The sequence below is a fragment of the Enterococcus sp. DIV1328a genome, assembly GCF_050536905.1.
In the GTDB taxonomy this organism is placed as follows: Bacteria; Bacillota; Bacilli; order Lactobacillales; family Enterococcaceae; genus Enterococcus; species Enterococcus faecalis.
In genome coordinates, this window is the sequence record NZ_CP172912.1 from 2,555,686 (window position 1) to 2,671,028 (window position 115,343).

Genomic DNA, 115,343 nt, shown 5'->3' on the forward strand with positions numbered 1-115,343 from the left:
GCGCCAACTTTTTGGTCTAAGTAGAGGGCACCTAAAAAGGCTTCAAATAAGTCACATAATAATGATGCACGTGTTCGTCCGCCCGATGCTTCTTCTCCTTTACCTAATAAAATGTAGTTGTCGAAGTGACATTCTTTCGCAAATTTGGCTAAACTATCTTCCCGAACGATGGCTGCGCGCATCTTCGTTAATTTTCCTTCTGGAAGTTCTGGGAATTTTAAATACAAATATTGTGAAACAATTAATTCTAAAACTGCATCTCCTAAAAATTCAAGACGTTCATTATCGGATAATTTTAAATAGCGATGCTCATTCACATAGGATGAATGAGTAAAAGCTTGCTCTAATAGATTGACATCATGGAAAACAATGCCGTAACGTTCTTTTAACTCTGTTGTTAACTGATTGTCCATTCTCCACATTCCTTTACATTTATTTACACCTTGTTTCATTATACTTTTTTTTTCACTTTTTTTAAATGGTTCTATTCAGAAAAAGCCTGTTATTCACTGTGTTCTCATTATTTTTTAGAAAAAAAAAATAAATCACCTCTCCAGCTATCAAATCAGCCACTGCTACCCCATAAAAAAAGAGAAAACGTAGCAACGTTTTCTCGGAATTTTTTGAATAAACGTACCAGCAAGAGACAATAAAAAAAGGATTCAGTTATTCACTTTCACTAAATATTAACATCTCATTTAAAGATTGGGATAATTCTTCTTTTTGTCGTCTTTTTAATTTTGTTTTAGTCGCATCATGATTCTTTACTGTGCCTATATGAACCTGCACCTCTTTCTTATTATTTATAGCAACAATAAAAGGTACAGAAAGCGACTCATCCCCAGTATATTTTTGATAAAATTTTTGTAATAATTCATCATCATTTTCTGTATAGTCATCATCACGAGTATTTACAGCATAAGCATTCATACTTTCCTTCTCTAATTCTTTATCTAGTATTGGTAATAATTCTAGACACCAAGGACAAGTCGGAAAGCCAAAATAATAAATTCCTTGTTGTCTGTTCACCAGATTTTCCATTATTTTTGAAGTATCAGTATGTACAAACTGTTTTGTCTCGTCATTATATGATACATACTTATTTTGATTAAACGCTAAGTAATAACCAAAAACAAATATAATCAAACTAACAAGAAAAATAATGAACACTTTTCTTTTTTTCATTTATTTCTCCTCCTAAAAATTTGAAAAATTGAAAGCAAAATTATTTCTCCATCTGCAGTAAACGGTAAGAGATTAAAAATATTACTAATACAAGATACTTTTAAAATCACAGTATAATAATTTAATGGCAAAATTATTCCTACTATAACCAAGAAAAGCGGAGATATCGCTGAAATCAATAAATTATCTAGAGGATTATTTCTGTTCGTATACACCACTTTAAATGGGTATAGACCAACTCTCTTTATATAAGCATTGTATTTGAAGAATTTGGCTAAAATAAAATGTAACCACTCATGTACAAGTAACACGACATATATTGACAACACATACAATATTGATAACTTAATAATCATATTTTCTTTTTTCCAAATAACCCAGTCAAAATATAGACAACTAACAATAACAACAAATAGAGTACTAATACCTTAATTGTCAAACCAAAAGTAGTTGAAATTTCATGTTTACTTATACGATTATCAATCGTAATTCCTAATAAGGTAGTGACTTTCGTTGATTCTGTGCGACTGGTATGGAATAGCTCCCATAATGTTTCGATCACAAGAACTAACAAATAGATAACTGTTATACTTCCTAAATATTTACTATTCTTTTTCATTTCTCACCTTCTTAATTACTAACAAATGCAAGAGTACTAAAACAATTAGAATCAACCAACCAAAAGAGCGATTTGTCAATAAACTAACTAGAACAAATACAATAAATAATAACAATAATGAAGTCGTTTCATTTAAACTTCCTTGTGATTTTGGAAATACATATCCCAAAATTATAGCTACTAATGATAACGACAACGCTGTAATTAGTTGAGCTAACTCCCCAAATCCCCAAAAACAAAGCAGTAACAATGGCATTGCCAACATTATCACTAGCAATAGTTGACTCAACCATTCATTTCTAATTTTTATTCTCAATAAATCGTATTGTTTTCTGAAATCAGCAGTAATATCTCCATAGCTTAATAATAAAACGCCTGAAAAGGCCATAACAGTTGTCAAAATGAATAACATTGTTCTTAAACCACTTTGGAAAAAAATAACCAACATAACAACTGTAGTAAAACTAATAAAATACCAATTCGCTTTATAACGAAATATAACTTTATTTAAGAATGGAATGTATATATATTTTGAATGTTGAGACATTTGATTTTCAAGAATACTAATTAGTCTTAATAGACCTATACTAATAAGCATTAAACATACCACTATTAGAAAAAAAGTGATAGGAATCATATAGGAGATACTCCACAATTGGTTTGCTAGAAATAATTCTAAACCATAACGAAAATCAAAAAAATAAAAAGTAGCAAAAATCATTAATAAACTATCACCTATCACTTTGAGACTATTGATTTGTTTCACTCTTCGTTTCAAAAAGAATGTAAACAAACAATGTATAAACTCAATCACCCCAATTACCACTAGGTAAAAAAGATGCTGAACAATAAAAAAAATGACATATTCAATAGGAACAGTCGTCACAAGTTTAATAGCTGGCGTAGAAATGATCATAACTAATTCATAAAGCAATATCATAATTACAAATTTGAATAGCATAAAAGATAAGCTGATGTCTTTCTTTCTAAAAGGCAATGTTTTCACAAAAAATAAGGAGTTTTTATCTAATGCAACAGTATTATCAACTAAAATATATGCTATTATACCTAAAACAAATGTATTACTAAAATAACTATAAAAAGTTATTTTTCGACCTTGTTCTATCAAAATATGACTAATTTTTTCTGAATCTGGTACAATTCTAGCTAATTCACTCATATTATAAAAAAAGTATGCAAAATAGATAAAAAATACACACACACCTATTACGATGCGAGTACTCTTTTTTGACAAAATAGAGTGCTTGAGCAAACCTCGTAAAGCATTATCAATAAATAACTCGATTAATAGGATGATATCCTTTGATGTATTTAATTTTTTCATGAATTTTCTCCGTACTTATCACTTCTTTTTCTAAATTCTCTGACGCCCCTAAAAATGGAGTTAAATTGCCATTGGACATCAATAAAATATTCTCTGAAAACCTTTCAATAATTAATTTATTATGAGAAATAATCACTATCCCTACTTCTCTAGATAAATTTTCAAACAGCTCTAACGTAAGCAATGTTGTCTCAAAGTCAAGTCCATTAAATATTTCATCACCTAATATATAATCAGTGTTAGCTAGTGCTGCTGCAACTATTTGTATTTTTTTCTTCATACCAAATGAGTACGATTCTATTAAATTAGTTCCAGCAAATTTTAAATCAAATAGTTCTAAAAAATCATCTATCCGTTCTATATCACTACAGCGATATCTTGATAAAACAAAGTTTAAGTACTCTTTACCCGTCATATAATTAGGTAGATAAAATTCCGATGGTATATAGAATATACATTCTTTAAACTTTTCAGAATCATTAGAATAGCTCTCAATAAATACCTTTCCAGACGTTGCATCTTTCAATCCTACAATACAATCTAATAAAGTAGTTTTCCCACTTCCATTTATACCTACAATCACACTAACTCGGTTTTTAGGCAATGAGATAGTTATATTATCTAAAACTTTCCTATCAAATTTTTTTGTTAAATTTTCAATTCTTATCATAAGTTTCTTAACAAGAAGCCTCCATAAAATAGAGGCTCCTTCCTCCTTAAATATCAACGTTTACAATTGAAGGTAACGTGTACCAAGTCGGGAACACCAATTTTAATACTCCCAGCAAATGTTCCACCTACCCAACTACAGTAAACTGCATAACCAATACAGCCAATCACTGAAAGTAATATTACAACTGCCCAAACCCATTTTACAGTTATTTCTTGTGAATATTTTGATTGCAACGCAAGCAAATAATTCTCCATATAAAGTGGCATATCCATTCACTCCTTTCTTTAAATATAAGTTTTAGTTATAAACAATACCAAACACACCTTCAAAAACTAACTAAAACTTAATCTAATTGTAACTTATCGTTCTTTATACGTAAAGGTAGTATTATATATATAATAAAAAAAATAACATTTCATAACAAATATGTAGATATACACACTAAATAAAATAAAAAAACAGAACCTCCCATCAAAAACCATACTGAATAAAAAACAATTCATCTATAACAAAAAAATAACGCATACATATAAATTGTAATTGCTTAAAGTAACAAAAATTTTCACATAAAATAAGATGGCCTAAGAAACTATCCTATCCAAAAAAAACAGATTCTAGAAGAGCTTTATGTCTTCTAGAATCTGTTTTTTTATTTCCGTGAGTCTGCAGTGACACCCACCGTTGCCCATGGATTATCTTTCGTATCAACTGCCCAAGTAAAGTCAACTACACGGTCGTTGACAGGCAAGACTTCATTTCTGTAAAGCGTTGGGATTACAAACGCTTCATCAATGGCATACTCTTGCCAATCGTAGAAGGCTTTTTTACGTTTTTCTTCATCAAATGATGCTTTTGAATCAATCGCATCAAGTAATTTAGTATTTTCTTCTGACTCAAAACGTGTATAGTTAAAGGCTGAGTTTGGACCATATAAGCCGGTTGGTGAAGGATCTGAACCTGTGCCCCACGCGCCTTGATAGATATCTACTTCTGGGTCATCATTTTTCAATTTATCATAGAAGGCTTGGAAATCAATTAAGCGTCCTGTTGTATACGTTACGTTTAAGCCAATTTCTTTCCATTGTTGGACATAGTAATCAGCAAGTGGTTGTGCAGTTTCGCCGCCTGACATTGAAGCAAACTTGATTTCTAGTGGTTTGCCTTCTTTGTCTTCGCGAATGCCATCGCCGTCTACGTCTTTATAGCCAGCATCATCTAATAATTTTTTCGCTTTGTCTAAATCAAGCGTATAGCCTTTCGCTTCGCTATCATGCAAGCTCTTGAAGACTGGTGGAATTAACGTTGTTGCCCCTGTTCGTAAGCCGTTGTAGAATTTTTGGCCGACTGCATCATTGTCAATTGCATAGCCCATGGCTTGACGTAAGCTTTTATCTGCCATTTTAGCTTTTGGATTGTATTTCACTGTATTGGTTTCTTTGTCAAACGTACCCATTTTAAAGCCAATATACGTGTAGGCTTGTTCGGGACGTCCTAAGATTTGATACCCTTCAGTATCTTTGTATGTTGGATACGTATCTGTTGGCATTGATAATGCAATATCGTATTGTTTCGCTTTCATCGCTTCTACAATGCTCGCAGAAGGAACAGATTTGAACACTAATTTATCTAATTTAGGTTTGCCACCGTAGTAATACTCATTTGGTAGGTATTCAACAGATTCACCTGTCACAATATTACTCATGTAGTATGGTCCAATAGTCACAGGGTTTTTACGAACTGCATCGCTTGATTCCATGTCTTTAACAGCAATTCCTTCAAAGGCATGTTTTGGTAAAACTGAACCCCAAACACCGCCACCTAATTGTTGCATTCCTGGGTGAACTTCTTTGTAAGTGATTTTAACTTCTTTATCATTGACTTTTTCTATGCCAGAAATGGTTGGCGATTTACCATCATGGTAGTCTTCCATACCAACAATATTCGTAAAGTTATCATCATAACGAATCCCTGTATAGTCTTTATGACCAATGACTTCATAAGAGAAAATCACGTCATCTGCCGTCACATCTTTACCGTCAGACCATTTTAAATTGTCACGTAATTTAATGGTTGCTGTATTGGCATCTTCATCTAATTTCAGATCCGCAGGACCCCCATCGACAATCTTAAAGTCTGCATCATTGTTAAATAATGGCTGTACCGTTGGAAGCATGTATTGTGCATCATAGTTGTCTTGATAAAATTCTTGCTGGAAAAGTCCTTGGAATTGTGTATCCATAACTACAGCGACATCTAATGTCCCGCCATCAATTACTTTTTTATCATTTTTAACAGCGATTGGCATTTTTGAAATGTCTTCTGTTTCCGTTGCTTTATTGCCCCCGCCTTTATTGCCGCCACCACATGCAGCTAACCCGAATACTAACACAGAAGCTAACGTGATTGCACCTAAAATCCGTTTCTTGCTCATCTCTTTTCCTCCCTCATTTTTTGGCTAATTAGCCTAATCGTTGTCGTGCATCTGCTGAGCGCTTAAATGCTTGTCCAACATAGTTTATACTTAACATCAAGACTAGAATTAGAATTGATGCAGGTAACCAAACCCATTGTTTATTGACTAATACATCCCCACTGCTGGCGTAGCCAATTAAGGTTCCTAAACTTGGGACACTTTGTGGTAACCCGAAGCCTAAGAAAGTTAACGTTGTTTCGATCCCGATATTGGCCGCGAAATTAATCGTTAAGTTCGTAATAATTAATGAACTTAAATTCGGCATAATTTCTCGAAACATAATTTTAAAATCGCTTGTTCCCATTGTCTTAGAGGCACTAACGTAATCTCGGCGCCCTTCAGATAACGTTTTACTGCGGAACAACCGCGCTTTTCCAACCCAATAAAACGCACACATAATCCAAATAAAGGACCAGATACTATATTTAGGAATCACGGAAACGAACACAATAATAATTAACATAATTGGCAAAATCATAATAAAATCCACGATACGCATCAAAATATTATCAATCATGCCTCCATAATAACCGGAAATAATCCCTAAACCGACCCCGATAATAGACGTAATAATCGTAATGGCAAAACCGATTAAAATCGAGTTCCTAGCCCCGATAATCAATTGTCCTAAAACATCACGACCACCTTCATCGGCACCTAAAATGAACTTGGTGCCATTCATTGTAACGGTACCTGGTTCCGCATATTTATCTAAAATACTTACATGCATAACGGCACTTTGGTCTAACACTAACGAACCGATAAAAACGGCTAATAAGATAATGACCAAAAGGATTAAAGAAAACATCGCCATTTTTTCTTTGACGAATTCTCGCGCAATCATCCGAAAGCCCATTGGTGGAATACTTTCTTGTAAGACTTCTTCTCTTTTTTCTTCTGTCAATTCCATTTTTATCACCCTTTCTTCGTGTTTTTTCTACTGAATTCGAATTCTTGGATCAACAATACTCATTACAATATCAGAAATTAAGGTTCCGATAAGGGTTGCCAATCCCAAAATCAACACGAGAGCGGTAATAACGGAATAGTCACGTTGAATGATACTATCAATAAATAATTTTCCAATTCCTGGGAAAGCAAAAATCTTTTCAATAACGACTGATCCGGCAATCAAAGCAGTAATTTCATAACCTAATTGAGAGGCAATTGGTAATGCTGCATTTCTAAAAATGTGTCGATTAAAAATTTTATTCGTTGGCACTCCTTTTGAACGAGCAGTACGAACAAAGTCCATGTTTTTAACATCAATCACTTCACTGCGCAAATATTGAATAGTGACCGCTGTCCCTAGCAACGCTTGAGTGACCCCTGGTAAAATTAAATGCTTCAGTTTATCTAAATAATACGGCCACGTTCCCTCAGCCAAACCAACAGTCACGGTTCCACTCGTTGGGAACCAGTCTAAGCGATACCCAAAAATAAAGAGCATAATCAAGGCAAAGATGAATAATGGTACGGCAAAACTGAAGAAGTTGTAGATAACCACCATTTTGTCAAACCATGAATTTTGGTAACGGCCAGCAATTAAACCGAAAGGAATGGCGATTAAATACGTGATTATAACTGACACAGCGGCCAATGCAATCGTATTCCCCACCCGACCAGCAATGAGCGTGGACACAGGTAATTTAAAGATAAAACTATGACCAAAATCTCCATGTAAGGCATTGCCAATCCAACGGAAATATTGTTCGTACCAAGGATCATTTAACCCGGCAGCTTCGCGCATGGCTTCAATCACTTTCGGGTCTTGGTTCGGATTAATCAATCCTGTAAACGGATCACCTGGCATCATTTTAGCCAACAGGAAAATCAAGACACTTAAAATAATCACTTGCGGAATCATCAATAACAAACGGCGTAAAATTGTTTTCCACATTATTCAGCACCTCCATTTTTTAACGCTACTTGGTGGGTTGGACTAATCGCATGTAAGTTATAAACCCGCCCATTTTCATCATAATAGTCTTTATGATTTTCCCGATACTCTTGCTCAACTCTTCTTCGTTCTTCTTTGTGAGCTTCTCGGTTCGCTACGTCAATTTTAGGAATTGCTGAAAGTAAGCGTTTGGTATAAATGTGTTGTGGATTAGTGTAAATATCTTGGCGTGTACCGATTTCTACAAAACGGCCTTTGTACATAATGGCAATGTTGTCACACATATGTTTAACTACGCCCAAATCATGGGAAATAAATAAGTAACTTAACCCATATTCCTGTTGAATGTTTTTCATAAAATTCAATACCTGTGCTTGCACAGATAAGTCCAGTGCTGAAACAGGTTCATCTGCAATAATTAATTTGGGGCTGGTAGCCACCGCTCGGGCGACGCCTAAACGTTGGCGTTGTCCACCAGAAAATTCATGAGGATATTTGTACAACGCATCTTCTGGCATCCCCACAATATCCAACAAACTTTTGACTTTTTTCTTTTCTTCTTGGTCACTTAACCGTTCAAAATTTCGAATTGGTTCGGCGATAATATCTAGTACTCGTTTTTTAGGGTTTAAACTTGACATCGAATCTTGGAAAATCATTTGGACATCTTTGTTGTATCCGATCGCTTTTCGACTTCGCGGCTTGGTTACATCTTGTCCTTGATAAATAATTTCACCATTTGTAATTTTTTCTAAACCAATAATTGCTTTTCCTGTCGTTGATTTTCCAGAACCCGATTCACCAACTAACCCATACGTTTTACCTTGTTCAATCATGAAATCCACACCATCAACCGCCAAAACATGATCAGTGATTCGATTGAAGAAGCCGCTGCGAATTGGATAATGAACTTTTAAATCTTTAATTTGAATAATTTCTGTCATTACGCTTCCCCTTCCCCGTCTCTAAAATGAAAATGTTTATAACATGTACAACGAACATAATGATTCGGTGCAACTTCATGTAATGTTGGATTTTCTTCATGTTCCGATGCATCAATCCAAGGAATTCGTGGGGCAAACCGACAACCTTTTCTAGGTAATTTGGTTAACGAAGGAACAATCCCTTCAATCACATGAAGTTCTTCTTCATCGGAATTCTCTTGGGGAATGGACTGAAGTAAGGAACGTGTATATGGATGTTTCGGATGACTAAACAATTCTTCAGCAGTGGCTACTTCTACAAACTGACCCGCATACATAACCGCTACACGATCAGCCATTTCCGCAACTACACCTAAGTCATGGGTAATTAAAATAATGCCGCTTCCCGTTTCTTCTTGTAAATCTTTTAACAAATCGAGAATTTGTGCCTGAATGGTAACGTCTAAGGCCGTTGTTGGTTCATCTGCAATTAAAATCGGTGGTTTACACGCGATTGCAATGGCAATAATCACCCGTTGGCGCATGCCGCCAGACAATTCATGAGGATACTGTTTCCCGACACGCTCTGGGTTGGGAATCCCCACTTGATCTAACAGTTCAATGGCCCGTGCTTGTTTTTGTTGTGCAGTCATTTTGGTATGATACGTGAGACTTTCTTTAATTTGGTCTTCAATTCGCATGAGCGGATTCAGTGCAGACAACGGATCTTGGAAAATCATCCCAATATCGTTTCCTCTGACTTTGTTGTACAATGTTTCATTAAACGTAGTTAAGTTTAAATTGTTGTATAAAATTTCCCCAGTAATTTTGGTATGATTGGGATCATGTAAGCCCATAATCGTTGTTGCTAAGGTACTTTTTCCACAACCAGATTCTCCGACGATTGCCAGAATCTCATTTTTCTTCAATTCAAATGAAACATCATCGACGGCATTATAATAATCATCTTTGATTCTAAATGCTGTTTCTAATCCTGAAACCTCTAGTAATTGTTCATTTCCTTGCATCCATACGCACCCCTTACGTCCTTTCAAAAACATTATATAAATTAACTAATATTTAATGATAGCACTTTCTAATTTTTATCAATGTTAATTTACAGCTCATTGTTTTTTCATAATTTTATAGAATTATTCCATAAAAAGCAAGATAAAATAACTTTTTTCGCAGTTATTTTTTTACATGTATGATTTTTTTTACAAAAATATGTGTAAAAATAGCCTTATTGCTTAATAAAATAACCATTATGTACGCAAAAAAAGTCGATTAACAGGAATGTTAATCGACTTTGTCTTATTATTTTTTATGAATTACTCACAATATAATCTACAGCGGCACCAACTGTTTCAATTTTTTCTGCATCTTCATCTGAAATCTCTGTTCCAAATTCATCTTCAAGTTCTAAAACAAACTCCATTACGCTAATTGAGTCAGCGTTCAAATCATCTTTAATGTTTAATTGATCTGTTACTTGATCCGCTTCAATATCAAAGTGGTTTGAGATAATCTTCGCTACTTTTTGAAGTACTTCTTCACGAGTCAACTGTATTCACCTCCACTGCTTTTGAAAAAAGGTTCTTTCTTTTACTAAAACGCTAAGATACATTGTACTCACAATTTGGGTATTTGTCCATCTTTTTTTCATTTGAGTAACAAACTGATGTCAAGACAATTGCAAATTACTCTGCTTTGCCTTCATAATATTCCACTAATTGTGGGACAACTTGGGTTTCTAACATTGTATGAATTTGACGAATGGTGTAGCGGACGGCATCAGGACCCGTGGCCCCATGCGTTTTAATGACTGGCGCTTTTAAGCCAAATAAAACCGCTCCCCCATGTTTTGAGTAGTCCATTTCGTCTTTCATGCCACGCAACGCATTCTTTAATAATAAGGCGCCCATTTTTCCTTTGACACCTTCAGAAAGAATCGCTGTTTTCAGCAAGCTCATCATGTTCATAGCTGTGCCTTCGATGGATTTTAAAACGGCGTTTCCTGTGAAGCCATCTGTCACCACCACGTCAGCTACGCCATTTAATAATTCTCGTGCTTCAACGTTTCCGACAAAATTAATCGTTTCATCTGCTGCTAACAATTCGAAGGCTTTTTTCGTTAATTCACTGCCCTTTGTTTCCTCAGTTCCGTTATTTAATAGACCGACACGAGGATTCTGAACGTTCCGAACTTTTTCAGCATAGAATGAACCTAAAACGGCATACTGAACCAAATGTTCTGGTTTATTGTCTGCATTGGCTCCTAAATCTAACATGTCAAACCCTTTGTCTGGTTCTCCCATGACAGGTAAAGTTGACATCAAACCGGGACGTTCCACATTTTTGATGCGGCCGACAATGAACAAACCCGCTGCTAATAGCGCTCCGGTGTTGCCTGCAGAAAAAATCGCATCGGCTTCCCCATTTTTAACTGCTTGCGCTGCTAAAACCATGGAAGCAGTTTTCTTACGACGGATTGCTTTAACTGGCTCATCGTCACTAGCAATTTTTTCATCGGTATGAATAATCGTAATGTTTTTTTCATCGGTGATGTATTTTTTTATTTCGGCTTCTTTTCCATATAATTGAAATTCAATGTCTGGGAAGTCTTGTTTGGCTAGCATAACCCCTTCAACAATTGCTTGTGGGGCGTTATCTCCACCCATTGCATCTACAGCAATTTTCATGAGTGATTCCCTCCTACTTTTTTGTTTCCTAACAAGTATAACATATTTTTTTCAAAGAAATACGCATTGGCTTTTACTTTCTGGCTTCAAAAATTACCTCTTCTAATCGAAAAATTGGGCCGCCTCATCTTGGGGTTTCACTCGATTGGCTAAGCCTTGATAAGCAGGATATTGCCACCACTCTTTCACTTTCCATAGGGCACTTGCTTCTTGGCGCGCAACTTCTAAAATGTTAAAGTCCGTCACGATATCTCCTACCGCAAATTGAGGCACCCCTGATTGCCGTGCACCGAACACTTCCCCAGGTCCGCGAAGTTCCAAATCACGCTCACTCAAGACAAAACCATTGGTGGTTTCTGTCATGATTTTCATACGCTCAACGCCCATTTCATTTTTCGGATTGGCCACTAAAATACAATAAGATGCACTGGAGCCACGCCCCACACGTCCCCGTAACTGATGTAATTGTGCTAACCCAAACCGGTCCGCATCCATAATTAACATCACTGTGGCATTTGGTACATTCACGCCAACTTCAATAACGGTGGTAGAAACCAATAATTGCAGCTGATTGTCTTTGAACTCCTGCATAATGTCATCTTTTTCTTGGTTTTTCATTTTACCATGTAGTAATCCCACTTGATATCTTGGGGAATAAAAGCTTTGCATATGTTCAAAAATTTCTGTTGCGTTTTTCACATCTAAGGCTTCTGATTCTTCAATCAATGGACAAATAATATAGGCCTGATGTCCTCGAGCCAGCTCTTTTTCCATCCATTCTAAAACAGTATCTAACTGCGGCGGCCGAATCCAACGTGTTTCGATTGGAATCCGTCCAGCTGGCATTTCATCGATGATTGATACATCCATTTCGCCATAGGCTGTAATGGCCAGCGTTCGAGGAATCGGCGTGGCCGTCATGAATAAAACATCTGGTTTTAAGCCTTTTTCTCTTAATATTTTTCTCTGGTTCACACCAAAACGATGTTGCTCATCGGTGATTACCAAACCTAATTGATGGAAACTGACATCTTGTTGTATCAAAGCATGGGTCCCTACCACAATGTCAATCTCGCCATTGGCCAGTTCTTCGAGGATTAGACGACGTTCTTTCGTTTTGGTGGAACCTGTTAATAAGGCCGTTCGCACTTCTAATGGATCAAACAACTGCTGTAAGCTTTCCATGTGTTGCTGCGCTAAAATTTCAGTCGGAACCATCAACGCTCCTTGAAAGCCAGCGGTCATGGTGGCGTATAGCGCAATCGCAGCCACTACCGTTTTCCCACTCCCCACGTCACCTTGAAGCAATCGTTGCATATGCTTCGGACTTCGCAAGTCTCGACAAATTTCATTGGTCACTTTTTTTTGGGCGCCTGTCAATTCAAACGGCAGTCCTTGGGTGAACGTTTTTAAGCGATCCACGTCATATTGAATAGCTAAACCATTTTTTTCCGCTTTTTCTTGTTTCTTCAATCCTTGCATTTTAAGTTGGAAAAGGAAAAACTCTTCAAAGACTACTCGCCGTTTGGCTTGATGGCTTTCCTCTGGATTACTGGGAAAATGCATCGCCCACATTGCTTCTTTTCTAGGCATCAAGCGGTACTTTTCTAATAAATCATTCGGTAAAATCTCTTCAATCAGCGAACCATACTCTTCAAAAGCAGTGCGGATTAACTGAACCAACGTGCTTTGGCGGACTTTTTTATTCACATGATAAATGGGGGCGAAATCTTCATTGTCTCCTTTAGAAGCTAAGATTTTCATGCCATTTAATGATTTTCTCTTGGCATCCCATTTGCCATAAACAGCAATTTCTTCGGAAAGAACTACTTTGTCTTTTAAAAAAGGTTGATTGAAGAAGGAAACATTAATGACCGCATGTTCTTGCATCATTCGAAACGTTAACCGGCTCTTCTTATAACCGTACCGACTAACGACTGCTTCCGAAACCACTAGCCCTTTTAGCGTAACTTTTTCCTGATCCTGAATCTCGCTTAAATCCTTTTCTTGGATATCATCGTAGCGGAAGGGATAATACGTCAATAAGTCTTCAATTGTAGCAATCCCCAGTTCTTGTAAATTTTCAGCACGTTTTGGGCCAACACCGGGCAATACGCTGACTAAATCTGTGATGTCCATAAAATCCCCTCCTCATTAATATACGCAAAAAAATGGATCATTCATTAAATAGGCTGGTTCATTAGCCCTAACTAATGAACCAGCCTATTCGTTTTTATTTTTTCATCACGAAAACCTATTCTGCTGAGAATAAGTATGGATACACAGGTTGTCCACCTTCATGAAGTTCTGTTTCTAGTTCATCGTTTTCAGAAACTAAAATAGCGATTAGCTTTTCAGCTTCTTCAACCGAACCATCTTCGCCGACAATAATTGTCACGATTTCAGTGTCTTCATCGATCATGCGGTTCAACGTGTCTAATGATGCATTAAAACGATCTGCTTCAGAAACGACGATTTTACCATCAATCATTCCTAAGAAGTCATCTTTTTTAATTTCAACGTCATCAATGGTTGTGTCACGAACAGCTGTGGTTACTTGACCACTCACAACGCTGTCTAACATTTCCGTCATACTTGCTTTGTTTTCTTCTAATGATTGTTGATCATTGAAAGCTAACATTGCTGTCATTCCTTGAGAAATGGTTTTAGATGGAACAACCGCTACTGGTACATCGGCAACTTCTGCTGCTTGATCAGCCGCCATAAAGATGTTTTTGTTGTTTGGTAAAATAATGACTTGCTCTGCATTCACTTCTTTGACTGCTTTTAAAATATCTTCCGTACTTGGGTTCATTGTTTGGCCACCACTAATAATGTAGCTTGCACCTAAACTTCGGAATAATTCTTGAACGCCTTCACCGGCTGCAATAGCAATCACAGCAAACGGTACGCGAACTTTTTCAGTCAACGCTTCTTGCTGAGCATCGCGTTCAACTAACGTTTCATGTTGTAAACGCATATTGTCTACTTTTATTTTTACTAACGAACCAAATTTTTGGCCGTAGTTCATCACTTCACCTGGATGCTCGGTGTGTACGTGAACTTTGATAATTTCGTCATCGTTAACGACTAATAGAGAATCGCCTAGTTCATTTAAGTAGTTTCTGAATGTTTCATAATCAAAAGCGCTGTCCACGGTTGGGCCTTCGCCGATACGAACCATAATTTCTGTACAATAGCCAAATTTAATGTCTTCTGTCGCAACGTGACCACTAACACCACGGTGATGTTCAGCATTAACCATTTCGTCCATTTCGGCAGGACTTGGTTCATACGTTTCAGTTGGTAAAAATTCACCACTAAGCGCTTCTAAAAATCCTTCATAGATAAATAGTAGTCCTTGACCCCCACTATCTACAACGCCGACTTCTTTTAGGACAGGTAATAAATCAGGTGTTTTCGCTAAGGCACGTTTAGCACCTACTACAACAGCTGTCATAACTTCGATACAGTCATCTGTTTCTTTCGCTTTACGTTCACCAGAACGCGCCGCTTCACGAGAAACAGTTAAGATTGTTCCTTCAACGGGTTTCATCACTGCTTTATACGCTGTTTCTACACCATGTGTAAATGCAGCGGCCAAGTCTTTGGCATTTAATGTTGTAACCTCAGGAATTTGTTTTGAGAAGCCGCGGAATAATTGAGATAAAATAACCCCAGAATTTCCACGAGCACCCATTAATAACCCTTTGGATAACGCGCCTGCTAATTCTCCTACTTTTTCAGAGCGAGAATCGGCCACAGCCTTTGCACCACTGGTCATTGATAAGTTCATATTTGTTCCTGTATCACCATCGGGTACAGGGAAAACGTTTAATGAGTTGACATATTCTGCATTTGTGTGCAGACGAGTCGCACCTGCCTGGACCATTTCCTGGAACTGACCTGCGCTGATTTCTGTTACATTCACCTAAAAAATCCTCCTTCAGATTTACCGCTAACGGCAACACACGACTTCCTTGTGCAATTGCATCGTTGACAGTACACTACCTCTAATCCGGTAATACACGAACTCCTTGAACAAAAACGTTAACTGAATTCGCAGTGACACCTAATAATGTTTCAAGATTATATTTTACTTTTTCTTGGACGTTACGAGAAACTTCAGAAATTTTTGTACCATAACTAACAATCGTGTAGACATCCACTGCGATTCCGTTGTCTTCTTGACGAACAACGACACCACGTGAGTAATTCTCACGACGTAAAATATCGTTTAAGTTATCTTTAATTTGATTTTTGCTTGCCATTCCGACAATTCCGTAAATATCTGTCGCAGCTCCGCCAACTACTGTAGCGATCACATCATTGGTAATCTCAATGGTACCTGCGGGTGTTTGAATTTTTACAGCCATTGATGAAAGCCTCCTTATAAGAGCACATTCGCCCTATTTTCTTCCATAACATTTTATCATATCCAGCCTTTAATTAAAAGGAAGTTCGTCAGATATTATAGACCCTTCCTCATAATTACCAACATTTGTACAATTTACAACGTTTGTCGTGCATTGTCAATGCAGAAAAAGACAAGATTCGACTTGGTTCATTGAATCTTGTCTGGTGATTTTGTTTCAACTGTAAATTAAGTAAGCCTAGGAATTTATTACATCGTTTCAAAAATCTTTACGTTATTTAAAAAAACAGCTGTCAAATAATTAAATGCCATCGCACAGGCGCCTAATATAATAAAACCAACTAAATAGACGTTCTGTGGCATCTGTAATTCTTGTAATGTAACAACTTTAAATATATCGATATAGCTGTAAGGAATAAATTTTTTCACATTAGTAAGTAGTTCGCTTTGTGCCACTAATGTATAACCAAAATAGGAAATAATTACAATTCCTATTGATGCTAGCGATTTTTTGACGAGAGCACTAATCATTGTTAGGAAAGAACTCAGAAAAAAAATAACCACTAAATAGTAAGGAATAAAGCGAAATATTAATTCCCAGACAGTTATCGTAGAATAGCCTAATTGTTCATTACCGATAATCAGTGGATAATCCCCTGTATTGAAACCGTTGAGAATTCCAGCAACTAGAAAAACAAGTCCTGCACTCCCCAGTAAAAGAGCAAAACTTAGGAACGTATTACTGAGATTCTTTTTTAAAATCAGTTGTTTAAAACCTTGCAACACGGGAGCATAGAGATAAAAACTTTTATTTTCAAAATCTCGTGAAAGGCTGTCACCCATTAAAACGATAAATAAAATAATAACTAAGACCGATGAGAGAAACTGACATAACCCGATTAAAAAAGGAAAAGCTCTAATCGGCAATCCAAGGTCCGTTTCAAAGTCCAGTTTTCTTTTATTTAATTCTGTAATTAAAAGCTGATCATTTTCCAAACGAATTCTTTCTTGTAAAGAATCTTGCCCTTGCACAGATTGTGAATTTAAAAGGATATCCTTCTTCTTACTTTCCAAATTCCAATATGTTTTGTAATTTTTTGTTGCCAAACTATCTAACTGTTTTTCTAAAAGATTTAGCATTTTTTCTGTCGATGCAATATATTCTTGAATAAATTGTTTTGTCTTATGATCAATCGAAGCTTGTTGCTCATCATTTTTAGCAGTTTTTATCTCTTCTGATAGAATAGTAATATTTTCTTTTATGCTATTTTCACTATTTATTGCAAATGTTCCCACCATTCTCATTGCCGAAAATAATTGCAAGGTACATAATAAGAAAAAAACAATTGCAAGGATGCTATTTTTTTTATTTTTCAAACTTTTCAACAATTCAAATTTCATGGGCTCCCCCCTCTATCAAGTTTTCATATAATTGATTCAAATCTAATTCTGATTTGTTGCTATAAATTTCTACTTTCTTGTCATAAACAAAGGCAATCCTGTCTGATATATCACGGACATCATATAATTGATGGGAGGACACTAAAACAAGTTTAGTTTTTTTCAACTTTTTCATTAATTGAATCGTTTTTCTTCTATTTATTGGATCTAAGCCATTCATCACTTCATCGAAGATAATAATTGGCGTATCCAAACTCACTGCTAAAACAATCAGCAAGAGCTGACGCATTCCTAAAGAATAGTTACCCACTTTTTTCTTTAATATCTCTGGTACAGCATAATAAGCAAGTAATTCATACGCTTTTTGTAATTGCGTTTCATTTAATAATAAAAGATGTTCTTCTCCACTTAATCCATCCACTAAAATTGTATCATTCAAAAAGAAACTAACTTTGCCTACGACATCGAAGGTATTGCTGACTTTGGTCCCAGCCAAATGAACAGTTCCTTCATCCACGGGGGCCATCCCTGCAATTATTTTCAGTAAGGTACTTTTCCCAGCACCATTTGGCCCCACAAATGATATCAGTTTCCCCTTATCAATAGATAGTGTCACATTTTTTAAAACCTCGTTATTTCCGTAACGCTTGCTTATGTTATCAAGTTCAATCATTTTATTAGCCTCCACCAAAATGTTATGTAAACGGATACAGAATAACTTAAAAAATCCTGTATCCTGAGAGCTGATTTTTTCCTATCACTACCTGTAGCTGTAATAATAAGCAGTTGTTTTCGTTTTATAGATTCCGTTCGAACCCCAATATGTGCCTTGACCACTGCGATAACAATATTGATTATAATAAATTGTTCGCCAATAGTTATCAATACGAAAAATATTTCCAGCCAAATTATAATTATAGACCATTGAGCTCTTCACTGTAGTAGCCATTGAAGCAGCTTCTACCTTTCTTCCAGAATAAAACAAGCTCAAACCTACCAATAAGAACATCGCAACAATTATTTTAAGTTGTTTTCTTTTCATAGACTTTCCTCCTAATTACTATCAGCTCTTAGAATAAACTTAGCATAATTCTTAAATAAAATACCCGTTTTTTCTTAAACGACTACTAAAAAAGCCTACTTGTATTTTATATTCCGTTCTATTAATTTTAGTTTTAATTGTTTCATTCCTCGTACCGAGACTAAGCAAATATCCTCGTTGCTCATTCTAACTAATCGGTCTTTTATTGATACTTGTTTTATATGGTTTAAATTAACCAGAAAAGATTGATGACATCTACATAGGATTTCAAACTCTTTTTCAAAGTCCCTTAAGGTTCCATAAATTTCAAAATACTCAGTTGCTCGATGAATAACTATTTTATGCGGAATATCAGAAGATTCTAAATATAATATTTCTGATAAATCGACAGTTCTTATTTGATGTTTTTCTATTAACTGAACTGTTCCTCTGAATAAATTTATTTGTTTAAAACGTTGATTTGCGACTCTTATGCACTCATGCACCCTTTTTTTCAATCGTTCTTTTTCCGTTTCTGTAATAAAATCCATTGCCTCTAGCTTATAATCATAGGATTTCCTTAGAAAACAAGGATTACTTGCTAAAAATACTAATTTACTGAAACCATCATCCAATTTTCTAACTGCTATCGCTGCTTCTAAACTATGTACATCTTCATTCTCTTCAATTCCCCAAAAAATCAGCCTCGGTTTTAGAGGATTTTTTTGAATATAAGTAATGACTTCGGAGCCCTCATTAACAGATAAGACGATTTTCATTTCAAACTTTTCTATCAGTATCAAACGAGGAATCCATTTCTCCAGCCATTCTCTGCGCCTTTTTTGTTTTTCACAAATAATTATTTCAATCATTCCAGTTCTCCTTTCACATTTCTAATTAAATTCTAATCTAATTAGTAATTTCCTGTCAACTTTGTTCTAGACTTGTGGTTTGTTGAAAAGCTAATTTTATCACTATCAACTAAAAATCTTCTTGCAAATCAGTGCCTAATATGATAAATTAAGTTAGTATGAGCTGAATATTATCGCTCCAAGATCAAGGCAAAGGAGGAAACTTAAAATGGCAAAAGTATGTTACTTCACTGGTCGTAAGACTTCAAGTGGTAATAACCGTTCACATGCGATGAACTCAACAAAACGCACTGTGAAACCTAACTTACAAAAAGTTCGCGTATTAATCGATGGTAAACCTAAAAAAGTTTGGGTGTCAACTCGTGCTTTGAAATCTGGTAAAATCGAACGTGTTTAATAAACTTAAATAAGCAAAGCTGGACGTTCGTTGTTCGGCTTTTTTTATTGCATAAAAAAAGAGGTTGGACCTTCATCGCATTGATGAAGGTCCAACTTCTTTTTACTTGTCTTTACTTTGAATAACTGCAATCATCCCTGCATCGAAGGAAAAAGCAGCGGCTTCTTCGATAAATTCATTACTTGCATACGATGTTGGGTAAGGAACATCTTGATTGGTTAATAAATATTTACTGCGTCGTAGCGTCAAGTTTTCTACAGGCGTCAAACAGCAGTAGGCCAGATATTCTTTATCTGGCTCTTTCGGTACGATATACGAACCAGGGGCGTAATACTGGATGCTATTTTGACGATCGCATAGACGGATTTGGCGAAGTACGCCTTGAAATCGTGGTTCAAAGGGTAACCAAAGATTGGCTAACAGGTGGTCAATTCTGCCCCCTGTCGCACCGATAATCGTCATCTCTGCTTGTGGAAATCGTTGTAAAGCTTCTTGCAGCGCTAATTGTGTATCTGTATCATCTTTTTCAGCAGGTGCTTGAATGAGTGTTTCGGCAGTTTCTTGGACAAAATGGTATTCTTCTCGTGATAATGAATCAAAATCGCCCACTGCTAATTGTAACGGTAAATCGGCCTCTAATAAATGGAGACAGCCGCGATCAATACCTACGAAATAATCATACGTAGCTGGTTCAATGGTTGGCCAATCACTTGGATTGCCGCCAGCTACCAGTAAGACACGACTCATTTGTCTAGCACTGCTCTCAGTGCATCGATTCGTTCTTGAGGATTTTCAGCATTATAAATGTAGGAGCCTGCAACAAACACTTCTGCACCGGCTTCTTTGCAGCGTGCGGCAGTTTCAGGAACAATCCCGCCATCGACTTCAATTTCATAGGTGTATCCTTTTGTTTCTTTCCATTCTTTTAATTGAGCAATTTTTTCTAGTGAGTTTTCAATAAATGATTGTCCGCCAAAGCCTGGATTGACAGTCATTACCAAGACTTGATCTGCCAAGTCTAATACATTTTCGATCATCGAAAGTGGTGTCCCAGGATTGATGGTTACGCCAGCTTTCACACCCGCATTTTTAATCATTTGTAAGGCACGATGAATATGGGGTGTTGCTTCTTGATGGACGGTAATAATATCCGCACCGGCTTCCGCAAAGGCATTGATATAGTTTTCAGGTTGTACAATCATCAAATGAACATCCAATGGTAGTTTTGTCACTGGACGAATCGCTGAAACGATATTCGGTCCTAAGGTAATGTTGGGCACAAATTGACCATCCATGACATCAACATGAATATAATCTGCTCCTAATTCTTCTACTAAACGGATATCTCTTTCTAAATTGGCAAAATCGGCACTTAAAATGGATGGTGCTAGTTTCATTTGGCTCGCTCCCTTTATATTTGCTATGATTTTTTCTTATAAACAGGTCGTCGATTCTCGATTTCCATTAAAAACTGTAAATAATTTTCGTAACGACTCGTCGCAATGGTTCCCGCTTCCACTTGGCGTTTCACTTCACAACCAGGTTCTTTGTGGTGCATACATTCACGAAACTTACAGTGAGAGGCCGCGGCAACAAATTCAGGAAATTGCTTTGGTAATTCCACTGCTTCCATCTCCAAGAAATCGATGGCACTAAATCCTGGTGTATCAGCAACCAAACCGTCGTATAACGGAATCAACTCCACGTGACGGGTCGTATGTTTGCCCCGTCCTAAAGATTGGGAAATTTCCGCAGTTGCTAGTTGTAATTCTGGTGAAATTTGATTCAACAATGTTGATTTTCCAGCGCCTGATTGTCCCATAAAAACAGTCAACCGTTCTGGGAAAAAGCGTTCTAATTCTTTGGTGGCTTCTACGTCTTCCGAAGCGATTACCGCATAACCTAACGCTTCATAAATCTGTTTAATTTCAGTGACTTCTTGACGTTGCGGCTCATCTAATAGATCAACTTTCGTTAAATAAATAACTGGTTCTATATCCTTATACTCTAAGCTGACTAAGAAACGATCCAACAAATTAAACGAAAAATTTGGCGAAACCATACTCATGACAACCACACCTAGATCCACATTTGCAACAGGCGGGCGCACTAATTCATTTCGTCTTGGTAAAATTTCCAACACATAACCATCTGTTAAATTATCGCTTTCAAAAAGTACTTCATCTCCCACGAGTGGCGTAATTTTTCGATTACGAAAATTCCCTCGCGCTCTTGTTTGATATGTTTCTCCATCTGCGTATACATAATAAAAACCGCTTAACGCTTTTCTGATTTGACCTTTCAGATAAACCACTCCTAACTACTTTCGAATATACAGGATAGTGGCAGAGAAATCAAGGGAGCCTCTCGATTCTATTAATTAAAAAGAGCCTAGGACATAAGTCGAAATGACTTACCTTCCTAGACCTAAATCTTAAGATAAACGGCGGGACAGGAGCAGCTTCTTCAGAAATAAGCCGAAATTCCTCGAAAGACGAAAAGCATCTTTCGGAAATTTCTTCTTATTTCTTGAAGCTAAACACTCCTGTCCCAACCTCTTGTCTTAATTACTCGTACTACTTTCACTAGTGGTGCTTTTTGAATCATTTGCTTTTGAATAATAAACCGTAACAGCGTCGCCTTTTTTGACTTTGCTGCCAGCGGATGGGCTAGTTCGTTCAACGACTTGGCCATCGCCAGAGCCAGATAATCCTTGTTCATTGATTTTAAGGCCAGCATTATTGATGCTGTCTTCTGCAGCTTTTGGCGAATAACCTGAAATATCAGGAACAGTTACTGAGTCACTGCCTTTGCTGACATGTAAAGTAATCGTGTCATTTTTCGGATCAACAGCGGTACCAGAAGCTGGTTCTTGACTAATCACGGTATCTTTTTCAACTTTGTCGCTTTCTTCGTCCACTCGTTTAATTTGAGATTCTGGGATACCTAAAGCAATTAAGCGACTTACCGCATTATCGTAAGAAATTCCGCTATAATCAGAAAGTGTCACTTTGTCGCTACCTTTACTTACATATAACGTCACTTGGCCATTTTTAGGTGTCACGGTCCCACCTGGTGCGGGGTCTTGCGTAATGACTAAACCTGGTTCTACCGTATCGCTTGCTTGGTCGACACGCGTAATTTGAGAGTCAGAAATGCCTAATTGTTTCAGTGCAATTACTGCATTTTCGTAAGAATAACCGGCGTAACTAGGCAAAGTAACCGCTTCTGGTCCTTCACTGACCGTTAAAGTGACTTTGTCTTTTTTCGGATCAACTTTTTTACCTGCAGCTGGTTTTTGTTTAATAATGCTATCCGTAGACACAGAATCACTGTATTCTTTTTTCGTTGTAATTTGATCTTCTGAAAACCCTAGTTTTTTCAAGGCTTCGACAGCAGATTCATACGATTCATTTGTATAATCGGCCATCTCAATTTTTTCTGTTCCAGAGCTGATGTATAAAGTAACAGATCGGCCTTTTTTCACAGATGATTTTGCTTCGGGGTCTGTTTTGACCACCTTGCCTTCTTCAATCTTATCATCGGGAATTTTTTTGGTTTCACTATCGACTTTCAGCCCGGCACTTTGTAGCGCTTGTGAAGCGTCCGCTTTCGTTTCGTTTGTAACATCAGGAACTTCAACGTCTTTACCACCCGACATTGCAAAGGCTAAGCCACCTATTGCTAAAGCAATTAATGCCGCAATTGCTAAGCCAATCCACAATTTTTTACGGTTTTTCTTCGGTGGTTGTTCAGCTAAAATGTCATCTGCGATATCTTCTGGGACTTCGACAGGCGTTGTCTCTTCCGGTTCAGCGATGTCTTCGGGAATCGGAGTTAATACTTTCGTTTCTCCTAATAAAGCCGTTGGTTCCCACGCAGGTTCGTTTAAACGACTGGCTGACAAGGACGTGTATAAGTCTTCTGCCATCTCATTCGCTGTTTTGTAGCGATCGCTTGGGTCTTTTGCGGTTGCATGACGAACCACATTTTCCAATGATTGAGGAATCCCTGGATCAAACATTTTGACAGAAGGAATTTCTTCTTGAAAATGTTTTAAGGCAATCGTTACGGCTGATTCACCATCAAAAGGTACATTCCCTGTTAGCATTTCATAGAGAATAATTCCCACAGCGTAAATATCTGATTGGTTAGTCGCCATGCTTCCGCGCGCTTGTTCTGGCGATAAGTAATGCACCGAACCTAACATTGTGTTCGTTTGCGTAATTGACGTTTCTGACAAAGCAATCGCAATCCCAAAGTCAGTAATTTTGACTGTGCCGTGTTCGTCAATCAGAATGTTTTGCGGTTTTAAATCCCGGTGAATAATTCTATGTTCATGTGCCATTGCGACAGCAGATAAAATTTGTTGCGTAATATCCACAACTGTGGAATAAGGAATTGGGAAATGCGTTTGGATGTAACGTTTCAAGTCCATTCCTTTCACATATTCCATGACTAAATATTGTAGTCCATCTTCTTCGCCTACATCGTACACACTGACGATATTCGGGTGAACCAGCTCAGTTGCGGCTAGTGCTTCACGCTGAAAACGTCGGATGGCGGCTTGATCGTTTTGGAAGTCAAAGCGCAAGACTTTTACTGCAACGTCTCGGTCTAAAATTAAATCGTGTGCTAAATAGACGTTGGCCATGCCGCCGCTTCCGATGCTGCCAATAATGTGATATCGACCATTCAGCTTCTTGCCGATTTCTATCATTGGTTTTCCTCCTTCTGTTCGTCAAAGTGTATCACTAACACGGTAATGTTATCTAAACCACCCGCTTCATTTGCTTGGGCAACGAGTTGGCTTAATTTGGATTCTAAGGGATCTGACGTCTCTAAAATTTCTAAAATTTTTGTCTCAGGAACCATATTGGTTAAACCGTCCGAACATAACAGTAAATAGTCATTAGGCAGCCATTCATGATTGGTTACATCGACTTCGACAGTGCCAGGCATTCCCAAAGAACGTGTTAGGACATTTTTTCGTGGATGATTTGCAGCCATCTCACGAGTAATCTCCCCTGATTTTACTAGTTCATTCACTAAAGAATGATCTTCTGTTAATTGTAACATGTGTTGGTCACGAACTAAATAAGCACGACTATCCCCCACATTTGCTAAGACAAATGAATCCGGTAAAAGAATGGCACCAACCACGGTTGTCCCCATTCCTAAATACTCTGGTTTCGATTGTCCGCGTTCATAAATTTTTTCATTTTCCTTTTGAATTGCTTGAATTAACCACTGTGCAGATTTTTCAGCTGAGTCGACAGACGCATTGGACCAACTCTCACCTAAATTATTGACTGCCATTTGGCTAGCGACATCACCTGCTTGGTGACCACCCATGCCATCTGCTAAAACAGCAAAGGTTATGTGTTGTTGGTTCTCAAAAACGTTGACATAATCTTGGTTCGTATTTCTTTTGCGACCGACATCTGATTGAACGTTGATTTCCAAATTATTTCACCTCATTTGAACTAACTTTCCGCATACAGCAAATAAAGAAGCCATCTGTCATGTATTGATGGGGATACAGAACCAGTTCTTGCTCTTTTACTACTGCTTGGACGTTTTCATTTGCAACAATTTCAATTTTTTCAAATTCAGGGTGTTTGGCTAAAAAGGCTGCCACTACTTCCTGATTTTCTTCTGGCGTAATAGTACAAGTGCTATAGACCATTATACCCCATTGTTTTAGTGTTGGGGCAACACTTTCTAAGATTTCTAACTGAATTTTAGGTAAATTTTGAAAATCATTGGCCGTTTTATGGTATTTAATGTCTGGTTTACGGCGCATTAGCCCTAAGCCTGAACATGGTGCATCAACTAAAATCCGATCAAAGGTTTCTGCGGGAAATTCTTCGGCCACTTGTCGCGCATCAAGCTTTTCTGCTTGGACGACTTCCGCCACATGGAGGCGTTGCGCATTTTCATTAATTAGCTTAATTTTGTGCGCATGAATATCTAAAGAAGTCACACGACCACCTGCTTCAGCCTCTAAAAAAGTTGCGATATGAGTCGTTTTGCCACCAGGAGCCGCACAAGCATCCAATACACGATGATGCGGTTCAATTTGCATCGCTGGAGCCACGAGCATAGAGCTTTCATCTTGAATGGTTAAACAACCGTTAATAAACAGTTCACTGCCAGCTAAGTAGCCTTTTTCAGCGACAACACCATAAGGGGAAAGTTGACTTTCCTTCGCGGCAATCCCTGTTTCTTGTAATTCTTCCAGCGCTTCTTCTCGTGAAATAAACCGTGTGTTTACTCGGCCACTCGCATGGCTTTTTTCAAATAATGACAAACCCAACTGCCGTGTTTCTTCTTCGCCTAATTGGGCAAGTAATTTTTCTGTTAACCAACGTGGCATGCTAATTTCCGTTGCTAAACGATCAACTGGATCGCTAATTGCGGCCAAACTAGGTGCTCCATTTCGTTGGAACGCCCGCAGCACGCCATTCACGAATTTACCAATCCCAGGATTGCCACGACGTTTGCCAATTTCAACCGCTTCATTAATGACTGCATGATCAGGCACTTTATCTAAATAAAGTAATTGATATAACGATAAAATCAATAAATTTTTCACCCAATTATCGACTTTTTGCGGTTTCTTAACAAATGGTGTTAAGTAGTATTCCAACAATAATTTGCGACTAATTGTGCCGTAGACAAGTTCTGTAAACAAGCGGCCATCTTTCTCGCTTAGTTCTGATTTTGTCATCATTTCATTAAGTAAAAGATTGGAGTACGCCCCACCTTTATCCACACGTTCGATGGTTTCTAAAGCAACGTATCGAACAGAACGTTTTAATTTCTTGGGGATTTTTTCAGCCATTTTTGTTAGTCCACCTTATCTTTTTCTGCGACATTTTGACCAACGCCATTTAAAAATTCTTGAATCGTTAATTGACCTTTACCTGCTGGTTGCAGGCGATCAATTTGAAGAACTGTCCCTTCGCCACAAGCAATCCATAGCGCTTTTTTACTACGTTGGATAATCGTTCCTGGGGCGCTGGTTGTTGTTTCAGTCAGTGGTGTCACTGCCCAAATTTTCCAGTTGGTCCCTTGATAGGTTGTGAACGCTGTTGGCCAAGGACGCATACCACGCACTTGGTTATCAATTGCCTCAGCAGTTTTTTGCCAGTCAATTCGTTCTTGTTCCCGGGTAATATTTGGTGAAAAAGTAGCCTCTTCTTCCACTTGTGGAATAGGCGTGATTTCGCCAGCAATTAGCTTAGGTAACGTCTCTAATAAAAGTTCTTTTCCTAGAATGCTTAATTTTTCAAACATGGTGCCTACATCGTCTTGTTTCGTAATCGGAATTGCACGTTGCGCTAAAATCGCGCCAGCATCCATTTTTTTCACCATTTCCATAATCGTGACGCCTGTTTCTTTTTCTCCTTCAATAATCGAGTAATGTACAGGTGCGCCGCCACGAAATTTTGGTAAAAGTGAGGCATGGACATTAATCGCACCTAGTTTGGGCGCTTTTAAAATTTTCTCTGGTAAAAATTGTCCAAAGGCTGCTGTCACAATTAAATCTGGTGCTAAGTCAATCACTTTTTCCATTTCAGGAGAACCTGAAATTTTCTCTGGTTGTAAGACTAATAAGTTATGTTTTAAAGCTGCTTCTTTGACAGGCGTTGGGGTAATCACTTTTTTTCGGCCAACTGGTCGATCTGGTTGCGTGACAACCGCTTGAACGTCATAGCCTGCCTCGATTAAACTTTCTAAAATCGGAACAGAAAAGGCTGGTGTGCCCATAAATACAATTTTAGTCATCAAAATGTTCCTCCATATACGCTTCTAAATCTTCTGGTGCAATTTTCTCAATCATTTTATCGATAAATAACTCGCCATTCAAATGATCAATTTCGTGTTGAAAAGCTCGAGCTAAATAGCCGTAAGCCGTAACTTCCATTTCTTCACCTTCACGGTCAAAATAACGGACAGTCACTTCATCTGCTCGTTCAACGGTTCCATATGTTTCTGGAATACTTAAACAGCCTTCCACATCAATACTGGTTCCCTTTTTTTCAATAATCACTGGATTAATTAGTTCAAAACGACCAGATTCTTCATCGATTTCAATCACTGCCATTTGCAAATTTTTCCCAATTTGCGGGGCTGCTAAGCCAATCCCATCATGGGCCAGCATTGTTTCATACATATCCTCTAGTAACTGCACAATTTCATCGGTAATAATCGTCACAGGTTGAGCCTTCATTTTTAAGTGTTCGTTCGGGTGAATCACAACTGGATAGCGCATAAGTGCTCCTTTCAAAGCTGTATTTTTTAAATAAAATTCATGGGTTCTGCATCAATGGAAAGCTTTAAACCACGAGCCGTTGCTCGTTGTGTATCGGTTAAAATTTCTTTCAATAATGGTTGAAGCATTGGTTCTTGTTTATACTTGATAATCACTTGATAAAAGTATCGATTATTGACACGCATAATTGCGTTGGGCGTTGGTCCCAACAAAATAGCTTGCGGCGATAAGCCTTGTTTTAATTTCGTCGCGATTTGAAACATTTGTTTCGCTGCTTCATTTTCTTCAGGATGGCTAGCCGTAATTTGGACCGTAAAATAGTACGGCGGATAATCCCCACGATGGCGGATATACATTTCTTTTGTATAAAAATCTTCATAATCTTGGGCTTTTGCCAATTGTATCGCATAATGCTCGGGGTTAAAAGATTGAATGATGACTTCCCCCGGTTTTTCAGCGCGACCAGCTCGACCGCTGACCTGTGTCAATAACTGGAAGGTCCGTTCACTGGAACGAAAATCGGGTAAATTCAAGGCGGTATCAGCATTTAAGACACCGACTAGCGTCACATTTGGAAAGTCCAGTCCTTTGGCAATCATTTGTGTGCCTAATAAGATATCCGCTTGTCCTTCACCAAATGTTCGCAAAATCTTTTCATGCGCACCTTTGCGACGGGTCGTATCAACATCCATTCGGAGAATACGACTGTCTGGTAATAACGTTTGTAATTCTTCTTCTACTTTTTGTGTGCCTGTTCCGTAGTAGCGAATTTTATCTTGGCCACAGTTAGGACAGCGATAAGGAATCCGTTCTTCATGTCCACAATAATGACATTTCATTGTTTTACTATCCATATGCAAAGTCAAGGAAATATCACAATTCGGACACGGCAACACATAGCCACAATCGCGACACATCACAAATGACGAATAGCCACGGCGATTAAGTAGGAGAACACTTTGTTCGTTTTTCTCTAAGCGTTCTTGGAGTTTTTCTTGCAACGACATGGAAAAAGAAGAGACATTGCCATTTTCTACTTCTTGCCGCATATCCACTACATCAATCGTAGGCAAGGTTGCCGCTTGATTGGCACGCTGTGTTAATCGTAACCGCTGATAAACATTTTTTTGTGCGCGAGCGCGTGATTCCAAGGACGGCGTGGCACTACCTAAAACAACAGGGCAATGATGGTACTCCGAACGCCAAATCGCTAAATCTCTCGCGTGGTAGCGGGGGGTTTCTTCTTGTTTATAACTTGCCTCGTGTTCTTCATCAACAATGATCACGCCGATGTTTTCGATTGGCGCAAAAATGGCTGAACGCGCGCCAACCACCACTTCCGCTTCTCCTCGTTCAATCTTCCGCCACTCATCGTATTTTTCACCTTGCGATAAGCCACTGTGCATTACAGCAACATGTTCGCCAAAGCGACTTTTAAAGCGTTGCACCATTTGCGGAGTTAAAGAAATTTCAGGGACAAGCATAATGGCTGTTTTGCCTTGGTTAAGAACTTCTGCAATGACCTGTAGATAAACTTCTGTTTTCCCGCTTCCTGTAATACCTTCCAATAAGTAGGTTTGGCTTTGCTGTTCTTGGACCGATTGTAAGATTGTTTCCACAGCCACCTGTTGTTCTGCATTCAAAGATAACGCAGTCGTTTTTTCAAACGTCTGATTAGCAAACGGATCACGATACGCTTCTTTTTCAATGAACGTTAGCCAGCCGTTTTTGGCCGCTTCATTTAAAAGTGCGGTACTGAAACCTAATTCTTTCATTTCCTTCACAGCGGTGACTTTTTCAGTGCCTAAGCGTTGTAAATAGTAAAGAAGTTGCTCTTTCTTCTTAGCTCCCTTGCGTAACCCCAAACGAATTTCCTCTAATTGTTCAAATTCCTTAGCGGCTTGAATGAAGCGGACCATTTTGACTTTATTTCTCGTTGTAACTTCGTAGCGAATATCGACTTTTTGCTGTTTACGCAACGCCATTAGTTGAGGCAAAAGCCCACGTTCTTGCGCTTGGTCCCACGAAATTTCCTCTAAACCATAAAATAACTGATCTTGTAATTCTTCAGAAAGCTCATCCGTTAAATAAATATATTTTTGGTAATCGGCACGCATTACGCTAGGCAACATGGTTTGCAAACAAGTGATTTTAAAAGCAAACGTTTTTTCCTTCATATAATCAGCTAAAGCCAACATTTCTGTATTTAAGACAGGTTTTAAATCCAACACCGCCACTAGTTCTTTCAACTGAACATTGGTTTCGTCAAGAACCGTTGCAGCCACTGGTTCAACGGCTAGAACAAACCCTTGAACATGCCGATTACCGTTACCAAAAGGCACTTCTACACGCATGCCGACAGCCAATTGCTCATTTAAATTTTCAGGAACTAAATAAGTGAATGGTTGATCGGTTTGCATCGTTGGTACATCCACAATAACTTTGGCTACTTTTTGCATGGTGCGTCCTCCTTTTTATGTAAATTCTCTTTGCCTATTGTACTAAAGATTGACTGATTTGTCTTGTGTGTCTCGTTGGCACCTTTCAGAATAAACGAAGAGAAAGCCTCTGAAATAGACAGACGGCTTTCTCCATTCGTTGACAATCATTCAATTAATTTTTTTCGTCACGTAAACGGTTTTCTAATTCTTTTTGTTCTTGTTCACGTTGGCGTTTGCGTTCTTCACGTTCAATGCGTAGACGTTCGCGTTTTTCTTCAGGATTTGGATCACTGATCACTGTTCCTGCTTCGATTTCTTCTAACGCACGACCCACACTTTTTACAGAATCAAAGGATTCAACGGTTGGTTGAACACCTTCATCTAATTCATGCGCACGTTTGCTTGCTAAAATAACCAAAGAATATTTTGAAGGGACTTCTTTTAACAATGAGTCAATTGACGGTTTTAACATCATAAGGCTACATCTCCTCTAACATTTTAATATATTTTCCAATTACACGGTCAACACGGAAGTGCTCACTCGCGATAATGTCTTTAATTCGTTGCACGGCTAAAGGAACTTCATCATTCACTACCGCATAATCATACAGCGCCATCATTTCGATTTCTTCTCTGGCCACAGCCATTCGTTCTTCAATCACAGACATTTCGTCTGTTCCGCGGCCAATAATTCTTGATTTTAATTCCGCTAAATCGGGAGGTGTCAAAAAGATAAATACGCCATCAGGCACTTTGTCTTTGACTTGTTTAGCCCCTTGGACTTCGATTTCTAAAAAGACGTCTTTGCCTTCATCTAGCGTCTGGTTAACATACGTTAATGGTGTCCCATAATAGTTACCAACATATTCCGCATATTCCAACATTTCTCCAGCTTCAATCATCGCTTCAAATTCTTCTCTTGAACGGAAATAGTAATCTACTCCATCCACTTCGCCTTCTCGCTGTTTCCGAGTGGTCATTGAGATTGAATATTGAAAATCATTTTCTTCACTGTCGAAAATAGCCTTTCTTACAGTCCCTTTCCCCACTCCTGAAGGACCTGACAATACGATTAATAACCCGCGCTCTGACATAACGACTTCCTTTCAAAACATAATTTCACAGTATTAGTTCTATTTTGCACTTTTTTTCTGCAATTTTCAAGACTTTCTTGGAGATTCACTGAAAAAATAACATTTCTTCTTTAATTTGGCTTTCATAACTTGTTCTTTTTTTAAACAAATTACCTAGAATTCCTATACAGGCAGCCATTTTTTAAGTAAAATGAAGTGATGACTCCTTTAGGATGAAAAAACGTGAATAAGAAAGGACTGAGAAACATCGCACGAATTAAACCATTTACATTGTTTCTGCTAGGCTTAGTTGTCAGTTGTGGGGCCTTTTTTGCCCAACCTACTGTGACTCATGCAGAAGAAGATATTACCGCGATTGCTAAAAAAATGGGGACGACTCTGAAAGCGGATGGCATTCCCAAAGCAGCCATCGTTGTTGATGCTGATTCTGGAGAAATTCTCTGGTCGCAGCAACCAGATTTAGCGTGGAATCCTGCCAGTATTGCCAAAGTGATGACCATGTACTTGGCCTTTGAAGCAATGGAGCAAGGAAAATTTACAATGGATACGACTGTGACTGCTACGCAAAAAGATGTCGATATTTCTAAAATATATGCCATTAGTAATAACAAAATTACGTTAGGTGTTGCTTATCCAGTCCGTGAACTGTTAAAAATGATTGCTGTCCCCTCTTCTAATGTGGCGACTCTCATGTTGGCAAACTTAATTTCAGGGAACCAGCCTACTGACTTTGTTCATTTAATGAATCAAAAAGCGGCTGAATTAGGGATGACAAATACTACCTATTACAACTGCAGTGGGGCGCAAGCAAGTGCCTTTAACGGCCTGTATCAAATGCAAGGAATTGACCCAAATGGCGATAACGTCTCTACAGCTAGAGATTTAGCTTCACTAACCTATCATTTTCTGAAAAATTATCCAGAAATTTTAGAAATCACCAATAAACCAGTGGTGAAAACAATGGTCGGCACGCCTTACGAGGAAACGTTTGAAGCGTACAATTATTCTTTACCAGGCGCTAAGTATGGTTATCAAGGCGTGGATGGTTTAAAAACAGGCTCTAGTCCAACAGGCGGCTTTAACTATATTGCGACTGTCAAACAAGGAGATTTCCGTTTAATTGAAGTCATTTTAGGCGTTGGTAATTGGCAAAACCAAGATGGTGAATACGAACGGCATGTGGCTGGTAATGCTTTGCTGGACTATGCCTATACGACATACGAACGCAAAAAACTTTTAGACAAAGGACCACAAACCATTGATCACAAAAAAGTCACTTTGGCTAACGATTTATACGGTGTCGTTCCCAAAGGCAGTCAGCCTACTTTTAAATTAGTAGCAGGGCAGGTGCAAGTCGACACGCCTTTGACATTGTTAAATAGTACTGTTCAAGCGCCTAAAGTGGCTTACCAAGAAGTTAAGCCAAAACAAACAACAGCTGAAGCTGCGGAAGAATCAAACGAACATTCTGGGGATACCACCGTTGCAGAACCGAATCATTTTATTCCCAAATCGATTGCCACAAGTGTTTTAGTCCTTTTCGGGCTGATTTTCTCAGTAATTACCCGTCAGCTTCAAAAACGTTTAGAACGTCAGAAAAAACACGGCAAAGAAAGCAGTAAAACTGCATCCATGCGGACAATCTTTTTAAGTGCCGCAGTTCTTTCTTTCCTATGCGCCGTTGGCTTGTTTCTTTTATTCTAATTAAAAAAATACCACCAAGCGTGAAATGCTTGGTGGTATTTTTTATAAGCCCATATTAGAAAGCGTATTGACCACGTTCATCAATTCATCGCGACGACGAACTTGTTTGTCGACAGGGCCGTCAACTTCTTTCACGTCAATGCGCACAACAAAGTGACGATTCAAAGTAACAAACGTGTCTTCGTTAATTTGGATATTTAACTCTGTTTCAGAATAGCTTGCACAAGCATCTTGCCAGACGTCAAATGGTTCTCTGTCTGAAGCGACTTCTGTTTTTACCACAGAACGACCACTTAATTCTTGAAAGGTTACATCATAAAATTTAGTCATTGCTTTCACCTCTGTCATTTATTCGTTACTTCTATATTATAGCGTTTTCTGGAAAAACACGAAACCATTTTCTCTATTCGACATTTTGAATTTGTTCCCGAATCTTTTCTAAGGTTGTTTTCATTTGAACGACACTATTTTTTATTTCAATTGGACTTGATTTCGAACCAATCGTATTGACTTCACGGTTCATTTCTTGAATTAAGAAATCTAGTTCTCGGCCCACTGGTTCTGTTTCGTCAAGCAACTGATGCAACTTATCAATATGGATATCCAAACGATCCAATTCTTCATGAATATCGCCTTTTTCCAATAAAATGGCCATTTCTGTTAATAAGCGTGTTTCATCCACTTGGCTACCTAACCATTCGTTTAATTTCGCTTCAAAACGTTGACGGTATTCTTGTTCAAAAACGCCCACAAACGCTTGCAGCTCTTGAATTGATTGGGTCAACACTGCTACATAGTCAAGCAGGACTTGTTTAATTTGCGTTCCTTCTTGCACACGGCTTTGGTCAAGACTAGCGATGGCTGCTTCAAATGCTTGAACAAGAAATGGTTCAAATGTCTGATCAGCAATTTCTGCTTCCACTATTTCGACAAAATCATTTTGCTTTAATAAATGGTTGACCGTGTCCCCTGCATCAAACGTTGCTTCCGGATAGTTTTCCTTTAAATGTTGATCTACCGAAGTTAATAATTGATCAATTAAGTCCCACTGCACGCGCACTTCTTTTTGATTGTTGCCGATTTTTTGGAGATTTACATAGACTTCCACACGTCCACGTTTTAACGTGCGTTTGATTACTTGCCGAATCACCAGTTCATAGGCATTCAGTTCCTTTGGCATACGCAATTGAATATCTAAAAACCGCTGATTAACACTTTTGACTTCGATATCCAATTGATAATTTTCATTTTGAATGGTCTTTTTTCCAAATCCAGTCATACTTTTCATTGACAGGGTGCTCCTTTTACATGGATTTAATTGTTTTGCTTAATTCAGCAAATTCTTCGTTGGTTAAGGTGATGCCTTTACCCATTTTTTCGTGATCAGGGGCCCACTCACGCAAATCAAATTTTGGTGGACGACCATTCCAACTAATTAAATTCAATTCTTTACGCCAGCCACGAGCATTCTCAGATAACACAGCGACTTCTTCTAAAATTTCATATGAAAATTCTTCTTTCATAACATTCACTCCTTGTTAGTATTCCTTAGGTTATTGTACCATCTTTTCCTCGACACTTAAAATACACATCTCTTTTCTATCACCCTGTCTATATAAACATACGCAAATTTTTCAAAAAATCAGTAAAAAAAAGCGACAACTGCTCGTTTCAATCGTGTCAGTCACCGCTTCTCTGTCTATTCTTTTTCTGTATAAAGATCCACCACTTCAAAACTTTGGCAAACTAATAACATGTCGGGATAAAATTGTAACTGATAGGGGGACAGTTCTTCTTTAAAGAACCGCGCATGCTCTTCATACCAATAATCCAACGTCAAATCTCCTTCACCTTCCGCTTGCGCAAAAGATTCTGAGACCTTATTCATGGGCATAATTTCAACTTTGGTTGTTCGAATAATAGCCAGAGGTTGAGACTGACCATCTAAAATTATGTCGTATTGACCAGCTTTAGGGAGTTGTTCTTCTTCCATTTTATAAATATCTAAAGAAGAACATGTCGCTGTCTTACGACCAGAAACAACCAATTGCCCCAAACGATTACCCATCTCAGAAGAGCCATCACCAAACATCCACACATCGGGCATCAACATATCTAATTCATGTTTATCTAAAAAGTTTTGCCAGAACACTTCTACATTTTTTAACATCCTTTGCTCTCCTTTTTATTTTTACTTCACGCAACCTTCTTTCACTAATTATACATAACTGATTGCTTTTCTCCTATACTATTTTTACAAAATGAAAACTAAAATAATGTCAGTAACATTTGGACAAAAAAAAGAGGACTAAGTAACAAAACTTAGCCCATCTTTTTATTTTGCTTGTCGTTCTTTGATTTTCGTGAGTAAAGATTGAACATGCTGGCGTGCCGAAGCTTCATCTTCTTGAAGCATCTTTTCTGATAAAATAAAGGAGCCGCCCACTGCTAATACTTCTTTTGCTTCCACATACTCTATAAAGTTTGTTTCATCAATCCCACCAGTTGGTAAAAATTGAACATCATAAAACGGACCGCTTAAACTTTTAATGGCTTTTAACCCGCCATAAATATCGGCTGGGAAAAATTTAACCACTCGTAAGCCATACGCCAGCGCTCGCTGAATCTCCCCAGGCGTAGCTGTTCCTGGAAAAATAGGCACCTCATTTGCCAGACAAAAATCAATGACTTCTGGAACAATCGCTGGGGAAACAATGAACTGCGCACCGTTCGCTACTGCCTCTTGGGCTTCTTTCAAGGTTCTAACAGTTCCTGCGCCTACTATTAAATTCCCTGAAGCAGCAAGTTGTTTGATGGCAGGCAAGGCCAGCTGACTCCGAAAAGTGACTTCAATAAACGGTAATTCGTTTTCTACTAAGACTGATTCTACTTGTGGCAAATAGCGTAAATCTGTTGCAGTGTATAGTGGTAAAAGTTTACATGTCGCTAATTGTTGATACAGTTGATTTTTTTCAACTTTTGTTTCCATTCTGTCACTTCCTATTTTGTTTGGCTTTGGTTGCTTCGTACAGTCCTTGAATATAGGTCAACCCCATTGCTCGATCATATAAACCATAACCAGGCATCGCTTTTTCATCCCAAATTGCCCGCCCATGGTCAGGGCGAATAACGCCTTCATACCCTACGTCTACCAGTGCTTGCATTAATTCCGCCATATCTAACGAACCAGCGACACTCGGATGCGCCGTTTCTTCAAAACGATGCTCGCCTAAATACTTCACATTGCGGAAATGAACAAAATTAATTCTGTGACCTATTTCACGAATCATAGTAGGCAAATCATTCGTCGGGTCCGCACCGAGGGAACCTGTACAAAATGTAATCCCATTTGCTGGTGAGTCCACCAAGGAAAGGATCCGTTTTAAATCCGCTAAATTTTTAGTGATTCTTGGCAAACCAAAAATTTCCCAAGGTGGATCATCGGGGTGAATCCCCATTTTGATATTTTCTTCTTCACAGACAGGAATCACACGTTCTAAAAAGTAGCGCAAATTTTCGACCAAATCTTCTTCTGTTACGCCGGCATACATGGCTTTCAATTCTTGAAATTGTTGCAAACGCTCCTCTTCCCAACCTGGTAACCGGAATCCTTTTGACTGACTGTGAATTAATTGATACATGTCTTCTGGCTGCATGTTCTCTACCACAGCTTGATCAAATAACAACGATAAGCTGCCATCTTCATTCTCATACGCCAAGTCCGTTTTAGCCCAACCAAAAATAGGCTTGAAACTATAGCACACTAAGGAAATTCCGCATTTCCCCAAGTTACGCAACGTCTGGCGATAATTATCAATATAGTGGTCTCGTTGATCCGTCCCCGCTTTAATGGCGTCATGAATAGCGACACTTTCAATTCCTAAAAGTGCTAATCCTTCTTGTTCCACCGATTGTTTAAGTGCCTGAATTTCGGCTACTGTCCAAACATCACCTGGTAGTTTATTTAACAAGGTACCGACAACGCCAGTAATTCCTGGAATCTGTCGAATATGTTTTAACGGAATGGCATCGCCTGCCGCTCCGTACCATCTAAATCCCCATTTCATTGCTTTCACCCTTTACTACATTCTTAAAAATCATCGTCCTCATCCTCTTCGTCCTCAAAGGAAGTCATAGAAATATCCCATGCTTGCACACTTTCTTTGCCTTGCGCAACAATCGCTTGCGCCGCTTCAGCAATCGGTGTGCCCAATAATTGATGGTTTATCGCTTCTAAGACCATTGGTAGGTTGGTACCACTCACCACAAAGATTTTCTTTTGTAGTGCTGGTTCGAGTTCGTTAATCACTAAAACTGCCTGATTGTAAGGACTCGCACTTAATAAGTCAACCATGACCAACACGCCATCCCCTTGTTGGACGTTCTCAATCGCTGTTTTAATTTGTCCGCCTAGTGCTTGGACATCGTCTCCACTATTTAGATTAACAGTTTCGATATTTTCGGTTGCGCCCATAATCACGGTAGCTGCGTCTTTCGCACCGTCACTTAGTGCACCGTGTGTAGCAATCACAATCCCTAACATAAAAGTTCCTCCTTCAATTCAGTGGCTTGAGTCATTACTTCAAACAGTCATGCAATGACTCAAGCGACTGGCCTTTTTATAAATTAAATTTGCCTAAAACCTCTTTTAAACTAGTTTTTGGTGCAGAAGGCGTTGCTTGGAAATAAATATCTTCTACGCCATACACCTCATGTAGTTCTTTTAATTTTTCAGCATCTTCTTTGTTTAAATAAACTGATTTGGTTACTAATAAATCTTTTTCTGGATTTTTCTGTGCAATACCGCCGATGTTTAACTCCTTCATAGGGACTCCGTGTTTTACTAAGTCATAAATTACAGAGACGGTTTTAGCGATTAAAATACAGTTGTACTCTTTGAATTGGTATTCATCCCAATAAAATTTAGCTTTTTCCGGCGTAATGACAATGGTTTTTTGTCCTGTCCGACTGCCTGCACTTTTGTATAAATCACGCATAAATTTATCCTTTGCCACCACTTCATCGACAACGAAAATGGAATTAACGCCACTTTTTTGGGACAAGGTCACCATCACTTGTCCATGAATTAATCGTTCATCTACTCTTGCTAAATTTACTACGCCCATTTGATTCACGTCCTTTTCTTTTTATAAAATACCGACTGTTGCTAAGACAATTAAGATACCTGTTAACCACAATAATGCTTGCGTAACTTTCAAGCCTTTTTTCGTATAGAACCAATACACGCCCATCACGACAGCTAGCGGCAAGAGTCCTGGGACAATCTGATCAAGGATATCTTGGACCACAAACTCACGGCCAGAAAGTTTAAATTGAAGGGTTGAAGAAACTTTGACATAATTACCAGCTAAAATTCCCATCATGAACAACCCTAAAACAGATAACATTTCAATGGCTTTTTGAATCCCCGCACTTTGCATTAAGCCTGTGGCATTCCGCCCCATTTTGAAGGATTGTCTCGCAAAGAACACACCTAACAGTACTTGATAAAGGGCAAACGCCACAAATGGGAAAATCGCACCTAATGCGCTACCTTGTTGCGCCCACGGCACCGCAATCGCAATAAAAATATATTGAACCGTGCCTGAGTCAATCGCATCACCAATCCCCGCTAACGCGCCCATCAATCCAGCTTTGGTGTTATACATTAAATCATCTTGCATCATGATTTCGCGGCCTTCATGTTCTTCTTTGGCCCGCTCTTGTTCCATGGAAGCCATCAGCCCAGTAATGACCCCGCCGCCCCAACTTAATTGCGTATTGAAAAACAGCAGTTGACGCATATAAGCGGCTTTTAATTGTTCATCGTCTTTATATAATTTCTTTAAAAGTGGCATCATTGCGTACAATAACGAAGGCGCCAAGTAACGTTCAAAGGAATGGGGAATTTCATTGGCAAAATGCCAACGGAGATAGGCTTTTGTAACATCTTTATTGGTAATTTCTTCTGGTGCTAAATTCGTTGTTTTCGGCACGACTTTTTCTGTTGTTTCCGTCATTTCAGTTCCTCCTTTTTCTTTTAAAACCCGTCATCGTAATCGTCATCATCATCAAAATCAGTGGTGGCACTGGCGGAACCAGCACTTTCTGCTACAGGTTTGCCTTTTTGGACTTGCACAAAAATTAACGCAATAATTACGCCAAAGATGGCATACGTTACCATGGTAATTTCCAATGACTTAAAGACGATACTCATGAAGTATGCAAGGAAAAAGAAAACCAAGAAATCTTTTCGACCAATGACATAGACCGTTGTCGCAATCCCAATTGCGGCTAAACCACCACCTACTACTTCTAACACGTGAATCACAACGGTTCCTTCTAATGCTTTAATAATATCGGCAATGACTGGTGCCCCTAAATAAAGAGCAAAAAAGACTAATGGAACGAATAAAATAAATGAGGCAATCGTTGGATACCAGATAATTGAGCGGGCAATTTTTTTAGAATTTAGTTCAGCCACCGCACGATCGGTATACTTCCCTAAAAACGTGTTAATAAAGAAACGGAATTGATATAAATAACTTCCTAAAAGACCGACAGGAACCGCTACGGCGATAGCCGCTTCCGGCTTCAAATTCCCTAGCAACGCAACTGGCACAGCAATCGCTGCCGCAATTGATGGTTCTGCTGGCATAGAACCACCTGGTGAAAAAACACCCATGTAAATCATTTGTAATGCTGCGGTGACAATCATCGCTTTCGGGACATCGCCCATCACTAAACCTGCTACTAACCCTGTCATTAAGGGCGAGAAACGCAACGTTAACGTTGCTCCTCCTCCAAGCCATCTGGACATAATTGCTGCCACCCAAAGCGCCATTATCAAACTTTGTAAAACACTTAACGTTTCCATAGTTCCTCCTTCTTATCCTTGGTTTTGGATATACTTTTCTAGCTCTTCAATCCCTTGACGTAAACGTTCTTCCGAAATCTCAATAGGAATTAAATGAACCTTTTCTTTTGAATCAATAAATTGAACCATTGCATCGAGTACTGCTTCTTCTGGGTAAAGGCCCATTTGTCGTAACGACATGGGCAAGTTTAGCTCTTGATAAAAAGGGATTAATGCGTCTATGATGGCCCACCTTTTTTCCAATGCTAATTGATAGAAGATGCCGTAAGCTACTTTTTCGCCATGTAAATAGTCATGACTTTTTGGTAAAAATTTACTCATAGCATCATGCATGGCGTGTGCTGCTGCATTGCGGGCGTATTTGTCACCGAAGCCGCCGACTAATCCGGAAACGGCGAAAACAATTTCTGAAAGATGGACAAATTCAGGCGTGAGTTTGCCCTCGTCCATCGCTGCTAAGGCTGCTTTTGAGTCCCGCATAATCGCTTCTTGCGAAAGCTTGGCGGTCGCTCCCGCTAATTGTAAAAAGGGTTCCCCTTGCAAATGGGCTTGGCGTAAAATGGTCTCTGATTCATACCATTTCGCTAACGTATCAGCTAAACCAGCGACAAAATAATCACGGGGCGCATCAAGAAGCAACTTAGGATCAGTGATTAAAAACGCAGCTTGGCGAAAGAAATGTTCCGTTTTGCCTTCGGCCGCGCCATTTTCTTGATACATCACAGCTAACGGTGTCCACGGCGCACAGTTACTAGCCAAAGTAGGGACCAAGCCAAAATTCAGATTGTTTAAATGGGCGCTGTAGCCCACTAAATCGGCTAACTTACCGCCGCCGACTCCCAGAAGAAAGTCAATCTGGTGTTCCTTTATTTGCTGTGAAATTTGTTCGGCGCCAAAATAACTACATTCTCCTGTGTAAGTGTGATAGAAGAATTGATACTCTGAATCTGCCAAGAAGGGCAAAAATGGCTGAGCTTTTTCAAAGGATACGGTGCCATGCACCACCAAAATTCGTTGGGCGTGATATTCCTTGAAAAGTGACGGCACCGAAGCTAAGGCGCCTTCGTGGTAACGATAAAATTGCGGTCCAACTTTCACTTTTAAATCAGTTAACATGCTCCTCCTCCTTCTTAACTAACGTAACGACTGACTTCTTGCACTGTCCGTTGAGGTAAAATACCTTGCACCACGTCTTCCACATCTTGCACGCATTTTTCTCCCATCGCTTGCAGGCATTCCATGGTATAAGCGGAGGTGTGCGGCGTCATTACTACATTTTCAAACGCAAGATAAGGATGATTTTTCCGACCTGGTTCCTCTTCTAAAACATCTGTCCCAAGCCCAGCAATTTTGCCCGATTGTAAACCGGCAATCATGGCTTCTTCATCAATCAAGGCGCCTCGTGCGCTATTGGAAAGATAGACGCCGTCTTTCATCTTGGCAATTTCCGCCGAGCCAATCATGTGATAACTTTCTTCAGTTAAATTGGCACATAAACAAATGATGTCAGCTGAAGCTAGCAACGTATCTAAGTCTACTTTTTTTGCTCCATAACTTTGCAGATAAGTGGCGGATTTATAGGGATCATACGCTAACACGTCACAGCGAAATCCGTTTCGTAACGTCTCAACGACACAACTTCCTGTGTTCCCAACACCAATGACACCCACAGTTTTGTTAAATAACGTCCGACCGACAAAATTCGCTCGTTTTTCCCATTGATCTGCTTTAACGCTGGCATCTGCAGCCACGGTTTGCCGTAAAACAGCTAGTAAATTTGTGACATTGTTTTCCGCCACGGCATCTCGTTCTACTAAAGCTGGTATGATGGAAACAATTGTGTCATGCTGTTTTGCAGCGTCTAAATCGATGTTGTTATACCCAATACCATGGCGAGAAATCAGCAATAATTCATCTTTATGTTCAAAAAATTCTTTCGTGAAAAATGGCGTCACGCTAGCAATAATAATCGTATATCCTTGTAAACATTCCGCTAACTCTTTGCCACCAATTTCACTGTCGACTGTAAAATGCTTCACGGTGCCTATTTTTTCTAAGCGCGTCAAGTGTTCAGGAAAAATTTGACCAAAACTACTGGAATTCACTATGGCAATTTTTTGTTTTTTTAACATGACTAAACTCCTTTACTGACTTTTTACGACTTCATGCCCGCCAAATCCTTGTCGCAAAGAAGCGACCACTTTGTTTGAAAAATGATTTGCTAGCATACTTTCATTTCGAGTAAATAAGGACAACGCTGTCGTTGGGACGGGCATCTCCAAACGTAATGCTTCTTCAATCATCCATTTGGCTTCGCCATTTGCTGCAACTTTCCCTTCTAAATTGGCTAACGTAGGATTTTCCGCAAAAACCTCTTTCGCTAAGCCCATCAAGCGAGCTTCAATAATCGAGCCGTGATTCCACACATCGGCTACTTTCTCCAACGCAAAATCATATTCGGCAGCTTCTAATAAATTGAATCCTTCGCCCATGGCTTGCATCATGACGTACTCAATCCCGTTATGCACCATTTTCAAATAGTGACCAGCTCCTGATTTCCCAGCATAAAGATACCCTTGTTCACAAGCTAAATCTTCAAAAAATGGGGTTAACACTTTGACAGCTTCAGGCGCACCGCCAACCATTAAACACGCTCCTTCCCGCGCTCCTTTGATGCCACCAGAAGTACCACAATCAATAAAATAAATTCCTTTTTCCTTAGCAAGCTGAGCATTCGCGACACTATCATGAAAATTTGAATTGCCACTATCCACAATGATATCCTCTGGTGCTAATTGCTCTACCAATTCTGCCACTAATTGATTGGTAATCTGACCAGCGGGGGTACTTAAAAAAATCACCCTCCTTTTATTAAGCGCTTTCAATAGTTCTGACAACGAATCTACAACGGAAAGACCCTGTTCTCTAGCAGTCGCTCTTGCTTCCTTTGTCACATCAAAGCCAATAATGGGCCAGCCTTGTTCGTGAACATTTAATGCCATGTTCAAACCCATTTTCCCAAGTCCAATAAAGCCAATGTCCATTTTTCTTTCACCTGCCTCTTTTGATACTTCAATCATAAAGGATAAAAAAAATAATGTAAACGATTACACTAATTAAAAAATATTTTTTATTTTTTAGCAAAAATCTTGCCTGCTCAAAAGGTAAAACGTTTTTATTTTTAAGGAGCTTTCATACAAAAAACACAAGTAAATCTCTTGGTATCACGTTCTTTTTACTGGCTACTTTCTTTAGTTGAGAGAAGTCTTTTCAAGACCCCTTCATTTTTCAGAAAAAAGATTATTTATTTTTTTTTGGCTTTTTTTAAAGAATTTCTTTTTTGTGGAGAAAAAGAGAAATTGTATTTGTCCTCTTTTTCCACTATAATCAGTCTATACCAACAATGAAAAGGCATTCATTCTATTTTTAAAAAATAAGATTGGAGGAACGTGTTAATGAAAAACCACTATTTGGATCAACGGATTCGGATCAAAAAACCGAATTTGAGCCTCACAGAAAAGAAAATTTCCGATTACTTTGTTCATTCTGAATCATTATTGACACAAATGACGTTAGAAAGTCTTGCCAACGAAATTGGCGTCTCCCAATCTTCCGTGTATCAATTTGTAAAAAAGATTGGCTATTCTGGGTTCCAAGAATTTAAAATTGATATCGCCAGGAATTCTAATTATCAGCCGACTTTTCAAAACGTCAATAGCGTGAATGGCGCCGATGATATTTCACCAGATGATGATAGTATTACGATTGCTAAAAAAGTCTTACAAGCCAATATTTATTCCCTCAGTAACGCCACACAGTTCTTAACAAAAGAGCTGTTAGATAACGTGTTGGCTTTGATGTACTCTGCCAAAACGCTTCACTTTTTTGGGCAAGGTGGCTCCTCGATTGTGGCTTTTGATAGTTTCCATAAATTCATTCGGACCAACTATCGGTGCAACTACATTTTTGATTACCACATGCAGTTAAGTTTTGTCACAAAATTAACCAGTGAAGATTGCGTGTTTATTTTTTCCCATTCAGGCAAAACCAAAGAATCAATCAACCTAGCACGACAAGTAAAAAAAACCAACGCAAAAATGATTACGTTAACTGGTAACAGCGGTTCAGAGTTGGCAGGCTTGTCCGACGAAGCAATTATTGTCGTCACCGAAGAAGGCTTGTTTCGTGCGGAATCCTTGGCTTCACGGATTAGTTACTTAACGGTAATGGATATTTTATACACAAATACGATGTATCACAATTTTGATCAAAATGCCGATTCCTTGAAAAAAATCCGTGATAACATTAGCACGACTAAGACCGATCCGCATTATTTGTCGTAAAGATCTGAATGGTGCTTATTTTTGTAATATCGGTCCTCGCAAATTGGCTTTATACCGTGACTCTACATTTTATGAAGCAAGTGAACTATCATGGAGGTATTTCAAAAGCGACCAATTTTTTGGTCGCTTTTTATCTTGTGGGTAAAAATAAGTTAGAAAAAAGAACTTGGGGGTTATGTCCAAGTTCTTTCTAAATCTTAAGACAATTAGTTAATGCACGTGTTGTCTTAGCTTCATTTTAAATTTGCTTATTTCGTTCATTCCGTTACTTTAAATTGTTCGGATACATATTTAGCGTAAGTTTTATGTTTACTTACTAGCTCATCATGTTTTCCTGAACCAGTTACTTTCCCTTTTTCAACAAAGTAAATGCTATCCGCATCAACAATTGTCGACAATCTATGGGCAATAACCAATGTCGTTCGGCCCTTCATTAAATTAGACAATGCCTCTTGGACCTTCATCTCAGATTCTGAATCTAGGCTAGCAGTAGCTTCATCTAACATTAAAATCTTGGGATTCCGCAAGAATGCACGAGCAATTGCAATACGCTGTCTTTGTCCTCCAGAAATTTTAACGCCACGTTCACCGACTTCCGTATTCAATTTATCTGGCATTTCTTCTACAAATTTTCGCGCATATGCTAGTTCCAAGACATCCCATAGTTGTTCATCTGAGAAGTTTTCTGCTAAGCCATACGTTAGATTATCTCTGATTGTCCCTGCCATAATCGCAGAATCCTGTGATACAAAGCCGATTTGACGACGATAATCTGATAATTTGATATCTTTTATGTCAATATCTCCAAATTTAATTTGTCCTTCTGTAGGTTCATAAAACCTTTCAATTAAACTAAAAATCGTCGATTTCCCGCCACCTGATGGGCCAGCAAAAGCAATTACTTGGTTTGGCTGAGCAGTAAAAGAAATGTCTGTTAAGATAGGTTCCTCTGGTGCATCTTCATAAGAAAATTTTACATTTTTAACTGATAAAGTCTTTTCCGATAAATCAATATCTTGTCCACTTTCAAAGTCTTCAGGTTCTCTAGATAACAATTCTTGCACTCGTCTCGTTGATCCTGCTGCTTTAGCTACTTCAGAAAATAACGTCGCAATGATTGGCATGGCGCCAATAAGATTAAATAGATACATTAAGAAACTCATCAATGTTCCGATTGTCATCACACCAACGGCAATTCGATGCATCCCATATGCTAATAGCCCAAATACCATGCTCATAAAGACCATCATCATAATTGGTTGCATAGATGCATCAAATATTGCTTCTTTTTTCCCTACATTAAATAACCGATCCACTTCATTTGCAGCACGAACCTGCGCCTGAGATTCAGCATTAGAAGTTTTGACTAAACGAATTTCACTCAACGTTTCAGTAGCAAGTCCGTTAAATTGACTCATAGCATCTTGGCGAATGTGACTAACTTTTGAACCAAATGCCATTACTGGAATCATACAAAGGATTACAACAGGAACAGCAATTACCATAGCAAGCGACATATGCCAATCCATTTTAATCATCATATATACCGTACCAATAACTGTAATCACACTGGCAACTGTTTGAGGAAAAGTAACGGCTAACAATTGCTTAACTTGATTAGTATCATTTACGACCCGGCTGGATATTTCACCCGCTTTAACAGAGTCAAAATAAGAAACTTTTAGAATAGTTAATTTATTCCATAAGCGTTTACGCATATTTTGGATGACATTTTCACCAAAAATACCTAAAATTGTCCCTCCTAATGCAGAAACGAGTGCTGAAAATATAAATAACCCAACAACTTTACCTAATAAACTATAATCTACTCCCTTTTGAAAATTATTGACTAAACTTGAAGCAAGTTTTGGAACGTACACTTGGACACTAGAAGAAATCACAAGAAATATCATCCCGATGCCAAGCAGTAAATAGTTAGGCTCTGTCATCTTGATTAAGCCTAAAAATTCTTTAAACGAAAATTTTGTTTTATCTGCTCGGATAGAATCATGACTATTTTTGCCGCCTCCACCTACTGCCATTATCTTCTCCGACCTCTCTTCCATCCTTCAAAGCCACCGTATTCACCATTGAATTCACCAAATCTACCAAAGCCATCATGTCCCATCATCTGTTCTCTAGCTCTACCATATCTAGCTGATATTTTTCTGAAATGTTCCCAATTTTTATCGTCGCCAAAAATTGTTTCAATTTTATCTAAAAATTCTTCACTAGAAATATTCTTTTCTATACGTTCTAAATAATTATTTAAAGACTCTAGTTCCTCCTCTGAGAAGCCCTTAAACATTTCTTCATTAAATCCATTAGAAATATTTCCTTGAGTACTTAAACTTTCTCGTCCCTTATCGGTCAATACAACGAATGTGACCCGAGCATCTGATTCATTTTTGACTCGTTTAACTGCTTTAACAGACTCTAATTTTTTTATGATTTGTGTCACACTAGAAGGTTTTATATCTAAATATTCAGCGATTCTTCCAGCTGTTACATTTTCTTCAGAAGCAAGCAATTTTAACGTTTCAAAAGTGTTATCTGGTTTCTCCTCTATGCTAGAAGCAAAGATTAAGTAAGGTTGTTGAGCAATTTTTAATAGTTTATTTAAAATATCTGTTTTTTTCATAATTTCCTCCAAAAAAATTTATTTAGTTTATATATAAGCTAACGAACTAAATAGTAATCTATTTAGTTTACTTTGTCAACAACGAACTAATTATTTGTATGTAGATATAACCAAAATGAAAAATAACATACAGAAACTGCCGATTTGTTTTATCGATTCATCTGTTCCTCTACTTAAAAATCTATTTGTCCATTCAATCATGAATACTAAAAAAACGCTTGGCACAAGCCAAGCGTTTTGATTCTCTCTTTACATCGAACCTTTAAAAACATCTTTATTCTTAGCAAAATAATCAACACCAGAGTAAATGGTGAAAATCAAGCAAGCATATAGCATGATTTGATCTAGTGGTAGATGAAGTGCTGAAAATGGAATGTTGTTAATGAACAGTAAAATAATTGCAACCATTTGGGTAGCTGTTTTTACTTTTCCTGGCCAAGCTGCTGCCATTACTTCGCCATGTTCGACTAATAACAACCGTAAACCAGTCACTGCCAATTCACGACAAACAATAATTGCTACAATCCAAGCGGGTACTTTGCCTTGACCAACTAAGACGATAAAGGCGGTCATCACTAGCATTTTGTCCGCTAATGGGTCCGCAAATTTTCCGAAGTTCGTCACCAAGCCTTGTGCACGGGCAATTTTGCCATCCAACCAGTCTGTAAAACTAGCAACTGCAAAAATAATCGCGCCCACTAATTGGGTAACGGCTAACGTTGTGTCGCCAAAACTAATCGTTCCCCAGTCCATTGGCACTGACACAATAATAATAAAAATCGGAATCATAAATATTCTTAAAACTGTTAATTTATTTGGTAAATTCACTTCAATTGCCCCTTCCTTCTCCTGTTCTATTTTACGTTATCTTGCTGGCAGTGTCACGAAAAAAAGAAAAGAATCTGGAATAATTGCCGTTTGACCGTTTATTCAGAAATATTCTTGCCTTTTTTTAGAAAGAGCTGGTAATAGCCTAAACCTAAATTAATCATTCCAATCAATGTGATACTGTCTAAAAATTTAGAACCATAGATAAAGTAGAAATACAGTTGTAAGCCAACAATCAAGAAGCCCATGACCAACAGAGCGATTGAAAATATGGTGATAAGATTAAATTTTTTATTAACTATTTTAAGCATTGATAACCCCTTCTCTCTTGAATTATTATTGTCGTCTTTTTAACCATTCGCTGTTAATTATAAAAGAAAAGAATCTGGAATAATTGCCGTTTGACAGTTTATCCAGATTCTTCTTACACCATTTCTAACGATACGTAATCCCTAATGTAACATCCTTACGAATTAAAACTGGCGTTTTTTCCAGTGTTAAATCGGCGCCATCGACTTGAATGGCGACGTTATTTGAGGCGCCTAGAATCAGTGTTGCATTGGCGGCATTCGCAGGTAAAGCTGTTGTTTCTGTTTCTCCTGCTTGCAGGGTGTGTTGGTACGTATAGTTGCCATCGACCATCACGCCAATCCAGCAAGAGCCTTCAGTCCCTTTAAAGGTAATGTTGATTGGACTATTCGCATCTTTAACCGTTGCAGTTACTTGATTATTGGCATCACTCACCACAGCCACAGCTGTTTTCTTCTCTGGTTCGCTTGAAGAAGACGGCGGTGTACTACTTTGTGTGCTACTTTCTGGGGCTTGACTTGATTCTTTGGGTTTTTCCACACTGGCACTAGTTGCCGGTGTTTGAATAATCGGTTCGGCTTTTTGATCTTGCCACATAATATACAGCACTACGACCGCAATGGCTAAACCAATTAACGAAAAGGCAATGGCTGGTAAGTTCCGCAGTAACCAACTGGATTGCTTTTCTTCGTCATGCAATTGCTTACGTGATCCTTCAAGCTCTTCATACACTGGCTTGGGTTCTTCGACAATTTCAGGCTCTTTGCCATCATAGATATCTACCAATTGATTGCCATCTAAGCCGACCGCACTTGCATATTGGCGGATAAACGCCCGCACATAAAAGGTGCCTGGTAAGGACTCAAAATCGTTTTGTTCAATAATTTCTAAATATCTTTTTTGAATTTTTGTCATTTGTTGCAGTTCATCAATTGTGATGTTCTTCTGCAATCTTGCTTCTTTTAGTGTTTCTCCAATATTTACGCTGGCCACTCGTCCATCTTCTCCAGTCTATTTTGTTAATTTATCGATTGTCTCATCAGTCTTTTTCAATTGCCAAGGAAAACATTCCCGTCCTTTAAGAATACCACAAAAGAAGCCAACTGAGGATAACAAAATTGAAAGATTTCAAAGATTTTTCTTTTTCTTAAACAGTTGGTTTATTGCTCGGTTTCTCCTTTAGGATACATGTAGAAACGGCTCAATCCTTCTTCACGAATAAAGGTCTCTGCTACTTGGCGGACGTCGGCTAATTGAATACTTTCAATGACTTCAATCTTATCAAACAGCGTGGTTTCCCCAAACAATGATTGTGAAAATTGGTTGGCGATATACTCTAAAGAGTTTAAGGATTGGAAATATTTACCAATCATTTTTTTCTTCAATAAGGACAAATTTTCTTCCGTTAATTCTGGACTTGTTGTGGCAGATAATAAAATAGCTTCAATTCGTTCTGCTAAGACTTCTGGTTGCTCACTATCGCCGCCAATATCCGCAAAATGGAAACTGCGATCTAAATTAAAGTCATAACTAAAACTATCATCTAACAAGCCTTCATCATAAAGAGCCAAATAGTTTTGAGAGGTATTACCAAACAATAATTGTAACAACAAGTTCACGGTGACTTGATATTTCATTAAATCACGACCCGTTGTTGGCACTTCATCTAAGCCTTTCAAGCCAACAAGCACTTTTGCCCGTGTGACTGTCATTTCAATGGCGCTCTCTTTGACAATGTCGGCAGCTGTTTCTTCAGGAAAATGCCGACGAATAGGTTGGGCGGCAGGAAACTCTTTCGCCGCTTGGTTTTCACGAATGAACGCCATTAACGCTTCAGGGTCCATTTTCCCTACCACGAATAAGGTCATATTACTTGGATGATAAAACGTATTGTAGCATGTATACAAATCCTCTGCGGTAATCTCCGCAATACTTGCCACTGTGCCGGCTATATCAATATGCAATGGATGTTTCGGATAAAGGTTACCTAAAATACCAAAGAACAAGCGCCAGTTAGGATCATCTAAATACATTTGAATTTCTTGTCCGATGATGCCTTTTTCTTTTTCGACCGTTTCCTTCGTGAAATACGGCGATTGCACAAAATCAAGCAACGTTTCTAGATTTTGTGTCACTTGATCCGTCGTTGAAAACAAATAACTCGTTTTCGTAAAACTGGTAAAGGCATTCGCTGAAGCCCCTTGTTGCCCAAATTTTTGGAAGACATCGCCATCTTCTTTTTCAAACATTTTATGTTCTAAAAAGTGGGCGATTCCGTCAGGTACTTCAATCATTTCCTCTTGACCAATTGGCACGAACGTATTGTCAATGGAACCATAATCGGTCGTAAACAAACCATACGTTTTTTGGAAATCATTTTTCGGTAATAGGTAAACCTTTAACCCATTTTCCAGTGTTTCTGTATACAATGTTTCTTTAATTTGTGCATAGTCTTTTTTAATCATTTTCCGTTTCTCCTTCCAAAAAGAAGATCGCTTGAAGTTCCAAGCGTTTGGCCACTTCTTGGATTTCTGGAATAGTCACGGCATTAATCCGTGCAATCCATTCCTCCGCCGTCAGCATCGTCTGTGGCATTAATTGGTTCAAGTATTCTTTTTCCAGCCACGCGCCTGCATTATCTAACGCTAAGATATACTGATTTTTTAACATTGCTTTCGTTTGTTCAATTTCTAATTCGCTAATCTTACCTAAGCGAATATTTTCCAATTCTGTCGAAATCAAACGCAAGACCTGATTCCGATTTTTGCCATCGATTCCTGTTTGAACCGTCATGAAGCCACGGAAGGTGTCGATACTACTAGAAGCATAATACGCTAAATGCTCTTTTTCACGGACATTCATAAATAATTTAGAATGCGGGAAACCGCCAAAAATCCCATTAAACACTTGCAACGCAAAATAATAGCTATCGCCATAATAAATATCTGTGTTATAAGCCAAGTTTAATTTCGATTGGGCTAACACCTCACGCTCGGTCCGCTCTTCAATCACATTGCGAATTGGTTGATTGTAGAAAATCGCGGCTTTGCCTTCTTCACGAGGCGTAAACGGTAATTGCTTGAATAGTGGCACTAACTCCGCCTCATTGACATCGCCTAAGACAAAAATATCCACTTGATCTTCCGCCAGCATTTTTTGATAATACGCTGCTAATGACGCCGCTGTTTCCTCAGCTAACGCCGCAACGGTCCCGAAACTAGGGATTTTTTGATCCTCCGATTGATTAAAATAGACACTTTGAAGCGCCAAAGAAGCATAGGTTTGCTTATCCTCCACAATACTTTCCAAGTACGCTTTCAAGTTCTCTTTCTCCCGTTGGAAGGTTTCCGCTTCGAATTGGCCCGCTTGAATATTGGGGGCAAAAATAATTTCCTTCAAAAAGTCCACCGCTTCGGCAAGCACCTGACTATCCTGTAAATAATGATCATTGACAATGTTCATAGAAACATTAAACCAATGTTGATTGCCTTTTTTGGAAACGCCAATCCCAAAGCTGGCGCCGTAAAGTTCCGCCAAACGCTCACTTAACTTGACTTGATTCGGGTAATTCAAGCTGTTGGTTTCCATCAAACTGGACAACAGCGTTCTTTTTGTAATGGTTTCATGATTTAATCGTGTATTAAAGCGGACTAAAAGACGCACCGTTTTATATTTTTCTGTAGGAATGACGTGTAAATTCACGCCTTTAACTAATTGAACAGACATTGCCGCATCGCTCCTTCATTTGCTTCATCTTACCTAAAGAATGCTGTGAAATATATGTATCGCGTAAATTCTAAAGCATTTTTTAATGTTTTTTCCAATAGCTCCATTATAACACAGCTTCAGGTGCTTTCTGAATGATAAGAGTTTTTCAGTTCAAATTTTCAAGAAGATTCGGTATACTGTTTTTAAAGTGAGGAGGGAAAAAAGAATGATTAAAGAATTTAAAGAGTTTATCATGCGCGGAAGTGTCTTAGATCTAGCCGTCGGTGTTGTCATTGGTAGTGCGTTTACTGCAATCGTGACACAAGTGGTGGAAGGCTTGATTACCCCGTTAATTAGTCTGATTTTTGTCTTGACGACTGGGAAAAAGAGTGCCGACGATGCATTGGGTGCCCTTGTCTATAAAGTCGAAGGCGTTGAATTCAATATTGGTAGCGTGATTAGTGCACTTATTACATTTTTAATTACGGCTTTCGTCCTCTTCTTGATTGTCAAAGCGGCCAACAAAATGAAAAACCGTGGCAAAAAAGAAGAAGCGGCAGAAGAAGAAGTGGTACCAACGAGCGAAGATTACTTAAAAGAAATTCGCGACTTATTAGCGGCGCAAACACCGCCTGCTGAAACTGTCAAAACAGACAGCACCGTCACAGAGAAATAAGCAAAAAGTCATCCTGAGGGGATGACTTTTTTGTTTGGACTTAAATTGATGGTCCTGCCACGAGGTTCCAGATGATTTCCCCTGTATAGTTACCTGCTTTGATTTGTTGATAAGGGGTCGTGATGTTTAATGTTTGCTTACTCATAAAAGAATTCCACATTCCTTGTCCTTTTCCACTAGAAGCGTTAGCCATCAATGAAGCATCTCCTCCAATGGTAATACTTGTAGCTGAAAGTACAGGTGCAACAGGACTATTGATAAAATCATTTACACCACCTGTAGTAGTAAGAAACTTGTTTGCAGTTTCATCATAAGATAGTACATATCCTGTCTGTTTAAAAGAATATATACCAGATAACTTATCCTCACCATTTTTCATTTCAGGAAGTGTCGCGGTTACATGCCATCCTTCTTTCGTCCCTCGAATGTCACCAACTGCATAATTGACATACGAATTAGACTTGATAGATGATAAATCACCTGATACAGAAGTTTTATCAAATGAAATTGTTTCAGGGATAAAAAGTAAATCAAAGTTCCCGTTTGATGTATTAGGATCTGGATCCTTTGTGTTCTCAAAACCATCCCCACCTGGTAACGTTCCCCCTTCAAAACCCACTGTCACTGGCGTATTCCCTGTCGTCACAGCCTGTGCCGACAGCGGTGCCAAATTAGCGCCAACCACTGCGCTACTTACCAACAAACTTGCGAGTAATTTCTTTTTCATTTTACATACCTCTCTTTTTTTAATTGATTGTTTAAGAACGGACGGAAGACCATTTAAACAGCTCTTCCGTCCGCTATTGTTTACATGCTTAAATCGCTGGTCCTGCGACAAGATTCCAGGTGACATTTCCTGTATACGCGCCTTTTTTCAGTTCTTGCATTGGTGTCGTTACATTTAACGTTAAGTTATCTAGACGACCTGACCAAGTCCCTTGCCCTTTTCCTAGAGGAGCGTTAATTAAAGCTGCGGCGCCGCCACCAATCTTAAGGCTCGCACCGTTAAAGCTAGGGGCCGTTGGATCATTAGCGATATTCATGCCGTTCAGAGTGTTGAAGCCCCCGTAAGAACTCGTACTTTCGTTGAATATGGCATAGTATGGTGTCATTCCAAAGGTAATCTGTCCATCTAATATATCTGTGCCATTACTCATGCCCACTACTTCGCCAGTGACATGCCAACCTTCTTTGGTTCCGCGGACATCACCCACCATGATCGATTTTGGCGCAGTTGAAATGGGTCTAATAGCGGTTATATCCTCACCAATTTTTACGGGAGAAAAGTCAAAAATTTTCGGAATGGCTAATAAGTCAAAATTCGTATTCGGTTGCGTCGGATCGGGATCTACGATTGGGCCAGTATCATCCCCCTGATCTTGCAATGTTCCACCTTCAAATTCTACCTGCACTGGTGTATTTCCTGTCGTGACAGCCTGTGCCGAAAGAGGCGCCAAGCTAGCCCCAACAACTGCGCTGCCAACGAGTAAACTTGCAAATAATTTCTTTTTCATCTATGTACGTCTCCTTTTGTTTAAGAATTTCCAGAATGTACTTCTGAAGCTATGGCCTTAATTATACAAGATTCCCCTGTGTCTGTGATTTTAAATATTTAACCGCGCATAGAAAAAATCAACAGTTCTTTTAATATCAATGATATCTCTTGGTTTTAAACATAAATTTCAACACTTTTTGACATTCGAAAGTGTTATTTAATGATTTTCGCGGCAAAATCGATTAATAAACAGCAAGAAAACGTCAAAAAGTAAGGGTTCAACTCTTACCTTTTGACGTTTTCTCCTAAATTCTTATAAATTTATCCGCGATTTCGGCGAAAAAATCTTCAAATTTCATTTAATGACAGCCGTTTTTGCGTTTGCTAATCACTGCGCCTTACAACTTGCGGCGACGGGCGAATTCCACAAACTTAAATTTGTTTAAGCGGTGACGGGATTCCGTATAGCCAAAACAGCGAGTATCTTCCAAGTTCATGATACTGCGGACCACGACGACATGATTGCCTTCGACTTCACCAATCAGTTGCTTGTCCATCTCTGTGAGCGGTTCCACGGTAATCTCTTTCTGGGCGTAACTAATCGCCAAGCCAAGGTCGTTTTCCAAATAATCGAAAATCGAATCTTCGGCACGATGCTTCGGCAGTTCAGGGACAATCTCTTTAATCAAGTAATCAATATCTAAAATATCGACTTCCCCTTCAATCTCCCGTTGCCGAACTAAGCGCCAAACAGGGGCCCCTTCGGTCCAACCAGTCAACTGAGCCAAGTTGCGCTCTACAGGAATTTCTTCTAAGGAAACCACATGAGTATGACTTTCAATATGTTGCGTTTGTTGTAACTCCTTGTAACTGGTCACCCCTGAAATAGGAAAATTAAATTTTTTAAAGTTTAAGACAATCGAGCCTTTGCCTTGCTTTTTCTGAATGTAGCCAGCGTTAATCAGTAAATTCAAGGCTTTCCGAATTGTTTCACGGGAAACATTGTAAGTTTCCACTAATTGATTTTCACTAGGTAATAAATCGCCTGGCTGATAGTCGCCTTGGACAATTTGTTGTTCTAATTCTAAAAATATGTCATGAAACTTGTTCATGCCGATCCTCCTCTACCAACAATTTCTTTTCTAAAAGCATAGCATATTCCCTCCGAAAAACCTAGAGCTGGTCAGAAAAATCCCCCGCACTTTCTGCCTTGCTTACGCCACTGACTCCCCCAGCCAAACCACTGCTTGACCGCCTTTTTTTCGGACCCAGCGTAGTCGGTTGCTGCCCCCTTCTGGAAAAGTTTTCCCAAGAATCTAGGGAAAATCCTTGTAATTCTGATTCGTTCATACTATACTGTAGTCAAACACAACATGTCTATACAAGTTTACAAGGAGGCGCCGAACATGACTATTTTAGAATTAACATTCGCAACGAACCAACTAACGACGACTTTTTTTAACCATAAATTGGAACCGCTTCACCAAAAAACGTTCCCTTTTGAAGCCTTGACTATCGAAGAAACGGTTCCTGAACTGTGCCAATTGATTTTGGCAGAGGCGGCACCGATTCTGGGGGGGATTGTGGCTGATTTCCCAGCGGACTTCTTTTCGCCAGAGGAAACGTTGGCGCTGGTTCCGCAAGCGGTGATTCAAGCATTCGCGGAACAGTTGAACACGCCACTTTTAACGGCAGCCGAACAAGCGGCGGCACCGAATCTGCTGGCAGCATTTGAAGAAAAACGGCAGTATCTGGCTTGGCATTTGGACTATTATGGCTACGTGCCTGGGAAAAATGAATATGCGGTGGAGTCCCTGTTAACTGTCGGCAATGGCTTTTTAGGTTTGCGCGGCACAACCCCTGAGATGACGATTTCTGATGATCATTATCCAGCGACCTACATTGCGGGGCTTTATAATACAGCGGCTTCGGAAGTTGCGGGTCAAGTAGTGGAAAATGAAGATTTCGTCAATGCTCCTGACAACCAACACATCGCTTTAAAAATTGGCGATGCCACTGACTGGTTAACGATTTCTCCAGACACGCTACAACAATTACATCGTCAATTGAACTTGAAAACGGGATTGTTTGTCGCAGAAATGATTTTGAAAGATGCGGACAATCAGCAAATTAAATTAACGACGAAAAAAATCGCCAATATGGCACAGCCGAATGACTATCATCTGCAATATACGTTTGAGCCGTTAAACTTTTCGGCCCCGATTACTTTGAAAACCGTCACGGATGGCAGTGTCTACAACTATAACGTGGCGCGGTATCGTAACTTAACAGCGAAACATTTTCAGGTGACAGCATTAAGCGCGCAGGAAAACAAAACCGTGATTGAGGTTTGTACCAATCAATCCAACTTGAGCGTCCGAGAAACGGCCTTGATAACCGGTGATTTTTTTGAAAAAGAAGCCATTATGATTCAAGAAGAAGCGGAAAAAATCGCCCAAGTGGTGACCGTGATGGCGCACCAAGGCACGCGCTATACGTTAGAAAAACAAGTCTTTGTGCAAGCCAGCCACGCCGAACAAAGTTGGCAGGTACCGTTTACGCCGAAGGACTCTTTTGCGGCCGCCGCTCAGGAAAGCGCCCGCGCTTGGCAAACTCTTTGGCAACAAGCCAACATTACCGTGACAGGCGATTTGATGTCTCAAAAACTTTTACGGATTCACAGTTATCACTTGCTGGCTTCGGCTTCGCCTTTTAGTAACCAAGCGCAAGCATTGGACGTCTCGATTACCGCCCGAGGCTTGCATGGTGAAGCGTATCGTGGACATATTTTCTGGGATGAAATTTTTATTTTACCTTTTTATATTCAACATTATCCTGACACAGCGAAACAATTGTTGCTGTACCGCTACCATCGATTAGAGAAGGCGAAGGAAAATGCGGCGGCTAGCCAGTATCGTGGCGCAATGTATCCGTGGCAATCAGGACGTGACGGGCGTGAAACCACGCAAAAACTTCACTTAAATCCGTTGAATGGACATTGGGGCGAGGATCATAGTATTCTGCAACGGCATGTGTCCTTAGCGATTGCTTACAATGCTTGGTTGTATTGGCATAGTACACAGGATCATGAATTTATGAAACAATATGGCGGCGAAATGTTGTTAGAAATCGCTCAATTTTGGAACAGCGCTGCGACGTTAGATGACGCAACAGGACGGTTCTTTATTGATAAAGTGATGGGACCTGATGAGTTTCACGAGGGCTATCCAGACCAAACGGAAAGCGGCTTGAAAAACAACGCCTATACGAATTTGATGGTGGTTTGGCTATTCGAAGAATTAACCAACATTTTGGCACTTTTCTCTGAGGAAGAACAGGCACAACTTTTTGCCAAAACTCAGACTACTTCGGCTGATTTAGCCCGCATGCAGCAAATTCAAAATTCACTGGAAATTGAAGTTAATTCTGACGGCATTATTGCGCAATATGAAGGGTATTTCGGCTTAAAAGAGATTGACTGGGCGGCGATGAAAGAGAAATACGGCAATATTTACCGCATGGATCGAATTTTAAAAGCCGAAGGAGAATCCCCCGATGATTACAAAGTGGCGAAACAAGCCGACACGTTAATGTTGTTCTACAACTTAGACAAAACTCGGGTGGATCAAATTTTAGAAGATTTAGGGTATCAATTGCCTGCGGATTATTTGGAAAAAAATCTTTTGTATTATCTAAAACGGACGTCTCATGGTTCGACTTTATCACGAATTGTTCATGCCCAATTGGCAGAAATGGCGCAATTCCATGAGCTATCTTGGCAACTTTATCAAGAAGCGTTGTATTCCGATTATCGTGACATTCAAGGTGGCACGACCGCTGAAGGGATTCATACAGGGGTCATGGCTGCGACGATCCACGTTACTTTAGCGACGTATGCAGGCGTTGACACGCGCCAGAACGAGTTATCAATTTGTCCAAACTTACCTGAACATTGGCAATCGCTGGCCTTCCAGTTTATTCATCAAGGCGTGACGTATCAATTTTCATTAACACAAACCAGTGTCACGATTACAGCAGATAAAGACACACAATTATTGGTTCAGGGCGCGTTAATTCCGTTAACCGCCGAACGACCAAAAGAAGTACATTATCAATAAAGGAGCGAACCACAATGACGATTGGATTTATTTTTGATTTGGATGGTGTCATTACTGACACCGCCAAATTTCATTATCAAGCTTGGAAAGCGTTGGCCGATTCGCTAGGTATTCCCATTGACGAAACCTTCAACGAAACATTAAAAGGCATTAGTCGGATGGATTCCTTGGACCGCATTTTAGCCCATGGCCACCGTGAAAATGCGTTTACTCCAGCAGAAAAAGAAGCCTTAGCTCAGCAAAAAAATGACCACTACGTTCAATTATTAGAACATTTAACGACAGAAGATGTTTTACCTGGTGTCGTGCCATTGCTACAGCAAGCCCAAGCACGTCACATTCCCTGTGCCGTGGCTTCGGCTTCAAAAAACGCGCCCCTGATTTTGGAAAAATTAGGCGTGCGCGCGTACTTCGCCACAATTGTCGATCCCGACTCGTTAAGCAAAGGCAAACCTGATCCTGAAATCTTTTTAGCCGCCGCTGACAGTATTGGCGTGCTACCGCAAAACGCCATTGGCTTTGAAGATGCACAATCAGGCATTGACGGCTTGAAAGCCGCAGGCATCTATACCGTCGGCTTGTCGGCCAGCCAACCCTTAATCGGAGCCGACATGCAAGTCTCTGAAATGACTGAACTAAGCGTTGATGCACTGCTCAATCGCTAAAGAAGGACAAGAACCTTTAGCAGCAGGCACCTCTTTTCATCTACATTGTATCTATGCTAGAATGTAGATGAAAAGAGAGAGATGCGTCAACGTACCTCTCTAGTGTAGAGCCGTTTGAGACGGTGACCTTTTGGATTATTTAAAAATAACCGTGCTGGTCAAAGTTGACGGTTATTTTTTATTGTCATTACACTCCATTATTGGATTAAAAAGGATTGAGTTGAACGTGGTTCTGTGGTAGACTTTTATTAGAAACAAGTAGATGTTTCTTGATGATCAGGCATCATAATAACTCAATACTGAAATCGGAAGTAATAGCCGATAGTTGGCGAGCAACAGAAAAACTCGATATAGAATTGGACGTAGAGCCAATAGTTGGTGAGCAACAGAAAAACCTGAATTATATTTGAAGTTTAAAGAAGGCAAGCTAAGCTTGGCTTCTTTATTTATAGGAGAAACTAATGATTGAGAAAAAAGATTTTGACACAATTAGAAAGGCGTTCTTAATTTATGACACCAACTTCAATAATCATATGTTCACTTATACATATCAACATCGGAAAACAAAGAAATTGTTAGAAATGAACGTTCAATTTGAAGCTGGGAATTTTATGCATTTATGCGGAGTTGACTATTATCAAATAAATAAACAAGGGAGCTGTAAATTTCGTTTTAAGGCTACTCAATTTTACAGAGCTTTAAAAAATAATAAAGTTTCACTGCGCGGGATTAAACCTAAAGATGATGGAACCACAGGCCAAAAATTACAAGTAATTTCTCTATTAGAAATGCTTATTTCTCCAGGTGTACGAATATGCGATGGAGGAAAATTTTATAATTTACAGTATGAAAAAGCAATTCGTTCAGGCAAAATGATTGTGGCGTTAACATGTAAAGAGAATAACAAAAAGTACGTCCCACAATCTTTATTATCGTTAATAAATCAGCCACGAAAGAGCCAATCGAAATCTTTAACTGAATCCCATGAAGTAATTAAAATAAGTAAGTCTGAGCTGAATAGCACCTCAGTAATTGAAGTTTACGATAAATTTTAACAAAAAAGCGGGCTAAACAGACTATAGGCAAAGAGAAAAAGCCCAGAGGTTTTTCTCCTCTTTAACAGCTTTTAGGATTTCACGGATTAACGCTAAATTTATTCGTACTTTTCGGGAAAATGTGCTATAATGAAAATGAAAAGAGAGATATGCTTCAACATACCTCTCTGATGTAGAGCCGTTTAAGACGGTGACCATGTTAATTATTTAAAAATAACCGTGCTTGGTCAAAGTTGACGGTTATTTTTTATTGTCATTTTTAAGCAATTTAACAATCAGCGCAATCAAAGCAATGGTAAACATACCAAACCCTAGGATCGTCTGAATTGTTTCATATGCTGACAAAAGGCCTCTCCTTTCTGTAAATTTTGGAAGTACGCTCATACGCACCACCTCACTTTCAGATTAGATAGCCACCGTGTTAACTTCTCTACACTTATAGTATATCATGAATACCTAATAAATATTCAGTTCGCAATATATTTTTTTAGATAAATGTGCTATAATGAAAACGAAAAGAGAGATATGGGTCAACATACCTCTCTGATGTAGAGCCGTTTAAGACGGTGACCAATTGTATTATTTAAAAATAACCGTACTGGTCAAAGTAGACGGTTATTTTTTCTTGTCATTTTTAAGCAATTTCACAATCAGCGCAATCAAAGCAATGGTAAACATACCAAACCCTAGGATCGTCTGAATTGTTTCATATGCTGACAAAAGGCCTCTCCTTTCTGTAAATTTTGGAAGTACGCTCATACGCACCACCTCACTGAAAGGGGAAAGTCTCTGCTCCTACGCTTCTCACTTTGTTGCGATGCTCGTCGCAAAGCGCATGTTCCTTTGCGCTTGCCTCCGCCATAACTTCTCTACTCTTATAGTATATCATGTAAAACTAAAAAATAATTAGTTTCAAATATATTTTTTTAGGAAAATGTGCTATAATGAAAACGAAAAGAGAGATATGCGTCAACATACCTCTCTAGTGTAGAGCCGTTTAAGACGGTGACCTTTTTAGTTACAAAAATAACCGTGCTTGGTCAAAGTTGACGGTTATTTTTTCTTGTCATTTTTAACAGCTTTTTAGTTTCCAAGGACCAATACTTTACTATTAGCAACGAAGTTCACGGTCCTTTGTGCTTGTCTCCACGTTCATTTCTTTTGCTTATTGTTTAAATCCTACTAACGGAAAAATGAAATCAACGAATTTTATCCCCGCATAAAAACATAGGGCAAACATCAAAATCTTAATTAAGATTTTGACAATTGGTCGTTCAGTTATCTTTTTCATTTGTATACTCCTTTCCAATATTTTTAAAGCTCCAACCTTTTTAATCTTTTTGACATCTATATTTTATCTAATTATAATAAAACTCACAATAGAGGAAGCATCATTTTTTCATTTCCTTTTTATTCCTTGATTAGTAGTTCAATTTGTAAACATATCATTCTGATAAAATAGGAAAGGTGGTTGTTATAGTATCGAAACAAAATTATCTACAAAGAAAAAAACACTTCTTTATCTCCTGTTCACTTTTTTGACAGCCCTACCCAGCATAGAAGCATTAACTGGAATGAGCTTAATAGCTATAAAAAATAACGAAAAAACCTTGATTATCTTTGATAGTATACTATCTTTAATTATTATTATCGTGCTGTCAGTTTTCTATAAAAAAATAGTAAAGAAAAAAAAGCAAGCTATCTTTAAAAGTCTATTACTAGCTATTGGCATGTTCTTATTTTCTATTATTCTAAATTTACTTTTCTCACGCATTCCTACTCCAGAAAATCAACATTATATTAATGAAGTCCGAAATGTAGCACCTGTTTTAATGGCCCTTCATACTAGACTCTTTTCACCTATATTAGAAGAACTCCTGACTCGTGGCATTTTTATGAACTTATTTTTTATAAAAAATACCTCTCGAAGTGTCTTATGTAAAATATTTTTTTCTGGTCTTTTTTTTGGTCTTAGCCATGGACTATTACCATCAAATTCCATGCTTTTTTATTGTGGAATGGGCTGGGTTTTAGCCTCTACCTATTATTTCTGTAATAACAATCTCACGTATCCTCTTGCGATTCATTTGCTATTAAATAATTTATGATACACAAAAAAACCGCCCACATCAGAAAAATGATGTGGGCGGTTTTTTGTAATTATTTATTTTTTGTTTCAAATAACGGACTAACTGGTTTGTTTTCGTGGATACGTTTAATCGCATCTCCGATTAATTCACCAACGCTGACTTCGTCAATTTTTGCAATTTTACGATCATCCGATAGGTAAATAGAATCTGTTACAACTAAGCGTTCAATTGCTGAATCTTCAATACGTTGTAAGGCTGGTCCTGATAAAACGGGATGTGTACAAGAAGCGTAAACGTCTTTTGCTCCGGCTTCTTTCAATGCGTTTGCAGCAAGAGAAATTGTCCCCGCTGTGTCAATCATGTCATCAATTAAGACACATGTTTTGCCTTCCACATGACCAATGATATTCATTACTTCTGCTACGTTCGCTTTTGGACGACGTTTGTCAATGATCGCAATTGGTGCTTTTAAGAATTCTGCCAATTTACGCGCACGCGTTACCCCACCATGGTCAGGGGAAACGACAACGACGTCATCGCCTTGAATGCCGTGTTCGATGAAGTAATCGGCAATTAATGGTGCACCCATCAAATGATCCACTGGAATATCAAAGAATCCTTGAATTTGGACCGCATGTAAGTCCAATGTCAACATTCTTGTTGCGCCAGCTTTTTCAATCATGTTTGCAACAAGTTTAGCAGTGATTGGTTCCCGGGCACGTGCTTTACGGTCTTGACGTGCATACCCATAATAAGGCATAACCACGTTAATTGTTTTAGCACTCGCACGTTTTAACGCATCAATCATGATTAATAGTTCCATTAAGTTATCGTTAACAGGGCTACTTGTTGATTGAATGACGTAAACATGTGCACCACGAATACTTTCTTCAATATTCACTTGAATTTCGCCATCACTAAATTGTGTTACAGAGCACTTTCCTAGCTCCACACCCACAGCATCCGCAATTTTTTCTGCTAAGGGACGATTAGAGTTCAAAGAAAAGATTTTCAATCTTGGATCAAAATAATGTTTCGACATTAGAACCTCCACTTTCTATTTCAGCCAATTCGTTAAAACTGAACAATACTTTCCTTCTAAAATAATAGTAGTCCTAGCCAAATAAATCAAGAGATTTTCTGTATTTCATACAAGATATTCATCAAAAGTCGCTTTCTTCTAACTATTTTATCGTATTTGTCTAAAAAATGAGGATTATTTGAATAAAGAAAGGTACTCGCCATAGCCTTCTTTTTCTAAATCTGCCACTGGCACAAATCTCAAAGCTGCCGCATTAATGCAATAACGTAAGCCGCCTTCTTGGAGTGGGCCATCAGTGAAAACATGCCCTAAATGTGAATCTGCTTCTTGACTGCGAACTTCTACTCGGTGCATGCCGTGACTAAAATCAGCTTTTTCTTTGACGCCACGTTTTTCAATTGGTTTGGTAAAGGATGGCCAGCCGCAACCAGCATCGTATTTGTCCAGGGAGCTAAACAACGGCTCGCCACTAACAATGTCTACATAGATTCCGTCTTGGTAAAAGTCATCATATTCTCCTGAAAAAGGGCGTTCTGTTGCGTTTTCTTGTGTGACGGCATATTGAAGATCCGTCAAGGTTTGTTTTAATTCTTCTTCTGTTGGTTTTGTCATTCTGTCCACTCCTTTTCTTCTGTTCAATTTATTGGGTTCAATGATACCACGTTTGCCAAACAGGCACCTAATAGTTTGCATAGTAAAAGACAGTCCTTTCTCTTTTGACGAATGAAAAGGACTGTCTTTTATTAGTTGAATTCTTTTAGTAGTCGGGCTACTTTGGCAATTGGTAAACCCATAATGGCGTAATAATCGCCAGCGATTGCTTCAATTAGTAATGCTCCTTGTCCTTGGATACCATAAGCGCCTGCTTTGTCGGCATATTCTGCGGTATCTAAGTAAGCATGGATTTCCGTGTCTGTCAGTGGATAAAACGTCACGGTTGAATGAACTGTCGCGGAGCGCTCTTTTTCCCCTTGTTTCAACGTCACACTTGTATACACGTCATGTGTTTTGCCACTTAACAGGCGCAACATGCGATAACCGTCTTCCCGAGAAGTCGGTTTACCGAGGATTTCTCCCGCCAATGCCACAATTGTATCGCAGCCAATGACTAGTGCTTCGGGGGATTGTTCTGCTATAGCCGCTGCTTTTTGGGCAGCCATTTGCGCCACATATTCTGCTGGTAAGCCGTCTTTGCCAACAGTTTCATCGATATCGGCTGGTGCAATCGTAAAAGTTGGAACCACACGCTTTAATAACTCCTGACGGCGAGGAGATTGGGATGCTAAAATAATTTGCATAAATTGATGACGCCTCGTTTCTTTTTAATGGGGGTCTTGAATGCGTTTAAACATTCGTTCCATATCTGAATTCGTAAAATGAATCAGCACCGGACGTCCATGCGGACAATTAAACGGATTTTCGCACAAGGCTAAATCTTTTAATAGCACGCGTGCTTGTTGCTCATTGAGGTAATGATTGGCTTTGATGGATCGCTTACAGCTCATCATAATGGCAGTTGCTTCACGGAATTTTTTCACGCTGACCGAGCCAGTTGTTAGCAACATGTCAATCATCTCGCGAACAATGCTTTCCTCTTCGCCTGCAGGATACCAAGTTGGGTGCGCCCGCACAATGAAACTATTTTGTCCAAAGTCTTCCAAATGGATGCCGACTTCCGCAAGGGTTTCTTTCTGCTCTTTAATTTTCAAGGCATCGCTATTTGGATAATCAATAACGATTGGTACCAATAGTTCTTGTAAATCATCACTGACTTCGCCAATTTTTTCACGGAAGTACTCGTATTTAATTCGTTCTTGGGCAGCGTGTTGGTCGATAATAAACAGGCCATCTTTGCTTTGTGCGAATAAATAAGTTCCGTGCATTTGACCGAAGTACTCTAGCTCAGGAAAACGTTCTGTCGGTCGTTCTTCTTCCAACTTGTTCAGGGCTTGTTTCAGTTCTCTTTGACTCGCAGCGCTATTGGCATCGAATTCCGGATGAAGTTTCATTTCTTCTTGGAAAACCTCGTCAGCAGCCTCTGATGAACGCAGAGAAGGTTCTGAATCAGATACTTCAGTTATTTTCGTTTCTTCGGCTATTACCTGTTGCTCATTACTAGCTGTTTCCCAATGATTTGCGGAATCAGCAGCTGCCGAAGAGGTTTCGTAAGCTGACGTTTCTTCCGCTACACTCGTTGATTCTGGCACTGGCGGCGCAAATGGGTCGTCCATTGGGTCCACTGCTCTTTCTGTCTGGTTGACAGCTTCAGGGGCGCTTGAGACTGGTGTTTCGTCTGTCGCATGTTCCGCATAGAAGCGACCCGTTGCGGGATTATAGCTTAAGCTGCCCGGTCGTTGTTTTACCGCAGGTTGTTCAGTCGATAAAGGAATTTCCATTTGTTCGGCTTTAGGTTCTGGCGGTAGTTTCTTTTTAAAACGCAAATTGTCTGCCGCATTGGGAATCAACTGTTCTTGGCTCAACACTTCTTGAATCGCCTGTTCAATTAATGCCATTAAATCTTTTTCTTTACTTAAACGAACTTCTTGCTTAGTAGGATGGACATTGACATCGACTAACAGCGGATCCATTTCAATTTCTAACACAGCAATTGGAAAACGCCCCACCATTAGTTTCGAACCATAGCCGGCTACAATTGCTTTATTTAACGCGAAATTTTTAATATAACGACCATTGATAATCGTTGATAAATAGTTGCGGCTGGCCCGTGTGACTTCTGGCAATGAGACATACCCTGTCAAAGTAAAATCAAGGTCTTTTCCTTCAATTTTCAACATTTTCTTTGCGGTACTAATGCCATAAATCCCCGCAATCGTTTGTTTTAAATCACCATTGCCTGTTGTACTCATCATTTTGTGGCCGTCATGAACTAAGCGAAAAGCGACTTTAGGGTGACTTAACGCCAGACGATTGACAATGTCACCAATATTGGCCAATTCCGTTTGGATCGTTTTGACGTATTTCAAACGAGCAGGCGTATTATAAAATAAATTAGAAACGGTCATTTTTGTGCCTTTACGGAGGGCTGCTGGTCGGTTTTCTTCGACCTTGCCCCCTTTTAGAATCACATAGCTGCCTTCTTCTTCCTCAGCTGTGGCAGTTTCGACAACCATTTCAGAAACTGAGGCAATACTTGGTAAGGCTTCGCCTCGGAACCCCAAGCTGCGAATTCGGAACAAATCATCTCTTGTATGAATTTTGCTTGTGGCATGGCGTTTGAAGGCATTCAGTACATCTTCTTTGGCAATTCCTTCACCATTATCAATAATTTGAATGGTTTTCAAGCCAGCTTCTTCAATAAAAATATCAATTTGAGTGCTTCCTGCATCCAGTGCATTTTCCACCAATTCTTTGACGACAGAAGCGGGACGTTCAACAACTTCACCAGCAGCAATCTGGTTGGCTAGTTGTTCGGATAGTTCTTGAATTTTCCCCATTTCACGACCTCCTAACCGGTTCGGTTCCTAATTAGATACGTTTTTGCAATTGATGAAGCATGTTTAACGCATCTAGTGGTGTCATTTCTAATAGATTCATTTTCTTCAATGTGTCAATGACACTTAATTCTTCTGTTGAAACTTCTTTAAATAATGAAAGTTGCTCGGTTTCTTCATGGACTTCTGAAACTTCTTCATGATGAACTGAACTTGGAATCGTTGTTTCTTCCGCTTCTAAAGCGGATAAAATGGTGGCTGCTCGTTCTAAAAGCGAGCTTGGTAAACCAGCGATTTTAGCAACATGTATCCCATAGCTCTTATCAGCAGGTCCTTCCATCATTTTATGAAGAAAGACCACTTCGCCATCTTTTTCGACAGCGCCCACGTGAATATTCTTCAAGCCTTTTAAGGTTTCATCTAGAACAGTTAGTTCATGATAATGTGTAGAGAATAACGTTTTGGCTTGTACTTCACGATGGATATATTCAATGATGGCTTGCGCTAGCGCCATTCCATCATAGGTTGCCGTGCCGCGTCCTAATTCATCAAATAAAATTAGGCTGTTAGGCGTGGCGTGCCGCAGTGCTTGGTTGGCTTCCATCATTTCTACCATAAAGGTACTTTGCCCTGCAATTAAGTCATCAGAGGCCCCAATCCGTGTAAAAATTTGATCAAAAATTGGCATTTCAGCACTTTCCGCTGGTACAAAACAGCCAATTTGCGCCATGACCACCGTCAAAGCCAATTGACGCATGTAGGTACTTTTCCCTGACATGTTTGGTCCAGTAATCAAGAGAATATCTGTTTCTGGGTTCATGCGGATACTGTTTGGAATGTATTCTTGGTGCCCTAAAACTTTTTCCACGACTGGGTGTCGTCCTTCGACAATCGCCAAATTTTTCGTGTTACTTCTTAACGTTGGTCGAACGTATTGATACCGTTCACTAATTGTTGCAAAAGATTGTAAAACATCAACCGCACTAATGGTTTTAGCCAGTGTTTGCAACCGATCAATGTTCGTTTTCACTTGTTCTCTCACGGCCAAGAACAATTGATATTCTAGTTCAACTGATTTTTCTTCGGCTTCTAAGATTAAACGTTCTAGTTCTTTTAGTTCTGGCGTAATAAAGCGCTCCGCATTAGCTAATGTTTGCTTCCGCTCGTATTTTCCTTCTTCTAAATTCGCTAAATTTGACTTAGTGATTTCAATGAAATAACCAAAGACACGATTGTAGCCAATCTTCAAGTTTTTAATCCCTGTTTCTTGGCGTTCTTTCGCTTCTAACTCCGCTAACCATTGCTTACCATTGCGCATGGCATCACGGTATTCATCTAATTGGTCGTTATAGCCGTCCTTAATAACATTTCCTTCAGTAATTTGTAAAGGGGCTTCTTCATTAATCGCCGTCGCAATCAATGCCACTAAATCTTCAACAGGGTTTAAGTCGACTAACAAATCATCCCATTCCCCTTGATTGATCCCGACAATTAACTGTCGAATCGTTGGTACTTGTTCTAAAGAGGTCCGTAATTGAATTAAATCACGCCCATTCACACTGCCAAATGCCACGCGTCCTGCTAACCGCTCTAAATCATAAACGTTCGTCAATGCTGCTTGCAAATCCAAGCGTTCAAAATAGGCATTTAATAAGGATTGCACCATTTCTTGACGCGCCTTAATTTGACGTTCCTGAATTAGCGGACGATCCAACCATTGTTTCAACAAACGGCCGCCCATAGCTGTTTTCGTTTCATCTAATAGCCACAATAGAGTCCCTTTTTTCTGTCCTGTTCGAATCGACTGACTCAATTCTAAATTGAATTTAGAATAATGATCCATTTTCAAGAAATGATCTGGCTGATATTCCACAGCTTTCTGAATATGGGACAAGCTCCGCTTTTGGGTAACGGATAAATAAGATAATAATTTGCCTGTAATTTCAATTTCTAATGGATTAATCAGTTCATTGGTTAAAAAACTAAACTCGGCATTTTCTTCCACCGTTTCTTGTGTCGAAAAGATAATATTTAAACGTAAACTTAAGTTCTCTTTTAACGATTCAGGAATCCCTGAACCTAGGACCATTTCTTTTGTTTGCAACGCAGAAGCTTCGTTTAAAACGCCCTCTTCATCAGCCAAGACTGCTGTTTTTAATTCGCCTGTACTCAAGTCTACATAGGCAAAACCGAACTGATTACCATCTGTTAGCACAGCGGTTAAGTAATTATTGTCTTTGGCTTCCAAGCCTTTACTATTCATCACCGTTCCTGGCGTTACCAACTGGACCACTTCTCGTTTGACCATGCCCTTGGTAGTCTTTGGATCTTCCACTTGCTCACAAATCGCTACTTTATAGCCTTGCTCAATCAACGTATCAATGTAGCCTTGCGCGGCATGATAAGGAACGCCACACATAGGAATCGGATCATCCGCATTGCGGTTACGACTGGTTAACGTCAATTCTAAGATTTGCGCTGCATTGATAGCATCTTCATAAAATAATTCATAAAAATCACCTAAGCGATAAAATAAAAACGCATCCTTGTATTGGGCCTTAATGGATAAATATTGTTCCATCATGGGTGTATTTTTTGTCTTTTGTGGCATTTAATTCCCTTCCTTCTCTAGCTCTTCGTTCACGCGGTATTGAATGAGCGCCGTGACATGTTGGACTAAGTCATTGGCTTCGATCAGTTGTTCGCGGTAGGCTACAACGAGTGGGTGCTCATCAAATTCTTTTGTTTTCGCATCAGCTCGTTGAATGGCTTCTTTTTCAGCAGTTGGTTTGCCATAGTGAGCAAATTGAACCGCATCTTTTTGCGCAGCTTTAATTTCTTCCACTAATTCTGTCAGCTTTTTGTTTTTCTTTACCTTTTCTTCAATCGCTTGGTAGCGCTGAATGACTTCATCTTGTCCAATTAAATGTAGCAATTTTTCTAATTCTTTATTACTTTGTGCATCTAAATTCAACGGCTCCATTTTTTTCACCTCCATCTTTCACCGGCACTTTTTCTATAAGAGCAGAAAAAGTTAACCTCTTAATGATCCGAGATTAACTTTTCTTCTATTATTCTTGAAACGGGCGATCTTCGCTAATCTGAATCGGCTCAATCATCTTCGCTTGGCCCGTTTGGTCATCAATCTCTAAAATACAGGCAGATAAAATTGTCCGCCCTGTTTCGACTACCTCAAAGCGCTTCGGCAATGCTGTCATAAACTTCTCAATAATCGGTTCACGCTTCATTCCTAGAATCCCATCATAAGGTCCGGTCATACCGACATCACTTAAGAAGGCTGTCCCTTTCGGTAAAATCCGAGCATCATTTGTTTGAACATGCGTATGTGTTCCAACAACGGCTGAAACTTGGCCATCTAAAAACCAGCTCATGGCTTGTTTTTCACTCGTCGTTTCGCCATGAAAATCCACAAAAATGAGCGGTGTCCGTTTGCGAGCGATAGCTACTAACTCGGCGGCTTTCTTGAAAGGATCTTCCAATGGCACCATAAATGTGCGGGCCTGTAAATTAATCACCGCTAGTTCCAATTGATTGACTTTCACAAAAACCATTCCTTGACCAGGCACATCTTCTGGAAAGTTCGCTGGACGAACCATTTTCTTCGCATCATCAATGAATTCAAAGATATCCTTGTTGTCCCACGTATGGTTACCCATCGTAACAACATCGACACCATCTTGCAAAAATTTCTTATAAATCTTGCCAGTAATTCCCCGACCAGATGCCGCATTTTCACCATTGGCAATGGTCACTTGTGGACGATATTTTTTCTTTAATTTAGGGACATACGTTGCTAGGGCTTCTCTTCCTAAAGAACCGACAACATCTCCTATAAATAATATACGCAAAAAGGTTCCTCTTCTCTTTTTAACATCTCTTGTTTATTATAGTTGTTTTCGCTTTGAAAAGAAAGTTTTGGTTTTAAAAGATTAAAAAAAGTGTCTCAACGAACAATCCTTGCAATTGTTCATTGAGACACTACACGCGATACTTATTCGCTTTTTATTTTATTTCGCATAGTCAACGGCACGTGTTTCACGGATAACCGTTACTTTGATATGTCCTGGATAATCCAAGTCATCTTCAATTTTCTTCCGAATGTCTCGAACTAAACGAACAGATTCTAAATCAGAAATTTCTTCTGGTTTCACCATGACACGAACTTCACGTCCTGCTTGAACAGCAAAACTTGAATCAACGCCTTCAAAACTATTAGAAATATTTTCTAAGTTTTCTAAGCGGCGAATGTAGTTTTCTAACGATTCACTACGTGCACCTGGACGGGCTGCAGATAACGCATCTGCGGCTGCCACTAAAACAGAAATAACTGAGGTTGCTTCCACATCACCATGATGCGAGGCAATGGCATTAATAACTACTGAATTTTCTTTATATTTCGCAGCTAATTCTGCGCCAATCTCAACGTGAGAACCTTCAATTTCATGATCTAATGCTTTCCCAATATCATGTAGTAAACCTGCACGTTTGGCTAATTGAACATCTTCGCCTAATTCGGCGGCTAAAACGCCAGCCAGTTTTGCTACTTCGATTGAGTGGTTCAAGACATTTTGACCATAACTTGTTCTGAAACGTAAACGGCCTAAAATTTTAATTAAATCAGGATGTAACGTATGAGCACCTACTTCAAAGGCTGCTTGTTCTCCGTATTCACGAATCCGTTCATCCATTTCTTTACGTGATTTTTCTACCATTTCTTCGATGCGAGCGGGATGAATCCGACCATCTTGGATTAATTTTTCCAAGGTCATTCGAGCGATTTCTCGTCTGATTGGATCAAATCCGGATAACACAACCGCTTCTGGCGTATCATCAATGATTAAGTCAATCCCTGTTAATGTTTCCAATGTACGAATATTACGTCCTTCACGACCAATAATGCGACCTTTCATCTCATCATTTGGTAAAGTGACCACGGAAACAGTTGTTTCAGAAACAGAATCGGCGGCGCAACGTTGAATTGCTAGGGAAAGCAAGTTCTTCGCTTTGCGATCAGATTCTTCTTTGGCACGTTGTTCTGACTCCTTGACCATCAAGGTTAGTTCATGATTCAACTCTTCTTCTGTTGACTTCATAATAATCGATTTTGCTTCTTCTTTTGAAAGGGAAGCAATTCGTTCTAATTCTTGATGTTGCTGATTAATTAAGTTTTCTACTTCTTTTTCTCGCTCATCAATTAATTGCTGTCTAGCACCAAGTTTCTCTTCTTTTTCTTCCAGTGAGCCTTCACGTTTTTCAAGAGAGTCATCTTTACGATCCAACGTTTGTTCCCGTTGAATTAAACGATTTTCTTGAGATTTAAGTTCTAATCTGCTTTCTTTCAACTCACTTTCAATTTCTGAACGATACTTCTGGTTCTCTTCCTTAGCTTCTAGCAATGCTTCTTTTTTCAGTGTTTCTGATTCTTTCCGAGCGTTCTCGAGAATACTCGACGCTGAAATTTTTGCACCATTTATTGCTTTATCATGACGTGACTTTGCAATAACAAATCCTAAACCAAGACCGACAATCAAACCGACGATAGCGAGGAGAATATTTAAAACCATATTTCCACCTCCATACTATCTTTTTGTTAATTCATATCTTGTAGTTTTTTGATAAACTAAAATCAATTATCAATATGCCTACTTGCATATTTGTGCATACACACAATTTTATTCTAATGTTTGTCGCGAAAGGTGTCAACTTAAAAAAGCCCTTTCTTTTGGAAAGGGCAGCAAATATTAGACAACGTCACATTTTTAGGTTTCCGCCGTCACGAATTGTTTAAATTTTAGAACAAACGCCGCATAGTCTGCTGTTTGACTAAGCTGCTTGATGTGGATGGGTTCGGACATGGACAACAGTCTATTTAACAATTTAGTTCTAAACAAAAAAAGACAACACCTGTCCTGTTCAGTAAGTGTTGTCTTTCTTCTTAACGAGTCGTATTCACTCGTTATTTATTCATCTAAGGGTAATTCTTCTTGACCTTCTGCTTCTTCTGTAATGGTTGAACCGTCACCGATGCCATATGCATCACGGACCAATTTAGACACTTCTGCCATCATTTCAGGATGATCCGCCATGTATTGTTTGGCATTTTCACGGCCTTGGCCAATTCGTTCTTCTTTGTAGCCATACCAAGCACCACTTTTACTGATAAGGTCTTTTTCCACAGCCATATCTAGTAATTCGCCTTCTTGGGAAATCCCTTGGCCATACATGATATCAACTTCTGCCACTTTAAATGGTGGCGCCACTTTGTTTTTAACGACTTTAATTTTTGTGCGGTTACCGACGATGTCTGTTCCTTGTTTTAACTGTTCTGCACGACGGACTTCTAGACGAACCGTTGCGTAGAATTTCAATGCACGTCCACCAGGAGTTGTTTCAGGATTTCCGAACATCACGCCAACTTTTTCACGAATTTGGTTAATGAAAATAGCAATTGTTTTTGTCTTATTAATTGAGCCTGATAATTTACGTAGTGCTTGAGACATTAGTCGAGCTTGTAAGCCGACATGGCTCGCTCCCATCTCACCATCAATCTCTGCACGAGGAACTAACGCAGCAACCGAGTCGATGACAACGATGTCAATCGCACCACTTGAAACTAAGGCATCGGCAATCTCTAAGCCTTGCTCACCCGTATCTGGTTGAGATAAAAGTAATTCATCAATGTTAACGCCTAGTTTCTCCGCATATTGAGGATCCAATGCATGCTCAGCATCGATAAAAGCGGCTGTTCCACCATTTCGTTGCACTTCTGCAATTGCGTGTAAAGAAACAGTTGTTTTACCTGAACTCTCAGGACCATATACTTCAATAATTCGGCCACGTGGATACCCACCTACGCCCAATGCAACATCTAACGCTAAAGAACCACTAGGGATAGTTGAAATTTTTTGATCAGCTTTTTCGCCTAATTTCATAATAGAACCTTTCCCAAAGTTCTTTTCAATTTTTTTCAGTGCGGCATCTAAAGCCACTTTACGATCATCTGCCAATGGATAATCCTCCTTTAATTTATATAAACTTATTTTTCATTTCCTGTTAGTAGGTCTATCATATCTCTTTTGTACCAAAAAAGCAAGAAAAAACCGAACAAACATTCGCATATTTATTTTTTATTAATGATTCGGCGCCGCAAAAGATCTAACCCTCGCATAACCGCACTCTGTCTAATATAATTTCGGTCACGGTTAAAATGGAAACATTCTGCAACGGTTGGTTGGCCTTCTTCCGCCAGCCCAATCCAAACAGTGCCTGTCGGTTGACCTTCGATTGGGTCACCAGCGACCCCAGTAAATGATAAACCATAGTTAGATTTAGCTAACTGACGCGCTTTCTCTGCCATTTCTTTGGCACACGCTTCACTTACCGTGCCATGTTCTTCTAAAAGTTCATGAGAAATTCCTAAAAAGTTCTCTTTTGTTTCTTGCGAATACGTCACGAAGCCTCCCTTAAAAATCTTCGAAGCACCCGCAATTTCCCCCAGTGTACTTTGGAATAGGCCAGCGGTGAGGCTCTCAGCAGCCGTGACGGTTTGTCCGTTTTGTAATAACAAATCCACTGTTACCTTGGCTAAACTATTGTCATCCCCATACCCATAAAAATAGTCTCCCACTTTAGCTAAAACCTTTTCTTCCGTCGCTGTTAATAATTCTTCGCCAGCTACTAAGTCTTTTGTTTTAACTGTTAAACGAAGTGTCACTTCATTAGGCTTAGCATAAGGCGCAATGGTTGGATTCGTTTGGTGCGCAATCAACGATTGAATCTCGGTCACCAGCTGTGATTCACCAATGCCATAAAAACGCAAGACTCTTGAAATCAATTGTTCTTCTTGTGGAAACGCATCAATCAATAAAGGTCGTGCCGCTTGTTGGAACATCGGAATTAATTCATTGGGCGGCCCTGGTAAGAGCAAATAGCTTGTTGTCCCTTCTGTTACGAAAGAACCAACCGCTAATCCTGTCGGGTTTTGAAGAACTTGTCCACCTTCAATGGCTAACACTTGTCGTAGATTATTTTCCGTCATTGGCCGCTTAGACTGTTGGAAAAACTGGTGCAAGCGGTTCAATCCTTCTTGATCTTCTACTAATGATTTATGGAGATGTTGTGCGACAACTTGCTTGGTTAAATCGTCTTCTGTAGGTCCTAGCCCTCCACATAAGACAATTAAATCACTTCTTTGTTCTGCTTCTGTTAGTAGCGTTTCTAAGCGGCCGCCGTTATCGCCAACAACGGTCTGATAGTAAACATCGATGCCTAGCGCAGCTAACTCTTCTGATAAAAAGGTGGCGTTGGTATTCACTACTTGTCCCAGTAATAACTCTGTTCCGACTGCAATGATTTCTGCTTTCATTGATTTCCCCTTCTCTAATAACATACGTAGTTAAACTCACTTTCCATTTTAGCACAACAAAATTTTTACAAAAGAATTTGAGCTCCAGGAAATAATTTTTTTATCAGGAAATTTATTAATTATTACGAAAAAAATGTTCATTTCCTCACAATCCGTTGTATAATAACGTTATATCGAAAGGAGAGAAATGAATGAGTGTAGTAGTAGGACTTTTGGGTCTATTAGGGTTACTTGTCAGCGGGGGACTGACTATCAAAGCATTAATTAAGAAACAACCGAAAAAACAATATGGCTATGCCGCATTAGCAAGTGCCGCTCTATTTATTGGTGGGGTTGCCACGACAGATTCTTCCCCAACGCTTTCACTTGATGCAGAGAGTGTTGAAACCGATGCCAATGGCTCAGCCACCATCAAAGGCGAATACGATGGCAGCAGCAAACTAACGGCCAATGGCAAGGAAGTAAAAACGAAAGACAAAACGTTTGCTTACAAAGTAAAACTGTCCGATGAAAAAACGCAAAAAATCACTTTTGTTGCTGAGAAGAAAGATACCAAAGTTGAAAAATCAGTCGAAGTCACACCGTCAAAAGAATTTATTGCGAGCATCACAGATTCTGAGCAAGAATTGGCCAAAACAGAAAAAGCCTTAGCTTACGCTGAAAAACAACCTTCTCAGAAAAACTATGATGAAGCCGCAACCTTAGTATCTTCATTAAGTCAAGAATACGAGGAATACAATGATCGCCTTGAAAAAATCAAAGAAGCAGTACCTGTTGATAAAGCAGTTACAACTGCTGAAAAGTCCAAAAGTAAAAGCGATTATCAAGCAGCTGAAAAATTAGTAGCTGCTGCCCCAGTTGGCAAAGAAGGATTTCAACAACGATTAACGACTGTTCAAACCGCTATCGCTGAAAAAGAAAAAAATGAACAATTAGTCGCCAGTGCGACAGCCGCTGTTGAAAAAGCTGAACAAGAACCAACCAATGAAGCTTACTATAATGAAGCGATCAAACAAATTGATGCTTTAAACTCCCCAAATCAAGCTTTAACAAAACGGGTAGCCGTTGTTAAAACTCAATTAGATGCCCACAAAGAAAAACAACGAAAAGAAGCAGAAGCTCAAAAACTAGCTGCTGAAAAAGCGCAAAAAGAACAAGCCGAAGCGGCAGCAAAAGCGCAAGCTGAAGCAGAGGCGCAACAAGCCGCACAGGCACCGGCGGAAGTCGAGACGGCTGCTGCGGAAGCACCAAGCGGTAACGCCTTAATTAAAGGGTCACGTAATGGAATTTATCATGTGCCTGGAAGTAGATATTATAATAGAACCACTAATCCAGTGGCTTGGTTCTCTACTGTTGAAGAAGCAGAAGCAGCAGGATACCGAGCACCCAAACAGTAAATACATTAGCAATAATTAATCAAACAAGAAAATGGGGCCTCCGTTGTTTTAACGGAGGCCCCATTTTTCTTGTTTCTTTTATTGATACACACTAATTCGTTGATTTGGGTGTGCATTACTTTCCACTTCATCTAACATGGCAACGGCGTAGTCTGCGTAACTAATGTAGCTGTCACCTTGACTATTGGTTGTTAATTCTTCGCCAGCGATTTCATAATGGCCTGTCGCAGGACCATCAGCATCAAACATGGCTGCAGGACTAATATAGGTCCAGTGGATGTTTTGAGCTTCTTTCAATAAGTTTAAAGCTTCGCCCATCGCCGAAGCTAATGGCTGAATTTCTGCTGGGAATGATGGTGTATCTTTTAATTGAGTTGTGTGTTCTGGGTCCACATACAAGGTTCCAGCGCCCCCAACGACAAACAAGCGCGTTTTTTGATTGGTTAAAATCTCAATCAAATGCTGGGTAGATTTGGGGAAATCTTGCACATTAGGGAATCCTAAGGCACTAATTAATACATCAAACGCTTGAATATCTTCTGTTGTTAATTGATAAACATCTTTTTCAATGGTCGGTGTGCCATCTGTTATTTTTGAGGAATTACGAACGATGGCTGTCACGTCCATCCCGCGACGTTTAGCTTCTGCTAAAAGTAATTGTCCTTCTTTTCCTGTTGCTCCTAATACTGCTACTTTCATGTAAATCATCCTTTCATTTTTAAATAGAACTAAAATAGTTACATTTGACACTTTAAAAGTAGAGAGATTACTTATCTCTCTTAACTTCTATTTCATGAATCACATCTGCTAAGGTGATGCTTTTCAATTCTTCTTCCATTTTTTGTTGCACTTTAGTAAATTCAGTTTCTAGTACCGATTGGATATTTGCCCCAACGGAACAGTTTGGATTAGGATTTTGATGAATATTGAAAATCTCTCGTTCCAATTCAACCGCTGTATAAATTTCATACAGTGAGATCTCTTCTGGTTTCTTTAATAAGGTATTTTTATTGGCTCCACGCATGGAATGAATCAAGCCGGCTTTTTTTAACTGGCTCATTAGTCGTCGAACAACGACTGGATTCGTATTTACGCTCGAAGCAATGTATTCAGAAGTCACTTGTTCTTGAGGACCTGTTTCAATCAAACTTAAAATATGAATCGCAACACTTAATTTCGTTGACATGGCCATGTCTAATCACTCCAAACTAAATGTAACGTTATTTGTTACATTTACAGAATACGCTGTTTCGTTTTATTTGTCAATGAGAAACCTCTGACTATTCAAAATAAAAATCATTTGTTGAAACAACACGGGCCCCAAACGGCATTAACGCTAATTTCGCCAATTTAAAGGATTGTTGCCCAAACGGAATACCGATGATTGTCAGACAAAGCAACAAGCCACTAATACAATGCCCAATTGCTAATGGTAGTCCACTGATAATCAGCCAAATAATGTTTACCACCAAAGATACGCCGCTATCACTATACACGACTCGCTTTTTAAACGGCCAAAAGCTCAATCCCGCTAATTTAAAACATTGTAAACCAATCGGAATACCAATGATTGTAATACACCAAATCACGCCTGCGAATAGCCAAGATAAGCCACCAAAAAAGCCGCCAAAGATGAACCATAAAATATTGCCAAGTGTTTTCATTCTTGTTCCTCTACTTTCCTCATTAAAAATTATGTATGTGAGTAAGTATACCATGAAAGCTTCTTTTTGTTTCAAACAATATTGTAAGGTCGCTGACTCGTTAAAAGACGAAGACGCTATTTCATGATACAATGAAGAAACTAACGATAAAGGAGCAGACTTCATGGACTTACATTTAACCGTTGATCTAAAAAAAACAAAGACACTCATTGATTTAGCCGATCAGGCCCACTTAATCATTGAACAAACAACTAAATTACCGAAAAAAGAGGCAGCGATTCTTTTCTTGCTAAGAGATAACCAACTAGTTGCTTTAGGACTTGCTGAAGAAAAAGCTACATATAAAGAAGTTTCTTTTGATCACTCGATTTTATTGAAACCGACTTGGGACACAGAACTTGCCTATTTAGCGCAAGCTTTCCTAGATGATGCGAAAGAAAGTGGTTTAACATTGGAAGCAACCCCAACGACAGTCAAAATTCCGAAAAGTGCGGTAGCGACAGTGACTAACTATAAAGAAACAGTCACCTTTATCTTGGAACGTTTTGGCTATTCTCTGTTTAAAAAACCGGCGCCGAAAAAAGCCAGACCAGCCAAAGCACGCCACAAATGGACAAAAGAAGTTAGCCAAATTCCTTTTTATATTGATACTCGACAAAGCAAAGCAACTGTTTTTTGGCAAAAGCGCAATGAAATGCTTATTAAAGCTGGCGCGACAATGATGCCAGAAGCCCCTTTAAATAAAGACGGGTCTGTCGGTTTCTCCGCTAGATTTGGTGAAAAACTTCGTGATGAACGCAAGGGCCAATTTAAAGACTTTGTCACAACGGAAGATATCATCTTAAAAAGCGTTAATGAAGTCGGCTTGTTTCTCTATTTTGCTGGAACAAACAGCTGGTTAGAGCTAGTTGATGAGAACGGCAAAACCTTAAATGAATGGACTGTGGTGGAATAAACCTTATAAAAAATGTCGCACCTGATTTTTATGATTCAGGCGCGACACTTTTTTAATTTAAATAACTTTTTGCTATCGCTTGATACTTATCAATCATATCTAAATAATTATCAATTTCGACATATTCGTCGACTTGGTGTGCAGTAGTGGTCACACCTGGTCCAAAGACAACGCAATCAAATGTATTGTCTGATTTAGTAAATTCAGCTAAGTCTGTGGTCCCAGCGCTTGTCACTAATGGTAATGGTTGATCAAATTGGGCTTGAATGGCTTGAATTAACGCAGAATCTTTCTCAGCTTTTACAGGAATTTTATTGTAATCAATCGTTAATTCTAACTGATGTTTTTCTTTTTTGTTCAATTCATCGACAATTTTTTGTAATAATGCAATGACTTGGTCGTTGCTGAATTCTGGAATTGAACGGATATTCCCTTGCAAGGCTGCTTGACCTGGAATACTGTTCACTTGTGTGCCACCTTTAATGACGGTTACATTGTGAATCGTTCGACCCAATTCAGGATTTTCATAGTTTGCTGTGACTTCCGCCATTTGTTGGTTTGCTTCTGTAATAAATTCGTTCAAATTATTAATCGCGTTAATGCCTTCTTCTGGCATCGAACTGTGGGCTTCTTTTCCGTGTGACACAACAGAATAGTTAATTGAACCCATGTGCGCATACATCAAGTTATAATTGGTTGGTTCTCCAATGACTAAGGCACTTAAATCATCCGCATAGCCTTTTTCAGTTAATTGGCCAGCACCTAGCTCACCGACTTCTTCACCAACTGTACCTAAAAATTTAACCGCTCCATTTAATGGAACTTCCTTTTCTTTTAATTCAATCATTGCTAAAACCATTGCGACTAAGCCGCTTTTCATGTCCGTTGCGCCACGGCCATACAATTTATTTCCTTCAATATGGGCCGCAAATGGCGGGAAAGTCCATTGACTTTCGTCCCCTTCAGAAACCACGTCCATGTGGCCACTAAACCCTAAGACTTTTTCTCGGTTTTCACCTAAATAAGCAACCAAACTACTACGATTTGGTGCATAAGAAACAAGTTCAGAAGGGATCTCATATTTTTTCAAAAGATTTTGTAAATAGATTGCCACTTCTTCTTCGTTTCCATTTACAGATTTAATTTTAACCACATCTTGTAAAATACTAATTTTTTCTGATTTTTCCATTGCCATTCGCCCTTTCTTGTTATGCTTAATTCTAGTGTACGCTTCTCTCAGTAAAACCGCAACTGACTTGGTTAGGTCAGTAAAAAACACGCGACAGTTTTAAGAAATGTCGCGTGTTTTTTACTGAGTTTATTTTAAATAATTAGGCGCTGCCAATTCATTCTCAATGACTTGATTAGGAATCACAAATTCAGGGGTGCCCATATAGTAAGGCGCAATCTCTCCTTGAGAAAACACAATCACTAATTGGTGTTTTTCATTGATATAGAAAGGTTGGTCCTTTTTAATTTTTTTGAAGGGTTGAACATCACTGGGGGCATCCTCTTTTTCGGACCAGTATATTTTATTGCTATCGTTCTTCATTTGGTCTGCTATTTGTTGTTTAATTTCACTACTAATGACATCAATGTAAAAATCATTTTTAAAAATTAAGGGGAGTGAAACGACAACATTGGCTCGTTTGTCGATGGTGTCATATTTCGTTGTCGTCGCAGAGCTGCCTTTAATTTCTGTGAAGGTTCGTTTGACCACTAGGAAGCGACGGTCGTCCACAACTTTTTCATAATCTCCAGTGACTGAAACACGAGAACCATCAAACAATTGCCCTTTGACTTGTTGAAATTCTGTTTGGGCTTCTTTCAAGTATTTTTTGTTGAGCGTGTCGGCTACTGAAGATTCTTGGGATGTTTGGATTTTAGGGACATCGATGTTTACTTCACTTTCCTGTTTTTTCGCTGTCAACGTTTTGATGGTGACTAATTGAACAATTTTATCTAACACAGGAATGTTGCGGGCTGCTTCACTAAAACCTGGAAACAAATTGACTGATAAGACAAAGCCACAAGCCACTACTAGACTACTTTGCAGTGAGCGGTTTCTAAAACGAAGCCAGGTGTACCGCTTTTTCTCTTTATGAAAACGCGCTTTGACTTCCGCTTGTAGATCCGTTGGCAACGGTTGTTGGCGGTATTCTTTTGAAAAGTTTTTAACAACACTTTTTACAAAATCTTCCATTATTTTTTCGCTTCCTTTCTTTTACTAATTCAATAGACTTCGGAGTTCATTCAAACTGCGGTACATCTTCGTTTTAATCGTGTTTTCGTTAATATCCAGGATCAAAGCGATTTCTTTTAGCGTAAATCCTTCAAAAAATTTTAATAGAATAATTTCACGATTGGGACTATCTAATTGATTAATAATTTCTTCAATTTCTAAAAAACTGCGTTGGGGATTATTTAAAAGAGCTAACACATGTTCATCTTTTTCAATATGAACAGCTTCTCGTTTCTTTTTACGCCAATAATCTGTCGCTACAGAAAGCAGAATTCGAAAGAACCACGCGTCAAAATCCTTAATATCGGGTCCTTTTTGGATGGCCTTCAGTGCCTTTTCAAAGCTTTCTTGAATCACATCCAAGGCATCTTCTTTCGAATGTGTATAGTTAAAGGCAATGCGATACATTTTTTCATATTTGGTATCAACAAGCGTTTCTAACGCACGAATTTGTTTTTTTCTTTTCCAACCATCGAAAACCATCGATTTCTGGAACCTCCTTTCCTGTACACTTATATAGACGAATCACAAGCATAAAAAGTTTCAACTTTTTTATTATTTTTAATTTTTATATTCTAAAAGAAAAAGCGCGGTACAAAAATCACTTTGGATTTTTGCTCCACGCTCAAAATCTGATAAACGGCGGGAACAGAACCAGCTCCTTCGGAAATAAGCCGAAATTATCCAAAAATTAAAGAACAATTTCCGGAAATTTCTTCTTATTTCTCGGAGCTAAGCGGTGCTGTCCCGACCTTGTTTTCTTCTCCCGAGTGCGGTCTTAGTGCACTCAGCGTTTTAATAAAATGCGACCAATCAACAGGACGTGGTGGCGCTAGCCAAATAATTTGAGTAATCTCAGGCCAATCGACAAAATGAATATCCGATAAAATTAATTGTACACTTTCATCTACATGTGCTTTGAAAATGATATTCCATTCCGTAATTTTTTCAATATTTTTTTGTATCATACGATTATAGGCTTCACCAAAGGAAAAGTCGACACACAATGTAATCGGAGCCAAAACTTTTTTCAATGGTAACGCATCCACCATTAACAACAGATACCGATAAAATAAAAACTGTCTGGCATCCCAAACAGCGGGATTCGTTTTTTGTTCTTGAATAAATTGTCGACTAGCAGAAAAATACTCTGTATACGTTTCTGCAAAGTAGGTTATATCCATTTTGCGATAACTATAGTTTGCTTCTATTGGAAAATGGAACAATTTAAAATGTACGATTGTTACTTTTTGTTCAAAACCTTGCAGGACTTCCTCGGAAAGCTGAAATTGTATTTTTAAATAGCTTAACAAGTCACGATTCAATTGTTGAATTTCTGCAAATCTTTGGCAAAGTGCTGCTGAAGCTACTTGAAGCCACTCTTCAGCAATTAAAAATAAGAGTAAATAATTGCCTTCGTTTGTTCGTTGTGGTTCTGGGATTTGAAGACTCTCTAACCAATTGAAAACATTCTGCTGATTGTCACCGGCTAATTGTTTTAACACTTGCGAATCTACTTTTTTCTCTACATAAAACTGTTGCTGCGTTCGTACTAAAGAAACCGCCAAAAAATGAAAACATTTAGCTTGTGCATAGCCCGCACGCTGATTAAGATGAACCTTCTCAGAAAAAAATAGCTCAAAGTTCCGAATCTGCTCTAAAACTTTTTTACCGTACAATGAAAAATCACGTTGGTATAATTGTAAAAAAACCAGTGTTGTTACTTCGCGTAAATTGGTTTCATTTCCCACTAAGTGAAATTCTTTATTAATTGTAATTTGGTAATTTTCCAGCATTTTCTTTAATTCCTTGAACTCCTTATAAGCCAATGTGTGACTAACAAAGTGTTCTAAAGCAAACTCATTTACAGAATCAAAACGCTGAAAAAAGAAATCTTGAAACATAGCAAAACGTAACGACTCTTTAATATAGCAATCAATCAAAGTAGCGGAAGTTTCCGTTCCTGATTCATTAAGCGTTAAGAAAATACCATCGCTCACAATTTGAAAATCCTCTGATAAACCAAATTCAATAAAATCGGCATTTAATTCAGCGACCGTTTTGTTCACGATAAATTCAGATAATTCTAACTCCTGCATTACGGTTTCTTTTGACTCTGTTAACATCGGTGCATTTTCCAGTAACTGAAATAAGGCGATTTTTCTTTTATCCACTTTATTTAAAAACATCATCAATATCATAGACTTCTCTCACATCCATTTTTTTCCCATACAATCCATTTCCTGAAAGAAAGTACCCAACCGCTGCTAAATAGCTTTCAGATTCTTCATCGCCGCCTGCACCAAGTCCGTTAGGAAAGACAAAATCTTTATTCACTTGTAGGGGATGAGCCGTTGTTTCTTTTGTTTGTTTCTTTTTTTCTTTTGACATTGCCGGTTTCTCCACAGGTTTGTCTTTTTTCTTGGGTGAAGGCTTTTTTTCTTCAGAAGGAACCGTAGTTTTTTGATCTTCCGGAGGGGTTGGCGCAGGTTGTTCCGGTTCTGACTTTTCCTGAGGGGTGATTGATTCTGGTTTTGGTTGAATTTCTTCCGTTGGTTCTAAGGGATTATAAATAGGTGTCGCCAATGTTTGAATTGGTTCTATTTCGACAGCCGTAAAAATTAGCAAAGAACTAAATAAAAAAAGATACTTTTTTCTCATGGCTTCTCACTCTCTCTACCTCTACTTTATGGGAAGCAATTCCTTGTAAAAGTACCTTTACTTTTACAAGGAAAACCCTTTTTGTCAATAGATAGCCCTTTTTATTGCTCAGATTGTTGTTCTTCCTCTTTTTTCTTTTTACGATACAAGAAGAAAATCAATAAGAGCAGCGCTAGAATGATGAATGCAATCAGTAGATACAACCACCAATTGGTTCCTTTAATGGTTACGTCTTTTTCATTTAATTCTTTAGCGACGTCCCCAGAAATAGTAAATTCTTTTGTAAATTCCCATTTGTACAGGTACCGTTCTTCACCATTGGCGCCTTTGACTTGATAGGTGCCCTTTTCATCTTTTACACCATAGGCCGTTGATTTCAAGACATATTTCCCTGGCGTTAATCGTTCCCCTTTTAAAGAAATTGGGTAACTAAAGTTAGAGTTTGGCGCCACTTGCATATCCTCAGTATCGGATTGGTAAAGCGTTTCGCCTCCTTTTGAAACAGTGTTGATTAAATGTAATTGGTTTAAATAGGCCGCTTGTGGGTTTTGTAAAGAAACATTGATGACGTTTCGCGCGTTGACTTGGCCTGGTTTAACCCCCAGTAATTTTAAATCTGGTTGAACCTTTGTCTCATTTTGCTGAAGAATAATGGCCACAACATAGGAGTATTCATTATTAATAGCTAACCCTTTTGATTGATCCGCAGAAGTCGTGGTTTCTTTCTTTTTCTCTTTGAGTGTTATGCCGCCAGCCATCACGCCATCAAAAGAATCTTTAGGCATCGTGATGGTTAAAGGTAAGGTCTTTTGGGAATGTTTCGGCAAGATGATTTCTTTCGGTGCTTCCACATAATCTTTTAAGTTAAAGCGTAAAGTTTTGTCAGGTTTGATCCCGTTTTGGCCATATTCTACTACGCCATTTAAATTCGTTGTCGCTGAGTTTACCGTATTTTCAATGGTAATGTCTTCATCTGTATCATTACGTAACTGTATTTCTACGGTTTGTTTGGCACCAGGCGCCATTTTTAAGTCAAAGTAGGTTTTTGATTTATCCACTTGATTTTCGGGAATTGTTGGTGTGACCGCAAAATTAAATTCAGAAGCGTGCGCCTCCACGCCAATCCAGCCAAATAACATACAAGCGATTACCGTTGCATATACTTTCCATCTGTTCATATTCATTCTCCTATGTCTGTCATTCTTTGTTGTATTATAAGCACCAAAAGACCGAAAGATAAGCCAAAAATTTTTGACTTATATCCCGATCTTGCGTGTATGCTGTCGTTCTTAGTTTCCTGTGTTAGCAGGTGTATCTGTCAAAGTCCAAGTAAAAGTTGTCGTGTATTTTTTCGCATATTTTGTGGTTGAACCAGGTACTTCTAATGAAATACTTGTTTTAGCGGCATCTACACTATCGCCCCAGCTCATTAAGTACGTACCCGCACCTTCTTTATCGCCAGCAGCCATGACCACTGATTCAGCTCCAGTTGGGTTTAATTCAATCGTAGCTGGCGCTGTCGTTGGTTTTGCAGATTGTGAAGCTGAAACCACGCGTCCGTTGCTTAAAGTTACTTTAGCCGCTGTTAGTTCTTGGTTGGCTTCAGTTTTGAATTGACCATTTTGTTTTACTTTTAACGTCCAACCTGTTTCAGTCCCACGATTATCTGAGACTTGAACAAAGTTCGGGCCTTCTTGGTCGGCACCAGCATTATCTTTGTATTTTTGTGTTTCTGCATAGTAGGTCATATTTTTTGAGGTAATCGTTTGTTCCCCAAAAGATAAGCTAGATGCATAGTCAATGGATAACGGACCTGCTGTCCCTGGCTTAGGCCCTGTCGGATCAGTTGGATCAACTGGCGTAATTGGTTTATCCGGATCTGGATTCGTCGGATCAACTGGATTCGTTGGGTTCGTATTTGGTGCAAATTGAATCGCTCCGTTTGTTTGGTATTCACCACCGTCGACTGCTAATGCACTCATTGGTACAAGTGCCAGTGCGCCTAAAGTTGCGGTTGCCATCAATGTCATTACTTTTGTCTTTTTCATTTATTTCCCTCCATTATTTACTGGTACATCTGAAAGTAGCCAAGTCAATGTTGTTTTATATTGTACTGCATCCTTAGGGGTTTTCCCGGGAACAGTTAGTGAGATTGCCCGTGTGATTGTGGCATTTACTTGCTGTCCTTGTTGATTTTTTTCGGTCACTTTTTCTGCTTGCCCCCACAGCGTGATCCACGTTCCGGCGCCGGTCTTTTCTGGGGCTTGCATGACAACAGTTTCTGCGCCCGCAGCATCTAATTGAATGTTTGCGGTAGCAGTTGGCGGCAATACGTCCGTCGCATTTGAGCGCACACTGGGCTCAGTAAAGGCGACGGTGGCGCCTGTTAATTCTTTGTGTAATGTTTCTGCATTACGAAATTGACCATTTTGTTTCACTTTTAAAACCCAGCCAGCATTGGTTCCCCGTAAATCACTTACTTGTACATAATTAGCAGTTGCCAATTCACTTGCTGAACCATCTGGATTTTTATAGGTTTGCGCTCTGGCAAAATACGTTTGATCCTTATTCGATATCTCATTACTCCCAAAATCCAAACTTGAGGCATAATCGATGGAAAGCGGCCCAGGGGTACCTGGATTAGGTCCATCAGGATTCGTTGGATCGACTGGTCGAACTGGTTTTTCTGGATCGGGATTTTCTGGATTTACTGGATCCGTCCCATCTGTGCTTGGGGTAAAAACAATCGACTGTTCGCTATCAAAAACGACCGTCGCCGCTTCAGCAGGAACAGTGGCGCCAAGCAACATTGTTCCGAATAACAAGGAGTAGACGACTGTTTTTTTCATTTACTTAGCCTCCAACATTCGTTGGTACAGATTTCAATGTCCATGTTAAGGTCGTACGATATTCTTTTGCTAATTTAATCGCTTTACCTGGGACATTTAATTTCACGGCAGTAGCACCTTCTGTCGCATCTTTCCCAAAACGATAGACCCAAGTCCCCATTCCTTTGCCATCTTCTGCTTTGACTAATTCTACTTCTGTTCCAGGAACAAAGGTATGTGCTGCTGTTGGTGTTGGCGCGTATGCGGCATCAACAATCGATGTCACACCTGCATTGGCAATCGACAAAGCGGCCCCAACTAATTCTTCATTTTGGGCTGTTTTGAATTGCGCATTTTGTACAGCGCTTAACGTCCAGCCTTCTTGTGTCCCACGTTTATCCGTTACCTGAACATAGTTGGGACCTGTTGTTCCATCTTTAAATGTTTGAATTTGTGCGTAATAATCTTTCGTATCGGAAGTGATTTTTTGGGCGCCAAATTGAAAGCTTGAAGCATAGTCAATTGATAAGGGGCCTGCAGTCCCTGGTTTTGGTCCAGTTGGGTCAGTTGGATCTTCTGGTTCAACTTTTTCATCTGGATTGGTTGGGTTAACTGGCTTCGTTGGATCTGTATCTGGTTCAAATGTAATGGCGCCATTACTTGTATAGTTCACGTTAATGTCTTCCGCAAATGCTTGTTGTGTCGCTAAGACACCGCTAAATCCTACAATCCCTACTACTGCTAATACTGTTTTTTTCATCTTCTCTTCTCCTTTTAATAAATAATATGCCTATAGTGATAAGGCTGATTCCCAAATAAATAAATGGTGCTTGATTGGTGGTACCTGTCGCTGGTAATCTTCCTTGTCGCGACCCATATACGCCAGAAGAAAGGACGGATGAAGCGCCTCCGTCAGCTGGCTTGGTGGGTTCGGTCGTTGTGGAAGAATTACTAGTCGCTGTTGTCGACTCTTCTGTGGGATATTCATACGTTCCATAAAAGGAGACAACACCACTATTTTCATAAGCTGCTTCCCCAAACGCAGTGTCTGAATGACAGAAGCTGAAAAGACCTAAAAAACAACTAAGCAAAAGGTATTTTTTCATCTCACTTCTCTCCTCCTTGTTATGGTGCCATGACTAATGACCATGACAATGTCCCTTTGAATTCGCCAACTTTTTGTTTCTCGACTGGCACAGATAGTTTAAGTCCCCGTTGGTTTGCCGCACCCCAACCTTGGTTAATTGTATAACTACCTGAACCGGAGCCTTCATTTTCTGTAACAACCGTATCTCCTTTATTGAGTAAAAATTCTCCTTTGTCTGTAACCAATGACAAATCTTCCAATTGATCTGTGCCGTTCGTTAAGGGATTCGTTACCTGAACATTCAGTTTCCAAGGCGTACTTTCTGTCCCGCGTGTGTCTTGAACGACTAAATCATCTGAAAGAGTTGGCCAGTAAACTTCTGGCTTGGCAGAAATTTTTTGTTTGCCAAAATCAATTGTTTTAGGTACTTTTTCTAACGTTAATTCACCTGAAATAGACACATTGACTTTTTTATTTAACGTTTCGCCAGCTTCTGTAAATTGATAATTGGCTGGCACCGTTTTAGCTAATTCTTCTGGTTTCGCTTGCTGAATGGCTTGGAAGGTTGCGGCATCAAGACTTGGTGTTTGATTGGCCCGACCATCTGCGAAAATCACCGTTGCTTGTGTCCATTGTGCCAACTCGTCTGAATTCGTTAAGCCATTTGCTTCTTTTAATTTCAAATGCGCACTTGTCGCATACAAGGCAAACGAACGATCTTTGGCAAGGACACTTTCATTTTTCACAACAACTAAATGAACCGTTTTGTTTTGCAAATTATCCCCTGACGTCCCTGCTTCTAATTGAATATCATGTGTCCGCGATACAGTTTTTTCTGCTAACGGCGCTTGAATTTGTGGTAAATCCGTCTCTTTTAATGAGGTTTTGAAAAACGGCCGACCTTTTGCGCCAAGCATTTCTATTACTTTATCGACAGTCGTTAGTTGCGCTGCCTCATCTTCTGTGACAATCACCGATTGCCCCGAAAGTTCCACTTTATTTGAAAATTGAACTTTCACCTGATAACTGTAGTTCATATTCGTCGCTTTCCATGAAAGCGGGGTGGTATCTTTTTGCTCTGGAATTTGCTCTATCGCGCTCCCAACTTCACTAGATTTAACCGTTCCTTGGTGCAACCAAGAACCTGTTACTTCGTCAGGAAGGAAGCTTAGGGTTGGTGTTAAAGCACTTGAGGTCGGAATCATCAAACGTCCTTTTTGAACTTTTTGTCCAGCTACTTCGGTGCCCCACGCTTGTAAGGTTAACGGCGCATTGCCAGCTTTGACCTCTTTTACATCATGAGAAATAGTACCTGCACCTGCCACAATTCCAGGCGTTTCCACTTCGTAATCGATGATGGAGCCAGGAATTGCTATTCCATAGCCATTGGCGCCCTTGGTCACATCGTTATCGCCAATAAATGTTTTTCCAGTCGCTTTTTCAATCCCATGAAACGTTGTTGGCGTAAGTTTTGTAGCATTATTGACCGTTGGATTAATCGTCAAGACCTGATAGGCTTTGACATTTCCAAACCAAGTCCCTGTGCTATCCACCAAAGCAGTTGTATCTGTCGTTGGTTTAATCCATAAAAGTTCATCTTTTGTTGGATCGACAGCTTCAAAATCCGCAATGTTTACTTTACCTGTACCAGGAATTGTTTCTAATGTTGCATGATCCTGAACCGTTAGTTTGCTAGCTGAAATTAAATTGGCCGTGTTGGTGATCCCAATTCCAGCGTTTTTAGATAGATGAATTGATCCGAATTCATTGTAAGTCGTACTATGATTCGCGGCAGTAGCAGAAACGCCATTTTTGATGTTCCCACCATTAGCCATTAATTTAATGCCATTGGTGACATTTAATTCCGTAAAGTTGACAACGCCTAAGCCTGTCGCATTTAGTGGTTCTGTTTGATAGTTATTGGTGCCGTCAACGTTAGTCCCAAAGTTAAAGGCCACTTTATTTGAACTAGCATTCACAATTGCATTAGTAAAATTATCTGTTGATGAACCACCGGATAAACCGTTAATACTAACTGCACCTTGAACATTTGCGGTAACATCACGTAAGATTTTTCCGCCACTGATATTGGAATACTGTGTCGCATATAAATTTCCAATACTAGAACCCGCCGCTTGAATATTCATTGTAATCTTGCCGTTCTTGGTATACGCAGCATTGGTTCCACCATCACCGTAAATGCTGGCCCCATTTAAAGATTCCACACCTGTTTTAGTGAAAATATTTAAAGTAATTGTGTTTGATTCATCCGTTCCTAGTGTCGTATTTTGACCATAGGGCCGACCACCAGTAATGTAGGTATTACCAGGCAACTTAAACTCTCCGTTGTAATTTCTTAAATCAATTAAGAGTTTGGCATTTCCAAGAAGTGAGCCCGCATTGGTAATCCCACCTGAAAAACCGTTCGCGCCTGTCCGAGGAGTTCCTGAGAAATTTCCTCCGTAGATGCGATTGTCTGAATTACCAGTAATTGTATGGCCACCGCTTGCTCCATAAGAAGCGCCCATCGAAGCATTAATTACTCCTTCATAAACCGTTACACCGACATTCCCAACATTTTTGGCATCATTCCAGCCACCGCCTGAAAGAAACCAATCGACTTGACCATTATTAACGATTGTTTGACCGTTTCCATAAACTCGAGCTGCTTGATAGCCTGTTCCTTCTAATGTGTCAGCAATCCCGCCATTCAATGTGTTAGAAGTATTGCCTTCAACGACACCTGAAAAAGAGCCACCATATGTCCAGCGAGCAATGGTATTATTTAAAACAGTCTTAGTATCTCCTTTTATATAGATATCCCAAGTATCATTACTAGCAGGATAGCCGCCGCCACCAACAATATCCCAACCTGAATTATTACCACGACTTTTATTGGTCGTTGAATAATCTAAGCTTGTCGGTTTTGCGCCTGAATAAGCCATACCATCGCCACCTAAAGACCCATCACCATTCGCTGTTCCCACTTCAATTGTTGTATTTCCTTCGATATAACCGCCGCGGCCAGCTGCAGTTGAATAAATTGCACCATTATTAAACGAACCGCTGACTAATTTAGAAGAAATATTTCCGAAAACTTTAAAAGCTGCTGCCGATTTGGCTAATTCTGCTCTTTGCTGTGGTGTATAAGCATCATACGTTGCTTCATTTGAGGCCCCAATTTGACTCTTGTTAAATTTCGAAACATTGTTACCAGCACCGCCGTTAAAATCATTAATACCACCAGCGGAATTCGTTCCTGCTGTAACCACATTCGTAATATCTCCGATGATCGTTCCAGAATATTGGTTGCCTCCTTCAAAATCTGCACGACCCGCACTATACAACTGTGTATTTAAATTTGTAGTAATTCCATCAGTCGTACGATTCGTTCCTATATCGCCACGGGAAGAGCCACCAATAAAACGTTGACCCGCTGTATACCAACGGCCATATCCAGAAATATCGTTTGTTACTTTTCCACCAATATTTCCGTATTGAACACCGCCATAATACGTACTTAATTGGAAACCTGTAGCAGCATTCGTAATCGCAACCTTTGTTGAGACGTTACCAGTAACATTCGCTGTGTTGGTTGCGTTGGTCCCATAACCGCCCCCATAAATTGAAGCAATTCTGCCACCAGAATCATTGACAACCAATGAAGTATTCCCAGTCACTGTCCCAATATTGGCGCCCCCACTTAATGTATTTAGTCCGCTCCGTGTATTGTTAATAACAATCGTAGGATTTCCAGCTAAATTACCACCATTTTGGTTTCCGCCATAGAAATTCCATGTCCCTGTACCTGTACTATTTACTGTTAAAGTTGGGTTTCCTGAAACATCTCCTGTATCCGTTCCACCGTATACGGTCAGACCGTTTCCACTAGAACCGCCATTCAAGTTCAAACTGTAACCATTTAAATACATATTCGTACCTGTATAGTTTAGATTTCTCAAAGTGATGTTTGAGCCAAAAAAGATATTTTGATTAAATCCTAACGTCTTAGAACCCGTTGGCGCCGTTTGATCCATACTAATCGGATCCGCACTGTTTCCAGTAATCACTAAATGATTGACCTTGCCTTGCAAGGCGTAAAAAGTCATATTACTTGCCGTAACGGTGTCAGGAATCACTTTAGCGGTGGTCGCCGCACTCGTCGTAATATTGTTTCCTATATAAAGAGTGAAATCGCCATTGTTTCCCTGTTGATACAAATCAAACAAGGCTTCTTTCAAGCCAGCCTCTGTCGATGCATATTCTTTGTACGCTGCTCCATCTCCTGCTGGACTTGGCACAACAATCACTTTTGTTTTATCCGCAGGAGCAATTGTGTCCGCAATGGACTGATCAACTGAGATAGCTCTGGCCATGCGTGTCAGTTTCTGTTTAAAGACAGCCGTAAGTTGTGTATCTTCTGAAAACTCTAATTGAAGAAGTTCTTCATTTGTATATGTTTTTCCTTGGTAAGACCAGCCAACGAAAGTCGCATTTTCCTCACTATTCGCCCATTTTGGTAATTCTTCTGTCCGAAGTGGCTGATTTTTTTCTTTTACCACTTGATAACTTTTGGCATCATTTAGAAACAAAGCTTGATCCGTTGTTTCAAAGGTCAAGGTGATTTGCTTCTGCTCTTCGCTTGGTTTTGTTTCTGTGGAAGAGGTGGTTACTTTTTCTGTGATAGCACTAGATTCCGTCATTGATGACTGTTCTGTAGAATGTGCGCTGCTTTCTTTTGTTGCTTCACTTGTACTGGTTTCTGCTGTTTTTGGCTGTGTCTGCGTACGTTCCGTTTGTTGCTCCCCTTCAATCGCCCACGCTGAAACAGATAAAAATGGTTGTACAAGTAAACAAGTTGCCAATAAAACAGCGATTTTCTTTTTCATTAACTTCATCACTCCTCCCTCGAAGTAAACTTTCCACAACCAACCTATGGCTCAAGTATACGAAGTTTTCTTCTGATTTTTTTAAAGATATTTTCTTAATTTCAAAAAAAAAATTTATTTTTTAATTTTCTTTTTGTTAACTAAACGAATTTTTTGCTGTTTTTGTAAGATAAAAATGTTAATTTGTTCACAAAAATAACAAAAACGTTATTTTTAACATTAAAATTAACAAACGAGTTCGTAGTATAGCACGGATTTTTTCTCATGTAAACATCATTAAATAAACATTTTTGTTTAATTTATACATATTTCTCAGCTAAAAAAATGACAAAAATAAATAAACAGAGGCCTTAGAAATATTTCTAAGGCCTCTGTTTATTTATACGTATTCACAAACTGGACTGTTTCTTGGTAACATTGTTTAGCTTCTTTTGTTTGATAGTCGAATTGATATTCGTGGGTGATTGTTGCTTTCTTATCTTTGAAAAAGAGAGTTGAAACTGGAACATTTAAAGTTTTTAACCGCTGAACCAAGGCTAGTCCTTGATCTTGGAATGAAAAACTATTGCCATCTGTTAGATACGTCGGGGGAAATTCTTTGGTGACTTTATCCACTAAACTCACTTCTTGCAGTTCTGCACTCGTCTGCCAGTCTTTAGTGCCGAGCAAGGACCAAGCCACTGTTTTAACGAAAAATTTCATAAAACGATTATCACTTTGTTGGTTGGCCATTTGTTTCAAATCCACCGGACCACAATACGAGAGTGTGCCTTTTAAATGGCTAGCCGGCAACGCTGCAGTCATCCCTAGTTCTTTGGCATAGTTGGCATTGGTTTGAACTGTTGCATATTGTAGAGCAATCTGTGCACCCGCACTGTCCCCGCCAATAAAAAGCTTAGATAAATCTAACATGGGATATGCTTGTTTCTTTTCTAATAAAAATTGAACAAGTTCATTGACCTGCTGGAGCTGGCTTGGATAAGGTGCGTCTGGTGCTAATTCATAATTCATTGAAATAAAGGCAACTGAGGAATCAGCCACTAAACGTGTCGCAAATTCTTTCATCCCAGACTTATCTCCTCCCACATAGCCACCACCATGGACCCATAAAACGACTGGTACCGCTTGTTTTGACGTTTGGGGATAATACAAATCAAAGGTATTCTTTTTTCTTGAAGAAGGGTATGTTTGATTTTCTTGCAATTGAACATTGGGCAATGCTTTATCATAGGAAGCTGAATCTTTTATTTCAACTTCGCCTGCGAATAACTGGTTGATGACCCAAGCGCCTGGCTTAGGAGATAATTGAAAGGCGAGAAACACACCTAAGCAAATAACCACAATGATTCCTAACAACCAAAGGATAAAACGTACGATTTTTCTTTTCACTCTATTCACCTGCTTTAATTTGTAGCAAAATTATAGCATGTTTTTTAGCCAAAGCGTTTATTTTGAAACAGCTTTTTTAGAATTTGATGTACTTTTATCATTTGAAATGCCCTCTTAAAAGCTGTAAAATGAACAAAATGACTTTAACCTTTAGGAGGTTGCCAAATGAAAGCTCTGATTTCCATTGATTATACAAATGATTTTGTCGCCACAGACGGAAAACTAACCACTGGTGCCGCTGGACAAGCTATTGAAACGGCCCTTGTTCAACAAACAAAGCACTATTTTGACAATGGCGATTTTGTGGTTTTTGCCATTGATGGGCATGACCCCCTAGATCGCTATCATCCTGAAAATAAACTTTTCCCGCCCCACAATGTCTTAGGAACTGACGGGCGTAATCTGTTTGGCTCGCTAGCTGATTTTTATCAAGCTCACAAAAATGAGGCAACCGTTTATTGGATGGACAAACGGCACTATTCTGCTTTTAGTGGCACGGATTTGGACATTCGGTTACGAGAACGAGGAATTACAGAGCTTTGTTTAACTGGTGTTTGTACAGATATTTGCGTGTTGCATACGGCTGTTGATGCCTATAATTTAGGCTATCAATTAATGATTCCTGAACGCGCCGTTGCTAGTTTTGATGAACAAGGACACGAATGGGCGTTACGCCACTTTAAACAAACTTTAGGAGCAACCATTCTATAAAAAGACTGGTCAATCCTTCCATGCGCCCTATCTATACTCAAAAAATCCTGTAAACAACACAAAAGCCAACCTTACTATGGATAAGGTTGGCTTTTTTACACTCATTTTAACTCCGAGCCTGCGGATTAGTGATAACTAGCATTCACAGAATAAGCAGAGACTGCTAGCTGATAGAAATTAGCTACTCATAAAAAAGTGGGATTCCTCACTTTTTTATAGACCAATGACCGTTGCAAAGAAAGGAACTACTAAAACAGTAACTACGCCAACCACTACGACAGAAATACTAGCCATAGCAGCCTCTGTTTCACCCATTTCCATGCCAACTGCCACACCTAGGGCATGTCCGGCCGCACCTAAAGCTAAACCTTTGGCGATTGGATTGTTAATCTTAAACCATTTCAATGCAATTCGACCCAAGGCATAGGTTAGTACACCATTGAAGATTACGGTAAACGCCGTAATAGAAGCAATGCCGCCAACAGTTTGAGAAATAGGTACGGCAATCGCTGTTGTAGCAGCTTGTGGTAAGATTGAGGCCACTAAATGATTATCCATGCCAATCACTTTTCCTGCAAAATAAACAGCCACTAACGAACCAAAAGAACCAATTGTTAACGCCGTTAAAATTTCTAACCAATATTTTTTCAACACGTCTCTCTTTTTATATAAAGGAATCGCAAACGCTACTGTCGCAGGTTCTAGAAAGAAGCTGATATATTTGCCACCTTCATTGTATTGCTCGTAACTAATTCCTGTTACTTTTAAAACGACAACGCCTAAAATCATCGCAACGAATAATGGCGTAAATAAGAAGAAACCTTTGCTTTTTTTAAACAACCAAGTACCTATGCCAAATACAGCTAATGAAATAATAATGCCAACATACGGATTCATGCGCGAACCTCTCCTTTCGCTTTCTTCGTTGCTGCGGGTTCTTTTTCTTTTCGAGCATCTTTCATATGCAATAAAAAGGCGCCCGTCCAACCAGTCGTTGCTAGTAACGCTAATGTTGCTACTAAAATAACAAAAACAATTTGAACGCCAAATTGTTGCATAATCCCTAAAGAATTAACTAAGGAAATCCCTGAAGGAACAAATAAAAATGTAATAACCGTTGATAAGCTATTACCTAGCCCTTCCACTTGCTCCAATTTAACAACTTTTGTACATAAACCAATGAACAATAACACCATGCCAATTACTGAAGCAGGCATTGGTATTGGGGAAATGAACGCCAAGCCGTTGGCGATTAACATAATAATGGCAAAAACTGCTGCTTGTTGTAAAAATGAATATACTTTCTTTTCCATTCTTCTTCGCTCCCTTTTGTCTGTTTTCTATGGGTTAAGTATATAAAGAAAACGTTTTTTTAAGGGCTTTTTTTCATGAAATGCCAGAATTTCTTCACCAAATGCAAAAATCACCACTTGAAATGCATTCGACATTTCAAGTGGTGATTTTTTAACTTAAGCCAAGTTTTTCTTTAAATTCTTTGACATATGAACGGCTAACAGGTACTTTTGAGCCGTTGGTTAAAATTACTTGCAACGTGTTATTAAACCACGGCTGAATTTCTTGAATTTTTGTTCGATTCAAGATGAAACTTCGGTGCGTTTTAATAAAGAGCGTGGCAGGTAATTTTTGTTCGATACTGTTGAGGGTCCCTGTCATCTTATAAATTTGTTGATCCACAAAAATGCTCAGTTGCCGTTCTTCAACAGAAACGAGGTAAATATCTTCTGGCGCCACAAGATAAATGCGGTCTTCCCCTTGAATAGGTATTGCTTCAGATTTTGGTCCTTTTTCGGCAGTGTTTTCTGGGACAGCTTGAGCCATTTCTTTCGATGCTTTTTCAATGACTTGTGTTATTTTTTCTTCTTCAAAAGGTTTCAAAATATAATCTTTTGCATTCACTTGAAAGGCCTTTAACGCATATTGATCATAGGCGGTTGCAAAGACCAAGTAGGGCGCTTTTTTAAGATGGGTTAATTTTTCCGCTAAATCAAACCCGCTTTCATCGGTCAAATGAATATCTAAAAATAACAAATCTGGCTTTTGATCCATCATCTCTTCCATTGCCTCCGCCACAGAATCCGCTTCTGCAACGCTCGTCACTTGCGGATGTTGGGAAACAAGATAGCTCAATTCTTCTCGTGCTAAGGGCTCATCATCAACGATTAATACGTGCATCTAATTCCTCCTGTTCCATCGGGATTTCTAAATGAACATGGCTCCCGCCTGTCTCTAAATTTTCAATTAAAAAACAACCTTCTGATCCATAAAGGTTCGCCATTCTGCGGGACAAGTTTTCCAGTGCCGTGCCGGTGCCTTTTTCCGAAGTCACTGTCGTCTTTCCTAATAGCAAGCGGCGTTCTTCGGGAATCCCTTGCCCATTGTCATACACATCCACATGTAATTTATGTTGTTTTGCTTTGACCACTACCCGAACTTGATTGTTCTCCTTCCGGCTGCCAAATGCATGCTTGATGGTATTTTCCACTAACACCTGAATCGCATACGGCGGTACTTTTTCTGAAGCAACCGCTTCTTCCACGTCAAATGTTACTTGATAACGATTCGGAAACCGTGCTTGTTCTAATGACAAATAGGCTTTTACTTGTTCTAGTTCTTGTGAAACTGGGATCGTAGTTTGCACGGCTCCCTGTAAGTTGCCTCGAAAGTATTTACTTAATTGGAGCAATAGTTTCCGCGCTTTTTCACTGTCTTTCCGCATTAATGCGGAAATAGTATTGATGGCATTAAAGAAGAAATGTGGGTTCACTTGCGCTTGCAAGGATTTAATTTCAGCTTCTTTAAGTAATTTTGATTGTACTTCCGCTTCACCTAATTCAATTTGTGAAGAAAAAATTGTCCCAAGACCTTCTGCTAACTGCTCCTCGACATGCGTTAACTGCGCTGGATCCGTAAAATACATTTTTAAGGTGCCAACAATTTGCTGATGGGAAAATAATGGAATCACAATCGCCGCTTGCAACGGACAATTAGGGTCCGAACAACCAACTTCTTCTTTGGCATGTGCGATGGTCATTCGGCCCGTCCGTAACACTTCCCGAGAAAGCTCTGTAATGACTTCTAGCTCTGGAATATGATGGTCGCTTCCTGCGCCAACATGAGCTAAAATTTGATGACTGTTTGTCATGCTAATCGCACTGACTTTTGTATAATGCTTAATAATCTCCGCAACTTTTTTGCTGGAATTTTTATTGAGTCCTTCTCGAAAATATGGCAGTGTTTCCGCTGCTAATTCCAAAACATCGTGCGTCTGAACCGCTTTGGCCTGCTCTTCTTGTTTCAATGTCGTCGTTAGAATCGACATAAAAATGAACGTTCCTACGCTATTTAACAAAATCATCGGCAGCGCAATAAAACGAACCAACGTGGCTCCATCCGATAGATCACCGCTGAAAAAGAAAATAAACATCATCTGAATCATTTCCATACACGCTCCGACAATGGCAGAAAAGCCGGCAGACGGAAAAACGGTTTGCTTTGCCATGCGGCTCCCTAAAAAACCAGCAATTAAGCCAACAATTAAAGAAGCAGGCACATAAAAGAAACTATGCCCCCCGCCTTGAATAACCCGATGAAAGCCAGCAATTAAACCAACCGTACTGCCGACAATCGGACCACCCACTAATCCAGAAACGCCAATTACTAACGTACGCGTATTCGCAATGGAAGCATTGCTGCTTAAATAGGTTAGTAAATTATTGGGAACAATCTGATTCTTAGCGATTTCGATACCTGTAAAATTAGAAATAATAGCAAATAAACCAAAAATCAAAATCAACTGAACTTTTGAAGACATTTTTTCACGACTTAATAAAACACGCTTAAAATAAGGCACATTCACTAAAAGAAAGGCCAGTAAAATAATTAAGCCCACCCGTTCCATCATTAAAATAAATAATTCGACCACACCGGCACCTCCTTCCTATTAACTATACTATAAATCAAAGAAAAGAAAAAAATGAAGCTTCTCAAAAAAGAGGCTTCATTTTTTCTATTCATTAAAACGCAGGAATATTAGCGCCTTTAGAATTTTTCTTGATGTATTCAGCAACTTCTTTTGTTGTCATCGCTTCTTTTAAAACCTTGATTTTTTCGCTATCTTTTTCGCCTTTACGTGTCACAACTTGCAATGCGTAATGTTTACTTGCTTCTTCATCTTCTAACAAAATCGCATCTTTCGTTGTTAAACCAGCAGGTTCTAAGTAGGCTGGGTAGCAGAACACCATAGCGATGTCTTTTTCATCATAGGCTTTAGCTAAATTCAGTAAATCAATGCTTTCAAAAGTGATGTTTTTAGGATTTTCCACGACATCTTCCACCGTGCCGTTAAAGCCGACACCTTCTTTTAATTTAATCACGCCGTTTGCATTTAAAATTGCTAAAGCACGACCTTCATTGGTTGGATCGCTAGGAATCCCCACTTTGGCATTTTCAGGTAAATCTTTCGCATCTTGATATTCTTTTGAATAGAAACCACCAGCAAAATAATAAATCGGTTGCACAGCCACTAAATCAGCTTTTTTCTCTTTGTTAAACATTTCCATGAAAGGTTGATGTTGCGCAAAATTAGCATCCGCTTCGTCATGTTGCACGGCATCGTTGTAGGCAACATTGTCGCTCACTTCCATAATGTTAATTTTGTACCCTTTTTTCTCAGCTTCTTTCTTGGCAATCTCCAAGATATCTTTTGAAGATTCCAATTGCACGGCAACGGTAATCTCCTTATCTTCTTTCTGGTCTGCTTGTTTATTTCCCCCACAGGCAGCTAAAATGACTGTTGCAATAACAGCGAATGTTGCTAAATAAAACTTCTTCATTCTTTTGTCCTCCTACTTTCTTTTGTCTAGTTTTTGGGCAATGAAGTTCCCAAGCATTTGTAAAATGAAGACCAGTGCAATCATAATCACAATGGCAACATACATAATACCGTATTCATACCGTTGATACCCGACACGAACTGCAAAATCGCCAATCCCGCCGCCACCAACAACACCCATCACCGTGGAATATGAAACCATACTCACTGTCGTGGTTGTGTAAGCAAGAACCAATCCGCTACGTGCTTCCACCAATAAAAAGTGCCAAATGTATTGGACTTTCGAGGTACCTAACGAATTAGCTAAAAAATAAATTTCTTCTGGAACATCCAACAGCACTTGTTCAACCAAGCGAGCAAAAATCGCGATCGCAACAATACTCAATGGCACAGATGAAGGAATTGGGCCAAATGCCTTTCCTAAAACAGAACGAGTGACTGGAATCAACGCAATCACAAATAATAAATAAGGAAACGAGCGAATAACAGTTACAATGAAATTTAAAACCCAATACAGCCAAGGTTGATGCCCTTTGACTTTCGGATTAGCCAAAAATAGTCCTAATCCTAAAGGCAAGCCGACAAGCAAACAGATAGCCATCGAAATCGACATCATAATCCCTGTTTCTTTTAAACCAACCAGCATAGATGGCCAATATTCGGCAAAGGTTTCTGAAAAAGTCATGGACGCAAACTCCTTTCCACTTTTTCTAAATAGGAAAGCGGTTCTTCCTCATATTGCTGAGGATTATTCAGAAATTCGCCAATTAACTGACCTTTTTCCATCACTAAGATACGATTACATAAGCGCTTCACGGTTTCTAATTCGTGACTAACAAAGAAAATAGTCGGTCGGAATTCCTGATGCGTCTTATGTAATAGTCGAACGACACTTTCTGTATTTTCTTCATCTAATGAACTCGTTGCCTCGTCACATAATAACCATTTTGGATTACGGCTCAACGCTCGAGCAATAGAGACACGCTGTTTTTCCCCACCAGAAAGCTGAGCAGGATACGCTTCTGCCTTATGGGCCATATCAACAAACGTTAATAAACGCTCAATTTTTTCAGGCTGTTTCTCTTTTAAAAGTTTCAAAGGCAACGCAACATTATCATAAATTTTCAAATTTTCTAACAAATTGTAATGCTGAAACACCATCCCCATTTGTTGTTGCTGCTGGCGAACTTCTTTTTTAGAGAAGGTTTGAACATTTCTACCATCAATACGAATCTCCCCTTCACTCGGTTGTTCCATTAAATTCAACAAACGTAACAACGTGGACTTGCCAGAGCCACTTTTCCCAACAATCCCAACGATTTCTCCTGGTTGGACAGAAAAGTGAATATTTTTTAACGCGTGTGTCTCTTGATAGACTTTCGACACATTCACTAACTCAATCATGATTACCTCCTAAAGGCCGACAAACAAAATATAACAACTAAAAAAACTGTATAACAATTAAAGTAATTCTGTGAAACGATTTAAAAAAACTATTACGAATTAAAAAATAACACACGTTTCGCAAAACAGCGTTATACCAGAGATGTAACTACTTACATCATCTACTAAAACAGAAAAAAAAGCAACCTTTTTATTTGTGAAAAAAACACTATCTGTTTTTTGTCTGTATTATTTTGTACAAATGAATTAAAAATTTCCTGTTTCTACAGCTATTTCCCTACGCTCCTCTAAAAAAAGACATTCTCAGAAACGAGGCATCCAAAAAGGGAAAAGCGCTCGTAACGATAATGTCTCTAATGGTTTACTTTTTAAATACAACTGTTTCTTCGACAGTAATTCTTTCAGCTAATGATTGAATCACTGGACAGTTTGGGGAGACAAGCTTCAAACACCGTGTCGCCCGTGCTTGAAAGGCTTCTGGAACAGACACATAAAAGAGAATCGTCACCTGTTTTAATGGTTGTGCGCGTCTCTCTACTTCTCTTGAATACGTGACTTCTATTTTTTCAAACTCAAAGGGAATGTGCGAATTTTCCAAAACGGATTGATACACGTACCCCCCACAAGCGCCAATTGCCGAAACGAGCATTTGAACTGGCGAATATCCCTCTTCTTTTGCTAACACCCAGCGCGCTGTTTTCGTTTGTAATTCAAATTTTTCCACACCACGAATAATCGTCAAACGTTCTACCATTGCCATCTTCACTCCTTTTTACTCTTTCTTAAAAGATACTACAAAACAGCGCTAAAACAAACATTTCTAACTTCTCAACTTAGCAAGTCCTAAAAAAAACGAAATTCTAACTTGACAAACAACGCAACACCTGATAATATACTTCCGTTCAAATCGTAACCGTTACGATTTATATTTTATAAATCCAAAAAGAAAGGAAGTGCCTTATGGCTAAAAAATCAAAAATTGCTAAAGCAAAAAAACAACAAGCAATGATTGCAAAATATGCGCCTATTCGCCAAGCCTTAAAAGAAGCTGGCGATTATGAAGGTCTTAGCAAATTGCCAAAAGATGCTCATCCAAGTCGCTTAAAACTCCGCGATCAAACAGATGGGCGCCCACGTGGCTACATGCGTAAATTTGGCATGTCTCGGATTCGTTTCCGTGAATTGGCTCACCAAGGCTTGATTCCTGGCGTCAAAAAAGCAAGCTGGTAACTCATTATTTCGATAAAGACAACTAGCGAGGACGGTCGCATTTGGGCTGACCTCGCAGCCCCCTTTATCTTTTATACGCAATTAAAAAAATCAAATTGGAGGACGGTACTATGCGCCAAACCATTACGTTAGCTTGCGCTGAAACTGGCGAGCGCCTTTACTTAACAAGTAAAAACAAACGAAATACACCAGAAAAATTACAGCTGAAAAAATATTCACCAAAATTACGGCGCCGCGCACTTTTCACTGAAGTCAAATAACAGGAGGAAAACTTGATGGGCATTCCAATCACCATTGTTTCTGGCTTTTTAGGCGCAGGAAAAACAACCTTAATTAACCATGCGCTTGCGCAGTCACCGTTTCCTAAAGAAGAAATTATTATTATTGAAAATGAATTTGGTCAAACAGGCGTTGACCACGCATTACTTTTACAAACCACGGAACGAATTATTCAATTAAATAACGGTTGCATGTGTTGCAGCTTACGAGGAGATCTTCTTGCCTCTTTATCAGCAATCTTAGAAGTGTACCAAGAAGAACAACAACCCATTGCCCAAGTCATTTTAGAAACAACGGGCATTGCTGATCCGCAACCAATCATTCAAACAATTTTAACGACCCCGCACATCAAAAATCATTTCTATATAGACAGTCTCTTAACGGTCGTTGATGGGCATCATTGGCAACAGCAACTTCAAGAAACCGAAGCCATCAAACAACTGGCCTTAGCAGATCGCCTCTTTTTTTCTGTCAAGGAACCAGCAGACAGCACTCAGCTACCAACGTTCCAAGAAACCCTTCGTACCATTAATCCTTTTGCTGATATTTTATCCTTTCAAGCCAACGAGCCTCTTTTGGCTAGTGACTTTTTTCAATTAAATAAGTTTACGGCAACACTTACAGAACACGAAATGACTCATTCCCCGCATGAGCACGCCCATGAGCATCATCACCATACCTTTCACTCCCTCACGCTAACGGCGTCCTCAGCCCTCAACGAACCTCTTTTCACTCGTTGGCTTGATTGGTTAATGTATACACATCAGGAAAAGTTATACCGTTTCAAAGGGATTCTCGCCTTACAGGAGCATGACTTGGCCATTGCCATGCAAGGCGTCAACCAGCAAGTGGCCTTTCAAATGACGAATCAACCCCCTCAAGAAACAACAATTGTTCTGATTGGCAAAGAATTAGAGACAAAAAAAATCCAAGAAACCTTTCAAACCCTCAACAAAATAGCTACTCCGTAAATTATTTTTTACGAAATGGAGGTCCTATATATAATGGAAAAAACTGACTTATCTAGCGCTTATCGTCGACTGAAAAGTCCCAACATCAAAACACGAAAACGCGCACTTAAAATCATTAAAGAACATAAGCGCAATAAACAAAAGAAAATTGCGTAATTCACTAAAGGAGCACACCTATGAAAAAATTTACTCTTCCCCTGTTAGCCGCCTTAGCGCTAATCCTTTTCGGCGCTTGCGGCAAAACAAACACCTCTGATAAAACCGCTGACGGTAAAGAAAAACTATCCATTGTCACGACTTTTTATCCTATGTACGATTTCACTAAAAATATTGTAGGCGATGAAGGAGACGTCAAATTGTTAATCCCTGCTGGTTCTGAACCCCACGATTATGAACCATCCGCCAAAGATATGGCTACCATCCATGATGCGGATGTTTTCGTTTACCACAATGAAAATATGGAATCTTGGGTACCAAAAGCTGCTAAAGGCTGGAAAAAAGGAGCCCCGAACGTCATTAAAGGTACCGAAAACATGGTCTTACTTCCTGGCAGTGACGAAGACGGACACGACCATGACCACGAACATGGCGAAGAAGGCCACCACCATGAATTAGACCCGCATACTTGGGTTTCGCCCCATCGTGCCATCCAAGAAGTCACAAACATCAAAGAACAATTAGTCAAACTTTACCCTAAAAAAGCCAAAACATTTGAAACAAACGCAGAAAAATACTTAACAAAATTAACAGCCTTAGACAAAGAGTTCCAAACAGCTTTGAAAGACGCTAAGCAAAAAAGTTTTGTTACCCAACATGCTGCATTTGGTTATCTTGCCTTAGATTACGGCTTAAAACAAGTGCCAATAGCTGGTTTAACACCTGAACAAGAGCCCACTGCAGGGCGCTTGGCAGAGTTGAAAAAATATGTCACAGACAATCAAATTCGCTATATTTATTTTGAAAAAAATGCCAACGATAAAATTGCTAAAACGTTAGCTGACGAAGCAAATGTTCAATTGGAAGTCCTAAACCCGCTAGAAAGTTTGACACAAAAACAAATGGACAATGGCGAAGATTATCTTTCTGTAATGAAAGAAAACTTAACTGCTTTGAAAAAAACAACAGATACAGCCGGGAAAGAGGTTCAGCCAGAAACCTCTGAAAAAACAGAAAAAACCGTGGCTAACGGCTATTTCAAAGACAGTGAGGTGGCTGAGAGAACACTGACAGATTACGCTGGAAATTGGCAATCCGTCTATCCTTTATTAAAAGATGGCACATTAGACCAAGTCTTCGATTACAAAGCGAAACTGAAAAAAGATAAAACACCAGCCGAATACAAAACCTACTATGATGCCGGCTATCAAACCGATGTCGACCACATCAACATCACTGATTCCACCATCGAGTTTCTGGTCGATGGCAAACCACAAAAATTCACCTATAAAGCAGCCGGTTATAAAATTTTAAACTATGCAAAAGGCAACCGTGGCGTCCGTTTCCTTTTTGAAACAGACGATGCCAATGCTGGGCGGTTTAAATACGTCCAATTTAGCGACCACAACATCGCACCAACGAAAGCCGCTCATTTCCACATCTTCTTCGGCGGCGATAGCCAAGAAAGTCTGTTCAATGAAATGGACAACTGGCCAACGTATTATCCAAACGACTTAAGCAAACAAGAAATTGCCCAAGAAATGATTGCGCATTAAGCATTCAAAAGAGAGGAGGTAGCATTAGCTAAAATGCTGCCTCCTCTCTTTTTTTATTTAGTCAAGCACACCATGTTCTGCTTCAAACGTCGCTAACAACTGGCGCACTTCATCCGTTGATTTTGTATTCATTAATTGTGCTCTTAAATCACTGGCACCTGGAAAGCCTTTAACATAAATTTTAAAGAAGCGATGCAGCCCAACAATGGAGCGAGGCACCAATTCTGCATATTTGTCTTGCAAATCCAATTGTAAACGTAGCAAGCCCAGTAATTCTTGTGGCGTATGTGTTTTGGGTTCTTTTTCAAAGGCATAAGGATTTTTAAAAATCCCCCGACCAATCATGATGCCATCTACACCATATTGTTCTGCTAATTCTAGGCCCTTTTGACGATCTGGAATGTCCCCATTAATCGTAATTGTCGTTTGCGGTGCGACACGGTCCCGAATAGCCATAATTTGCGGAATGACCTCCCAATGGGCATCCACTTTGCTCATCTCTTTTCGTGTTCGCAAATGAATGGATAGATTCGCAATGTCTTGCTCTAATAAATGCGTGATCCACGCCTCCATTTCCGCCATTTCAGTAAACCCAATGCGTGTTTTGACACTAACAGGTAAGCCACCTGCTTTGGCGGCGTCAATCAATTCAGCCGCAACTTCTGGGCGCAAAATTAGCCCGCTGCCTTTTCCACGCTCAGCCACGTTAGGCACAGGACAGCCCATATTTATATCTAATCCTTGAAAGCCCATCTCCGCTATGCCGATACTCATTTCACGGAAAAATTCCGGTTTATCTCCCCAAATATGTGCCACCATCGGCTGTTCATCTTCTGTAAAAACGAGGCGCCCGCGCACACTGTCTTTCCCTTCAGGATGACAATAACTATCTGAATTAGTAAACTCTGTAAAAAACACATCTGGTGCTCCAGCTTCTTTCACGACATGACGAAAGACCACATCAGTGACATCTTCCATTGGTGCTAAAACAAAAAAGGGCTTTGGCAATGTTGCCCAAAAATTCTTGCTCATCTTCATATACTCCGTTTCTGATTTTTTCTTTATTTTCAACGACAATTGTCGACATATTCTGGTGCGAAACATTGCTATTATACAGGGAAATGCACGAAGAATCAAAAAAGGCATACTTAGAAACAAGAAAACTGTCTGAATCTGCTCGCTAGAATGAGTGATTCAGACAGTTTAATCTTTTTACGGCTTAACTACGTAAGCCACGCCCTGTTTCTACAAGGTACCAACAAATGCCATATAAAACGACAATAAATAAGATTAAAATGGTCATAGAAATACCAATTGGCACATCTTGAACCCCTAGGAAACCGTAGCGGAACCCAGAAATCATGTAAACAATCGGATTAACTTTTGAGACAGCTTGCCAAAATGGCGGCAACATGGAAATGGCATAGAAAACCCCACCCAAATAGGTTAAAGGCTGTAACACAAAGGTCGGCACAATCGATACATCATCATAGGATTGCGCAAAAATACCATTTAACAAACCAGCTAAAGAAAAAAGAATCGCTGTCATCAATAAAGTCATGATGACCATCAGCCAAGAAACAACGTGCAATGGGACAAAAAATAGAGAAATGATGGTGACTAACGCACCGACCAAAATACTACGACCAACGCCACCAATCACAAATCCCCAAATAATCACATGAGTTGGAACTGGCGCCACGAGAATTTCTTCGATATTTTTCTGGAATTTTTGTGAGAAAAAGGAAGATGAAACATTGGCGTACGAGCTTGTAATGGCTGACATCATAATTAAACCTGGCACGATAAATTCCATATAAGAAAAACCGCCCATGTCGCCAATTCGCCCGCCAATCATTTTCCCAAAAATCACAAAATATAAGGACGTCGTAATCACTGGCGGTACCAGTGTTTGGACCCAAATCCGTAAATAACGGTTGGTTTCCTTCACAGCTAAACTTTTTAAAGCAGTAAAATACAGACTAAACATGTTGATCCTCCCTTTGGTACGTATCCTCAGTAATCTTCAAGAAGAGCTCTTCCAAACGGTTGGACTTATTCCGCATTGACAATACTTTGATTCCTTGTTGACTTAGCTGTTCAAACAAGTGATTGACACCTTGGTTTCGTTCCACTTCCACCGCTAACGTTAACTCGTCCTCAAATACGCTTTGATAGCCTTCAATAACTGGCGCCTGCGTATAAGGTGCTAAATCAAAAATAAACGTTTCAAATTGTAATTTTGCTAACAATTGCTTCATGCTGGTGTTTTCAATCAATTCACCAGACTGAATAATCCCAATGTTACGACACAACATCTCAGCTTCTTCTAAGTAATGGGTCGTCAAAATAATCGTGGTTCCCTGCGCATTTAACTCTTGTAAAAAGGCCCACATTTCACGGCGCAATTCAATATCGACACCTGCAGTTGGTTCATCTAAAATCAATAACTTCGGCTCATGCATCAGCGCGCGAGCAATCATCAAGCGACGTTTCATTCCGCCAGAAAGCATCCGAGCCCGCTCGTTCCGTTTTTCCCATAAATTGGATTGTTTTAAATACTTTTCACTCCGTTTCATGGCTTCTTTACGAGACACCCCATAATAGCCCGCTTGATTGACCACAATCTGCTGGACCGTTTCAAACGGATTGAAGTTAAACTCCTGCGGCACTAACCCAATCTGTTGCTTCGCCCGCACCATTTCCGTATCTAAATCATACCCAAAAATTTTGACTTTCCCCGAAGTCTTATTAACTAACGAGGTCACAATCCCAATCGTCGTTGATTTTCCTGCGCCATTCGGTCCCAAAAGAGCATAAAAATCGCCTTCTTCGACTGTTAAATCAATCCCCCGCAACGCTTCAACACCTGAAGCGTACACTTTGCGTAAATCTTGTATCACAAGAGCATCAGTCATTCGTAACTCTCCTTAATGTATAAATATTCATGAATATTATTGTAACACTTCTCGATAAAAACGGGGGTTATTTTGATTAAATTTCACAGTTTTGCTTAGCTATTTTTCAACAACAAACTAGCCAACGATTAACGTGTTTATTTTGATTTGAAACTGTTTAAACAGTTTCGAGAGCGTTAAAACCCTTTCAAATCAAGGATTTAGAGTTCTCTTTTTTTGGCACAGAACTTGCTTTATATAAAAGTGAGGTGAAAAGAATGAAAAGAAAATTTTTAATTGCTAGTCATGGAAACTTAGCGAAAGGCTTCCAAAGTTCCTTGGATATTCTCGCAGACAAAGGAAAAGAGCTGGCGGTCATCAATGCCTATGTAACTCCTGAGGACTACACGCCAATTATTCAAACGTTTCTTCAGTCCCTTGGCGCAGAAGAACAAGCTATTATTTTAACAGATTTATATGGTGGTAGTGTCAATCAAAAAATTGTTCAAGAAGTCATGACGACAAAACCAGACAATGTTTTTATCATTTCCAATGCCAACTTAGCCATTGCCTTATCGCTGATTTTCTTAAAAGAAGGCGAAAAGCTAACCAAAGAAGATATTCAAGCAGCAATTGCTGAAGCACAAATTCAATTCGTTGAATTAAACCCATCAAATGAAGAAGAAAACTTTTTTTAGGAGGAAATTAAAATGATTACACAAGTACGAGTAGACGACAGATTAATTCACGGCCAAGTAGCCGTAGTTTGGACCAAAGAATTGAATGCCCCCTTATTAGTTGTAGCGAATGATGAAGCAGCCAAAAACGAAGTAATGCAAATGACGTTAAAAATGGCTGTCCCTAATGGCATGAAACTATTAATTCGCTCAGTTGATGATGCGATTGATGTCTTTAATGATCCTCGTGGTAAAGACAAACGAATTTTTGTAATTGTGAACAGTGTAGCGGATGCTACTAAAATTGCGAAAAACGTGACAGATATTGAAAGTGTGAATGTTGCCAACGCTGGCCGCTTTGATAAATCAGATCCAGCCACCAAAACAATGGTTTTCCCAAGTGTCCAATTAAACCCTGAAGAGTTAGAAGCTGCCAAAGAATTAGCCAGTTTGACTCACGTGGAAAGCTATAACCAAGTCCTGCCAACCAACTCAAAATTAAGTCTAAAACAAGCCGTCAATTAAAAGGAGGAAATGAACAATGCTTATGCATGCAACAATGGCAGCCTTAGCTGTATTTATCTGTTTTGCTGGGAACTATTTAACTGGTCAAAGTATGATGGAACGTCCCTTAGTCGTTGGATTAGTCACAGGAATTTTAATGGGCGACATGAAAACAGGGGTCTTAATGGGGGCCTCTTTGGAAGCAATTTTCTTAGGAAATGTTAATATCGGTGGTGTTATCGCCGCGGAACCTGTAACTGCGACTACTTTAGCCACAACGTTTGCAATTATTTCAAATGTCGAACAAAAAGCCGCCATGACGTTAGCCGTACCAATTGGGATGTTAGCCGCTTTCGTGGTGATGTTTTTAAAAAATGTCTTTATGAATATCTTTGCTCCTTCTCTTGACAAAGCAGCACGTGAAGGCAACCAAAAAATGGTTGTAACACTGCATTACGGAACGTGGATCATTTATTATTTAATCATCGCTTCGATTTCATTTATCGGAATTTTAGCAGGAAGCGGGCCAGTAAATCTGTTTGTTGAAAGCATTCCACAAAATTTGATGAACGGCTTAAGCGCAGCTGGCGGACTTTTACCTGCCGTTGGGTTTGCTATGTTAATGAAACTATTATGGGATAATAAATTGGCCGTCTTTTACATTTTAGGCTTTGTTTTAACCGCGTACCTACAATTACCAGCCGTTGCGGTGGCGGTCATCGGGACAGTAATTTGTGTCGTGAGTGCCCAACGGGATGTAGAATTTCGCGACATTCTAAAAAGAAAACCTGCGGCGTCTTCTGCGGTTGAAGGCAGCGCGAAAGAAATCGAAGAGGAGGACTTTTTCGCATGAAGTTAAAAGAGAATTTATCTAAAGAAGAGAAAAAAATGATGCGCTCTGTTTTCTGGCGTTCTTGGACGATGAACGCTAGCCGGACAGGAGCTACACAATACCACGCAGTGGGTGTCATGTACACTTTACTCCCAGTTATCAATCGTTTTTATAAAACCAAGGAAGAACGGGCCGAGGCATTGGTGCGTCACACCACTTGGTTCAATGCAACCATGCATATCAATAACTTCATCATGGGGCTCGTTGCTTCGATGGAAAAACAAAACAGTGAAGACGAAAACTTTGATGCTAGCTCTATTACAGCGGTTAAAGCCTCACTAATGGGGCCACTTTCAGGCATCGGTGATTCCTTCTTCTGGGGCATCTTGCGTGTCATTGCTGCCGGTATTGGGATTTCATTAGCCAGCACTGGTTCGCCATTAGGGGCGATTGTCTTCTTACTTTTATACAACGTCCCTGCGTTCTTAATTCACTATTATGCGTTGTATAGCGGCTACTCAATCGGTGAAAGTTTTATCCAAAAAATGTACGAATCAGGCGGAATGAAGATACTCACAAAAGTATCGAGTATGCTAGGCTTAATGATGATGGGCAGTATGACTGCTTCAAATGTAAAATTCAAAACGATTCTTGAAGTTTCCGTTAAAGGAAGCGAAGACGTAGTTAAAATCCAAGACTATTTGGATCAACTATTCGTCGGTATCGTACCATTAGCCGTGACGTTACTTGCTTTCTGGCTATTACGCAAAAAAGTCAATGTTAACGTGGTGATGTTTGGCATCATGTTCTTAGGCATCTTGCTAGGATTACTAGGCATCTGTTAAAATTGAAACAATAAACATTTAATTATTAAACACTTAGAGCCTGAGACAAAAATCCAAAGTGATTTTTATCTCAGGCTTAAAAGCTGATAAACGGCGGGAACAGAAGCACCCCCTGTCCCGACCTCTCTTTTGGAAGGACGATGAATCATGCGCTTGGAGACCTACCAACACTTAGTTGATATTTTAGAAACCAGCAACACCCCGATGAGCACACAAGAAATTGCCACAAAAATTCAATTAAGCCGCTCGGTAACCAGCTTATACTTAAATAAATTATTGGAAAAAGGTGAAGTCCAACAAACGGGAAAAAAACCCGTTTATTGGCAATTAACCCGTGCAACAACCCCTACGACCGATGTGTTTCGACAATACATCGGTAGCCAAGGCAGCGCCAAAAAAGCCATCGAACAATGCAAAGCCGCTATGTTGTATCCCCCATTGGGTATGCCTTTATTAATCCATGGAGCCAGTGGTGTCGGCAAAAGCTTTTTGGCAAAACTGATTTATGAGTATCTGAAAAATGAACAAATCATTGGCCTGGAAAAATTCTACACCTTTAACTGTGCCGATTATGCCAACAATCCCGAATTACTGTCATCCATTCTCTTCGGCCATACCAAAGGCGCATTCACTGGGGCTGAATCAGAAAAGCAAGGACTCTTGGCCCAAGCCAATAATTCCGTACTCTTTTTAGATGAAGTACATCGATTATCCAACGAAAACCAAGAAAAACTCTTTCAGTTTATGGATACAGGAACCTTCCGCCCCATTGGTGAAGAAGGAAAAATGGTGCATTCCAAGGTCCGGCTACTATTTGCGACCACCGAAAACCCGAAAAAAGTCTTATTACCAACCTTTTATCGCCGAATTTCCGTAATCGTCTCACTTCCGAACTTCAAAGAGCGCCCCATTCGAGAACGGATTGCGATTTTAAAAAACTTATTCCACCGAGAAGCGAAACGAATGACCAAAGACATCAACGTGGACGAAGAAATCTTTACGGCATTATTAGAAAATGACGAACCTGGCAACGTGGGAAGTTTATCCAACAAAGTGCAGCTCCTTTGCGCGTCGCAATTACGAAAAACTTTGCCCAATCAACCCGTCGTCATTGGCGATGCGACTCAACCAATGATTGCGATTCCTTTAGACAAAGAAGTGTTAGAAGAAGACACACTTTCTTCCGATATTTTCGCAACATTTGAAGCCTTATTTACAAAAGAAAAAACACTGGCCCACTTAAAAACTGAACTGACACAATTCATTAAATATTGTTTAGACGATGAAATAACCTTAGAAAATGATTACTTTTTACAAAACCTAGTCACGGAAGTCCAAACCAAAAACAAACTAATTATTAACCAACCTGAACAAACTGAAAAACCGATGAAAGATGTTGCCAAATTGCTGAAAATTTTACCGCCAACATTTAACGAAACAATGCTCCTTCCAGTCCAAGCACAGTTAAAAGAACACTATCCGCGAACGGTTTCCCTCGTGAAAAACTTAGTCAGTCCGCTGCCAGAAGAATACCGTTTCTTGACAGAGGTACTCTTATCTGTATTACTTAGCGGAGAAATTTCTGAAACGATTCCTTACCAAGCGCTCCTCGTGGCGCATGGTGAATCGACTGCCACAAGTATTCAAGCCGTTGCCAACAAATTATGTGGTACCTATATTTTTGATGCGATTAACATGCCCTTAACCTCTTCGGTCAGAGATATCGTCGCCGAAGTTAAAGAGTGGCTTTCTCAGCGGGACACATCACAAGGCGTCATTATGCTCGTCGATATGGGTTCCCTGACACAACTTTATAAAAGTTTGAAACCGCAAATTCTTGGAGAACTTTTGGTGATCAACAACCTGACCACTGCCTATGCGTTGGAAATTGGTCATCAATTAATGAACGAACAACTTTTCTATGGTATTGCTAAAACCGCTGAAAAAAAATTTAAAACCGATGTACAGTACTTTGAAGGCTTTTCAGTAGAAAAAAATATCATTGTCTCTAGTATTTCAGGTCTGGATATTGCCAAGCAAATCAAACAAATCTGTCAAAAATACCTGTATACTGACATTAAAGTCATTACCCTAAAATACAAAGATTTGGTAAACACGTTAGACATTGCCAACGCCGAAGAAAATTATTTAAAAGAAACCTCGCTCATTTTGACGACGTCTTACTTAGACAACCACACGAATGTCGCTAGCGTGAATCTCTTAGACATGTTAGACGAAGATGCAGGAACCCAGTTGATGGAACCTTTCCAAAACTTGATGCATCCCAATAACATCGATAGCATGATTAACGAATTTGTTCACTTCTTCTCGAAAGAAGGCTTGTCAGAAAAACTAGAATTTCTAAATCCTGACGTCATTATTAAACAAGTCGAAAACGTTACAAAAAACATTGAAAAACGTTTCGACCTCACACTCAGCGGCAAAATGAAATTTAACTTAATGATGCACAACGCGCTCATGGTAGAGCGGACAATGCTCGGCGTTGAAGACTATGAAGTCCCTGCTAACCTCGAGGAACTAACCATTAACCAAAAACCATTTTTCCAAAATGCTAAAAACATTTTCTATACCCTAGAACAGTTTTATCGAATAGAAATTTCCAACTGGGAACTCTATGTGATTTATGAAATTTTGTCTTCTCGGTGAGGGTTATAGGGAGAGTCTCTTTTGTTCAGATGATTATCTTAAAATATAGCTAGTGGGCCATAAGTCATTTCGACTTATGGCCCACTTTTTTTATTTTGTGTTAAAACACTTTCTATCAACAGAAAGTGTTTCAATAAATATTTCGTTTAGGCAGCGCCATTTCCTGTAGTGTAAACGAACAGGACAGTGAACAGGATGGACACGCCAACCATTATTAATTTTTTCGTTTTGTCGGGGTCCTCTTGAAGTAGCCATTTAATCAACAGACTGCCTCTAATCCGTTGACTTGCCTTCTCTTTTTCAGTCGCTGACTTTGTATAACGCCAACCACAAAAGTGCCAACGAAGTAAATTGGCGTACCAAGCTCGATAGTTTTTAGAAAGAAAACCACCACAGATAAACAATGCTCCTAATAAAATATCCAAATACAACCAAACAATAAATGTTAACGGAATATCGATTAATGAATAATTCTTCACTTCAATCACTTGATCTTTCAAGCCAAATTGATGAATAATCCGTTCTTGGTATTCAGAATCCGTCTCCGCTTCTTCTTTTCCACCAACAACTTTTATGGCTGACTCGACGCCCATACCTTTTATAAAAGCTTGCTTGGAATGACAATACTTACATTCCACCACTTGATCAGCGGTATCGTACCATCTAAACGCATTCGCCCCACAACTTTGACAAACCACACTACTCATTTTCTGCCTCCGATATTCGTTATTTTTTATGGCTATGTTTCATTACTTAATGATACCATTTTTTGGAGAGGGTTGGGTTAGAGAGATTGATAAAAAAGACACTTTCTCATTGCGAGAAAGTGTCTTGAAACATTGTAATTGATTCCCAAGAAAATCTTCATATTTGAGAGATACACCGTATAAAGACAAACCTTTTTTATAAATATGAACCAAAAGTAATATTTCAACAACTACGTGAATTATTCTCATACTACACATTTACCTCAAATAAGTAATCTCCACTTCTACTTTTTCAAGTAACATTTATCTAATAGTCTATTTTGTAAAGCATTTGTAATTTCTGTATCTCCTACTATATACTCTTCTATCAATTTTATTTAATCTATCAAAATTTTAAAAACAGATAAAGCTAAATATCTTAGAGAAGCATTATTAAACTTCCACATTCAATTTTTTCGTATTTTTACCAAATATTTGTAATCACACATTTCTTGATAACTTGCTTAATAATACATATTAAATTATATTTTAGATCTTTCATATATGATTAAACTTGATATATAAAAAATTGGAGGTTATCTAAAACATTAGTATATAGACTTTCTAATCTCTTCAAAAAAAATTTACTTGCTAGGAGTTTGATCTATTAAGAATATTTTTACAAGTATAACTAGGTAGCGCTATACTTTTAATTGATCGAGGGATTTTAAAAGTCTTTTCAATATAAAATTTCCATCATAAAAATTATATTCCAAACCCTTCGAGCTCAGCTTTTTCAATTGCTTGCAGCGCTATCTTACTTTGTTTATCTGATATAAATTTATTAGATGCTAACATTGCAATTACATTCCG

116 protein-coding genes (2 of these 116 only partly in view) are annotated in these 115,343 nt (G+C 39.2%); 21 read left to right on the top strand and 95 right to left on the bottom strand.

The features are described 5' to 3' along the window. The 20 genes from rnc to IGL93_RS12380 all read right to left on the bottom strand — a co-directional run. Positions 1–413: the 5' portion of a ribonuclease III gene (rnc, locus tag IGL93_RS12285; RefSeq protein ID WP_002354946.1), read on the bottom strand. It extends 280 nt beyond the left edge of the window; only the first 413 of its 693 coding nucleotides appear in the window; it begins with the start codon at positions 411–413; its stop codon lies off the left edge, out of view. A 253-nt stretch (positions 414–666) separates the two neighbouring features. Then, a complete protein-coding gene (locus tag IGL93_RS12290; RefSeq protein ID WP_010776174.1) occupies positions 667–1,185 on the bottom strand; it encodes a transporter accessory protein in 519 nt (172 codons plus the stop codon). 352 nt (positions 1,186–1,537) lie between these two features. Beyond that, positions 1,538–1,804, bottom strand: coding sequence for a hypothetical protein (locus tag IGL93_RS12295; protein ID WP_002368441.1), 267 nt, complete (start codon positions 1,802–1,804; stop codon positions 1,538–1,540). Then, entirely contained in the window at positions 1,791–3,149 is a 1,359-nt protein-coding gene (locus tag IGL93_RS12300) for a hypothetical protein (RefSeq protein ID WP_002406483.1), read from the bottom strand. Before IGL93_RS12300 ends, IGL93_RS12295 begins: the two co-directional genes overlap by 14 nt. Beyond that, a complete protein-coding gene (locus tag IGL93_RS12305; protein WP_002378963.1) occupies positions 3,094–3,876 on the bottom strand; it encodes an ATP-binding cassette domain-containing protein in 783 nt (260 codons plus the stop codon). Before IGL93_RS12305 ends, IGL93_RS12300 begins: the two co-directional genes overlap by 56 nt. Continuing rightward, the gene (locus tag IGL93_RS12310) at positions 3,873–4,094 is read right to left on the bottom strand and encodes a hypothetical protein (RefSeq protein ID WP_002368444.1); all 222 of its coding nucleotides are present in this window, start codon (positions 4,092–4,094) and stop codon (positions 3,873–3,875) included. The genes IGL93_RS12305 and IGL93_RS12310 overlap by 4 nt, the downstream gene beginning before the upstream one ends. A 377-nt stretch (positions 4,095–4,471) precedes the next feature. Then, positions 4,472–6,253: an oligopeptide ABC transporter substrate-binding protein Opp2A gene (gene opp2A, locus IGL93_RS12315; protein ID WP_010776175.1), complete on the bottom strand. Its 1,782-nt coding sequence runs from the start codon at positions 6,251–6,253 to the stop codon at positions 4,472–4,474. A 28-nt stretch (positions 6,254–6,281) separates the two neighbouring features. Next, positions 6,282–7,205 carry an oligopeptide ABC transporter permease Opp2C gene (gene opp2C / locus IGL93_RS12320; RefSeq protein WP_002365358.1) on the bottom strand — a complete coding sequence of 308 codons (924 nt, stop codon included), beginning with the start codon at positions 7,203–7,205 and terminating at the stop codon, positions 6,282–6,284. Positions 7,206–7,232: 27 nt separating this feature from the next. After that, complete coding sequence (gene opp2B, locus IGL93_RS12325) at positions 7,233–8,195, bottom strand: oligopeptide ABC transporter permease Opp2B (RefSeq protein ID WP_002354943.1); 963 nt, start codon at positions 8,193–8,195, stop codon at positions 7,233–7,235. Beyond that, entirely contained in the window at positions 8,195–9,139 is a 945-nt protein-coding gene (gene opp2F / locus IGL93_RS12330) for an oligopeptide ABC transporter ATP-binding protein Opp2F (protein WP_002354942.1), read from the bottom strand. Before opp2F ends, opp2B begins: the two co-directional genes overlap by 1 nt. Beyond that, a complete protein-coding gene (gene opp2D / locus IGL93_RS12335) occupies positions 9,139–10,179 on the bottom strand; it encodes an oligopeptide ABC transporter ATP-binding protein Opp2D (RefSeq protein WP_002367425.1) in 1,041 nt (346 codons plus the stop codon). The genes opp2F and opp2D overlap by 1 nt, the downstream gene beginning before the upstream one ends. A gap of 263 nt (positions 10,180–10,442) precedes the next feature. Further along, the gene (gene acpP, locus IGL93_RS12340; RefSeq protein WP_002354939.1) at positions 10,443–10,682 is read right to left on the bottom strand and encodes an acyl carrier protein; all 240 of its coding nucleotides are present in this window, start codon (positions 10,680–10,682) and stop codon (positions 10,443–10,445) included. Positions 10,683–10,818: 136 nt separating this feature from the next. After that, positions 10,819–11,820 carry a phosphate acyltransferase PlsX gene (gene plsX, locus IGL93_RS12345; RefSeq protein ID WP_002354938.1) on the bottom strand — a complete coding sequence of 334 codons (1,002 nt, stop codon included), beginning with the start codon at positions 11,818–11,820 and terminating at the stop codon, positions 10,819–10,821. Between the two features lie 102 nt (positions 11,821–11,922). Next, the gene (recG, locus tag IGL93_RS12350) at positions 11,923–13,959 is read right to left on the bottom strand and encodes an ATP-dependent DNA helicase RecG (RefSeq protein ID WP_002415657.1); all 2,037 of its coding nucleotides are present in this window, start codon (positions 13,957–13,959) and stop codon (positions 11,923–11,925) included. Between the two features lie 115 nt (positions 13,960–14,074). Next, the gene (locus tag IGL93_RS12355; protein WP_430600011.1) at positions 14,075–15,751 is read right to left on the bottom strand and encodes a DAK2 domain-containing protein; all 1,677 of its coding nucleotides are present in this window, start codon (positions 15,749–15,751) and stop codon (positions 14,075–14,077) included. Positions 15,752–15,833: 82 nt separating this feature from the next. Continuing rightward, positions 15,834–16,196 (bottom strand): Asp23/Gls24 family envelope stress response protein, encoded by a 363-nt coding sequence (locus tag IGL93_RS12360; protein ID WP_002354933.1) that lies wholly within the window; start codon positions 16,194–16,196, stop codon positions 15,834–15,836. Between the two features lie 248 nt (positions 16,197–16,444). Next, the gene (locus IGL93_RS12365; protein ID WP_025188422.1) at positions 16,445–17,500 is read right to left on the bottom strand and encodes an ABC transporter permease; all 1,056 of its coding nucleotides are present in this window, start codon (positions 17,498–17,500) and stop codon (positions 16,445–16,447) included. Positions 17,501–17,585: 85 nt separating this feature from the next. Continuing rightward, on the bottom strand, positions 17,586–18,269 hold the full coding sequence (locus IGL93_RS12370; protein ID WP_010713717.1) for an ATP-binding cassette domain-containing protein: 684 nt from the start codon (positions 18,267–18,269) through the stop codon (positions 17,586–17,588). Between the two features lie 87 nt (positions 18,270–18,356). Further along, on the bottom strand, positions 18,357–18,638 hold the full coding sequence (locus tag IGL93_RS12375; RefSeq protein WP_002367429.1) for a hypothetical protein: 282 nt from the start codon (positions 18,636–18,638) through the stop codon (positions 18,357–18,359). 95 nt (positions 18,639–18,733) lie between these two features. Beyond that, positions 18,734–19,489 carry a LytR/AlgR family response regulator transcription factor gene (locus IGL93_RS12380; RefSeq protein ID WP_002367430.1) on the bottom strand — a complete coding sequence of 252 codons (756 nt, stop codon included), beginning with the start codon at positions 19,487–19,489 and terminating at the stop codon, positions 18,734–18,736. Positions 19,490–19,697: 208 nt separating this feature from the next. Here IGL93_RS12380 and rpmB point away from each other — a divergent pair, with 208 nt between their 5' ends. Then, complete coding sequence (rpmB, locus tag IGL93_RS12385) at positions 19,698–19,886, top strand: 50S ribosomal protein L28 (protein ID WP_002354928.1); 189 nt, start codon at positions 19,698–19,700, stop codon at positions 19,884–19,886. A 102-nt stretch (positions 19,887–19,988) separates the two neighbouring features. Here the strand turns inward: rpmB and IGL93_RS12390 are convergent, their stop codons facing one another. The 11 genes from IGL93_RS12390 to gmk all read right to left on the bottom strand — a co-directional run bounded on the left by IGL93_RS12390 (position 19,989) and on the right by gmk (position 31,702). Then, a complete protein-coding gene (locus tag IGL93_RS12390; RefSeq protein WP_002361010.1) occupies positions 19,989–20,633 on the bottom strand; it encodes a thiamine diphosphokinase in 645 nt (214 codons plus the stop codon). Beyond that, positions 20,630–21,283, bottom strand: coding sequence for a ribulose-phosphate 3-epimerase (gene rpe / locus IGL93_RS12395; RefSeq protein WP_002354925.1), 654 nt, complete (start codon positions 21,281–21,283; stop codon positions 20,630–20,632). The genes IGL93_RS12390 and rpe overlap by 4 nt, the downstream gene beginning before the upstream one ends. A gap of 23 nt (positions 21,284–21,306) precedes the next feature. After that, positions 21,307–22,200, bottom strand: a complete 894-nt coding sequence (rsgA, locus tag IGL93_RS12400) for a ribosome small subunit-dependent GTPase A (protein WP_002359046.1) — start codon at positions 22,198–22,200, stop codon at positions 21,307–21,309. 249 nt (positions 22,201–22,449) lie between these two features. Then, positions 22,450–24,606, bottom strand: a complete 2,157-nt coding sequence (gene ireK / locus IGL93_RS12405) for a serine/threonine protein kinase IreK (RefSeq protein ID WP_010713716.1) — start codon at positions 24,604–24,606, stop codon at positions 22,450–22,452. Beyond that, complete coding sequence (locus tag IGL93_RS12410) at positions 24,603–25,352, bottom strand: Stp1/IreP family PP2C-type Ser/Thr phosphatase (protein WP_010713715.1); 750 nt, start codon at positions 25,350–25,352, stop codon at positions 24,603–24,605. The genes ireK and IGL93_RS12410 overlap by 4 nt, the downstream gene beginning before the upstream one ends. Before the next feature lies 1 nt (position 25,353). Further along, a complete protein-coding gene (gene rsmB, locus IGL93_RS12415) occupies positions 25,354–26,733 on the bottom strand; it encodes a 16S rRNA (cytosine(967)-C(5))-methyltransferase RsmB (protein WP_010707003.1) in 1,380 nt (459 codons plus the stop codon). Between the two features lie 5 nt (positions 26,734–26,738). Further along, positions 26,739–27,680: a methionyl-tRNA formyltransferase gene (gene fmt / locus IGL93_RS12420; RefSeq protein ID WP_010776177.1), complete on the bottom strand. Its 942-nt coding sequence runs from the start codon at positions 27,678–27,680 to the stop codon at positions 26,739–26,741. Beyond that, positions 27,673–28,167: a peptide deformylase gene (gene def / locus IGL93_RS12425; protein WP_002371656.1), complete on the bottom strand. Its 495-nt coding sequence runs from the start codon at positions 28,165–28,167 to the stop codon at positions 27,673–27,675. The genes fmt and def overlap by 8 nt, the downstream gene beginning before the upstream one ends. A gap of 26 nt (positions 28,168–28,193) precedes the next feature. Continuing rightward, positions 28,194–30,626 (bottom strand): primosomal protein N', encoded by a 2,433-nt coding sequence (priA, locus tag IGL93_RS12430; RefSeq protein ID WP_010776178.1) that lies wholly within the window; start codon positions 30,624–30,626, stop codon positions 28,194–28,196. Positions 30,627–30,780: 154 nt separating this feature from the next. Next, complete coding sequence (gene rpoZ, locus IGL93_RS12435) at positions 30,781–31,083, bottom strand: DNA-directed RNA polymerase subunit omega (RefSeq protein ID WP_002354916.1); 303 nt, start codon at positions 31,081–31,083, stop codon at positions 30,781–30,783. Positions 31,084–31,087: 4 nt separating this feature from the next. After that, positions 31,088–31,702 (bottom strand): guanylate kinase, encoded by a 615-nt coding sequence (gmk, locus tag IGL93_RS12440; protein ID WP_002354915.1) that lies wholly within the window; start codon positions 31,700–31,702, stop codon positions 31,088–31,090. Between the two features lie 222 nt (positions 31,703–31,924). On the opposite strand from gmk, the gene IGL93_RS12445 reads away from it, so the two are divergent. Beyond that, positions 31,925–33,406 carry a DUF1958 domain-containing protein gene (locus tag IGL93_RS12445; RefSeq protein WP_002386255.1) on the top strand — a complete coding sequence of 494 codons (1,482 nt, stop codon included), beginning with the start codon at positions 31,925–31,927 and terminating at the stop codon, positions 33,404–33,406. Between the two features lie 42 nt (positions 33,407–33,448). Here IGL93_RS12445 and IGL93_RS12450 read toward each other — a convergent pair whose 3' ends face one another. The 13 genes from IGL93_RS12450 to gnd all read right to left on the bottom strand — a co-directional run bounded on the left by IGL93_RS12450 (position 33,449) and on the right by gnd (position 43,363). Then, entirely contained in the window at positions 33,449–33,754 is a 306-nt protein-coding gene (locus tag IGL93_RS12450) for a hypothetical protein (protein ID WP_002383233.1), read from the bottom strand. Between the two features lie 55 nt (positions 33,755–33,809). Then, positions 33,810–34,694 carry a YicC/YloC family endoribonuclease gene (locus IGL93_RS12455; RefSeq protein WP_002383232.1) on the bottom strand — a complete coding sequence of 295 codons (885 nt, stop codon included), beginning with the start codon at positions 34,692–34,694 and terminating at the stop codon, positions 33,810–33,812. Between the two features lie 16 nt (positions 34,695–34,710). Continuing rightward, positions 34,711–34,929, bottom strand: coding sequence for a YdbC family protein (locus tag IGL93_RS12460; protein WP_002381076.1), 219 nt, complete (start codon positions 34,927–34,929; stop codon positions 34,711–34,713). A gap of 176 nt (positions 34,930–35,105) precedes the next feature. Then, positions 35,106–35,576, bottom strand: coding sequence for an ASCH domain-containing protein (locus tag IGL93_RS12465; protein WP_010713713.1), 471 nt, complete (start codon positions 35,574–35,576; stop codon positions 35,106–35,108). Positions 35,577–35,741: 165 nt separating this feature from the next. Continuing rightward, a complete protein-coding gene (locus IGL93_RS12470) occupies positions 35,742–36,395 on the bottom strand; it encodes a bifunctional 4-hydroxy-2-oxoglutarate aldolase/2-dehydro-3-deoxy-phosphogluconate aldolase (protein WP_002354907.1) in 654 nt (217 codons plus the stop codon). 4 nt (positions 36,396–36,399) lie between these two features. Next, on the bottom strand, positions 36,400–37,473 hold the full coding sequence (uxuA, locus tag IGL93_RS12475) for a mannonate dehydratase (protein WP_002388613.1): 1,074 nt from the start codon (positions 37,471–37,473) through the stop codon (positions 36,400–36,402). A 23-nt stretch (positions 37,474–37,496) separates the two neighbouring features. After that, positions 37,497–37,949, bottom strand: a complete 453-nt coding sequence (locus tag IGL93_RS12480) for a PTS sugar transporter subunit IIA (protein WP_002354905.1) — start codon at positions 37,947–37,949, stop codon at positions 37,497–37,499. A gap of 76 nt (positions 37,950–38,025) precedes the next feature. Further along, complete coding sequence (locus tag IGL93_RS12485) at positions 38,026–38,532, bottom strand: PTS system mannose/fructose/N-acetylgalactosamine-transporter subunit IIB (RefSeq protein WP_002354904.1); 507 nt, start codon at positions 38,530–38,532, stop codon at positions 38,026–38,028. Between the two features lie 21 nt (positions 38,533–38,553). Further along, positions 38,554–39,426 carry a PTS system mannose/fructose/sorbose family transporter subunit IID gene (locus IGL93_RS12490; RefSeq protein ID WP_002354903.1) on the bottom strand — a complete coding sequence of 291 codons (873 nt, stop codon included), beginning with the start codon at positions 39,424–39,426 and terminating at the stop codon, positions 38,554–38,556. A gap of 20 nt (positions 39,427–39,446) precedes the next feature. Further along, positions 39,447–40,283: a PTS mannose/fructose/sorbose/N-acetylgalactosamine transporter subunit IIC gene (locus tag IGL93_RS12495; RefSeq protein ID WP_002354902.1), complete on the bottom strand. Its 837-nt coding sequence runs from the start codon at positions 40,281–40,283 to the stop codon at positions 39,447–39,449. 12 nt (positions 40,284–40,295) lie between these two features. Beyond that, entirely contained in the window at positions 40,296–41,399 is a 1,104-nt protein-coding gene (locus IGL93_RS12500; protein ID WP_002401114.1) for an iron-containing alcohol dehydrogenase family protein, read from the bottom strand. A gap of 14 nt (positions 41,400–41,413) precedes the next feature. Next, the gene (locus tag IGL93_RS12505) at positions 41,414–42,415 is read right to left on the bottom strand and encodes a D-isomer specific 2-hydroxyacid dehydrogenase family protein (protein ID WP_010776179.1); all 1,002 of its coding nucleotides are present in this window, start codon (positions 42,413–42,415) and stop codon (positions 41,414–41,416) included. Positions 42,416–42,427: 12 nt separating this feature from the next. Continuing rightward, on the bottom strand, positions 42,428–43,363 hold the full coding sequence (gene gnd, locus IGL93_RS12510; RefSeq protein WP_025192718.1) for a phosphogluconate dehydrogenase (NAD(+)-dependent, decarboxylating): 936 nt from the start codon (positions 43,361–43,363) through the stop codon (positions 42,428–42,430). A gap of 375 nt (positions 43,364–43,738) precedes the next feature. Here gnd and IGL93_RS12515 point away from each other — a divergent pair, with 375 nt between their 5' ends. Further along, positions 43,739–44,626, top strand: a complete 888-nt coding sequence (locus IGL93_RS12515) for a MurR/RpiR family transcriptional regulator (protein WP_002383224.1) — start codon at positions 43,739–43,741, stop codon at positions 44,624–44,626. Positions 44,627–44,883: 257 nt separating this feature from the next. On the opposite strand, the gene IGL93_RS12520 is transcribed toward IGL93_RS12515, so the two are convergent. The 7 genes from IGL93_RS12520 to yfmF form a co-directional block, all read right to left on the bottom strand. Beyond that, a complete protein-coding gene (locus IGL93_RS12520) occupies positions 44,884–46,668 on the bottom strand; it encodes an ABC transporter ATP-binding protein (protein WP_010776181.1) in 1,785 nt (594 codons plus the stop codon). Beyond that, positions 46,668–47,267, bottom strand: a complete 600-nt coding sequence (locus IGL93_RS12525) for a MarR family winged helix-turn-helix transcriptional regulator (protein ID WP_002359022.1) — start codon at positions 47,265–47,267, stop codon at positions 46,668–46,670. The genes IGL93_RS12520 and IGL93_RS12525 overlap by 1 nt, the downstream gene beginning before the upstream one ends. 249 nt (positions 47,268–47,516) lie before the next feature. Further along, entirely contained in the window at positions 47,517–48,095 is a 579-nt protein-coding gene (gene pgsA / locus IGL93_RS12530) for a CDP-diacylglycerol--glycerol-3-phosphate 3-phosphatidyltransferase (protein ID WP_002365382.1), read from the bottom strand. Positions 48,096–48,193: 98 nt separating this feature from the next. Next, the gene (locus tag IGL93_RS12535) at positions 48,194–48,406 is read right to left on the bottom strand and encodes a hypothetical protein (RefSeq protein WP_002359021.1); all 213 of its coding nucleotides are present in this window, start codon (positions 48,404–48,406) and stop codon (positions 48,194–48,196) included. Positions 48,407–48,530: 124 nt separating this feature from the next. After that, positions 48,531–49,397: a RodZ domain-containing protein gene (locus tag IGL93_RS12540; protein WP_010776182.1), complete on the bottom strand. Its 867-nt coding sequence runs from the start codon at positions 49,395–49,397 to the stop codon at positions 48,531–48,533. Between the two features lie 167 nt (positions 49,398–49,564). Further along, positions 49,565–50,869, bottom strand: a complete 1,305-nt coding sequence (gene yfmH, locus IGL93_RS12545; RefSeq protein WP_002387387.1) for an EF-P 5-aminopentanol modification-associated protein YfmH — start codon at positions 50,867–50,869, stop codon at positions 49,565–49,567. Then, positions 50,862–52,130, bottom strand: coding sequence for an EF-P 5-aminopentanol modification-associated protein YfmF (gene yfmF, locus IGL93_RS12550; RefSeq protein ID WP_010713710.1), 1,269 nt, complete (start codon positions 52,128–52,130; stop codon positions 50,862–50,864). The genes yfmH and yfmF overlap by 8 nt, the downstream gene beginning before the upstream one ends. A 208-nt stretch (positions 52,131–52,338) precedes the next feature. Here yfmF and mscL point away from each other — a divergent pair, with 208 nt between their 5' ends. After that, complete coding sequence (gene mscL, locus IGL93_RS12555) at positions 52,339–52,788, top strand: large conductance mechanosensitive channel protein MscL (RefSeq protein ID WP_002359018.1); 450 nt, start codon at positions 52,339–52,341, stop codon at positions 52,786–52,788. Positions 52,789–52,828: 40 nt separating this feature from the next. On the opposite strand, the gene IGL93_RS12560 is transcribed toward mscL, so the two are convergent. The 3 genes from IGL93_RS12560 to treR all read right to left on the bottom strand — a co-directional run bounded on the left by IGL93_RS12560 (position 52,829) and on the right by treR (position 55,395). After that, complete coding sequence (locus tag IGL93_RS12560; protein WP_284954703.1) at positions 52,829–53,515, bottom strand: WxL domain-containing protein; 687 nt, start codon at positions 53,513–53,515, stop codon at positions 52,829–52,831. An 88-nt stretch (positions 53,516–53,603) separates the two neighbouring features. Continuing rightward, positions 53,604–54,302, bottom strand: coding sequence for a WxL domain-containing protein (locus tag IGL93_RS12565; RefSeq protein WP_010713708.1), 699 nt, complete (start codon positions 54,300–54,302; stop codon positions 53,604–53,606). A gap of 379 nt (positions 54,303–54,681) precedes the next feature. Next, entirely contained in the window at positions 54,682–55,395 is a 714-nt protein-coding gene (treR, locus tag IGL93_RS12570) for a trehalose operon repressor (RefSeq protein WP_002354877.1), read from the bottom strand. 261 nt (positions 55,396–55,656) lie between these two features. On the opposite strand from treR, the gene IGL93_RS12575 reads away from it, so the two are divergent. From IGL93_RS12575 to IGL93_RS12585, 3 genes are all read left to right on the top strand, one after another. After that, complete coding sequence (locus IGL93_RS12575; RefSeq protein ID WP_025192719.1) at positions 55,657–58,401, top strand: glycoside hydrolase family 65 protein; 2,745 nt, start codon at positions 55,657–55,659, stop codon at positions 58,399–58,401. Positions 58,402–58,415: 14 nt separating this feature from the next. Beyond that, a complete protein-coding gene (pgmB, locus tag IGL93_RS12580) occupies positions 58,416–59,066 on the top strand; it encodes a beta-phosphoglucomutase (protein WP_010776184.1) in 651 nt (216 codons plus the stop codon). Positions 59,067–59,527: 461 nt separating this feature from the next. Next, positions 59,528–60,121: a PBECR4 domain-containing protein gene (locus tag IGL93_RS12585; RefSeq protein ID WP_010776185.1), complete on the top strand. Its 594-nt coding sequence runs from the start codon at positions 59,528–59,530 to the stop codon at positions 60,119–60,121. Between the two features lie 240 nt (positions 60,122–60,361). On the opposite strand, the gene pepG1 (IGL93_RS12590) is transcribed toward IGL93_RS12585, so the two are convergent. From pepG1 (IGL93_RS12590) to IGL93_RS12600, 3 genes are all read right to left on the bottom strand, one after another. After that, positions 60,362–60,505, bottom strand: a complete 144-nt coding sequence (gene pepG1, locus IGL93_RS12590; RefSeq protein WP_002392696.1) for a type I toxin-antitoxin system toxin PepG1 — start codon at positions 60,503–60,505, stop codon at positions 60,362–60,364. Between the two features lie 231 nt (positions 60,506–60,736). Then, the gene (pepG1, locus tag IGL93_RS12595; RefSeq protein ID WP_002367458.1) at positions 60,737–60,880 is read right to left on the bottom strand and encodes a type I toxin-antitoxin system toxin PepG1; all 144 of its coding nucleotides are present in this window, start codon (positions 60,878–60,880) and stop codon (positions 60,737–60,739) included. 406 nt (positions 60,881–61,286) lie between these two features. After that, on the bottom strand, positions 61,287–61,412 hold the full coding sequence (locus tag IGL93_RS12600) for a hypothetical protein (protein ID WP_002383214.1): 126 nt from the start codon (positions 61,410–61,412) through the stop codon (positions 61,287–61,289). A gap of 283 nt (positions 61,413–61,695) precedes the next feature. On the opposite strand from IGL93_RS12600, the gene IGL93_RS12605 reads away from it, so the two are divergent. Then, a complete protein-coding gene (locus IGL93_RS12605; RefSeq protein WP_010776186.1) occupies positions 61,696–62,229 on the top strand; it encodes a CPBP family intramembrane glutamic endopeptidase in 534 nt (177 codons plus the stop codon). A 52-nt stretch (positions 62,230–62,281) separates the two neighbouring features. On the opposite strand, the gene IGL93_RS12610 is transcribed toward IGL93_RS12605, so the two are convergent. The 10 genes from IGL93_RS12610 to IGL93_RS12655 form a co-directional block, all read right to left on the bottom strand. Then, entirely contained in the window at positions 62,282–63,253 is a 972-nt protein-coding gene (locus IGL93_RS12610) for a ribose-phosphate diphosphokinase (protein WP_002381060.1), read from the bottom strand. Positions 63,254–63,427: 174 nt separating this feature from the next. After that, entirely contained in the window at positions 63,428–63,865 is a 438-nt protein-coding gene (msrB, locus tag IGL93_RS12615; protein ID WP_002354871.1) for a peptide-methionine (R)-S-oxide reductase MsrB, read from the bottom strand. A 131-nt stretch (positions 63,866–63,996) separates the two neighbouring features. Then, positions 63,997–64,551: a Maf family protein gene (locus tag IGL93_RS12620; protein ID WP_002354869.1), complete on the bottom strand. Its 555-nt coding sequence runs from the start codon at positions 64,549–64,551 to the stop codon at positions 63,997–63,999. 24 nt (positions 64,552–64,575) lie between these two features. Next, positions 64,576–66,708 carry a DNA mismatch repair endonuclease MutL gene (gene mutL / locus IGL93_RS12625; protein WP_010776187.1) on the bottom strand — a complete coding sequence of 711 codons (2,133 nt, stop codon included), beginning with the start codon at positions 66,706–66,708 and terminating at the stop codon, positions 64,576–64,578. A 31-nt stretch (positions 66,709–66,739) separates the two neighbouring features. After that, positions 66,740–69,316 carry a DNA mismatch repair protein MutS gene (mutS, locus tag IGL93_RS12630; RefSeq protein WP_010776188.1) on the bottom strand — a complete coding sequence of 859 codons (2,577 nt, stop codon included), beginning with the start codon at positions 69,314–69,316 and terminating at the stop codon, positions 66,740–66,742. Next, positions 69,317–69,703 carry a RicAFT regulatory complex protein RicA family protein gene (locus IGL93_RS12635; protein ID WP_025188759.1) on the bottom strand — a complete coding sequence of 129 codons (387 nt, stop codon included), beginning with the start codon at positions 69,701–69,703 and terminating at the stop codon, positions 69,317–69,319. A gap of 73 nt (positions 69,704–69,776) precedes the next feature. Further along, the gene (locus IGL93_RS12640; protein WP_002354864.1) at positions 69,777–70,574 is read right to left on the bottom strand and encodes a TIGR00282 family metallophosphoesterase; all 798 of its coding nucleotides are present in this window, start codon (positions 70,572–70,574) and stop codon (positions 69,777–69,779) included. A gap of 159 nt (positions 70,575–70,733) precedes the next feature. Next, the gene (gene rny / locus IGL93_RS12645) at positions 70,734–72,290 is read right to left on the bottom strand and encodes a ribonuclease Y (protein WP_002354863.1); all 1,557 of its coding nucleotides are present in this window, start codon (positions 72,288–72,290) and stop codon (positions 70,734–70,736) included. A gap of 396 nt (positions 72,291–72,686) precedes the next feature. Next, the gene (gene recA, locus IGL93_RS12650; RefSeq protein WP_002354860.1) at positions 72,687–73,733 is read right to left on the bottom strand and encodes a recombinase RecA; all 1,047 of its coding nucleotides are present in this window, start codon (positions 73,731–73,733) and stop codon (positions 72,687–72,689) included. Between the two features lie 113 nt (positions 73,734–73,846). Further along, entirely contained in the window at positions 73,847–75,091 is a 1,245-nt protein-coding gene (locus tag IGL93_RS12655; protein WP_010710870.1) for a competence/damage-inducible protein A, read from the bottom strand. A 191-nt stretch (positions 75,092–75,282) separates the two neighbouring features. Here IGL93_RS12655 and IGL93_RS12660 point away from each other — a divergent pair, with 191 nt between their 5' ends. Continuing rightward, positions 75,283–76,488 (top strand): hypothetical protein, encoded by a 1,206-nt coding sequence (locus tag IGL93_RS12660; RefSeq protein ID WP_010776189.1) that lies wholly within the window; start codon positions 75,283–75,285, stop codon positions 76,486–76,488. A 78-nt stretch (positions 76,489–76,566) separates the two neighbouring features. On the opposite strand, the gene IGL93_RS12665 is transcribed toward IGL93_RS12660, so the two are convergent. The 3 genes from IGL93_RS12665 to IGL93_RS12675 all read right to left on the bottom strand — a co-directional run bounded on the left by IGL93_RS12665 (position 76,567) and on the right by IGL93_RS12675 (position 78,152). Beyond that, the gene (locus IGL93_RS12665) at positions 76,567–77,196 is read right to left on the bottom strand and encodes an NAD(P)-dependent oxidoreductase (RefSeq protein WP_016618615.1); all 630 of its coding nucleotides are present in this window, start codon (positions 77,194–77,196) and stop codon (positions 76,567–76,569) included. 58 nt (positions 77,197–77,254) lie between these two features. Then, a complete protein-coding gene (locus IGL93_RS12670; protein ID WP_002383201.1) occupies positions 77,255–77,680 on the bottom strand; it encodes an Rrf2 family transcriptional regulator in 426 nt (141 codons plus the stop codon). A gap of 88 nt (positions 77,681–77,768) precedes the next feature. After that, complete coding sequence (locus IGL93_RS12675) at positions 77,769–78,152, bottom strand: YccF domain-containing protein (RefSeq protein WP_002358999.1); 384 nt, start codon at positions 78,150–78,152, stop codon at positions 77,769–77,771. Positions 78,153–78,315: 163 nt separating this feature from the next. On the opposite strand from IGL93_RS12675, the gene IGL93_RS12680 reads away from it, so the two are divergent. Further along, complete coding sequence (locus IGL93_RS12680; protein WP_010713701.1) at positions 78,316–79,107, top strand: hypothetical protein; 792 nt, start codon at positions 78,316–78,318, stop codon at positions 79,105–79,107. A 52-nt stretch (positions 79,108–79,159) separates the two neighbouring features. Here IGL93_RS12680 and IGL93_RS12685 read toward each other — a convergent pair whose 3' ends face one another. The 12 genes from IGL93_RS12685 to IGL93_RS12740 form a co-directional block, all read right to left on the bottom strand. Beyond that, a complete protein-coding gene (locus tag IGL93_RS12685) occupies positions 79,160–80,296 on the bottom strand; it encodes an ArgE/DapE family deacylase (RefSeq protein ID WP_002367472.1) in 1,137 nt (378 codons plus the stop codon). 129 nt (positions 80,297–80,425) lie between these two features. Beyond that, entirely contained in the window at positions 80,426–81,310 is an 885-nt protein-coding gene (locus IGL93_RS12690) for an RsiV family protein (RefSeq protein WP_010776191.1), read from the bottom strand. A 24-nt stretch (positions 81,311–81,334) separates the two neighbouring features. Continuing rightward, on the bottom strand, positions 81,335–81,832 hold the full coding sequence (locus tag IGL93_RS12695; RefSeq protein WP_002360979.1) for an RNA polymerase sigma factor: 498 nt from the start codon (positions 81,830–81,832) through the stop codon (positions 81,335–81,337). Between the two features lie 236 nt (positions 81,833–82,068). Next, the gene (locus IGL93_RS12700; RefSeq protein WP_002378832.1) at positions 82,069–83,550 is read right to left on the bottom strand and encodes a helix-turn-helix domain-containing protein; all 1,482 of its coding nucleotides are present in this window, start codon (positions 83,548–83,550) and stop codon (positions 82,069–82,071) included. Then, complete coding sequence (locus tag IGL93_RS12705; protein WP_002354843.1) at positions 83,525–84,010, bottom strand: hypothetical protein; 486 nt, start codon at positions 84,008–84,010, stop codon at positions 83,525–83,527. Before IGL93_RS12705 ends, IGL93_RS12700 begins: the two co-directional genes overlap by 26 nt. Before the next feature lie 101 nt (positions 84,011–84,111). After that, on the bottom strand, positions 84,112–85,194 hold the full coding sequence (locus IGL93_RS12710; RefSeq protein WP_002372747.1) for a DUF916 and DUF3324 domain-containing protein: 1,083 nt from the start codon (positions 85,192–85,194) through the stop codon (positions 84,112–84,114). Positions 85,195–85,299: 105 nt separating this feature from the next. Further along, positions 85,300–86,058 (bottom strand): WxL domain-containing protein, encoded by a 759-nt coding sequence (locus IGL93_RS12715; protein ID WP_010776192.1) that lies wholly within the window; start codon positions 86,056–86,058, stop codon positions 85,300–85,302. Continuing rightward, on the bottom strand, positions 86,059–86,859 hold the full coding sequence (locus IGL93_RS12720; protein WP_002385162.1) for a WxL domain-containing protein: 801 nt from the start codon (positions 86,857–86,859) through the stop codon (positions 86,059–86,061). Between the two features lie 4 nt (positions 86,860–86,863). Beyond that, complete coding sequence (locus tag IGL93_RS12725; protein ID WP_002354838.1) at positions 86,864–87,598, bottom strand: WxL domain-containing protein; 735 nt, start codon at positions 87,596–87,598, stop codon at positions 86,864–86,866. After that, positions 87,555–87,944 carry an LPXTG cell wall anchor domain-containing protein gene (locus tag IGL93_RS12730; protein WP_002354835.1) on the bottom strand — a complete coding sequence of 130 codons (390 nt, stop codon included), beginning with the start codon at positions 87,942–87,944 and terminating at the stop codon, positions 87,555–87,557. Before IGL93_RS12730 ends, IGL93_RS12725 begins: the two co-directional genes overlap by 44 nt. Before the next feature lie 19 nt (positions 87,945–87,963). Then, positions 87,964–92,823, bottom strand: coding sequence for a hypothetical protein (locus tag IGL93_RS12735; protein ID WP_010776193.1), 4,860 nt, complete (start codon positions 92,821–92,823; stop codon positions 87,964–87,966). A 366-nt stretch (positions 92,824–93,189) separates the two neighbouring features. After that, positions 93,190–94,203, bottom strand: a complete 1,014-nt coding sequence (locus IGL93_RS12740) for an alpha/beta hydrolase (protein WP_010776194.1) — start codon at positions 94,201–94,203, stop codon at positions 93,190–93,192. Positions 94,204–94,368: 165 nt separating this feature from the next. On the opposite strand from IGL93_RS12740, the gene IGL93_RS12745 reads away from it, so the two are divergent. Next, complete coding sequence (locus IGL93_RS12745; RefSeq protein WP_002389413.1) at positions 94,369–94,914, top strand: cysteine hydrolase family protein; 546 nt, start codon at positions 94,369–94,371, stop codon at positions 94,912–94,914. A 213-nt stretch (positions 94,915–95,127) separates the two neighbouring features. Here the strand turns inward: IGL93_RS12745 and lrgB are convergent, their stop codons facing one another. The 8 genes from lrgB to IGL93_RS12785 form a co-directional block, all read right to left on the bottom strand. After that, on the bottom strand, positions 95,128–95,811 hold the full coding sequence (lrgB, locus tag IGL93_RS12750; protein ID WP_002354830.1) for an antiholin-like protein LrgB: 684 nt from the start codon (positions 95,809–95,811) through the stop codon (positions 95,128–95,130). After that, positions 95,808–96,227, bottom strand: coding sequence for an antiholin-like murein hydrolase modulator LrgA (gene lrgA, locus IGL93_RS12755; RefSeq protein WP_002354829.1), 420 nt, complete (start codon positions 96,225–96,227; stop codon positions 95,808–95,810). The genes lrgB and lrgA overlap by 4 nt, the downstream gene beginning before the upstream one ends. A gap of 151 nt (positions 96,228–96,378) precedes the next feature. After that, the gene (locus IGL93_RS12760) at positions 96,379–97,107 is read right to left on the bottom strand and encodes a LytR/AlgR family response regulator transcription factor (RefSeq protein ID WP_002385157.1); all 729 of its coding nucleotides are present in this window, start codon (positions 97,105–97,107) and stop codon (positions 96,379–96,381) included. Beyond that, positions 97,088–98,857, bottom strand: a complete 1,770-nt coding sequence (locus tag IGL93_RS12765; RefSeq protein WP_010706971.1) for a sensor histidine kinase — start codon at positions 98,855–98,857, stop codon at positions 97,088–97,090. Before IGL93_RS12765 ends, IGL93_RS12760 begins: the two co-directional genes overlap by 20 nt. A gap of 91 nt (positions 98,858–98,948) precedes the next feature. Next, positions 98,949–99,767 carry a MetQ/NlpA family ABC transporter substrate-binding protein gene (locus IGL93_RS12770; protein WP_010776195.1) on the bottom strand — a complete coding sequence of 273 codons (819 nt, stop codon included), beginning with the start codon at positions 99,765–99,767 and terminating at the stop codon, positions 98,949–98,951. 12 nt (positions 99,768–99,779) lie between these two features. Continuing rightward, positions 99,780–100,451 (bottom strand): methionine ABC transporter permease, encoded by a 672-nt coding sequence (locus IGL93_RS12775; RefSeq protein ID WP_002368484.1) that lies wholly within the window; start codon positions 100,449–100,451, stop codon positions 99,780–99,782. Continuing rightward, complete coding sequence (locus IGL93_RS12780) at positions 100,448–101,170, bottom strand: methionine ABC transporter ATP-binding protein (protein WP_002354824.1); 723 nt, start codon at positions 101,168–101,170, stop codon at positions 100,448–100,450. Before IGL93_RS12780 ends, IGL93_RS12775 begins: the two co-directional genes overlap by 4 nt. Before the next feature lie 361 nt (positions 101,171–101,531). Beyond that, the gene (locus IGL93_RS12785; protein ID WP_002394733.1) at positions 101,532–101,930 is read right to left on the bottom strand and encodes an OsmC family protein; all 399 of its coding nucleotides are present in this window, start codon (positions 101,928–101,930) and stop codon (positions 101,532–101,534) included. A gap of 200 nt (positions 101,931–102,130) precedes the next feature. Between IGL93_RS12785 and rpsN the strand changes: the two genes are divergently transcribed. From rpsN to IGL93_RS12810, 5 genes are all read left to right on the top strand, one after another. Then, positions 102,131–102,400: a 30S ribosomal protein S14 gene (gene rpsN / locus IGL93_RS12790; protein WP_002354822.1), complete on the top strand. Its 270-nt coding sequence runs from the start codon at positions 102,131–102,133 to the stop codon at positions 102,398–102,400. Positions 102,401–102,510: 110 nt separating this feature from the next. Continuing rightward, entirely contained in the window at positions 102,511–102,660 is a 150-nt protein-coding gene (gene rpmG, locus IGL93_RS12795) for a 50S ribosomal protein L33 (protein ID WP_002354818.1), read from the top strand. 15 nt (positions 102,661–102,675) lie between these two features. Then, complete coding sequence (locus IGL93_RS12800; RefSeq protein WP_010776196.1) at positions 102,676–103,650, top strand: CobW family GTP-binding protein; 975 nt, start codon at positions 102,676–102,678, stop codon at positions 103,648–103,650. Positions 103,651–103,683: 33 nt separating this feature from the next. Beyond that, a complete protein-coding gene (locus tag IGL93_RS12805) occupies positions 103,684–103,806 on the top strand; it encodes a putative metal homeostasis protein (protein WP_002383181.1) in 123 nt (40 codons plus the stop codon). Positions 103,807–103,826: 20 nt separating this feature from the next. Then, positions 103,827–105,362 carry a zinc ABC transporter substrate-binding protein AdcA gene (locus tag IGL93_RS12810; RefSeq protein ID WP_010776197.1) on the top strand — a complete coding sequence of 512 codons (1,536 nt, stop codon included), beginning with the start codon at positions 103,827–103,829 and terminating at the stop codon, positions 105,360–105,362. 57 nt (positions 105,363–105,419) lie between these two features. Here the strand turns inward: IGL93_RS12810 and IGL93_RS12815 are convergent, their stop codons facing one another. The 3 genes from IGL93_RS12815 to IGL93_RS12825 form a co-directional block, all read right to left on the bottom strand. Continuing rightward, the gene (locus tag IGL93_RS12815) at positions 105,420–106,394 is read right to left on the bottom strand and encodes a tRNA dihydrouridine synthase (RefSeq protein WP_010713692.1); all 975 of its coding nucleotides are present in this window, start codon (positions 106,392–106,394) and stop codon (positions 105,420–105,422) included. Positions 106,395–106,581: 187 nt separating this feature from the next. Continuing rightward, positions 106,582–107,352, bottom strand: coding sequence for an ABC transporter permease (locus IGL93_RS12820; RefSeq protein WP_002354811.1), 771 nt, complete (start codon positions 107,350–107,352; stop codon positions 106,582–106,584). Next, entirely contained in the window at positions 107,345–108,280 is a 936-nt protein-coding gene (locus IGL93_RS12825; protein WP_010776199.1) for an ABC transporter ATP-binding protein, read from the bottom strand. The genes IGL93_RS12820 and IGL93_RS12825 overlap by 8 nt, the downstream gene beginning before the upstream one ends. A gap of 257 nt (positions 108,281–108,537) precedes the next feature. On the opposite strand from IGL93_RS12825, the gene IGL93_RS12830 reads away from it, so the two are divergent. The 5 genes from IGL93_RS12830 to IGL93_RS12850 all read left to right on the top strand — a co-directional run bounded on the left by IGL93_RS12830 (position 108,538) and on the right by IGL93_RS12850 (position 113,784). Next, positions 108,538–108,957, top strand: coding sequence for a PTS sugar transporter subunit IIA (locus IGL93_RS12830; RefSeq protein ID WP_002354802.1), 420 nt, complete (start codon positions 108,538–108,540; stop codon positions 108,955–108,957). Positions 108,958–108,969: 12 nt separating this feature from the next. Then, positions 108,970–109,461: a PTS system mannose/fructose/N-acetylgalactosamine-transporter subunit IIB gene (locus tag IGL93_RS12835; RefSeq protein ID WP_002354800.1), complete on the top strand. Its 492-nt coding sequence runs from the start codon at positions 108,970–108,972 to the stop codon at positions 109,459–109,461. Between the two features lie 16 nt (positions 109,462–109,477). Further along, positions 109,478–110,293, top strand: a complete 816-nt coding sequence (locus tag IGL93_RS12840; RefSeq protein ID WP_002365419.1) for a PTS mannose/fructose/sorbose/N-acetylgalactosamine transporter subunit IIC — start codon at positions 109,478–109,480, stop codon at positions 110,291–110,293. Further along, complete coding sequence (locus IGL93_RS12845) at positions 110,290–111,117, top strand: PTS system mannose/fructose/sorbose family transporter subunit IID (protein WP_002360964.1); 828 nt, start codon at positions 110,290–110,292, stop codon at positions 111,115–111,117. The genes IGL93_RS12840 and IGL93_RS12845 overlap by 4 nt, the downstream gene beginning before the upstream one ends. Before the next feature lie 147 nt (positions 111,118–111,264). Next, positions 111,265–113,784 carry a sigma 54-interacting transcriptional regulator gene (locus IGL93_RS12850; RefSeq protein ID WP_010776200.1) on the top strand — a complete coding sequence of 840 codons (2,520 nt, stop codon included), beginning with the start codon at positions 111,265–111,267 and terminating at the stop codon, positions 113,782–113,784. 146 nt (positions 113,785–113,930) lie between these two features. Here the strand turns inward: IGL93_RS12850 and IGL93_RS12855 are convergent, their stop codons facing one another. Both IGL93_RS12855 and IGL93_RS12860 read right to left on the bottom strand, forming a co-directional pair. Continuing rightward, complete coding sequence (locus IGL93_RS12855; protein ID WP_002370144.1) at positions 113,931–114,491, bottom strand: hypothetical protein; 561 nt, start codon at positions 114,489–114,491, stop codon at positions 113,931–113,933. A 744-nt stretch (positions 114,492–115,235) separates the two neighbouring features. After that, a protein-coding gene (locus IGL93_RS12860) for an AIPR family protein (RefSeq protein ID WP_002385149.1) crosses the window boundary here: on the bottom strand, positions 115,236–115,343 show its 3' portion. It continues 1,965 nt past the right edge of the window; the window shows 108 of its 2,073 coding nt (coding positions 1,966–2,073); the start codon falls outside the window, past its right edge — the gene reads right to left on this strand; it ends in the stop codon at positions 115,236–115,238.

Bases quoted from the DNA above. Each gene is read 5' to 3' on its own strand.
- mscL (WP_002359018.1), top strand. From the start codon at position 52,339: ATGATTAAAGAATTTAAAGAGTTTATCATGCGCGGAAGTGTCTTAGAT.
- recG (WP_002415657.1), bottom strand. From the start codon at position 13,959: ATGGACATCACAGATTTAGTCAGCGTATTGCCCGGTGTTGGCCCAAAA.
- IGL93_RS12295 (WP_002368441.1), bottom strand. From the start codon at position 1,804: ATGAAAAAGAATAGTAAATATTTAGGAAGTATAACAGTTATCTATTTG.
- IGL93_RS12600 (WP_002383214.1), bottom strand. From the start codon at position 61,412: ATGAAAAAGATAACTGAACGACCAATTGTCAAAATCTTAATTAAGATT.
- IGL93_RS12605 (WP_010776186.1), top strand. From the start codon at position 61,696: ATGAGCTTAATAGCTATAAAAAATAACGAAAAAACCTTGATTATCTTT.
- IGL93_RS12495 (WP_002354902.1), bottom strand. From the start codon at position 40,283: ATGGAAACGTTAAGTGTTTTACAAAGTTTGATAATGGCGCTTTGGGTG.
- mutS (WP_010776188.1), bottom strand. From the start codon at position 69,316: ATGCCACAAAAGACAAAAAATACACCCATGATGGAACAATATTTATCC.
- def (WP_002371656.1), bottom strand. From the start codon at position 28,167: ATGCGCTATCCAGTTGTGATTCACCCGAACGAACACTTAAAAATGAAG.
- IGL93_RS12775 (WP_002368484.1), bottom strand. From the start codon at position 100,451: ATGACTTTTTCAGAAACCTTTGCCGAATATTGGCCATCTATGCTGGTT.
- IGL93_RS12710 (WP_002372747.1), bottom strand. From the start codon at position 85,194: ATGAATATGAACAGATGGAAAGTATATGCAACGGTAATCGCTTGTATG.
- rpoZ (WP_002354916.1), bottom strand. From the start codon at position 31,083: ATGATGTTAAAACCGTCAATTGACTCATTGTTAAAAGAAGTCCCTTCA.
- IGL93_RS12565 (WP_010713708.1), bottom strand. From the start codon at position 54,302: ATGAAAAAGAAATTATTTGCAAGTTTACTCGTTGGCAGCGCAGTTGTT.
- IGL93_RS12835 (WP_002354800.1), top strand. From the start codon at position 108,970: ATGATTACACAAGTACGAGTAGACGACAGATTAATTCACGGCCAAGTA.
- yfmF (WP_010713710.1), bottom strand. From the start codon at position 52,130: ATGTCTGTTCAATTAGTTAAAGGCGTGAATTTACACGTCATTCCTACA.
- IGL93_RS12670 (WP_002383201.1), bottom strand. From the start codon at position 77,680: ATGGCCATGTCAACGAAATTAAGTGTTGCGATTCATATTTTAAGTTTG.
- IGL93_RS12375 (WP_002367429.1), bottom strand. From the start codon at position 18,638: ATGAAAAGAAAACAACTTAAAATAATTGTTGCGATGTTCTTATTGGTA.
- IGL93_RS12785 (WP_002394733.1), bottom strand. From the start codon at position 101,930: ATGGCAATGGTAGAACGTTTGACGATTATTCGTGGTGTGGAAAAATTT.
- IGL93_RS12715 (WP_010776192.1), bottom strand. From the start codon at position 86,058: ATGAAAAAGACAAAAGTAATGACATTGATGGCAACCGCAACTTTAGGC.
- IGL93_RS12840 (WP_002365419.1), top strand. From the start codon at position 109,478: ATGCTTATGCATGCAACAATGGCAGCCTTAGCTGTATTTATCTGTTTT.
- IGL93_RS12760 (WP_002385157.1), bottom strand. From the start codon at position 97,107: ATGCACGTATTAATCGTTGATGATGAGCCCTTAGCACGAGAAGAATTG.
- IGL93_RS12370 (WP_010713717.1), bottom strand. From the start codon at position 18,269: ATGATTGAACTTGATAACATAAGCAAGCGTTACGGAAATAACGAGGTT.
- IGL93_RS12610 (WP_002381060.1), bottom strand. From the start codon at position 63,253: ATGTCGAAACATTATTTTGATCCAAGATTGAAAATCTTTTCTTTGAAC.
- IGL93_RS12745 (WP_002389413.1), top strand. From the start codon at position 94,369: ATGAAAGCTCTGATTTCCATTGATTATACAAATGATTTTGTCGCCACA.
- IGL93_RS12665 (WP_016618615.1), bottom strand. From the start codon at position 77,196: ATGATTTACATGAAAGTAGCAGTATTAGGAGCAACAGGAAAAGAAGGA.
- IGL93_RS12290 (WP_010776174.1), bottom strand. From the start codon at position 1,185: ATGAAAAAAAGAAAAGTGTTCATTATTTTTCTTGTTAGTTTGATTATA.
- IGL93_RS12690 (WP_010776191.1), bottom strand. From the start codon at position 81,310: ATGGAAGATTTTGTAAAAAGTGTTGTTAAAAACTTTTCAAAAGAATAC.
- IGL93_RS12660 (WP_010776189.1), top strand. From the start codon at position 75,283: ATGAGTGTAGTAGTAGGACTTTTGGGTCTATTAGGGTTACTTGTCAGC.
- IGL93_RS12450 (WP_002383233.1), bottom strand. From the start codon at position 33,754: ATGACAGAGGTGAAAGCAATGACTAAATTTTATGATGTAACCTTTCAA.
- pepG1 (WP_002367458.1), bottom strand. From the start codon at position 60,880: ATGAGCGTACTTCCAAAATTTACAGAAAGGAGAGGCCTTTTGTCAGCA.
- opp2A (WP_010776175.1), bottom strand. From the start codon at position 6,253: ATGAGCAAGAAACGGATTTTAGGTGCAATCACGTTAGCTTCTGTGTTA.
- IGL93_RS12300 (WP_002406483.1), bottom strand. From the start codon at position 3,149: ATGAAAAAATTAAATACATCAAAGGATATCATCCTATTAATCGAGTTA.
- IGL93_RS12770 (WP_010776195.1), bottom strand. From the start codon at position 99,767: ATGAAGAAGTTTTATTTAGCAACATTCGCTGTTATTGCAACAGTCATT.
- IGL93_RS12725 (WP_002354838.1), bottom strand. From the start codon at position 87,598: ATGAAAAAAACAGTATTAGCAGTAGTAGGGATTGTAGGATTTAGCGGT.
- IGL93_RS12575 (WP_025192719.1), top strand. From the start codon at position 55,657: ATGTCTATACAAGTTTACAAGGAGGCGCCGAACATGACTATTTTAGAA.
- IGL93_RS12700 (WP_002378832.1), bottom strand. From the start codon at position 83,550: ATGATATTGATGATGTTTTTAAATAAAGTGGATAAAAGAAAAATCGCC.
- yfmH (WP_002387387.1), bottom strand. From the start codon at position 50,869: ATGATTAAAAAAGACTATGCACAAATTAAAGAAACATTGTATACAGAA.
- rpmB (WP_002354928.1), top strand. From the start codon at position 19,698: ATGGCAAAAGTATGTTACTTCACTGGTCGTAAGACTTCAAGTGGTAAT.
- uxuA (WP_002388613.1), bottom strand. From the start codon at position 37,473: ATGAAATGGGGATTTAGATGGTACGGAGCGGCAGGCGATGCCATTCCG.
- IGL93_RS12655 (WP_010710870.1), bottom strand. From the start codon at position 75,091: ATGAAAGCAGAAATCATTGCAGTCGGAACAGAGTTATTACTGGGACAA.
- IGL93_RS12830 (WP_002354802.1), top strand. From the start codon at position 108,538: ATGAAAAGAAAATTTTTAATTGCTAGTCATGGAAACTTAGCGAAAGGC.
- IGL93_RS12705 (WP_002354843.1), bottom strand. From the start codon at position 84,010: ATGAGAAAAAAGTATCTTTTTTTATTTAGTTCTTTGCTAATTTTTACG.
- IGL93_RS12380 (WP_002367430.1), bottom strand. From the start codon at position 19,489: ATGATTGAAATAATTATTTGTGAAAAACAAAAAAGGCGCAGAGAATGG.
- rpsN (WP_002354822.1), top strand. From the start codon at position 102,131: ATGGCTAAAAAATCAAAAATTGCTAAAGCAAAAAAACAACAAGCAATG.
- opp2C (WP_002365358.1), bottom strand. From the start codon at position 7,205: ATGGAATTGACAGAAGAAAAAAGAGAAGAAGTCTTACAAGAAAGTATT.
- IGL93_RS12490 (WP_002354903.1), bottom strand. From the start codon at position 39,426: ATGACGGAAACAACAGAAAAAGTCGTGCCGAAAACAACGAATTTAGCA.
- IGL93_RS12470 (WP_002354907.1), bottom strand. From the start codon at position 36,395: ATGGAAACAAAAGTTGAAAAAAATCAACTGTATCAACAATTAGCGACA.
- treR (WP_002354877.1), bottom strand. From the start codon at position 55,395: ATGAACAAGTTTCATGACATATTTTTAGAATTAGAACAACAAATTGTC.
- IGL93_RS12560 (WP_284954703.1), bottom strand. From the start codon at position 53,515: ATGAAAAAGAAATTACTCGCAAGTTTGTTGGTAAGTAGCGCAGTGGTT.
- IGL93_RS12815 (WP_010713692.1), bottom strand. From the start codon at position 106,394: ATGAGCAAGAATTTTTGGGCAACATTGCCAAAGCCCTTTTTTGTTTTA.
- IGL93_RS12505 (WP_010776179.1), bottom strand. From the start codon at position 42,415: ATGTTAAAAAAACAAAAAATTGCCATAGTGAATTCCAGTAGTTTTGGT.
- pepG1 (WP_002392696.1), bottom strand. From the start codon at position 60,505: ATGAGCGTACTTCCAAAATTTACAGAAAGGAGAGGCCTTTTGTCAGCA.
- rsmB (WP_010707003.1), bottom strand. From the start codon at position 26,733: ATGGCTGAAAAAATCCCCAAGAAATTAAAACGTTCTGTTCGATACGTT.
- rny (WP_002354863.1), bottom strand. From the start codon at position 72,290: ATGGTTTTAAATATTCTCCTCGCTATCGTCGGTTTGATTGTCGGTCTT.
- lrgB (WP_002354830.1), bottom strand. From the start codon at position 95,811: ATGAATCCGTATGTTGGCATTATTATTTCATTAGCTGTATTTGGCATA.
- IGL93_RS12730 (WP_002354835.1), bottom strand. From the start codon at position 87,944: ATGAAAAAATACCTTTTGCTTAGTTGTTTTTTAGGTCTTTTCAGCTTC.
- opp2D (WP_002367425.1), bottom strand. From the start codon at position 10,179: ATGTTTTTGAAAGGACGTAAGGGGTGCGTATGGATGCAAGGAAATGAA.
- IGL93_RS12390 (WP_002361010.1), bottom strand. From the start codon at position 20,633: ATGAGTCGTGTCTTACTGGTAGCTGGCGGCAATCCAAGTGATTGGCCA.
- gnd (WP_025192718.1), bottom strand. From the start codon at position 43,363: ATGATTGAAGTATCAAAAGAGGCAGGTGAAAGAAAAATGGACATTGGC.
- IGL93_RS12800 (WP_010776196.1), top strand. From the start codon at position 102,676: ATGGGCATTCCAATCACCATTGTTTCTGGCTTTTTAGGCGCAGGAAAA.
- pgmB (WP_010776184.1), top strand. From the start codon at position 58,416: ATGACGATTGGATTTATTTTTGATTTGGATGGTGTCATTACTGACACC.
- opp2B (WP_002354943.1), bottom strand. From the start codon at position 8,195: ATGTGGAAAACAATTTTACGCCGTTTGTTATTGATGATTCCGCAAGTG.
- IGL93_RS12455 (WP_002383232.1), bottom strand. From the start codon at position 34,694: ATGAAAAGTATGACTGGATTTGGAAAAAAGACCATTCAAAATGAAAAT.
- IGL93_RS12845 (WP_002360964.1), top strand. From the start codon at position 110,290: ATGAAGTTAAAAGAGAATTTATCTAAAGAAGAGAAAAAAATGATGCGC.
- mutL (WP_010776187.1), bottom strand. From the start codon at position 66,708: ATGGGGAAAATTCAAGAACTATCCGAACAACTAGCCAACCAGATTGCT.
- IGL93_RS12535 (WP_002359021.1), bottom strand. From the start codon at position 48,406: ATGCTTAAAATAGTTAATAAAAAATTTAATCTTATCACCATATTTTCA.
- rpmG (WP_002354818.1), top strand. From the start codon at position 102,511: ATGCGCCAAACCATTACGTTAGCTTGCGCTGAAACTGGCGAGCGCCTT.
- IGL93_RS12500 (WP_002401114.1), bottom strand. From the start codon at position 41,399: ATGTTAACTGATTTAAAAGTGAAAGTTGGACCGCAATTTTATCGTTAC.
- IGL93_RS12850 (WP_010776200.1), top strand. From the start codon at position 111,265: ATGCGCTTGGAGACCTACCAACACTTAGTTGATATTTTAGAAACCAGC.
- IGL93_RS12695 (WP_002360979.1), bottom strand. From the start codon at position 81,832: ATGGTTTTCGATGGTTGGAAAAGAAAAAAACAAATTCGTGCGTTAGAA.
- IGL93_RS12620 (WP_002354869.1), bottom strand. From the start codon at position 64,551: ATGCAAATTATTTTAGCATCCCAATCTCCTCGCCGTCAGGAGTTATTA.
- priA (WP_010776178.1), bottom strand. From the start codon at position 30,626: ATGCAAAAAGTAGCCAAAGTTATTGTGGATGTACCAACGATGCAAACC.
- gmk (WP_002354915.1), bottom strand. From the start codon at position 31,702: ATGTCAGAGCGCGGGTTATTAATCGTATTGTCAGGTCCTTCAGGAGTG.
- IGL93_RS12360 (WP_002354933.1), bottom strand. From the start codon at position 16,196: ATGGCTGTAAAAATTCAAACACCCGCAGGTACCATTGAGATTACCAAT.
- IGL93_RS12365 (WP_025188422.1), bottom strand. From the start codon at position 17,500: ATGAGAATGGTGGGAACATTTGCAATAAATAGTGAAAATAGCATAAAA.
- opp2F (WP_002354942.1), bottom strand. From the start codon at position 9,139: ATGACAGAAATTATTCAAATTAAAGATTTAAAAGTTCATTATCCAATT.
- IGL93_RS12805 (WP_002383181.1), top strand. From the start codon at position 103,684: ATGGAAAAAACTGACTTATCTAGCGCTTATCGTCGACTGAAAAGTCCC.
- IGL93_RS12310 (WP_002368444.1), bottom strand. From the start codon at position 4,094: ATGGATATGCCACTTTATATGGAGAATTATTTGCTTGCGTTGCAATCA.
- IGL93_RS12635 (WP_025188759.1), bottom strand. From the start codon at position 69,703: ATGGAGGTGAAAAAAATGGAGCCGTTGAATTTAGATGCACAAAGTAAT.
- IGL93_RS12465 (WP_010713713.1), bottom strand. From the start codon at position 35,576: ATGTTAAAAAATGTAGAAGTGTTCTGGCAAAACTTTTTAGATAAACAT.
- plsX (WP_002354938.1), bottom strand. From the start codon at position 11,820: ATGAAAATTGCTGTAGATGCAATGGGTGGAGATAACGCCCCACAAGCA.
- ireK (WP_010713716.1), bottom strand. From the start codon at position 24,606: ATGATAGAAATCGGCAAGAAGCTGAATGGTCGATATCACATTATTGGC.
- IGL93_RS12515 (WP_002383224.1), top strand. From the start codon at position 43,739: ATGAAAAACCACTATTTGGATCAACGGATTCGGATCAAAAAACCGAAT.
- IGL93_RS12485 (WP_002354904.1), bottom strand. From the start codon at position 38,532: ATGGGCGTAGTAAATTTAGCAAGAGTAGATGAACGATTAATTCATGGA.
- IGL93_RS12675 (WP_002358999.1), bottom strand. From the start codon at position 78,152: ATGAAAACACTTGGCAATATTTTATGGTTCATCTTTGGCGGCTTTTTT.
- IGL93_RS12585 (WP_010776185.1), top strand. From the start codon at position 59,528: ATGATTGAGAAAAAAGATTTTGACACAATTAGAAAGGCGTTCTTAATT.
- IGL93_RS12525 (WP_002359022.1), bottom strand. From the start codon at position 47,267: ATGAAAAAAACAGATATTTTAAATAAACTATTAAAAATTGCTCAACAA.
- fmt (WP_010776177.1), bottom strand. From the start codon at position 27,680: ATGACTAAAATTGTATTTATGGGCACACCAGCCTTTTCTGTTCCGATT.
- IGL93_RS12820 (WP_002354811.1), bottom strand. From the start codon at position 107,352: ATGTTTAGTCTGTATTTTACTGCTTTAAAAAGTTTAGCTGTGAAGGAA.
- rpe (WP_002354925.1), bottom strand. From the start codon at position 21,283: ATGAAACTAGCACCATCCATTTTAAGTGCCGATTTTGCCAATTTAGAA.
- IGL93_RS12810 (WP_010776197.1), top strand. From the start codon at position 103,827: ATGAAAAAATTTACTCTTCCCCTGTTAGCCGCCTTAGCGCTAATCCTT.
- IGL93_RS12460 (WP_002381076.1), bottom strand. From the start codon at position 34,929: ATGAAAGAAGAATTTTCATATGAAATTTTAGAAGAAGTCGCTGTGTTA.
- msrB (WP_002354871.1), bottom strand. From the start codon at position 63,865: ATGACAAAACCAACAGAAGAAGAATTAAAACAAACCTTGACGGATCTT.
- IGL93_RS12685 (WP_002367472.1), bottom strand. From the start codon at position 80,296: ATGGAAAAATCAGAAAAAATTAGTATTTTACAAGATGTGGTTAAAATT.
- IGL93_RS12720 (WP_002385162.1), bottom strand. From the start codon at position 86,859: ATGAAAAAAACAGTCGTCTACTCCTTGTTATTCGGAACAATGTTGCTT.
- IGL93_RS12825 (WP_010776199.1), bottom strand. From the start codon at position 108,280: ATGACTGATGCTCTTGTGATACAAGATTTACGCAAAGTGTACGCTTCA.
- IGL93_RS12780 (WP_002354824.1), bottom strand. From the start codon at position 101,170: ATGATTGAGTTAGTGAATGTGTCGAAAGTCTATCAAGAGACACACGCG.
- IGL93_RS12520 (WP_010776181.1), bottom strand. From the start codon at position 46,668: ATGGCAGTAGGTGGAGGCGGCAAAAATAGTCATGATTCTATCCGAGCA.
- IGL93_RS12680 (WP_010713701.1), top strand. From the start codon at position 78,316: ATGGACTTACATTTAACCGTTGATCTAAAAAAAACAAAGACACTCATT.
- IGL93_RS12480 (WP_002354905.1), bottom strand. From the start codon at position 37,949: ATGTTAGGGATTGTGATTGCTACACACGGTGCACTAAGTGACGGTGCG.
- IGL93_RS12855 (WP_002370144.1), bottom strand. From the start codon at position 114,491: ATGAGTAGTGTGGTTTGTCAAAGTTGTGGGGCGAATGCGTTTAGATGG.
- IGL93_RS12735 (WP_010776193.1), bottom strand. From the start codon at position 92,823: ATGAAGTTAATGAAAAAGAAAATCGCTGTTTTATTGGCAACTTGTTTA.
- lrgA (WP_002354829.1), bottom strand. From the start codon at position 96,227: ATGGAAAAGAAAGTATATTCATTTTTACAACAAGCAGCAGTTTTTGCC.